Source organism: Microcoleus sp. S36b_A4 (assembly GCF_036700645.1).
Lineage (GTDB): Bacteria > Cyanobacteriota > Cyanobacteriia > Cyanobacteriales > Microcoleaceae > Microcoleus.
In genome coordinates this window covers 1-83,057 of record NZ_JAUBPI010000021.1, presented here as the reverse complement: position 1 = coordinate 83,057, position 83,057 = coordinate 1, and the positions used below count along the sequence as shown (strand labels likewise).

The 83,057-nt window shown below is 46.3% G+C and carries 63 protein-coding genes; 30 read left to right on the top strand and 33 right to left on the bottom strand.

Going from position 1 to position 83,057, the window contains the following annotated elements; genetic code table 11:
• Positions 1-256: 256 nt before the first annotated feature.
• Positions 257-559, top strand: coding sequence for a hypothetical protein (locus QUA03_RS09355; protein WP_333211513.1), 303 nt, complete (start codon positions 257-259; stop codon positions 557-559).
• Between the two features lie 75 nt (positions 560-634).
• Here QUA03_RS09355 and wecB read toward each other — a convergent pair whose 3' ends face one another.
• Entirely contained in the window at positions 635-1,747 is a 1,113-nt protein-coding gene (gene wecB, locus QUA03_RS09350) for a non-hydrolyzing UDP-N-acetylglucosamine 2-epimerase (protein ID WP_333211511.1), read from the bottom strand.
• Between the two features lie 212 nt (positions 1,748-1,959).
• Between wecB and QUA03_RS09345 the strand changes: the two genes are divergently transcribed.
• On the top strand, positions 1,960-2,529 hold the full coding sequence (locus QUA03_RS09345; protein ID WP_006631347.1) for a pseudouridine synthase: 570 nt from the start codon (positions 1,960-1,962) through the stop codon (positions 2,527-2,529).
• Positions 2,530-2,558: 29 nt separating this feature from the next.
• Here QUA03_RS09345 and QUA03_RS09340 read toward each other — a convergent pair whose 3' ends face one another.
• Positions 2,559-2,735: a hypothetical protein gene (locus QUA03_RS09340; RefSeq protein ID WP_333211508.1), complete on the bottom strand. Its 177-nt coding sequence runs from the start codon at positions 2,733-2,735 to the stop codon at positions 2,559-2,561.
• Positions 2,698-3,543: a hypothetical protein gene (locus tag QUA03_RS09335; protein WP_333211507.1), complete on the bottom strand. Its 846-nt coding sequence runs from the start codon at positions 3,541-3,543 to the stop codon at positions 2,698-2,700. The genes QUA03_RS09340 and QUA03_RS09335 overlap by 38 nt, the downstream gene beginning before the upstream one ends.
• 196 nt (positions 3,544-3,739) lie before the next feature.
• Here QUA03_RS09335 and ctpB point away from each other — a divergent pair, with 196 nt between their 5' ends.
• Positions 3,740-5,059, top strand: a complete 1,320-nt coding sequence (ctpB, locus tag QUA03_RS09330; protein WP_333211505.1) for a carboxyl-terminal processing protease CtpB — start codon at positions 3,740-3,742, stop codon at positions 5,057-5,059.
• Positions 5,060-5,373: 314 nt separating this feature from the next.
• Here ctpB and QUA03_RS09325 read toward each other — a convergent pair whose 3' ends face one another.
• Positions 5,374-5,811: a VOC family protein gene (locus QUA03_RS09325; protein WP_333211504.1), complete on the bottom strand. Its 438-nt coding sequence runs from the start codon at positions 5,809-5,811 to the stop codon at positions 5,374-5,376.
• Between the two features lie 211 nt (positions 5,812-6,022).
• The gene (locus QUA03_RS09320) at positions 6,023-6,532 is read right to left on the bottom strand and encodes a TIGR02652 family protein (protein ID WP_333211502.1); all 510 of its coding nucleotides are present in this window, start codon (positions 6,530-6,532) and stop codon (positions 6,023-6,025) included.
• A 106-nt stretch (positions 6,533-6,638) separates the two neighbouring features.
• Here QUA03_RS09320 and QUA03_RS09315 point away from each other — a divergent pair, with 106 nt between their 5' ends.
• From QUA03_RS09315 to QUA03_RS09300, 4 genes are all read left to right on the top strand, one after another.
• On the top strand, positions 6,639-7,184 hold the full coding sequence (locus tag QUA03_RS09315) for a gamma carbonic anhydrase family protein (RefSeq protein ID WP_333211500.1): 546 nt from the start codon (positions 6,639-6,641) through the stop codon (positions 7,182-7,184).
• Positions 7,185-7,225: 41 nt separating this feature from the next.
• A complete protein-coding gene (locus QUA03_RS09310; RefSeq protein WP_333058342.1) occupies positions 7,226-7,831 on the top strand; it encodes a Uma2 family endonuclease in 606 nt (201 codons plus the stop codon).
• Positions 7,832-8,027: 196 nt separating this feature from the next.
• A complete protein-coding gene (locus tag QUA03_RS09305; RefSeq protein ID WP_333211498.1) occupies positions 8,028-10,541 on the top strand; it encodes a GH116 family glycosyl hydrolase in 2,514 nt (837 codons plus the stop codon).
• Positions 10,542-10,826: 285 nt separating this feature from the next.
• Positions 10,827-12,254 carry a protein adenylyltransferase SelO family protein gene (locus tag QUA03_RS09300; RefSeq protein ID WP_333211497.1) on the top strand — a complete coding sequence of 476 codons (1,428 nt, stop codon included), beginning with the start codon at positions 10,827-10,829 and terminating at the stop codon, positions 12,252-12,254.
• A gap of 80 nt (positions 12,255-12,334) precedes the next feature.
• Here the strand turns inward: QUA03_RS09300 and QUA03_RS09295 are convergent, their stop codons facing one another.
• On the bottom strand, positions 12,335-14,749 hold the full coding sequence (locus tag QUA03_RS09295; RefSeq protein WP_333211496.1) for a tetratricopeptide repeat protein: 2,415 nt from the start codon (positions 14,747-14,749) through the stop codon (positions 12,335-12,337).
• Entirely contained in the window at positions 14,706-16,904 is a 2,199-nt protein-coding gene (locus QUA03_RS09290; protein ID WP_333211495.1) for a tetratricopeptide repeat protein, read from the bottom strand. Before QUA03_RS09290 ends, QUA03_RS09295 begins: the two co-directional genes overlap by 44 nt.
• 636 nt (positions 16,905-17,540) lie before the next feature.
• On the opposite strand from QUA03_RS09290, the gene QUA03_RS09285 reads away from it, so the two are divergent.
• Entirely contained in the window at positions 17,541-17,750 is a 210-nt protein-coding gene (locus tag QUA03_RS09285; protein ID WP_333211493.1) for a hypothetical protein, read from the top strand.
• A 50-nt stretch (positions 17,751-17,800) separates the two neighbouring features.
• A complete protein-coding gene (gene mnmE / locus QUA03_RS09280) occupies positions 17,801-19,186 on the top strand; it encodes a tRNA uridine-5-carboxymethylaminomethyl(34) synthesis GTPase MnmE (RefSeq protein WP_333211491.1) in 1,386 nt (461 codons plus the stop codon).
• Between the two features lie 198 nt (positions 19,187-19,384).
• On the opposite strand, the gene QUA03_RS09275 is transcribed toward mnmE, so the two are convergent.
• Positions 19,385-20,923 (bottom strand): SagB/ThcOx family dehydrogenase, encoded by a 1,539-nt coding sequence (locus QUA03_RS09275; RefSeq protein ID WP_333211489.1) that lies wholly within the window; start codon positions 20,921-20,923, stop codon positions 19,385-19,387.
• Between the two features lie 227 nt (positions 20,924-21,150).
• On the opposite strand from QUA03_RS09275, the gene QUA03_RS09270 reads away from it, so the two are divergent.
• The 4 genes from QUA03_RS09270 (at position 21,151) to QUA03_RS09255 (ending at position 26,016) form a co-directional block, all read left to right on the top strand.
• Positions 21,151-21,672 (top strand): pentapeptide repeat-containing protein, encoded by a 522-nt coding sequence (locus tag QUA03_RS09270; protein ID WP_333211488.1) that lies wholly within the window; start codon positions 21,151-21,153, stop codon positions 21,670-21,672.
• A gap of 206 nt (positions 21,673-21,878) precedes the next feature.
• Positions 21,879-22,211 carry a hypothetical protein gene (locus tag QUA03_RS09265; RefSeq protein WP_333211487.1) on the top strand — a complete coding sequence of 111 codons (333 nt, stop codon included), beginning with the start codon at positions 21,879-21,881 and terminating at the stop codon, positions 22,209-22,211.
• 32 nt (positions 22,212-22,243) lie between these two features.
• Positions 22,244-24,319, top strand: coding sequence for a dynamin family protein (locus QUA03_RS09260; protein ID WP_333211485.1), 2,076 nt, complete (start codon positions 22,244-22,246; stop codon positions 24,317-24,319).
• A 14-nt stretch (positions 24,320-24,333) separates the two neighbouring features.
• Positions 24,334-26,016, top strand: a complete 1,683-nt coding sequence (locus QUA03_RS09255; RefSeq protein WP_333211483.1) for a dynamin family protein — start codon at positions 24,334-24,336, stop codon at positions 26,014-26,016.
• Here the strand turns inward: QUA03_RS09255 and QUA03_RS09250 are convergent.
• Both QUA03_RS09250 and gloA2 read right to left on the bottom strand, forming a co-directional pair.
• Entirely contained in the window at positions 25,983-27,275 is a 1,293-nt protein-coding gene (locus QUA03_RS09250; RefSeq protein WP_333211482.1) for an endonuclease/exonuclease/phosphatase family protein, read from the bottom strand. The genes QUA03_RS09255 and QUA03_RS09250 overlap by 34 nt on opposite strands.
• 111 nt (positions 27,276-27,386) lie before the next feature.
• A complete protein-coding gene (gene gloA2 / locus QUA03_RS09245; RefSeq protein WP_333211480.1) occupies positions 27,387-27,773 on the bottom strand; it encodes an SMU1112c/YaeR family gloxylase I-like metalloprotein in 387 nt (128 codons plus the stop codon).
• Positions 27,774-28,081: 308 nt separating this feature from the next.
• Here gloA2 and ilvC point away from each other — a divergent pair, with 308 nt between their 5' ends.
• A complete protein-coding gene (gene ilvC / locus QUA03_RS09240) occupies positions 28,082-29,131 on the top strand; it encodes a ketol-acid reductoisomerase (RefSeq protein ID WP_333211478.1) in 1,050 nt (349 codons plus the stop codon).
• An 850-nt stretch (positions 29,132-29,981) separates the two neighbouring features.
• On the opposite strand, the gene QUA03_RS09235 is transcribed toward ilvC, so the two are convergent.
• From QUA03_RS09235 to QUA03_RS09225, 3 genes are all read right to left on the bottom strand, one after another.
• Complete coding sequence (locus QUA03_RS09235) at positions 29,982-31,640, bottom strand: alpha/beta hydrolase (protein WP_333211477.1); 1,659 nt, start codon at positions 31,638-31,640, stop codon at positions 29,982-29,984.
• 634 nt (positions 31,641-32,274) lie between these two features.
• Positions 32,275-34,278, bottom strand: coding sequence for a cation:proton antiporter domain-containing protein (locus QUA03_RS09230; protein WP_333211476.1), 2,004 nt, complete (start codon positions 34,276-34,278; stop codon positions 32,275-32,277).
• A 267-nt stretch (positions 34,279-34,545) separates the two neighbouring features.
• A complete protein-coding gene (locus QUA03_RS09225) occupies positions 34,546-35,943 on the bottom strand; it encodes an amidase (protein WP_333211474.1) in 1,398 nt (465 codons plus the stop codon).
• Between the two features lie 305 nt (positions 35,944-36,248).
• Here QUA03_RS09225 and QUA03_RS09220 point away from each other — a divergent pair, with 305 nt between their 5' ends.
• Both QUA03_RS09220 and QUA03_RS09215 read left to right on the top strand, forming a co-directional pair.
• Positions 36,249-37,520: a type IV pilus twitching motility protein PilT gene (locus QUA03_RS09220; RefSeq protein ID WP_333211472.1), complete on the top strand. Its 1,272-nt coding sequence runs from the start codon at positions 36,249-36,251 to the stop codon at positions 37,518-37,520.
• 197 nt (positions 37,521-37,717) lie between these two features.
• Positions 37,718-38,518 carry a circadian clock KaiB family protein gene (locus tag QUA03_RS09215; protein WP_333211470.1) on the top strand — a complete coding sequence of 267 codons (801 nt, stop codon included), beginning with the start codon at positions 37,718-37,720 and terminating at the stop codon, positions 38,516-38,518.
• 336 nt (positions 38,519-38,854) lie between these two features.
• On the opposite strand, the gene QUA03_RS09210 is transcribed toward QUA03_RS09215, so the two are convergent.
• The 9 genes from QUA03_RS09210 to QUA03_RS09170 form a co-directional block, all read right to left on the bottom strand.
• On the bottom strand, positions 38,855-40,495 hold the full coding sequence (locus tag QUA03_RS09210) for a thioredoxin-like domain-containing protein (RefSeq protein ID WP_333211468.1): 1,641 nt from the start codon (positions 40,493-40,495) through the stop codon (positions 38,855-38,857).
• 180 nt (positions 40,496-40,675) lie between these two features.
• Positions 40,676-41,674 carry a type II restriction endonuclease gene (locus QUA03_RS09205; protein WP_333211466.1) on the bottom strand — a complete coding sequence of 333 codons (999 nt, stop codon included), beginning with the start codon at positions 41,672-41,674 and terminating at the stop codon, positions 40,676-40,678.
• On the bottom strand, positions 41,655-43,088 hold the full coding sequence (locus QUA03_RS09200; RefSeq protein ID WP_333211464.1) for a site-specific DNA-methyltransferase: 1,434 nt from the start codon (positions 43,086-43,088) through the stop codon (positions 41,655-41,657). The genes QUA03_RS09205 and QUA03_RS09200 overlap by 20 nt, the downstream gene beginning before the upstream one ends.
• Before the next feature lie 308 nt (positions 43,089-43,396).
• On the bottom strand, positions 43,397-44,728 hold the full coding sequence (gene rppB, locus QUA03_RS09195) for a two-component system sensor histidine kinase RppB (protein WP_333211463.1): 1,332 nt from the start codon (positions 44,726-44,728) through the stop codon (positions 43,397-43,399).
• A 1-nt stretch (position 44,729) separates the two neighbouring features.
• Positions 44,730-45,443: a two-component system response regulator RppA gene (gene rppA / locus QUA03_RS09190; RefSeq protein ID WP_333211461.1), complete on the bottom strand. Its 714-nt coding sequence runs from the start codon at positions 45,441-45,443 to the stop codon at positions 44,730-44,732.
• On the bottom strand, positions 45,440-48,589 hold the full coding sequence (locus QUA03_RS09185; protein WP_333211459.1) for an efflux RND transporter permease subunit: 3,150 nt from the start codon (positions 48,587-48,589) through the stop codon (positions 45,440-45,442). The genes rppA and QUA03_RS09185 overlap by 4 nt, the downstream gene beginning before the upstream one ends.
• A 106-nt stretch (positions 48,590-48,695) precedes the next feature.
• On the bottom strand, positions 48,696-49,352 hold the full coding sequence (locus QUA03_RS09180) for a hypothetical protein (RefSeq protein ID WP_333211458.1): 657 nt from the start codon (positions 49,350-49,352) through the stop codon (positions 48,696-48,698).
• A 391-nt stretch (positions 49,353-49,743) separates the two neighbouring features.
• Complete coding sequence (arsM, locus tag QUA03_RS09175) at positions 49,744-50,712, bottom strand: arsenosugar biosynthesis arsenite methyltransferase ArsM (protein WP_333211456.1); 969 nt, start codon at positions 50,710-50,712, stop codon at positions 49,744-49,746.
• 83 nt (positions 50,713-50,795) lie between these two features.
• Complete coding sequence (locus QUA03_RS09170) at positions 50,796-52,424, bottom strand: hypothetical protein (RefSeq protein ID WP_333211454.1); 1,629 nt, start codon at positions 52,422-52,424, stop codon at positions 50,796-50,798.
• A gap of 649 nt (positions 52,425-53,073) precedes the next feature.
• Here QUA03_RS09170 and psaA point away from each other — a divergent pair.
• The 4 genes from psaA to QUA03_RS09150 all read left to right on the top strand — a co-directional run bounded on the left by psaA (position 53,074) and on the right by QUA03_RS09150 (position 59,768).
• A complete protein-coding gene (psaA, locus tag QUA03_RS09165; RefSeq protein ID WP_333057330.1) occupies positions 53,074-55,368 on the top strand; it encodes a photosystem I core protein PsaA in 2,295 nt (764 codons plus the stop codon).
• A gap of 110 nt (positions 55,369-55,478) precedes the next feature.
• Positions 55,479-57,707: a photosystem I core protein PsaB gene (gene psaB, locus QUA03_RS09160; RefSeq protein WP_333057331.1), complete on the top strand. Its 2,229-nt coding sequence runs from the start codon at positions 55,479-55,481 to the stop codon at positions 57,705-57,707.
• A 164-nt stretch (positions 57,708-57,871) separates the two neighbouring features.
• On the top strand, positions 57,872-59,230 hold the full coding sequence (locus QUA03_RS09155) for an AAA family ATPase (RefSeq protein ID WP_333211452.1): 1,359 nt from the start codon (positions 57,872-57,874) through the stop codon (positions 59,228-59,230).
• A gap of 1 nt (position 59,231) precedes the next feature.
• Positions 59,232-59,768 carry a hypothetical protein gene (locus QUA03_RS09150; RefSeq protein ID WP_333211451.1) on the top strand — a complete coding sequence of 179 codons (537 nt, stop codon included), beginning with the start codon at positions 59,232-59,234 and terminating at the stop codon, positions 59,766-59,768.
• Positions 59,769-59,815: 47 nt separating this feature from the next.
• Here QUA03_RS09150 and QUA03_RS09145 read toward each other — a convergent pair whose 3' ends face one another.
• The 3 genes from QUA03_RS09145 to QUA03_RS09135 all read right to left on the bottom strand — a co-directional run bounded on the left by QUA03_RS09145 (position 59,816) and on the right by QUA03_RS09135 (position 60,681).
• Positions 59,816-60,010 (bottom strand): hypothetical protein, encoded by a 195-nt coding sequence (locus QUA03_RS09145; RefSeq protein ID WP_333211449.1) that lies wholly within the window; start codon positions 60,008-60,010, stop codon positions 59,816-59,818.
• Between the two features lie 158 nt (positions 60,011-60,168).
• The gene (locus QUA03_RS09140; protein WP_006631308.1) at positions 60,169-60,381 is read right to left on the bottom strand and encodes a helix-turn-helix domain-containing protein; all 213 of its coding nucleotides are present in this window, start codon (positions 60,379-60,381) and stop codon (positions 60,169-60,171) included.
• Between the two features lie 87 nt (positions 60,382-60,468).
• Positions 60,469-60,681 carry a helix-turn-helix domain-containing protein gene (locus QUA03_RS09135; protein ID WP_242717445.1) on the bottom strand — a complete coding sequence of 71 codons (213 nt, stop codon included), beginning with the start codon at positions 60,679-60,681 and terminating at the stop codon, positions 60,469-60,471.
• A gap of 183 nt (positions 60,682-60,864) precedes the next feature.
• Between QUA03_RS09135 and QUA03_RS09130 the strand changes: the two genes are divergently transcribed.
• Positions 60,865-61,335 (top strand): hypothetical protein, encoded by a 471-nt coding sequence (locus QUA03_RS09130; protein WP_333211447.1) that lies wholly within the window; start codon positions 60,865-60,867, stop codon positions 61,333-61,335.
• A 41-nt stretch (positions 61,336-61,376) separates the two neighbouring features.
• Here the strand turns inward: QUA03_RS09130 and QUA03_RS09125 are convergent, their stop codons facing one another.
• The 8 genes from QUA03_RS09125 to QUA03_RS09090 form a co-directional block, all read right to left on the bottom strand.
• Entirely contained in the window at positions 61,377-61,583 is a 207-nt protein-coding gene (locus QUA03_RS09125; protein ID WP_172190588.1) for a hypothetical protein, read from the bottom strand.
• A 319-nt stretch (positions 61,584-61,902) separates the two neighbouring features.
• A complete protein-coding gene (locus QUA03_RS09120) occupies positions 61,903-63,225 on the bottom strand; it encodes a CO2 hydration protein (RefSeq protein ID WP_333211445.1) in 1,323 nt (440 codons plus the stop codon).
• 177 nt (positions 63,226-63,402) lie between these two features.
• Entirely contained in the window at positions 63,403-64,956 is a 1,554-nt protein-coding gene (locus tag QUA03_RS09115; protein ID WP_333211444.1) for an NADH-quinone oxidoreductase subunit M, read from the bottom strand.
• Between the two features lie 111 nt (positions 64,957-65,067).
• Positions 65,068-65,787: a carbonic anhydrase gene (locus tag QUA03_RS09110; RefSeq protein WP_333211442.1), complete on the bottom strand. Its 720-nt coding sequence runs from the start codon at positions 65,785-65,787 to the stop codon at positions 65,068-65,070.
• Positions 65,788-65,891: 104 nt separating this feature from the next.
• Positions 65,892-67,751, bottom strand: coding sequence for an NAD(P)H-quinone oxidoreductase subunit F (locus QUA03_RS09105; RefSeq protein WP_333211440.1), 1,860 nt, complete (start codon positions 67,749-67,751; stop codon positions 65,892-65,894).
• Positions 67,752-68,085: 334 nt separating this feature from the next.
• On the bottom strand, positions 68,086-69,069 hold the full coding sequence (locus tag QUA03_RS09100) for a glycosyltransferase (RefSeq protein WP_333211438.1): 984 nt from the start codon (positions 69,067-69,069) through the stop codon (positions 68,086-68,088).
• Positions 69,070-69,400: 331 nt separating this feature from the next.
• Positions 69,401-70,516 (bottom strand): phospho-N-acetylmuramoyl-pentapeptide-transferase, encoded by a 1,116-nt coding sequence (mraY, locus tag QUA03_RS09095; protein ID WP_333211436.1) that lies wholly within the window; start codon positions 70,514-70,516, stop codon positions 69,401-69,403.
• 130 nt (positions 70,517-70,646) lie between these two features.
• Complete coding sequence (locus tag QUA03_RS09090; RefSeq protein ID WP_006631296.1) at positions 70,647-70,886, bottom strand: DUF3134 domain-containing protein; 240 nt, start codon at positions 70,884-70,886, stop codon at positions 70,647-70,649.
• Positions 70,887-71,297: 411 nt separating this feature from the next.
• Between QUA03_RS09090 and QUA03_RS09085 the strand changes: the two genes are divergently transcribed.
• The 9 genes from QUA03_RS09085 to QUA03_RS09045 all read left to right on the top strand — a co-directional run bounded on the left by QUA03_RS09085 (position 71,298) and on the right by QUA03_RS09045 (position 82,333).
• Positions 71,298-72,974 carry a glycosyltransferase family 4 protein gene (locus QUA03_RS09085; protein ID WP_333211434.1) on the top strand — a complete coding sequence of 559 codons (1,677 nt, stop codon included), beginning with the start codon at positions 71,298-71,300 and terminating at the stop codon, positions 72,972-72,974.
• A gap of 140 nt (positions 72,975-73,114) precedes the next feature.
• Positions 73,115-73,699, top strand: a complete 585-nt coding sequence (locus tag QUA03_RS09080) for a PAP/fibrillin family protein (RefSeq protein WP_333211432.1) — start codon at positions 73,115-73,117, stop codon at positions 73,697-73,699.
• Between the two features lie 321 nt (positions 73,700-74,020).
• Positions 74,021-74,281 (top strand): hypothetical protein, encoded by a 261-nt coding sequence (locus tag QUA03_RS09075; RefSeq protein WP_333211430.1) that lies wholly within the window; start codon positions 74,021-74,023, stop codon positions 74,279-74,281.
• Between the two features lie 123 nt (positions 74,282-74,404).
• The gene (locus QUA03_RS09070) at positions 74,405-75,073 is read left to right on the top strand and encodes a Uma2 family endonuclease (RefSeq protein ID WP_333211428.1); all 669 of its coding nucleotides are present in this window, start codon (positions 74,405-74,407) and stop codon (positions 75,071-75,073) included.
• 169 nt (positions 75,074-75,242) lie between these two features.
• A complete protein-coding gene (locus QUA03_RS09065; RefSeq protein ID WP_333211427.1) occupies positions 75,243-75,545 on the top strand; it encodes a DUF433 domain-containing protein in 303 nt (100 codons plus the stop codon).
• A complete protein-coding gene (locus QUA03_RS09060) occupies positions 75,542-75,907 on the top strand; it encodes a DUF5615 family PIN-like protein (protein WP_333211425.1) in 366 nt (121 codons plus the stop codon). The genes QUA03_RS09065 and QUA03_RS09060 overlap by 4 nt, the downstream gene beginning before the upstream one ends.
• 185 nt (positions 75,908-76,092) lie before the next feature.
• On the top strand, positions 76,093-76,908 hold the full coding sequence (locus QUA03_RS09055; protein ID WP_333211423.1) for a PD-(D/E)XK nuclease family protein: 816 nt from the start codon (positions 76,093-76,095) through the stop codon (positions 76,906-76,908).
• Between the two features lie 214 nt (positions 76,909-77,122).
• Positions 77,123-79,678, top strand: coding sequence for a DHH family phosphoesterase (locus QUA03_RS09050; protein WP_333211421.1), 2,556 nt, complete (start codon positions 77,123-77,125; stop codon positions 79,676-79,678).
• 351 nt (positions 79,679-80,029) lie between these two features.
• Positions 80,030-82,333, top strand: coding sequence for a serine/threonine phosphatase (locus QUA03_RS09045; RefSeq protein ID WP_333211420.1), 2,304 nt, complete (start codon positions 80,030-80,032; stop codon positions 82,331-82,333).
• Positions 82,334-83,057 lie beyond the last annotated feature (724 nt).

Here is an 83,057-nt window from a genome sequence, read left to right as displayed (position 1 = left end):
GTAGTCTGCCTTTTATCCCCGCTTTACCTTGCTAGTTGCTACCTATCAAGGTAGGGGATATGCTGTTACCGCTGCACTTGCGGACTGGGACTTAGGCTGATCCGCACCCAGATATGTATTTAGTTGTTATGACTTTGGAAGCCATACTAGCCATCCCTGAGTATTATTACTCCTTTCGACTAAACGAATCGCACCTACAGCACTAATAGCAGCGACCACAGTATTAGCAACAGCGACTGCGGGGGCAGCTTTGGCGGTGGCGGCTCCAGCGGTGGCTGTGCCGGTGGCGATTACAGCATTAGCAGTAGCAACTGCGGGGGTAGCTTTGGCGGTGGCGACTCCAACGGTGGCGGTGGGGGTAGCGATTACAGCAGTAGCAGTAGCGATTATTGCGGTGGCGGCGACTACAGCAGCAGTAGCAGTAGCGACTACAGCAGTAGCAGCGACTACAGCAGTAGCAGTAGCAGCGACTACAGCAGTAGCAGTAGTGACTCTAGTAGTGGGGGTGGCGGTGGGGATTGGTAATTCGGGAAGGGAGGCAAAAACCGAGTTTTTTTAACAGGAATTAGTCCCCCTCTGCGGGGACTTTGTTTGTTTAATTGCGGTTTCAACCGCCCAACTCGCGATGGAGTAGTTAACTAAAATACTCCTCAATAATTTTCAAAATCCGCGAAGCAGCCAAACCGTCACCAAAGGGATTAATTGCCATTGCCATTGCGTTGTATGCTTCGGAATTGCTGAGCAATTCTGCTGCTGCTGTGAAAATTATATCAGAATTAGTACCAACCAGTTTAGCAGTACCTGCAGAAATTGCTTCGGGTCTTTCTGTGGTTTCTCGTAATACTAAAACTGGCTTGCCCAAACTAGGTGCTTCCTCTTGCAAGCCACCGGAGTCAGTGAGAATTAAATGACATCTCTGAATCGCTCCTACTAATTCTGCGTAATCTAAAGGTTCAGTTAAAAATACTCTTGGATGGTCGCCCAAAAGAGCTTGCAAAGGTTCTTTAACTGTGGGATTTCGGTGTAGAGGTAAGAGCAAGGCTGTATCGGGAAATTTATCTAAGATTTGGAGAAATGCGCGAGCAATTCCTGCTAAAGGTTCTCCCCAATTTTCGCGGCGGTGAACTGTTGCTAAGATAGTGCGATATTTGCTCCAATCTAAGTTAGGAATGTTGCATTCTGGTTCGCGTTTGGCGACAGAAAGCAAAGCATCGATTACTGTGTTGCCTGTACGGTGAATTTCTCCCAAAACGCCCGATCGCACTAAATTCTCTTGGGCCAGCGCTGTCGGGGCAAAATGCAGCCTTGTGAGCTGAGATATCAACCGTCGGTTAGCCTCTTCGGGGTAAGGATTGAACACGTCGTCTGTCCGCAATCCGGCTTCTACGTGACCTACGGGTATTTTTTGGTAAAATGCAGCCAAAGCAGCGGCAAATGCTGTCGTTGTATCGCCCTGAACTAAGACGATGTGGGGCTGCAATTCTTTAAACAATGCTTCCAAACCCTGCAAACTCCGGGATGTAATATCTGTCAAGGTTTGCTGGTGCTGCATAATTGCTAAATCCCGATCGGCTTTTAGAGCGAACATTTGCATTACTTGTTCGACCATTTCTCGGTGCTGACCGGTTAAAATTACTTGGGTGTCAAAGGTTGGAGAACTTTTGAAGAGTTGAATGACTGGGGCTAGTTTAATCGCTTCCGGGCGAGTTCCTAAGACGATGCAAACGCGGTGTGTGGCTTCGGGCATGGTAAAATTGGGTAGTTGAGATTGGTGAGGGTTTTAAAGGCTCAATATTTATAGCAGGTTTGAATCGTTGGTTAATAAGATTTATTTTTTTGGGAACCGCAGAGGGCGCAGAGGGCGCAGAGGAGGGAGAAAAGATAGAGAGGAAGGGGTTTATTGAGGGTGTTATATAGTTTTATCTCGCACTGTTGGTACATTTTTAGTGTTTAATTGTCATGCCTTATCGCTACATTCTATTTTATAAACCCTACGATGTTTTAACTCAATTCACTGACAACTCCAGCGAAACTAAACGCAGCACTCTCAAAGACTATATTCCTATTCCTAACATTTATGCAGTAGGAAGGCTCGATCGCGATAGTGAAGGTTTGTTGCTGCTAACCGATGATGGACAAATGCAGCACCGCCTCAGTGACCCGAAATTCGCTCATCCCCGCACTTACTGGGTGCAAGTTGAACGAATTCCCGATGCAAGTGCGATCGCAGCTTTGCAGACAGGTGTCACAATTCAAGATTATCGGACTCGATCGGCAAAAGTGCAATTATTGTTAGAAGAACCACCTTTGCCACCCCGCGAACCGCCGATTAGATTTCGCAAAAACGTGCCGACAGCTTGGCTGGAAATGACTCTCACAGAAGGCCGCAACCGCCAAGTGCGCCGGATGACCGCAGCAGTAGGGTTTCCGACACTGCGGCTGGTCAGATGTGCGATCGGGCATTTGCGTCTCGAAGGCCTCAAACCCGGTGAATGGCGGGAACTAACTCAAGCCGATTTTAGATTTTAGATTTTGGATTTTGGATTGGAGAATTACAGTCAACCGTCTTGACATTTAGGACATTCTTGATAGCTGAAACTATTACTGCGGCTGCATTTCCCTTCTTCCTTCTTCCTGATATCCGTTACATCCGTTACATCCGTTACATCCGTTACCGAACTTCCTTCTGCCTTCTGCTTACTTTCGAGGGGGCAAAATAAAACTCTCCTTTCCATCCTGATCTTTTTGCACCTGAGCTCCCAACTTGACAAGAGCTTGTCTCGCCCTTTGACGCACCAACTTATCAGTTGTTTGAGCATAAACCGTGCTCCAAGCATTAAACCGCACCGGCACGCTATCGGGATCTCGGCGCAAATACTCAGCAGTGGCTCGAAACATCGGCGCCAATTTCGACCATTCCGGGCTTCCTTCCACCCAATCAGCGGCCATTTCGTGAGAGCGAATTGAGTCGGGAATATCCCCCAACAGCAGCAACTCATCAATACCTTTAGTTCGCCACACTATCCACGATTGGGAATGAAGTTGCGGCGAAACGGCAAGGGCTCTAGTACCACGCTCTATAAAGTTAACAGCGGTTTCAGGCTTTCCTTGATAAAAAGAAATAGCTGTGGAAAGAAACAGGTAGATGTCAGTCCACCGCGGGTCGCGCTGCGTAACTATGTCAAAATAATCTTGGCTGAGATTGTAGCCCGTCACCTCTCGCGCTTCGTCGTCGCCAAAATATTGCAAAAATTTGAGAAATGTCCAATCTGCAATTAAATTGTCAAACCCAAAACTAGGGATAGTTTTGAGCATTTTTAGCCGCAGGGCTTCTTGCTGCGCTTCTTGCTGTGCGGCTTGCTTGAAACTGGCAGCAGACATTGCAGACAGCGGCTTTTGCCCCTGAACGCCAACTGGGGACATTCCGCCTAACTCCCGGCTAGACTGCATGGCCACGACCCCCGCCAGCGCTGCTAGGCCGATAACTCCATTAACGAGCAGGCTCAACCACTTACGCGAAAATTGTTCGATTTTAGCTTCCACGGCACTTTATAAATCCAAGTTTTAAATTAAGTTTATTGAAAGAGAGTAATAATTGGTTGGCGATCGACTATGAATCTCGTTAAACTGTCCAAAGGGATGGTGGAGCCTCCGCACAATAGTTTAAGTAGTAGTGTGAGATTTTTTAGCAATATAAAATCTCAAATCAAAAATCTAAAATCGAATTGAGCCAAATTCAATGAATCAAGCCCGCAGACGCTTTTCTAAATTACAGGCAGCCCTGTTCAGTGGGGCAATGGCAACAACCGCTTCGATATCTTTGCTCGTTCCCGGCCTGAGTCAATCAGTCCGCGCTGAGCTTCAAGATAGCCCCAAAGCTGTCTTAGACGAAGCTTGGCAAATTGTGAACCGAGACTATGTTGATGGCAGCTTTAACAAGACTGACTGGCAAGTAACCCGCCAAGAACTGCTGAGCAAAAATTATACTTCTCGCGAAGCTGCCTACACCGCCCTCCGCAAAGCCCTAGAGAAATTAAACGACCCCTACACGCGCTTCATGGACCCGAAGCAGTACGAAGCGCTGACGAATCAAACGTCTGGGGAACTGACAGGGGTGGGGATGAGGCTGGAAGAAGACGAGAAAACAAAAGCGATTAGGGTAGTCGAGCCGATGGAAAATTCCCCGGCCCTGAAGGCAGGGATTCTAGCGGGCGATACGATTTTGGTGATTGACGGCAAAACTACCAAAGGCATGACTGTCTCGGATGCGGCTCAGGTAATTCGGGGCGACGAAGGTACGAAAGTAACGCTGCGGATTGCTCGTGAGGGCAAAAGCGAGTTTGATATCACTCTGACTCGGGCGAGAATAGAGGTAGCCGCGGTTCGCTACAGCCTCAAGAATGAAGGCGGTAAGAATGTGGGTTACATCCGTTTACAAGAGTTTAGCTCCCACGCGGGCGAACAAATGGAGGCGGCGATTAAAAAGCTCTCGGCTCAGAAAGCTGACGCTTTTGTGTTGGATTTGCGGGGGAATCCCGGCGGGTTGCTGCGAGTGAGCATTGATATCGCTCGGATGTGGATGGATACAGGGGCGATCGTCCGCACAGTCGATCGGGCGGGCGATTCTCAGGAAATGAAGGCAAATCGCACTGCGCTCACTGACAAGCCTTTGGTGGTGCTCGTGGACGACAACTCAGCCAGCGCCAGCGAGATTTTGGCCGGTGCTCTGAAGGACAACAAGCGCGCAACTGTGATGGGCGGCCAAACTTTTGGCAAAGCTTTGGTGCAGTCGGTGCATTCTTTGGCTGACGGTTCGGGATTGGCGGTGACGATCGCTCACTACTATACTCCTAACGGTACGGATATCAGCCACAAGGGGGTTACTCCTGATGTTAAGGTGGAAATCACCGACGAACAAAAGCTGAAATTAGCTAACAAACCGATGTTGGTTGCGACTAAGGATGATCCTTGCTACGCGCAGGCGATCGCACTTTTGAAAACTACTGCTTCCTCGGCGCGTCCCGTGGCCGCTAATGAGGTTCTTGTTCCTAAAAAGTAAGTAGTTGAAACAGTAATTTATTAACAATAAGCATGAATATAAAACCCGCTGGCGCGGGTTTTATTTTTATTGATTAGTTATTGGTAATTAAGTAAATCCCCTTAATCCAAACGAAAGATGCAGATGGCTAAAAAGTTGGCTATATGAGCATTCTTCCTGCTCCCTGTTTCCTTCTTTTTTCTATTTAGTTATTGGTTAATTGATATCCGGATTAAAGCAGATTAGTCGGATTGGAATTTTTTAACCGCAGATATCAACTTCGGAACACAGATGGAGGCTGATGGGATTTCTGAAGTGTTTCAACTCAGACTTAATTAGCTATTCATCCGTCGGATAAACTCTAAGGGCAAACCGTCTGTATCGGCAATAAAAGCTACTTCGTAAACATTTTGCCCGATCGCCTGTTGAGTCGGTTCTAACAAAACTTTCAAAGCTTGAAACTGATTGGGTTGCTCTTTAACTGCTTCCTCAAACCGTTCTTTCAGAGACTGCAACCAGCTAGGCAAGTCAGTTGTCGCCTCAGTTAAATCGAAAGATAAATGATAATATCCAACATAATGCTCGTCTCCGAAAGCATCCGGTGCGGGTTTTGGTTCCGGGATTTGAATTAGTTCGATGCGTCCGTTGAGACCTTCCATCCAACAGGCTAGGGTGTAACCTGTGGTAAAGCGATCGCTCACAGTAAATCCCAACTGTTCGTAAAAGGCGATCGCCCGGTGTATGTTAGCAGTGCGAATCGAGGCGTGGTGCATTCGATTTTAGATTTTAGATTTTAGATTTTAGATTGGGGAATTGGGAATTGGGAATTGGGAATTGGGAATTGGGCATTGGGAATTGGGCATTGGGCATTGGGCATTAGGCATTAGGAATAGGAACTAACTAATGACTAATAACTCATGACTAATAACTCATGACTAATGACTCATGACTAATGACTACTGACTACTGACTACTGACTAATAACTATTCAAACAACCGAAAATACGGATATCTAATCGGCTGTCCCGGCTCTTTTTCCAAATCAAAATTAATCACTTCCCAACAAGGGTCGTCTTGAGGATCGGGGCTAAAATCCACAGGCAAACCGTACAGTCTCGGTCGGGGCGATTCCGCTTGCCCGCGCCAAGGCGTGCTGCGTTCCAAATAAGCGCTGATTAAGTCGCGATAGCGTTGAGCAACGATCACGCGAGTTGCTCGGTAGCCTTGAGTATAAAGTCGATCGAGCGCTTCGTGAATTTCAAACCGAATCCCGTCGGGGTGTGTGTGCTGGCGATACCATTCATTCTCCCAGCGGCGCCAGTGCCGCCCAGACTGAAGGTGAACCAGTTCCCCCGTTTTTGGATCTGCCTCAAATGCCCCGTGACGCGGACACAAATAGGTATCCGTGAGCGTTAGAGCCGGAATTGTTTGGCGACAGTGGGGACACTGAATTTCCGGGCCAAACATCGGGTATTGCAAGGCAACTTCAATCATTTATTTGCGTCCCAGCATATTTTCTCTGCAAAAGTCCCAAATACTTTTATTATATCCCGTATCAACAACCAGCTAATCTGCTAGAAGTATAACGATCGACCTACAAATGAGCAATCTCAACGAATCTCTGTCTGCACTTCCTTCCTCTTGGCCCTTGCCCGATCTATCCCAAGCGGCTTTTATCGCTGAAGGCGCTATTGTCATCGGCAGGGTAGAGGTGGCAGCGGGCGCTAGTATCTGGTACGGGGCGGTGGTGCGGGCGGATATAGAGCGAATTGCGATCGGCTCAAGTACCAATATCCAAGATGGAGCAATTCTGCACGGCGATCCGGGAAAACCGACTGTTTTGGAAGATTTCGTGACCGTCGGACACCGAGCTGTGATTCACTCAGCTTACATTGAACGGGGCTGCCTGATCGGGATTGGGGCGATCGTCCTCGATGGAGTGAGGGTGGGAACAGGCTCGATCGTCGGTGCAGGGGCGGTTGTCACCAAGGACGTTCCCCCTCACACGCTAGTGGCGGGAGTGCCTGCCAAACGCCTCCGGGATGTCTCTGAGGAAGAAGCCGCCGAGTTGGTGGAACACGCTAAGCGTTACGAAAAGTTGGCTCTGGTTCACGCGGGGAAAGGTTCTGAGTTGGGATTTGGTTAGTTGATAGAATAAGATTTTAAGCAAAAAACTATTAGTTTCCAATGGCTTACACCGCGCAAAAAATCCTAACTTTTGAAACATTCCTCGATCGATATTGTGACAACTTCCGCTACGAGCTCGCTGACGGAGAATTAGTTGACATGGAACCCACAGGCCCCCACGAAACCGTCAGCGGTAAACTAGCAACTCAAATCGGCATCGCCATCGCAGCCGAAAAACTACCTTGGTTCATTCCCCGCACTTGTTTGATCCGTCCATTTTCAGATGCAGCTACCGCCCGCCGTCCCGATATTGTCGTGTTAGATGAAACTGCTATTGTCAGCGAACCTCTTTGGGAAAGAGAACCTGTGATTACGCTGGGACGATCTATTAAATTGGTGGTAGAAGTCGTCAGCACTAACTGGGAAACAGATTACGCCCGAAAAGTTGAAGAATATGCTATTTTAGGGATTCCAGAGTATTGGATAGTTGATTATCGCGGATTGGGAGGCGTGGCTTTTATCGGTAAACCAAAACAACCTACTATCACCGTTTGCCAACTGATTGACCAAGATTACACGCAGCAACAATTTCGCCTCGGCGATCGGATTATTTCTCCTTTGTTAACCAGCTTGCAACTGCGGTTAGATGATGTTCTACCGCGTTAGGCGATCGACCAACAAATTTTAGATTTTAGATGTTAGATGGGAGAATTGATTAATCTGGCAGCCCTGAACCCAATTGCTTTTGGCCAACAATCAACCGTCAACAATCTTCGGAAAAATTGGGATTTGTTCGAGCGATAAAACTTTAAAATTCACTAAAGAAAATTGTAAAGCTCGATCGAGCGCTAAGATTAATCACATGAATAACGATCGCACCTCCAATCCAAACATCCCCCCGCACACATGGAAACGTCCCATCGGCCTCGGTTGGGAGAATCCCTATACAGTCCGCTACGCAAGCAATCTCGACGACGGGCCCTGGCACGGAATGCCTCTGGGCGGGTTCGGTGCCGGCTGCATCGGGCGATCGTCCCGCGGCGACTTCAACCTCTGGCACATTGACGGCGGCGAACACATTTTTCGCAGTTTGCCCGCTTGTCAGTTCAGCGTTTTTGAAGAAACTCAAGGCAAAAAACAAGCTTTTGCACTCTCCACTGAACCGCCTACAGATGGTAGTTTATCTAGTTGGAAATGGTATCCATCGGAAGGAAGTTCGGCAACGGATTCTGTAACGGATGTAACGGATGGAATTCTGAAGGCAGACGGAAGAAGGGAAGAGAAGGAAAAATTTCAATCTTCGGGGACTTATCATGCTTTGTATCCGCGCAGTTGGTTTGTATACGAAAATGTATTTAAGGCTCAATTAAGCTGCGAGCAATTTTCGCCAATTTTGCCAAACAATTATCAGGAAAGCAGTTACCCAGTTGCCATGTTTGAATGGGTAGCCCACAATCCTACAGATGCGCCGATTACTCTCAGCATCATGCTGACTTGGGAGAATATTGTTGGTTGGTTTACTAATGCCAACAAGTCGCCGAAAGTGATGGTTCGAGATGATGGTAGTCCATTTTATGACTATCAACCCAGGTGGGGAGAAAGTGCCGGAAATTTGAATTTGTTGGTGGAAGATTTTCACCGCATCGGTTGCGTGATGACGCGGTTGACTGCTGAGGACGAACCGCAAGAGGGGGATGGACAATGGGCGATCGCAACTATTACTAATCCGGCGGTAGAAGTATTCTATCAAACTCGCTGGAACCCGGCGGGTAATGGCGAGGATATTTGGCGCAACTTTTCTGCTGAAGGTTTCTTGTTGGATGACAGAGACGAGACAGCCGCAACAGCAGGAGAACAGTTGGCTTGTGCGATCGCAGTTCGCTTTACTATTCGACCGGGAAAAACTCGCAAAATCCCCTTTATTATAGCTTGGGATTTGCCCGTTACTGAGTTTGCATCGGGAGTTTGGTACTACCGCCGCTATACGGATTTCTTCGGCCGCAACGGCAAAAATGCTTGGCCGATTATTCGCACTGCAATGAAGCATTCGGATACTTGGCGCGAAAATATTGAAGCTTGGCAAAAACCCATTTTAGAACGGAAAGATTTGTCAGACAGTTTTAAAATGGCGCTGTTTAACGAGTTATACGCCCTGACAGATGGCGGTACTCTTTGGAGTGCGGCTGACGAACGCGATCCGAAGGGTCAATTTGCGGTTTTGGAGTGCATTGATTACCGCTGGTATGAAAGTTTAGACGTGCGGCTTTACGGTTCTTTTGCTTTGTTGATGCTGTGGCCGGATTTGGAAAAGTCGGTGGTTTTAGCCTTCGCTAGGGCAATTTCAGCCGGAGACGATACGCCGAGAATTATTGGCTGGAATCAAGCTTCGGCTATTAGAAAAGCTGTCGGCGCGACGCCGCACGATTTGGGTGCTCCTAACGAACATCCTTGGGAGAAAACGAATTATACTAGCTATCAAGATTGCAATTTGTGGAAGGATTTGCCTTGCGATTTTGTGTTGCAGGTTTATCGGGATTTCCTGTTGACTGGCAGCACAGATTGTGATTTTCTGCAAGAGTGTTGGCCGGCAATTGTTGAGGCTTTGGCTTATCTGAAAACTTTTGATGAGGATGGGGACGGAATTCCTGAGAATTCTGGAGCACCGGATCAGACGTTTGATGATTGGCAAATGCGGGGAATCAGTGCGTATTGCGGGGGTTTGTGGTTGGTGGCGCTGGAGGCTGCGATCGCGATCGGTGAAATTTTGGAAGATGCAACACCGGAGATAATTCCTAACCCTCAAGCAAAGATAGCATTATATCACAGTTGGCTGTTACAAGCAAGACCGAGCTATCAAGAAAAACTGTGGAACGGTCAATATTACCGTTTGGACAGCGAGAGTAATTCCGAAGTGGTGATGGCAGACCAATTGTGCGGTCAATTTTACGCGAAACTGTTAGGATTGCCGGATATTGTGCCGCCGGAATGTGCAGTTAGTGCTTTAGAAACTGTGTACGATTCTTGCTTTTTGAAATTCAACGATGGCGAGTTCGGTGCGGCGAATGGGGTAATGCTGAATGGTTCGCCGGAAAATCCGAATGCGACTCATCCTTTGGAAGTTTGGACAGGGATTAATTTTGGGTTGGCTGCTTTTTTGGTACAGATGGGGATGGAGGAGAAAGCATTTAAATTGACGGATGCGGTGGTGAAGCAGATTTATGAAAATGGGTTGCAGTTTCGGACGCCGGAAGCGATTACGGCGGGGGGAACTTTTCGCGCTAGTCACTATTTGCGGGCGATGGCTATTTGGGCAATTTACGGGGTGTTGACCAGTTTTAAAGAGGGGATTGGTATATTAGCTGGTGAATCTGACTAAAATTCAAGCCTTAAAATCGCTTTTTAGCAAGGAAAACGGTTAATTCAACTATCAATAAAATTGACCGTAAAAACTTTTTCTCTTCGAGGAAGACATTAATTTTTCATGCTCAAACTTCAGCTTGGCTAAAATTTGAGCATGAAAAAGCCCGGAGATGTGAGGGGATCGAACTCGGCTATAAACGAGAGAGAAAAAGGGTCTGAGGCAATTGTTGACACCAATGCAGTCCGCACCTTACTTGTATATAATTTGGAGCGATCGCCAATTTCAAGATAAAATAGAAAAATGTCAAATCCTTTGCTTTCCCTCAACTACGAACCAGCCCTCGAATCCCTCGGCGGCGACTATTTTGATGAAGTTCCCGCAGCCGACTTTCCGCAGCATATTCTCCGCTTCCGCAATGACCAATTATTGCTAACATTGGGTTTAGATCCGGCGCAAGTAACCGACCAACATTTCATCGAAGCGTTCGGCAAATTTCACTGCGTCCGTCCCTTTCTCGCACTCCGCTATCACGGCTATCAATTCAACGCATATAACCCCAATTTAGGTGACGGTAGAGGCTTCTTATACGGCCAAGTTCGCGGCACTGATGGCAGACTTTACGACTTCGGCACTAAAGGTTCCGGCCGCACTCCCTACTCGCGGGGCGGTGACGGTAGACTTACTCTCAAAGGGGGAATTCGCGAAGTTTTAGCCGCCGAAGCTTTGCACCGATTGGGAGTGCGGACATCTCGCTGTTTTAGTTTAGTTGAAACTGGGGATGCTTTGTGGCGGGGCGACGAACCATCTCCGACACGATCGTCCGTAATGGTGCGTTTCAGTCATTCTCACATTCGGTTTGGAACTTTTGAAAGGTTGCACTATATCCGCCGCCCGGATTTAACTAAAAAACTTTTAGATTTTGTTATTGAATATTACTATCCAGAACTGCATTTAGAAGCAAGCAAAGCTAGTTTTTCTGCCCCGGACAAATATGCGCTATTTTATGCAGATTTAGTCCAGCGAGTAGCTGAATTAGTTGCTCAGTGGATGGCAGCAGGATTTTGCCATGCCGTGCTGAATACTGATAATATGTCGATTACGGGAGAAAGTTTCGATTACGGGCCTTTCGCTTTTATCCCAACTTACAAACCGGAATTTACCGCCGCTTATTTTGACTATTCTGGTCTTTATTGTTACGGGAATCAACCGTTGATTTGTAGGGACAATTTAGAGAAGCTCCAGGAACCGCTAGCAGCGGCGATTCCTCAAGCTGATATGGATGCGGGTTTGGCAAAGTTTGGCGATTATTATAATGCAGCTTATCGGCAGTTAATGCTAAATAGATTGGGATTTGAGGATTTGCCAGAGGCGGAGGGAGATGAGTTGTTGAAGCTGACAATTAAAATGCTGGCGGATTCTCAAGTTGAGTATCACGATTTCTTTTGGGAATTGCGAAGGCAGTTCGATCGCACTTGGCGAGATGATGCTAGTCTAATTTTTGCTGAGGCGGAACCCGCAAACTTGATCGCACCTTGGCGACAGTTTTACTATCACGTTTTGCAAAGTTTGTCTACGGATGATATGGATCAAATGGCGGACAGGTTGCGGAAACACAATCCCGAACAGTCGCTCTTGAGACCGGCAATTGAGGCTGTTTGGGAGCCCATAGCTATTGAGGATAATTGGGAACCGTTTTATGAGTTGGTGAAGAGACTTCAAAACTCTTAAACGGAATTGGGCAGGGGGCATTGTTGACTGTTAACTGTTGACTGTTGACTGTTGAATAACAACTAACAACTGACTAATAACTACTTGAGCTTTTCAATCTCAAATTGTGCATCTTTGTAACCGCCGGTAAGTCCTTGATCGAGAAACATTTTGCCGGCTTTTTCTAAATCGCTAATTGCTCCTGCTTTGTCTCCCAATGAGCGGCGAACCATGCCTCTACCGTAGTAAGCAGCAGCATAATTCGGACTGATCCGAATAGCTTGCACGTAATCTGCGATCGCACTATTGTAATTCTTTAACTCCTGATAAATCTTAGCCCGATTGGCGTAAGCTTCCGCATTGTTGGGATTGAACCCGATTGCTGCTGTAAAATCTGCGATCGCCCCCTGGGCGTCACCCCCGGCGCTGCGAGCTAAACCACGATTGTTAAAAGCATTAAAATCATTCGGATTTACTGTTAGCGCTTGAGTGCAATCGGCAATTGCTTTCGGATAATCCTTCAAATTTAAATAAGCAATGCAGCGATTGTTGTAAGGAACCCCATCCTCCTCGCTCAGCGAAATTGCCTGAGTGCAATCGTCAATTGCCGCTTGATGCGCTCCCAAATTCAACTGCGTGCTACAACGATTAGCGTAAGCATCTGCACTCTTGGGATCGATCGCAATTACCTGAGAATAATCCGCCAAAGCTCCCTGATAATCTCCTAGGTGAAAGCGAGCTCTCCCCCGACTGTAAAAAGCATCAACATTCTTAGGATCAAGTTTAATGGCCTCAGTATAATCTCCAATTCCCCCCTGCAAATCGCCACTCCCAGCACGAGCTAACCCCCGCGAATGATAAGCTTTAACAAGGTTCGGCTGCAGCCGAATTACTCCGGTAAAATCCTGAATAGCGGCCTTGTAATCTTGCAGTTCTAAATAACCAACTCCTCTTTCATAATATGTATCAACATCGTTTGGCTGGAGATTCAAAGCTTGAGTGTAATCCTCAATCGCTCCCCGTGTATCGTTAAAATCGTGACGGGCTAGGCCGCGGTTAAAATAAGCCTGAACATATTTAGGATTGAGAGCGATTGCCTGAGAATAATCTGCAATTGCTTCTTCATACTTTTGTAAATCATAATTAGCATTACCGCGCTGGTAAAAACTTTCAGCATTTTTAGGATTCAATTGAATTGACTTATTAAAAGCCTGCAAAGCTGCATCCGCATCTTTATTGCGAGACTTTTCCACTCCCTGTTCGTAATATTCCTTAGCTTTAATCGGATTTGGGCGGCTCCAATAACTAAACAGAAATACCAGAACTATCGCTGCCCCGACGCCCGCCAAAATCAGCAACCAAAATCGACTTCCCAAACGTGAATAAAAACTATCAGAAGATACTAAGCTGGGAGCAATACTTTTCTTGTTAGCCGTATTCACAGGCTCTTGGCGGTGTCTCAACTTGCTGAGAGCTACCAAAACTTCCTCGGCAGATTGATAGCGTTTGCCAAATTGGTGACAGACCATTTTGTCAATTATATTGGCTAATCCCACAGAACATTGAGCTCGGTTTCGCCAAACAATTTCCCCCGTATGAGAAGGACTCGGATCTTGCAATTTGGGCAAATCCGTACCGGGTAAACCAGTGATAGCTTGGACTGCCATCATCCCGACTGCATAGAGGTCGCTGCTAAATTGCGGGTTGCCTTGAAATTGTTCGATCGGCATATAAGCCGGAGTTCCAGTAGCAATGGTGCGCGGAAACTCTGTATCGTGATCGCTGACGTGACTGGCAACTTCTTTAACCGAACCAAAGTCAATTAAAACTAATTTGCCGTCTGGTTTGCGGCGGATTAAGTTGGAGGGATTAACATCACGGTGAATCACTCCCTGAGAGTGTACGAAGGCGAGAACTTGTAACACTTCTTGCAACAGATCCAGCACTCGTTCTTCTCGCCAAGGTTGACCGGCCACAATTTCCCTATTTAGGGCGTGTCCGGGCACAAACTCTTCGACGAGGTAGAATTGATTGGCTTCTTCAAAATAAGCTAGTAAAAATGGAATTTGATCGTGTTTTCCCAGCTTTTCTAATATTTCTGCTTCTTGTTTAAATAAGCGATAAGCTGTTTTGAGAACTGTGGAAGTGTTGCTGGGAGGGCGCAGTTGTTTGACTACACATTGAGGATGGCCCGGCCGGCGAGTATCGACAGCTAAATAAGTTTGTCCAAAAGCTCCTGAACTGAGGATTTGCACTACGCGATAACGCCTGTCTAAAAGTTGACCAACCATGTTCATATCTATAATTGAGAATTGGTAACGGGGAGTTGGTAATTGGGAATTTGTAAGGGGGAGTTGGTAAGGGGGAGTTGGTAAGGGGAAGTTGGTAATTTGAGCTTCTTCCTTTTTCCTTCTTCCTTCTTCCTTCTTCCTTTTTTCTTGTTTTTTTAACATCTGAATGGAAACTAAGAGTTTATTTAGGGTCGTTGATTTGTGATTGTGCGTTTTGGAAACCATCGGCTCTTCCTTGTTCTAGAAACAAGGTTGCAGCTTTCTGAAAATCCTCGATCGCCCCAGCACGGTCTTTGAGTTGGCGGCGGACGAGGCCTCGGCTATAAAAAGCGCTAGCATTGTTGGGGTTGAGCCGCAGCGAGTGAGCGAAATCCTCAACCGCTAAAGGGTAATTTTTTAGTTCTGAGTAAATAGTACCGCGATTGCTGTAAGCTACTGCATCGCTGGGATTGAGCCGAATTGCTTGAGTAAAATCTTCTAAAGCTCCCTGCTTGTCTCCCGAAGCCGATCGAGCTAATCCTCTATTGCTGTAGGCTTTGGGATTGTTGCCGTTGAGTCCGATCGTCAAACTGCAATCTTCGCTGGCCTTTTGATATTGTTTTAAATTCAGATAAGCAATGCAGCGGTTGTTGTAAGCTGCTTCATCTTTTGGATCGAGGCGAATTCCTTCGGTGCAATCGGCAATCGCTTTGTCGTAGGTGGCCAAATTCAAGTAAGCGCTGCACCGATTGGTATAAGCATCAGCGATATCTGGTTGCAATTCGATCGCCTTAGTATAATCTTCCATCGCTCCTTGATAATCTGCCAGATTAAACCGCGATCGACCACGACTGTAGTATACGCCAGCTTGTTTGGGACTAATTTGAAGGGCTTGAGTAAAATCTGCCATTGCTCCTGTTTTGTCGCCTGCAGCCGATCGAGCTAAGCCCCGATTGCTGTAAGCTGTAGCATCGTTGGGACTGAGCCGAATTGCTTGAGTGTAGTCTTCAATTGCCTGGGCGTAGTCGCCCAACTCGTAGTAAGCTAAACCCCGCTGCGAGTATGCCTCACCGTCGCTGGGATTCAGTCGCACGACTTGGGTGAAATCTTCCACGGCCCCCCGCTTGTCCCCGATGTCGAGGCGGGCCATACCTCGATTGTAGAGAGCTTTGGTGTGGCTAGGATTGACTTTAATTGCTTGCGTGTAATCCTGTATTGCTTGCTCGGTTGCCCCCATGTCGTAGCGAGCGTTTGCCCGCTTGTAGTAAGTTTCCGCATCGGTGGCATTCATGGCGAGCGCTTGAGTATAATCGGCGATCGCGCCTGTTGTGTCACCTTGCTGCGCCTTGGCCACGCCGCGGGCTAACAATTCTTTTGATCTCGCCGGACTTTGACTCTGCCAAAAGTAAGTTATCAGTGCCGTCAAGATTAAAGCTGCCGCTGTTGCAGCCAACAGCAGCAGTTTGGTTGGGCTTTGTCTTCGCGGTTGACTCATAGCGTGCGTGATGATTGTGGCTGGCGGCGGCTCAACCTCCAATTTTACGGCGATTTGTTTGAGGTCTGCTAAAACTTCGGCGGCCTCCTGATAGCGCTCCTCGCAGTCGGGGCGCACCATTTGCTCGATAATATCTGCTAGGGCTGCCGAACAAGTTGCTCGGTTTCGCCAGGGAATTTCGTTGTTGTTGTTTTTTAAGGCACTCAGTTCGTTGGGTGAGAGTCCCGTGACGGCAAGCTGGGCGATCGTACCTAGAGCGTAGATGTCGCTATTGTAACGGGGGTTGCCGCTCAATTGTTCGATCGGCACGTATAACTCCTGGGCCGCCAAATCCTGTTTTTTTGCCTCATGCCGTTTAACAGAGTTCGGGGAAGTTTGCGACAACAAATGACAGTTAGCAAGTTCCGGGTTAATTTCTTTGTCTAAGCTAAAGTCTACCAATACAAATTTGCCGTCAGACTCGCGCCGGATCGCTCTGTCTGGTTGAATTCTGCGGTGAATAAAACCCTTCTCGTGTATGAACACCAAAATTTCTAATATTTCTGATAGCAGACCAATTACTTGATCTTCATCCCAAGGTTGACCGGGTATTAGTTCTTGACTTAAAGGTGAACCGGCAATAAATTCTTCAATTAAGTATAAACTTTGATTTTCCTCAAAATACGCCAATAATTCCGGGATTTTGTCGTGTTTTCCCAACTTTTCAATTATTTCGGCGTTTCGTTGAAATATAACTTTGACTAATTCTGGAGTTTGTGAACTTGTGCCGGGGAGTCGCATTTCTCTAACCGTGCATTGCGGATACCCAGGACGGTGAGTATCTGCTGCTAGATAAGTTTTTCCCACTTCACTTGAGTCTGTGACTTTAATGATGCGGTAACGTCTGTCTAGAAGTTGACCAATCATACTTTGCCCTCTACCCTGTCAATCGATTTTAGATTTTAGATTTTAGATTGAAGCATTGACCCAGCCCAAAAACGGATACGCTGCCACGTACAGGAGTCGTGGAAAGATAAAAATTTTCGACCCTAGTTCAAGCTCCCAGATTTATCTGTGGGGTAAATCGAGAATCGAAAATCGAAAATCGAAAATCGACTGACCCCACAGATAAATTCGGGGGGCAAGTTTCATCGGATACAGGTTTTTTATTTCTGGACGGATGAATCACGTGGCGGGTATCCTGGATGCTTGATTGTCAATTTTCCATTATCGCATGAAATCAGAATAGCCAAAATATGTGGCTGAGTAATTTAAGTTCGATCGAGCCGTGACTCCTACCCAAAAACGGATAGTTGCTTTCCCACAGGAGTCGTTAGCCTCCCAAAATTTTAGACCCTAGTTGAAGCTACCCGATTCTTTTGTGGAGTCAATCTAAAATCTAAAATCTAAAATCGACTGACTGGACAAACGGGCGATCGGATTGGCTCGCCAAGTCCCTCGCTGTTGCCACGCTCTTCTAATATTTTAGAAAAAAAATGCTGAAATTGTTTATCCTGTCAATGAGATATGTATAATTTAACAACCAAGCCGGAGGTCAGTCAAATGAACGTACAACTGGTTGAATCCCTAATTCAAGTTATCTGGTCTCTCGCAGCCGACGAGCAATTAGCGACTCTAGGGAAAATATTACCAAATATCTCCTACGCTTCGACCCGGAAACTGGTGCATTTTGCCCTAAAGGGCGGCTATTTTAATTTTTTGAATGACAAACTAGAGATTTATACTCTCAAATATCGACAAGCAATTGCCTGATACTCAAAAACAGGATATTGAAAGAACTTTTGAATGTGTGAATAATAAAAATGTCTGAATCATTAACCAAAGGAGGAACGATCGCAGCGATCGCCACTGCCATAGTTCCCCAACAAGGCAGCGTCGGCATTGTGCGAGTTTCCGGTTCCGCAGCCTTAAAAATTGCCGAAACTCTGTTTCGCACCCCAGGACGGCAAATCTGGGAGTCTCACCGCATTCTTTACGGTCATATCCGTCGCCCCAAAACTCAAGAATTAGTCGATGAAGCTTTATTGTTAATCATGAAAGCACCGCGTTCTTTTACTCGCGAAGATGTGGTAGAATTTCACTGTCACGGCGGCATTATGGCTGTGCAGCAAGTCTTGCAGTTATGTTTGGAAAATGGGGCGAGATTAGCGCAGCCAGGAGAGTTTTCGCTGCGGGCTTTTTTGAACGGGAGGCTGGATTTAACTCAAGCTGAAAGTATCTCAGATTTGGTGGGAGCAAAATCGCCCGCTGCTGCACAAAGTGCTTTGGCCGGTTTGCAAGGAAAATTAGCGCAGCCAATTCGCAAATTGAGAACAACTTGTTTGGACGTACTGGCAGAAATTGAGGCAAGAATTGATTTTGAGGAAGATTTGCCGCCTTTAGATGAAGCTAAAACTTCTTTGGAAATAAATCATGTTTTGGAGGAATTGTCAACAATTTTGGCGACTGCCGATCGCGGAGAATTGTTGAGAACAGGTTTAAAAGTAGCGATTGTTGGGCGGCCGAATGTGGGAAAATCGAGTTTGTTGAATGCGTGGAGTAAGAGCGATCGCGCGATCGTCACGGATTTGCCCGGTACGACGCGGGATGTCGTAGAATCGCAGCTAGTTGTGGGCGGCATTCCGGTGCAGGTGCTCGATACTGCGGGCATTCGAGAAACCGAAGACAAGGTAGAAAAAATTGGCGTTGAGCGATCTCGCGCAGCAGCAAAACAAGCCGATTTAGTGTTGTTGACAATTGACGCAGAATCTGGTTGGACAGAGGAAGACTCGGAAATTTACGAACAAGTAAAGCACCGCCAGCTAATTATAATTATCAACAAAATAGACTTAGTAAACACCATTACCGAACTACCTTTTTCCTCAGAAATTCACCCAATTGTTGCCGCAGCCGCCGCCCTCGATCGAGGGATAGAAGACTTAGAAACAGCAATTTTAGATGCCGTCAGCGGGGGAAATTTGCAAGCAGCAAACTCAGATTTAGCAATCAACCAGCGACAAGCAGCGGCGTTAACCAGAGCTAAAATTTCTCTGGAACAGTGCACAGATACTATGAGCAATAAATTGCCTTTAGATTTCTGGACAATAGATTTGCGCGGGGCTATTCAAGCATTGGGGGAAGTTACGGGCGAAGAAGTGACAGAATCAGTGCTCGATAGAATATTTAGCAGATTTTGCATTGGCAAATAGCAATGGTAGGACTTACGTAAAACCTCTCTATTACAGGTTTGCAATCCTCACTTTACCGCTATCACTTGAAAATTCAGAAGATTGACTGACTCGCTTGTTTCATTGTTGGCAGATTGAGTAGTTCATACCATAAATCAGCAACGCCAATTCTTCAATCTAAAATCTAAAATCTAAAATCTAAAATCGATTGACTTATTCTTACGATCGAGGTCTTCCAAGACTTGTAATATAAAGCACAGCCTCACCCGCAGGAATACCGAGAACGTCATTGACGCGATCGTCAAAAAAGCCCCCGATACCGCTGACACCCAAACGCAGTTGCATAGCTGCTAAATTCAACCGCTGGCCCAAATGACCCGCGTCCATGTGCAAATAGCGGTAAACTCGATCGCCATATTTTGCTACAGCCCTGTTCAAATCCGCCGTGTGAAACAACAGCGCCCCCGCATCTCTGCCCAAGTCTTGCCCCAAACACAAAAAATGCAGTTCCCTGCGGAAATTTTTAAACCGAATTTGTCGCAATTCTTGAGCTTTCGGAGCGTAATAGTAACAGCCTTCTTCTAACCCATTTACTCCCGAAACAGCAATAAAAGTCTCGATCAAACTTAGATCGAAATAGTCGGGATAACCGTCTAATCCTTGGTCGATATAGTGCTGGGGCTGGTAAGTAAAATCCAGCATAGCTAGCAGTTCGCCCAAGCTCAAAGAAGCACCTGTATAAGCACGGGTCGAACGCCTTTTGAGCATAGTGTTTTCTAAATTTTCCAGGTTCACTCCCCAAGGAATCGAAGGAGTGACAGTCGAAACTTTACTACAAAATGGAAAGTTGTATTTATCCTCTAATTCCCCTTCACTTTCATCAATTTTCCAGCCATCAGCTCCGGTAGGGTCTGATTCTAAATGCGTCGCTTTGTGAAGGTATTTTAACAGTTGACCTTCGGAAATTTTCGGGTAATCAGTGGTGGTGTTTCCGGGCAAAGCTGTTTTAAATTTAGGCAAGTTTTGGTCAATATCTAGCAAGTCGGCTAAAGCAACTATACAAATCGCTCCTTCTTGCTCCGAGTCAATGTAAAGTAATTCATTGACAGCTTCGTCGGCGAATCCTCCAATCAGGTGAGGTCGGTAATCGTTGACGGCGCAAGCTAACTCAATATTACTCAATAAATGCCCAGTGTCTAGAAAAATTCGCCGATAAGCTCGGTCTTCATAACGCCAAGAAGAACGGAAAAAAACAGTGGTAATGGCGATCGCCAATTGGGTATTTTCTAGCGCTGGCGACTGGAAACAAGCTGCTTGCAATGTCGGCCAAACTTGACTGTCCCAAAAATGAACAAGTGAATGAGTTCTGCACTGATAGTTGTAGAGTCCGGCCGGCAACTGGGCAGTGCCACGGGAGATTAAATAAACCTCTGCTGGGTAGAGTCCACCCGCCGACGGTGCAGAGCGCAAATACAGGTAGCTATCGTCTACCGTCTGCACTTTCGCCGTCAACCCGTAGCTGCACAGCAACAAGCTAGATAACCGATGCCACCAAGCGGCATCGGGATCGGCATCGGCATCCTCCGAGGGATCTTTTAGATAAGGCTTGAGGTCAAAATACGCTCCAATTTTATATTCTTTGAAAGGCACAGGTTGCTCTGTCCAATCTAGCTGTTTGCTTTTAGCAGCAATGGTTTCAGGGTCGTATTTGGTGCGTTCGTGGTAGTGCTCAGCAATGGAGAGAGGATGTTCTGGCATATTTCAGTAGAGGATTGGCTTTGGTTTCTCGATCGATCTTGACATTACTAACCGCTTACTGGTCGAGTAAGGCAGAAATTTACAAATATAAAAAAAATCTTAGAAAAAATGCGACTGTTGTTACACAAGCTTAACATAAGAATATGCCTAAGTATAAATACGCAGAATAATAACCATTAATTACTGTTATGGATTGGCTGCAGTAGCTGTCGTCATGAGGAGTGAAAATGCAAAAGCTAAGCGCTGAGGAATTGCTTGCTCAGTATGCTGAGGGCCAGCGAAACTTTAACGCCGTTGACTTAAGTGAAAATAACTTGTTTCAAGCAGATTTGACAGAAATAAATCTTTCTGGTAGCGTTCTGAGGCGAGCTTATCTGCCCTACGGAAATTTGACGCAAGCTAATCTTTATAAAACTGATTTGCAAGAGGCTGAATTGGGCGACATTCAACTTTATCAAGCTAACTTGTCGGAAGCAAGTTTATCAAGAGCAAACTTATCAAGAGCAAATTTGCGTCACGCCAATTTGCAAGGTGCTAATTTGCAGAAAGCTAATTTGCAAGGTGCGGATTTGTACAATGCAGATTTGACGAATGCCGATTTGAGATATGCGGATTTGAGTCGAGCTAATTTGGAGAAAGCAAAGTTAAGCAAAGCTCAATTAGCGGGCTGCAACTTATTTCGATCGCGCTTGGGTGATTTGTCGGAAGCCGAGTGCGATCGCACTACTATCGGGCCCGAAGGCTATTGATGATTTGCAGCGGCTAGTCTAGGGCCTAGGGCGATCGGCTTAATTAGTCGTGAAGCGTAGCTATCCCGTAGGGAATCGCTCTTTTTAAAATTTCTTAACATTTCTCGACATGGGGGAAAAGGTGAGTTACAGTCGTAGAGAACTTATGGCTCCGCAACATTGACAATAAATAACACATTTTTCCAGCGGAAAACAGGCTAAAATTTATGAATTCTCCAGACAACAAATCCCGAGAACTCCGGCGTAAAGAACAAGAACTGCGGAAGCGAGAACAAGAAATTCGGCTCCGCGAACTAGAAGCCGAAATCGACCGCTCAGTGCCCGAACATCTAACAAGCAAGTACCAAGAACCAGACAGCCAAGTTAACGGCAAACTCAAACAGTGGCGCCGAAAAATTATAGCAGCCGCTCAATTTACAGGCATTGTCATTGCTGTTATCGTTGCAGTTCGCATAGCATCTTGGCTGGCAGCCGCGCTGATAGTGGGAGGCATTGCTTTCATAGCTTACAAAATGTTTATTGAAGAAGACAGAAGTTGAAAGCTCAAGCAGGAAACTATCAGGAAACAGCCATGAACCTTAAAGTAGAAACTAGCAACTTTCTCAACGATTTAGAGCGCGTAGCCGCCGTCCGCCGAGAAATTGCCGATCGCCTCAGCAACATCGCCACAGCCATCAACCAATCAGAATTAGCAGCAGGAGAAGCATCGGGAAAACTCGGTTTAGAAACAGACAACGCTGACATTGATGTCGCCAGTAAAAACTTGCGCCAAGGAGTCTTTCGCCTGTTAGTGCTAGGTGATATGAAACGCGGAAAAAGCACTTTTCTCAATGCGTTAATCGGCGAAAACTTACTGCCCAGCGATGTAAATCCCTGTACAGCTTTGTTGACGATTTTGCGCTACGGTTCAGAAAAAAAAGTTACCGTTTATTTCAATGACGGCAAAAGCCCCAAACAGCTAGATTTTAAAAGTTTTAAACAGAACTACACAATTGACCCCGCTGAGGCAAAACGTTTAGAAGAAGAAAAGAAACCAGCATTTCCCGATATCGATTGTGCCGTAGTAGAATATCCCTTACCTTTGCTGGAAAAAGGCATAGAAATAGTAGACAGTCCCGGACTGAACGATACAGAAGCCCGCAATGAATTATCTCTGGGTTACATCAACAACTGCCACGCTATTTTGTTTGTGCTCAGAGCAACTCAGCCTTGCACAATGGGTGAAAGACGTTATTTAGAAAATTACATCAAAAATCGCGGATTAAGCATTTTCTTTTTGATCAATGCTTGGGATCAGGTGCGGGAAAGTTTGATTGACCCGGATGATCCTGAAGAATTAGCAGAAGCAGAAGGGAAACTGCGGCGGGTTTTTCAAGCTAATTTGGCTGAATATTGTTTAACAGAAGGACACGATATTTACGACGAGCGAGTGTTTGCAATTACCTCAATTAAGGCGCTCAGGCTGCGGATGAAAAACCCGGAGGCGGATTTGACAGGAACTGGTTTTCCCGAGTTTATGGCGGCACTGAATACGTTTTTGACCCAGGAAAGGGCGATTTCGGAATTGCGCCCGGCGAGGACTTTGGCGCGTCAAATTTCTGCTCGTGTCCGCGAAGCTGTTGGGCGCAGATTACCATTACTCGATCGCGATGTCAATGAGTTGAAGGAAAAAATTAATTCAGTTGAGCCGGAGTTTAAGAAGCTGACTCAAATTCGGGATGAGTTTCAACAAGAAATTATCGAAGTTAGAGATAGTAAATCGCGGGCGATCGCAGATTCTTTCCGCGCCTACGTTCTCAACTTAGAAAACACCTTTGAAACAGACTTTTTGCGGTATCAACCGGATCTAAAATTTCTGGATTTCTTCAGCCAAGGCAAGCGAGAAGCCTTTGAAGCATCGCTCAAACGAGCATTAGAGCAGTACATCAATGACAAACTAGCAGCTTGGACTCTCACCGCAGAACAAGAGATGAATTCAGCATTTTCGCAGCTATCGAAAAGTGCGGCAAATTACGGAGCATCTTACACGAAAGTGACTGAAAAAATCACCGAAAAACTGACCGGGCAAAAAATACCAGCAGCAGTCAGCAACTCGAACGAAGATAACTCGCCAGCTTGGGCAAAATGGGCGATGGGATTGTTCTCGTTAACGACCGGAAATCTGGCGGGCGTAGCAATGGCAGGAGCTGGTTTTGACTGGAAAAATATCCTGCTTAATTTAATCACTGTGTTGAGCGTCAGTACAATTTTTGCTAGTTTGACCGGGGTTGTTTTGGGGCCGCTATATTTAGCTTTGTTGGGGATTGGTGTTGGCGTTTTGCAAGCAGACGGAGCTAACAAACAGTTGGTTAAAGCGGCAAAAAAAGAGTTGGTGAAATATCTGCCGCAGGTGGCTCAAGAGCAGTGGCAGCCGATTCACGATGCTGTGAAAGAGTGTTTTGATGTTTACGGGCGAGAAGTGGGCGATCGGATGAATGCGGATATTAATTCTCGGAAAGCTGAGTTAGATAATTTGCTGGAACAAAAGGAATCTCGCGAGATTAATTGTCAGGCTGAATCGCAGCGGTTGAAAAAATTGGAGGCTGATGTTTCTGCCGAGTCGCAGAGTATTGAATCGCTATATCAAGGTTTCCTAGCATCCGCTTAAAATAAAACAACAATATGCAACAACCCGCAATTTATCAAGACCTGACAGACTATCTCAAATCAGCACTCGGTATTCTCGAACTTGATAAAAACTCCCAACTGTATCGAGATACCACCTCAATTTGCGACTATCTCGCCAAACCAACTTTTCAAATTGCTGTCTTTGGCCCGTTTAATTACGGCAAGTCAACTTTGCTCAATGCAATGCTTGGAAATCGTGCTTTGCCGATCGACCTTGTGCCCACTACAGGTGCTGCCATTTATGTCAACTACGGCGAGGAATTGCACGCAAAAATTACCCTGAAAGACGGCACGGAAATTAGCGAACCGGGGACTGATGTTTTGAAACGCTATGCCATCCTTGACGACGCGAGACAAATGCGGGATGATGTGGCCGCCGTTAATGTTTATTGTCCCCATCCATTCCTGAAAACGGGTGTGGAATTGCTGGATTTGCCGGGAACCAACGATCGGGAACAACAGGATAATTTGGTTCGGGATAAATTGCTAACGGCTGATTTAGTTGTGCAGGTTTTAGATGCTCGCAAATTGATGACTTTAGGCGAACGGGAGAACTTGAGAGATTGGTTGAGCGATCGCAACATCAACACAGTCGTCTTTGTTGCCAATTTTCTCAATCTACTCGAACCAGACGACCAAAAACAAGTATACAATCGGTTGTTGTTTGTTGCCGAAAGTTTTCGCTCGAACTTGCCGAACAATATCAGCAATATCTACCGCGTCGATGCTTTGCCGGCTTTGAGGGCTAGGCTAAAAGGAGATGTGGCCGCAGCCCAAACTACAGGAATTGCTACGTTTGAATCGGCTTTGCAAAGTATTGTGGCAGCTCAACAGGAACAACTAGCAGTTAAGTTGCCTAGAATTGAAGCTATAGCTACTAAAATTTGCCAATCTCTCCGAGCCAAAGCTGAAACTGTCACCGCAGAAATAGCCGCAGCTCAAAAGAAGCATAAAGACAAAATTGAAATTAAACAAAAAGCCGAAAAATTGATATCAAAAGGCTTTCAAGCCAGCGTTTCCGATTTCGAGATTTGGCTTTACCAGCCCACACTTTTGCAGCGGTATCAATCGGAAATGGCGCTGTCGCTCCAGGAAGGAAGTTTTGACGCCTGGAAGCTAAAATTTGAGAGAGAGGTCTTACATCAGCAGCAAACCATCGCAGAATGGGTAAATAAAGCTTGCGAATTCTTTGAGAAAGAACAGCCGATCGCACTTTTGATTTCCTTTCCTCCATCCCCGCAAGTCAGTTTACCGGAGCCGCCACCACCTCCAGCTCAAAAGTCGATCGAGGGCGAAGTGGCTCCAGTGGCGATCGCCACAGGCTTAGGTTGGCTATTGGGCGGGCCTGTGGGAGCTGCAGTAGTCGGCGGTGCTAGCTATATTTTGAATAAAAGAACTGGGTATGAGAAGCCGCCTGAATCGTCAGAAGCTTATCTAAATCAAGTAAAGGAAATTTGCAGTGAGGCTGCTAAAAACTATCTCGCTCGCTTCAGTACCGATACTTTTTCCATGCTGCAACACTACAAGGAAATCGCCGGAAAAGTTATCTGTTTTCAAGACAGCAAAGAGCCGCTACAGACTAATATTCAGCAATACCAGATACAGTTAATCAATAATTTGTTAGAAAATATCGAATCTTGGCTTCAAAGAACCAAATCTGTAATTAACGGCAAATGATCCGAACCGACATTGCGGCCAGTACGAATCTTCAAAACACCAATTTCTTTGCTGACTAGAAAGTGATCGATCGGAATATAAGCCAGCGGCATAAAAGTCGGCCAAGTCGGTAAAATGCCAAAGCCCGATCGCGCATTTCGCAGGTTTCCGGTTTTGACCATATTTTTATAGAAAGGCGACCACATTGTGGTATTGAAATCGCCAAGCACAATCACCGGATTTTTGACTTGGGCTGCATACTCGCCGATGCCTGCTAGCTGTCGATTGCGCTCGATAAAACTCTGCTGTTTGATCGGCACAGTGGGGTGAACAAGAATCAAAGAAATGATTTTACCTTGAAATTTCACATCCGCAGACAAGCTCTTTCTTCGCTTTGAAAAGGCTTTAATAGAAGCATTTTCTAAAGGCAGCTTGCTGTATATTGCACTGCCAAATCTATCAGATTCTTGCAGGTTGGAAGAGTAAGGAAAAATATCGCTTAAGACGGCTAACTCCTTCGCCCAAACTGTGCTGACTTCGACAAAAACCGCGATATCTGGTTGTTCTGCTTTTACCAGCGATATCACCTCAGAATAGCGTCGGTTATTCGTTAAAACATTTGAATGCAAAATCCGCAGGTTTTGTCCAGGAGTTGCTCCGGCAAAGGCGGCCGCTGGAAAATACCAAGGAACAATTTCCGCCAAATTAATGATAATGCAAAATGCGCTCACCAGCCACCATATTTTTTTTGAGCGCACGAGAGCGAAGAATATAAAAGTAGAGAAACCAACCAGCAGATATTGTAGTTTAAAATGAGAAGTCAATTCAAAAAAAATGTTGAATTCTCCCAAATAACCGACTATTGACAATACGGCATTTACAGTGGCTGCGATAATAAACCATTTTAAAATTAGGTGCTTCAAGCTAAGGCTTTTGTTGGTCATGCTGTGCATCACCGCCCATTTTAGCTTGATTTTGAGGTCGTTGGTAATCAGCAATTTATCAATTTCTGCTACCAGTTGTTCTGGCTGTTCCAACTCTCGCCGCTTTTGATAAAATCTCACCAGCAAGCTATCTACCACAAAATAACTAAAATAATTGGCAACAAATCCTGCAAATACCAACACACCTAAACCAATCAGCATACCAAAGGAACCGCCGACTTTAACCAAACCCGACCAAACGGCTGCGTCACCTGTTTTACCTGTAGCTGCTATGGCTATAAATAGCATTAAAGCAGGCAATCCGACCGTGATTGTGTTTCTGATGATATAGTCCATTATACAATTTTAGATTTTAGATTTTAGATTGGGAAGTAATCATGCAGTTTTTAGGGCAATGCACACCCCACCTATTGACTTAAGAGCGACTTTACAAAATCGGGATACTCCTTAAATTTCATAGATTTCTAAGGGTAAGTTGTCAGGATCTCGGAAAAAGGTAAACCGTTTTTCTGTAATCTCGTCAAGGCGAATTTTTTCTACTTCTACTTGTTGGGATTTTAAGTAAGCAACTGATGCTTCTATGTCCTCAACTGCAAAAGCTAAATGTCTCAAACCGCAAGCTTCAGGATTGTTAATTCTTTCAGGAGGATGGGTAAATGAGAAAAGCTCGATGGTGTCGCCGTTTCCGACTCGCAAATCTAGTTTGTAAGAATTCCTCTCGGTTCGGAAAGTTTCTTTGATAATGGAACATCCCAATACTTCTACATAAAATTTTTTCGAGGCTTCGTAATCCGAGCAAATAATAGCCACATGATGTATTGCTTTTATTTTCATCTGAAAAAAGTTAGTTAGTTGCGTTTTTCTGAGATGTTGCACCATTCTCAATAAGCTTTTTATGAACAGGCTTTTCTGCCTGTTCCACAACAAAATTCACTCTTTGTGGAACAGGCAGAAAAGCCTGTTCTTGAGAATGGCGCAAGATGTGAGTTTGTCCAAATGCACAGCACGCTATTGACAATTATATTTGACGATCGCAGACTCTGCCAGAAACCCTGCTAAATTCAGCGCGATCGCCCTTTATTTTCCCCCGTCCAAATCTTAATTTAAAAATTTCTGCAAAAAAAGTACCCTACTTTGATAAAATGAGAGTTTTGCAGTCAATCACCCAATTTGCATCTCAGGAGACAAGGATTATGGCCCGTATGTATTACGACACCGACGCGAACCTAGACCTCTTAGCCAACAAAACGATTGCTATCATCGGCTACGGTTCCCAAGGACACGCCCACGCGCTTAACCTCAAAGACAGTGGCATGAATGTCGTTGTCGGTTTGTATCCCGGTAGCAAATCTGCAGCCAAAGCAACCAACGCGGGTTTAACAGTTCACCCGGTAGACAAAGCAGCCGCCGCCGCTGACTTCATCATGATTTTATTGCCCGATGAAGTTCAAAAAACTATTTACAAAGAACAAATCGAACCGAACCTTTCTGAAGGAAATGTTTTAGCATTTGCTCACGGTTTTAACATTCACTTCGGCCAAGTTGTTCCCCCTGCCAATGTAGACGTAGTAATGGTTGCCCCCAAAGGCCCCGGACACTTGGTGCGACGGACTTACGAACAAGGGGAAGGTGTTCCGAGTTTGTTTGCAGTATATCAAGATGCTTCCGGTCAAGCGCGCGATCGGGCAATGGCCTATGCTAAAGGTATCGGTGGCACCAGAGCAGGCATCCTGGAAACAACTTTCCGCGAAGAAACAGAAACCGATCTTTTTGGCGAACAAGTAGTTTTGTGCGGCGGTTTGAGCGCCTTAATTAAAGCTGGATTTGAAACTTTAGTTGACGCCGGATACCAACCGGAATTAGCTTATTTTGAATGTTTGCACGAAGTTAAACTTATCGTTGACTTAATAGTAGAAGGAGGCCTCGCCAAAATGCGCGACAGCATCTCCAATACCGCAGAATACGGCGATTTAACTCGCGGCCCCCGCATCGTCACGGATCAAACCCGCGCCGAAATGCGTAAAATTCTCAGCGAAATTCAATCCGGCCAATTTGCCCGCGAATTCGTTCTGGAAAACCAAGCTGGCAAACCAGGTTTTACCTCCATGCGCCGTCAGGAAGCAGAACATCCTATTGAAGAAGTTGGTAAAGATTTGCGAGCTATGTTTAGCTGGTTGAAAAAGCAAGCCTAATCAATTTTAGATTTTAGATTTTAGATTTTAGATGGGAAGACCAATCTAAAACAGCCCTAGAGGCATAACCTCTATCTGTAGGGTGTGCAATGCACACCTTACCGCTGGGAGGAAAATCTAAAATCTTAAGTTTAATCGATTACAGATTAGAGAGTGGATAAAAAATCTCTAATCTACAATCCAAAATCTAAAATCGTACTGTTGGGTTTCGCTTCGCTTAACCCAACCTACAATACTACAAGAAAATGGCTAGGTATTATTAGAGAAACCGGGTTTATCCCTGGTAGCTCCAAACTATCGACTCGGGCTAGGGCTTTTTTGCAATTTATCAATATCCTGTTGCCTTTGCTCGTTGAAATCTCTCGGCCTCAACCAATTTGGCCACAACCCGACGAAGAACTTTCGGCTTGCTACGCTAGTATCTCTTACAGGTTTGGGGAGAAAAGTTAAAGTGTCACCGTAAAGGGTAAACAGGGCTGCCAACAGAAGCAATAGCGGGATAAGATTTTTTTTAGGCATTGCAGTTTGGGAGTAGAGTTTGTGGAAGCAGTTTGTTATATTTTGCCCTTGCACGGACAAAATATATCAGAAACAGCTTAAGAAAAAAATACACCCTTCGGGGCTAAGCGGCAGCCCATACAAAAGGAAAAGCTGCTAGTCGTAATATCGTTTCCGCTGACATCGGAATCATAATTTTCCCAATGCAGTGGTAGCTTCCCGTGTGGCTCCGTGCTCTCAGGAGCGACCGAGAAGACGCACTCAAGTATAATTTTCATGTCACCTTATTTGATATTGCTACAAGTCTTAATAATTAGTTATTAGCTAATGACCAATTATTAATTACTAATCACTACTTATTCCCTTGAAGAAAAGTTTGCACTACTGCATTAGTTTCCGGGGAAATTTCTGTTACTAGCCGCACCGGGATTGCCGATGTGGAAGCAAATTGCGCGTATTCTGGTGTTAGAAAAACTGCATATTTATCAGCTTCAGCAGTTAGTTGCGCGGCGGTAGCCAAACTTACAGCTTTAATATAATTGCGTATGCTAACAGCTTGGTCGCCGACAACTTCATCGCCGGTAATTACTGTGCTCGGCCGACGAACTTGGTTTAAAGTTGTACTCGGATCTTTGACACTTAAGTGGGTTCCTCCTACCAAACCAACTAGCCATTTAGGAGATGGAATTTTCGGAAAGCCGGCAATTTGTTCGGCTAAGGCGGGAGTTGTTTTGTCGGCAGAAGATGCTACTATTAAGGTGGGAATTTGAATGGCACTTAAACCCGTTTCTCCAAATAATAATGATGTGATCGGATTCATGGCGATCGCCCTTTTAATCCTCCCATCCCGCAATTGATACCGTTCTTCGGGTAATCCGGCCGCCGCGCACTGAATGCCTTCGCCTAAGCTGAACCCAATCAAATCCCCCTGACACCTTTGTTTGAGTGCGCTCAATTGCAGTTCGGCGCCGGCCAAGGACAAGGCTGTAGCGCCGCCAAATGAATAGCCAATTATTACCCATCGGTTGATCGCAATTTTCCCCTGCAAATTATCATCAGTTTGGTTCAATTTTGTCAGTTCGTCGAGTACAAAACTGATGTCTTTGGGACGCTCTAAAAACTCTTGAGGAGCTAGCAAGGGACACTGCCCCGCCATCGCAGCATTGGTATTCGTCTCGTTGCTGCCGGGATGTTCTAAAGCTGCTACCACATAGCCGTGAGACGCCAAATGCTCAGCTAAGTAGCGCAAATCGGTGCGGACGGAACCCAACCCGTGAGAAAAGACGATCGTCGGTTTGTCGGCTGTCGCAGCTTCCGACCAATACACATCAACTGGAATAAGTCGATTGCGGGCACTATCGTTCAAATCTAGCGCCCGTACCTGCACCAAATTAGCGCCGGGCTGGGTTGGATCGAAAGGCAGCTTAAACGCGGGTTTAACCGCTGCTAACTGAGGTGCGATCGCCGCCATAAAGCGCTGAGTTTGCCAAAAACTGGCGTTCATATTTCCCAAAACTGTGAAAGCTCGATCGAGATCCACCACTACTCGCGAGCTCGGATAAGATTCAATGAAAGTCAATACCGATAAGCCTTCCGGCGCGTTTGCTCCCTGCACCAAAGCGGCTCGCAGGGCTTCCACACCCCCACCGCCACGCCTAGGTATGACTGTAGTCAAATCCGTCAGGATGGCAGTGCCGATGCCCGTGTTTAGCAAGTTACTCAGGCCGACTACATTTAGGGGAATTTTCGCTTGCAGCGCCCGAAAAATTTTACTCCGCTGTTCCTCAGACAGGAGATTTGCATAAGCTTGAAGTTTGGCGGGGACTTTTCCTGTTTCTGCGAGTTCGCGCAAATCCTCAACCGATATTGACGATTCTAAAATACCTTTGCGAACAACAACCGTTTCTGCAGCTTTTGCAGAGGATGTCGCGCCGCTGAAAGGATTAATCGAAATCGAACCCAAAATACTCGCCACCGAAGAAAACCATCTGAAATTTGGTCTGATGCTCATTTTTACCTTATTGAACTAGAGGGGGTAGATCACCATATTCTCAAAATTCTCCCAGATACCGAGAAATTGTCCTAGATGCCGAGAAATTGTCTCCATCGGGGTGTGATCGTCAAGGTCTCTACGCATATTTACTTGCCGATCGCACATTCCGTACCTAAGTGCACTTCTTGTGCGGGTGCTAATGATGACGAGTTAAATGATGTTTTAATCGATCGCCCAAAAAATACAACCTTCACGAGTGAAAAGAGCGATCTAGTGTATTTACGAACCGCACAAAGGTGCGGAAATTTTGCTAGTAATTCCGTTGGGTTAGGATTAAATATAAGACTTACACAATTGTCACAAATAGGACTTAAATTTTAGGTATGTAGTTGCGATTGTGCGCTCTTAGTTAGGAAAGAGCGCACAATCGCAACTATAGCCGTTCTCAAGCGTTGTGAGGTATGGGGGCGAGCCCGATGCCCGATGCCCGATGCCCGATGCCCGATGCCCGATGCCCTATTCCCGATGATTACCTCATGTTACTGAGAAAGGCTATACATACCTTTGTTTAATTTGCCAGTTGGCTTTAGTCCTAAAATCTTAACCGCAGATGAATGCAGATTCATAACGTAATCTGCGGTTAAAATATTCCTCAAGATACAGGAAAATAAACAACAAGCATCGAAATATTTTGGTGAGTCCGGGCGATCGCTTCCGGTTCTTTGAGAGTTCCCGGTTTGTCCCACATATTCTGTTGCTGAGAAATTGTTGTTAAAATCAGCAAATCGTGTTCTAACAAATTCTGCGAAACTAGCTTGATAAAATTTCCCCGCACCCGATTTACTGGTATTTCAGAAAGAATTGCCACCTCCGCCGCACTTTTGTTGCTTTGTTCCCGTTTTGTCGCCACTAACAACACTTGCAAAGTCGCCTTGAGTTCGTCGGCTAAACTCTTAGCAATATCCACGGTTTCCTGAAATCCAAACCGAGTCAACTCGCTGTCAGTTACCGCCAAAATAATTCTGGCTGTATTCTGGAGAGGATCGGGAAATCGAGCAATCAGTACGGGTACGGGCGATCGCCTGATCACAGTATCAATGATGCTGCCAAAAAAATTGTCGCGCGTCGTGGAAAATCCCTTCCAACCACAGACTATTAAACTAGCCTCGCGTTCGGTTGCACTCCGTAGGATTCCGCGATCGATCGCATCATCTATCCTTGCGATCGGTTCAACCGCACAAGCAGCCGCATGGGCGACAGTTTCCGCAGCCGTCAAAAGTTGAGTTTGCTGCATTTTATCTGCCGGTGAAATTGCTTCCCCGCGATCGGACAAAATATGCAGCGGTAGCAAAGTTCCCTGAGATGTTTTTGCTAAAATCAAAGCCAAACGCAGCAAATTATCTTCCGTATTCGGATTAGCAACAGGGACTAAAACTCGCTCTCCCCATGAATGCTTTCCCGAAGTAGCAGTCGGCAAACTAGACCCCGGCGGCTGCATTTCTTGACCCCACCGAGATACAATCCAAGGAGAAGCGACACAAGTTACTAAAATCATGGCAATGATGCCGTTCACCGTTTCAGTATCGACCAATTTAATGTCAAAAGCAACCGTAATCGCAGCCAAAGTAGAAGCAGCTTGAGCAACAGAAAGACCGAACATTACCATAATGTTGGGAAACTCAAAACGAAATAATTTCCCCGGTAGCCAAGCTGCCAAAAACTTGCTCACCACCTCTGCTAAAATCATCACTGCTGCCACCAACAAAGACTGCGGCTGCTTCACCAAAATTAGCGGGTCAATTAACATCCCCACAGAAATCAGAAAAAACGGCACAAACAGCGTATTGCCAATAAACTCAATCCGATTCATCAGGGGACTCATTTTGGGAATAATTTGAGTTATGGCAATTCCCGATAAAAATGCACCAATAATTGCCTCAATTTCAATTAGTTCTGCTGCGTAAGAAACTAGAAATAGGGTGGCCAATACAAATATAAATTCGGCATTTTCGTCATGTCCAAATTTCTTAAAAAACCAGCGACCGATTTTGGGCACTCCCCACAAAGTAGCAAAAGTGTAGATAGCAAGAGATGGAATGAGAAACAGCCAAAATTCGAGAGTTAGATTTCCTTTGAAAGCTTTAACAACAATTGCCAGCACCAACAGTCCCAACACATTCGTAATTAAAGTCCCGCCCAAAGTAGTAGTAATAGTCTGAGTTCGCATCAATCCCAATTTGGTGAGAATTGGCAGCGCTAAAAGCGTGTGCGTAGCAAAACAAGAAGCGACTAAAATTGCAGCCAGCCAGCTATATCCCAACAGCAGCATTGCTCCTGTCCCCAATATCATCGGTAGCGAAAAAGTAGCCAGCCCAAATATGACAGCTTTGTCCGCATTGAGTTTAAGGTCGTCGAGGCTAGTTTCCAATCCCGCTAGGAACATTAAAAACAGCAATCCTACAGTACCTAACAAAACAATAGTAGCGTCTCGTTGCAGCAAATTTAGACCGTTGGGCCCGACAATTACGCCAGCAATAATTAAACCGACTATTCCCGGTAGTCGCAAGCGCTCAAATACCAGCGGGGCGATTAGCATGATTGCTAAAAGAACTAGAAAAACGGGAACGGGAGCGGTAATCGGGCCGGAAGTTAACATAAATTTCACCCTAAATATTGGCAGCGAACTGCTACCATTTTTAAAACAAAATAAGCACAATATCTATCAATCTAAAGAAGGATTCTCAATAAAATACAGCATAATTGGTAATAAGTATGACTGGGCGAGCAACTCGGTTTATTGGTCAAATATGGGATGGCTGACTAGAAAATTCTGCAATAAACCGGATTTTTGGTTCGCCGCGCACAAGTCCTGATTCGGCATACCCATAAAAAAGGGAAACGTGCTTTTATTTCTTGCTCTTCCCTATTTAAAATCTAAAACCGGGAAAGGTTTCGCCGCTTCCATCTGCGCCGCTAAAGCAATTAAAGTGGCTTCCGCCGCCGGCCGCCCAATAATTTGAATTCCCACAGGTAAACCGTTGTTATCTAAAATGGCAGGAAGTGCGATCGCAGGCAAACCACTAGCATTAAACGGCGGACAAGGAGCAACCCAATTAATAATTCGCTGCAAAGTTTCTTCAAAACTCAAATCTGCCCACTCCCCAACCCGGATTGGCGAGTGCATATAAGTCGGCAAAACTAACACATCAAATTTTTCAAAGAATCCCACAATCCGCCGTGAAATCACCTGCATTTGATTCACCGCCCGCAAATATTCCCCAGCGGAAATAGTTCTTTCTAACAGCCAGCGATTCATCGGTTCCAAAGCAGGGCCTGGAATACCGCTTGCCGCCGCCCCAGACTGCCAAATTGCGATAAACGGTTCGATTAAACCCGTAAAATCAGGGCATCCCGGTTCGACATCGTGACCCAAATCAGTCAGTAACTTGACGGTTTCGAGTACCGCTTGCTGACAGATAGCCGAAGCCTCGCCCACAGGGGAAATACTGGTAGAAAAAGCAATTCGTAGCTTGCCTAACTCTTGAGTGGAAGCTTCTAAAAACGTCGGATTTGAATCGGGTAGCCAGTACGGATCGCCTGTTGTGTAGCCTGACATCACATCTAAAAGTGCGGCGGCGTCAGCTACAGTGCGCGCCAGGGGGCCGTTGGCAGAAATGCCGCTGAGGTAATCTCCGACGGGGGCCCAGGAAACTCGCCCCCGCGATGGTTTAATGCCCACTAAACCGCAGCAGGAAGCTGGGCCTCGGATCGAACCGCCACCGTCTGAACCTTGGGCGATCGCGCATAAACCCGCCGCTACAGCCGCCGCTGAGCCGCCGCTGGAACCTCCGGGCGTATACTCTAAATTCCAGGGATTGCGCGCCCGCAGGAAACCTGGGGGTTCGGTGTAAGGCAATGAACCAATTTGAGAGGTTGCTGTTTTGCCCAGAATGTTAAATCCCGCTGCTTCGATCCGCCATACCACTGATTCGCTGTAGTTAGATATGTTATTCACCAAAGCTTGAGTGCCATAGGTACAGGGAACGCCGGCAACTGGTGTCAAGTCTTTAATCGCAATTGGTACTCCGAAAAAAGGTGGCAATTCCTGTGGCTTGTTTAAGCCGGCTAGTTGCTCGGTTTGAGATTTAGCCAGGGCGATCGCCCGATCGGCCGTTACTGTAAAATAACTGCCAAGCTGAGGGTTTAATCGATCAATCCGTTCCAAGTAAAGATTGACAATTTCTAAAGGCGACACTTCCAGGGCGCGAATCGACTTCGCCAACTCCAAAGCAGGAGTAAAAGCCCGATCGACAGAATTCATCCGTTTAACTCCTTAATAGTTGGACAAAGTATAATTTAATACTGTTGAGTTGCTGCAAACTCTTTTCCTTAAGAAATTTATCCAAAAAAGTCAAAAATTCATATTTGATCATATATCGAGAGTGATGGCATCCTCCAATTGGCAGAATATTTCCTTAGTAGTGCAGCATTACGACCCTATCTTGGGATAGACTGAGAACAACAGTTAAGCTTTTGTGCAAGAGACGCACAATGGCGATCGGCATTGTTCAACTCCCACAAATCATCTGTTCGAGTCAGCCTTCTCACCAACTTAAGGTAGCGCATATGACACAACAGCATCCGCCAGCTCCTCGCCCGCCCGTACCCGGAGCTCCCCCACCGCCAGGAATGCCCCGCCCTCCAGCTCCAGGGATGCCCCCCAGAGCAGCAGGAATGCCGCCAGCACCGCCGCCTGCCGCACCCGCACCAGCAGCGCCACCCGCACCAGCGCCGCAATCCTTCGCCACACCTAAAAGCCAGAGTTCTAGCAGCGGCGGAGTTCCGAGTTTGAAAGAGCTAGTAATCCGAGCCAAAGATGAAGGAGTATCCGACCTTCACCTCGGAGTAAACGAAGTTCCCCGCTTCCGCACCCGGGGCGAGATTGCCGACATCGGCTATCCACCGACCGATTTAGATACGTTTTTTGGCTGGTTGCGGGAGTGCATGAGCGATGAAGAAATTGAAATTTTCCAAAAAACCCTAGACTTTGACGGCGCTTTCGACTTCGGCTTCGTCCGCATTCGGATCAGTTGCATGGACTCCTTGGCCGGCCCGGCAATGGTACTGCGGCTAATTCCTGCCAAAATAATGACACTGGAGGAATTGAAACTGCCGGAGGTATTTAGGAAAATATGTGGCTACCACAAAGGGCTGATTTTGGTGACAGGCCCGACAGGTTCGGGTAAGTCTACCACGTTAGCCGCGATGATCGACTACATCAATAAGAATAAAGCCTACAATATCATCACGATCGAAGACCCGGTAGAATTCGTACACGAAAGCAAAAAATCCTTGATTAAGCACCGGGAAGTCGGCAGGCACACCCTCAAGTTTATGAGCGCTCTCAAAGGCGCTCTGCGACAAGACCCGGATATGCTGCTAGTAGGAGAAATTCGGGACAGAGAGACAGTGGAAATCGCCCTCAAAGCCTCTCAAACCGGTCACTTAGTTGCAGGAACCCTGCACACCAACAGTGCGGTTAAGACCCTGAACCGGATTCTTGATATGTTCGGGGCGGAAGAACAGGATGCCATACGGGTCTCAATTTCCGAATCCCTAGTGGCGATTATTGCTCAACTGCTGTGCAAAACCACAGACGGAAAGCGGGCTGCTTTCCACGACGTTATGATCAATACCGACGTGGTTAAGGAATACATTCTGAAGGGCCAGAATGAGGAAATTAATCAAATCATGATCAAAGATACTTATGAAGGCATGACGACGATGAATAAGTCGCTCTACGGTCTTTATCAAGAAGGTCGAATTACTGAAGAACTTTGTGTAGAGAACTCGCCGTTCCCGAACGAAATGGCTCAGATGCTGCGAGGTCGAGTCTAAATAGTTGACAGTTGACAGTTGACAGTTGACAGTTGACAGTTGAAAACGAGGTTTTTAGGATGGGGATTTAAACAGTTGACAATTATCAAATATCAATTATCAAATGTTAAACCCGCTCATAAAGGTCAAATGTCAATTATTAACTGGTAAAAATCGAGTGTTAACTGTTAACTGCTAACTGTTATTGGTGTACTGAATTGAAAGTCGATCGCCCTATTTTGCCGGAATTTTTCAAAGGCATTGCGCTGTTTACACCAGGGGGAGACTTAATCTATTGCATAGACCCCCGCAAGCAAACTCGGTGGCATTTGCAGTTGTGCGTAGCTCTACAGGAGATCCTCGGTTTGTCAGAACCGCCGCATTTTCTGATACCTTGCTACACGGCAACCGTTGACTCCTGGCTCGATCCAGGCGATAGGCAGGTGCGGGTTGCTGCCGAGGCCTACCCCCCCGTGCTGCGACATCAAACACTGTTGAACGCCATTTTTGGGACTGGCGACTTAGTGTGGCATCCCCGTAGCGAAGAAATGTGCGAACCGATGGCGATTGCTACTTATCACGAACAATTCCCGGAACTTTGGGAAAATCACGACTTAGTTATACAGTATGCCAGCCCCGAAGCTCGATCGGACTGGAGCAGTTCCATAGTAACTCCCTTGGGCTTTCCGCAAGCGCAGCAAACTCGGCTTCCCAAACCAACAGAACTCACCCCACCGCCACAAACTCAAGGGTACGTTTTGCGTCTGTTTGTTTCCGGCAGCAACCCCAGCACCGAACGCACCCTAGAAACTTTACACCAGTTTTTAGAGCAATGCCTCGATCGTCCCTACACTTTAAAAGTAATTGATGTTTTGAAACATCCAGACCAAGCTGAGGCAGATCAGATTTCAGCAACTCCTACTTTGATTAAAATCTGGCCCAAACCCGTGCGACGAATTGTCGGGGAATTGAACGATGATGAAAAAATAGTGCGGCTGCTGAGTTATTCGGAATTTTAGATGGGGGCGAGGATTTTTGCGATTATTTAATAGGGGCGATCGCGGTTTTAGTAGCGATGGAATTAACAACATTTAGTAATTCAGTCATACGCAAAAAGTGGTTTGACGTTCTACTTTATCGGTCAGGTATTCTTGGGCCGTACACCCAAAATATAGAGGTTCTACATCCAGGAATGAACTGCGGGTGAGGCACTGCACTCACCGCGAATAATTAGGGTAACTTACTTGGCTTGAAAATTGTGGTAAGGTGCGCCGAAGAGCACCCTACTTGACCACAATCAATCGGGCAATCAGGAGAATTGAGAACCCTGGCTAATAGGAAAAAGGTCGATCGACTTAATCAGGAACACAAACCTCCGGAGCGCACAAACTGGGGAAATCCAAAGTTGTGACTTCCAGCGTATCCAACTCAACTTTCCGAATTACATGATTGTTCGTATCAGCAACAAACAAATGAGGCCCGATCGCACTCAACCCTGAAGGCTCAAAAAATCGAGCCTTGAGACCTTTAGCATCAACCAAACCTGCTGTACCATCTCCAATCATTGTTCTGCACGTACCGCCCCGGTGGTCGATCCGCTTAATTTTGTGATTATAAGTATCAGCCACCCAGAGGTAATTTTGAGCGTATTCAACACCCAAACAGTGCTGCAACCTTACCTCCTCAGCGCGACCATCTTTATCCCCAAAACCAAACAATTCACCGCTACCGCAAACAGTGCGAACCTTCGGGTCTTCATCTATACCCACAGCACGAATCGAACTAATTTCGCTGTCGGCAACAAACAACTCCGATCGATCCGTAGACAGGCCGCTGGGCTGAGAAAAAGCAGATTCTGCAAGATTCCCATCCACACAGGATTCTCGGCCAATACCTGCATAAGTGCCGATCGTGCCAGTGTCTAACTGCATTTCCCAAATTTGGTGGGAACCCGCCATTGCAATAAAAAGTCTATTTCCAACTCTTTCTAAATCCCAAGGCGAATTCAATTGCGTTTCTAAAGCCTTGCCGCTGCGGGGTGAAATTTCGTGACTTTGTTCGCCTGTACCAGCAACAGTTTCTACCCGTTGAGTCGTAAAATCAATCTTTCTGATAGCATGATTTTCCGTATCAGCAACATATAGAATTTGACTTTCTGCATCAAAAGCCATACCTTGAGGTGCAAAAAACTCAGCCTCTTCAAAGTCCCCATCAGTTAAACCCGCCTTGCCGCTACCGATGACGTGCAGCACCTCACCTTCGAGGGTGCTGACAACAATCCTATTGTGGCCGGAATCGGCAATAAATAAGCAAGAACCGACTAAGTTTTGTATAACTGAATTAGCAGGCCCTGGCAATACAGTTTCATCTACAGATTCATTTTCCTGACTCATTTCGCCCAAAAGTGCAACCTGTTGGTGAAGATGTTTTGCCTCCGTTGCAGCGATCGCAAATGCCAGCACTTTTCCGGGAAAAGCCAATGGTGTTGATACAGGTTTGCGCTGTTTTTCTAAGCTAAAACGCAGTTCTTTAAAATTAAGCGCATTTTTATCTTTGTATTCAGCAATTAACTTGCCAACTAACTCGTCAAGTGCTTCTCTATTGCCTTCACCCGAAACAAAGCCAACGACATAACTTTCAGGATCGATCACCATTAAAGTTGGCCAAGCGCGAACGGCATAGCTTTGCCAAACTTTCATGCCGCTGTCAACGATTACAGGATGTTCGATATCGTAGCGGAGGATAGCTTGGCGGATGTTTTCTACTTCTTTTTCGTTTTCAAATTTAGCTGAGTGAACGCCGATAACCGTGAGGGAATCTTTATATTTTTGTTCGAGGTATTTTAAGTCGGGCAGGACGTGCAAGCAGTTGATGCAGCAGTATGTCCAGAAGTCGAGGAGGACGACGCGCCCTTTTAAGGATTCAATGGATAAAGGTTTTTCGGTGTTCAGCCAGGGGTAGTTTCCGGGGAATTCTGGTGCTCTGACGCGGGGCATGGCATCTCCTGGGTAGGATGTGAATGATTTTTTTACTTCTTTAATTTAGCGGGAAGTTTGGCAGGATGGGAAGGAAGCTGATTAAAGCAGGGTTTTTGGAGACAGCGAAGATGGCTGTGTCACAAGACGGGGGTCAGGGAGGATGTTAAAACAGACACGGAGTCAAAACGGTTTTTGCTTTTATAAATTACATAACCAACGACAAATAGATGCAACTTGATTCTCCTCATTCAGATTGGCAGCATTAGTGAGAGTCCGGTTTTCCAGTTGATGCCAAATTTCACCCGCCATCCTTGTCGCCACCGCTGAACCCACAAAGAAAGTCAGAGGTGAATGTCCAACCCGGAAAAAAGCTTCGCGTATGCGATTTAGTGCCGCTTGTGCCGTTTTCCAATGCTCATCTGCACCTGCAGGATCGATTCCGCCTTTAAGTTCGCCCAATGCAATAACATAAGGTGCCACCATAGATGGGTCAATTGCGCTGGATTGACTGGCTACCAACTCCGTCGGGGCAAGATTAAATAAACATAAATCCACATTGCTCCTGACTAGCGGAACAGTTAGGTTATAAATCAATGTGCGATTACCCAGCTCGCTCTCCCAACTTATCCCACGTAAAGACAACTCAATTTCTGTGTCATCATTTGTCATGGCTATCCACTTTTTTGTCTTTGAGTGTTGCCAGTAATATCTCTTACCAGCAATGGTGAGAGTCGAGAGGATAGCACGAGTTAGTTTTCTTTGTGCTAATGCTCCGCCAACATTACGCATTGAGCCACCAAGCGTGTCACCACGAGTCAGTAGAAATCTAAAGACCAATTCCTCCACAAAACTTGTGCCTGCTGGCTCAAGAAAATTCCTGATTAGACCATTGATAGCTTCAATTTTATCATTTGGCATCAAATGAGCAAGAGACTTGTCAGATAATCCTGCCGCAGTCAACAATCCCATTTCAATGCCCTTAACATTTAACAAATCAGCAGGACTCTCAGCTTGACCAGCAGCTTCTTGAAGTGCTCTTGCTTGGGCGACGTAAGGTGTAGCGCGTCGATTTTTTTCAAGGGCAAGTGCAACAAAACCCGCACGAGTGTCTTCATAGGTTGTGACAAGATCGTCACTGGATTGAAGATGGTTACGATAAACACGCATAGGTTTCGAGTTATTGTTTTTTCCATACATAAACGCACTTCCTCAAAGGAGCACGTCCATAATTTCCCATCTGTTGACTACTATTCCCCTTATCACCTGGTAAGACGAGAATATTTTCAGTAATAAAGCCTAGTTTTTCAGCAAAATCAGAAAGAATCATGTCCACTGAAATGCTTATACCTGCGTAGCGCACATTGTCATTAACCATAAACAAAAATGCCCCAGGTTTAAGGATACGAAAGCTTTCTTGTATTACGCAAGCCATTTCATAGAAATATCCTCTTACCATTCTTGGTATACCATTGTTATTCAATACGCCCTGTGACTTTTGGCTGTCCAAATATCTTAAGATAGCCTGCAACAGAGTTTGCGAATTAGCAATACTTAAAGCGACTTCCCAAGCCGGATTGATAGCCAATAAATCTTTGGGGTGATTTTCAACCGTACAACTTAGCATTTCCTGACGCAGATTAATTAATTCCTTTTCAGAAGTTCCTAGTAAAGCTAGCTCTAGTGCATAAGTACGAGTATAGTCATATCGATTGCAGTAGGGTGGAGATGTGATGATTGCATCGTATGTAGAGTCCGGCAAATCGGGCATTATCTTCAGACAAGAACCTTGATGCAAATTAATTTTGCCTTGATTATTCTGAGTTTGAAAAAGCTCAAGTTGTTGTGTAGGAGGTTCTAAGTCGTTAACAAGATCATTAAATTTTTGGGTAATAGCTTTACTGAACTCAAGAACCTCACCTTTATTGAAGGACTTCTTTGACTGGCCATGACCCGAACGGTAATCCCAACGAAGATACTGTCCATCTTTGCGTGTATAGCTTACGGATTCTAAAACACACAGTAAAGTCAAGACTAAAACTGATTGAAGCTTGGTATTTTCTTGATAACAAGCTCCAAGATATTGCTCAATTTCTATTTTATTTTGTTCGGAGTAAGCCCCTTTAGTGATCCTCAATTCTGGCAGAGTGACTGGGTTTTCAAATTGTTTCCATATTTGCAAATTAAACCATGTCTTTAGCCGCTGAAAATCATCAAGAGTAAAGGCAGTGTCTAAAAGGATTTTGGTATTAATTATTTGTTGCCCAATAGGTAATAATTCAATCCCCTCACCATCTATTCCCAAGTCGCTAGCAGCAAATAAAGCAGTTCCACTACCTGTAAAGGGATCTAAAATCTTGCCTTGAATGACTTGATATTTTTGGAATAAAAACTCTACCAGAGAAGCCGAGAAAGCTTCCTTATACTTGTACCACCTATAAATGGGTCTAGTTTTGTTAGCCTGAAAACTAACCAAAAGTCGCGTAAGCGAGGGCTGGACTACAAACTTGTCTTGAAAGCGATCGTGTAATTGCCTGTCAAGGTTATCAATCTCTTCCAGAAAGTCATTTTCCACTTCAGGGCCTATGTTAGAGATGCTTGATATATTTACCATGACTACAAATTATTAAATAACTAACTGTCGATCGTAGTATACCAGTATCTCCAATCAAAAAACGGGCAGATGTCGCTACCCTATAAATTCTCTCTGACGAACCAAAGAATTAACCGCTTCAGAAATTCTCCCCTCTGGCTGAACCCCAATTTTCTCCTTGGTTTTCCCGGCTGTTATTTTCCAAAATAACCAATACACCGTTAATTTTATTCTGCTCGATCGCACTTACGATCGAGTTAACCCACAAATTGATATTCTGCGATTCCCCTTGCAAAGGCAATCTTGACGCGATCGCAGTAATATTGTTCTCATTTGAGTGGTAGACGGATTGTAAATGTACTGCCTTTTCCTAACTCACTCTGGACTTGAATGCTGCCTTGATGAGCCACTGCGATCGCATTTGCAATCGATAGCCCTAATCCAGCACCACCCGTGGCTCTAGAACGATCGCTCTGCACTCGGTAGAAACGATCGAAAATTCGCGTTTGTTCGGCTGGGGCGATACCAACACCTGTATCTTGAACTTGAATTATGGCTTCCTTGTCGGTGCAATCGAGGATGGCAAGGATTAGCCCTCCTGGGGGAGTGTAGTTAATAGCGTTGGTAATTAAATTCGTCACCATTCGGTAAAGTTGGGCTTCATCCCCAAGAATTACAACGGCTCGCGAAGCACGAATTTCTAACATCAATTCCACCTCAGCCACCATTGCTAAACCTGCAAGTTCTTCTACTAAATCGCCGATTAGATAGTTGAAACAGCAATGCTGCAATTGAGTCGGAATCTGTTGTTGCTCAATTCTACAAATAAACAATAAATCTTTCACTAACCTAGAAAGGCGGATGTTTTGTCGTTCAATAATATCCAGGTTTTGACTAACCTCCGGTAAATCTTCAGCCTGACGAGTATCCTCAACAGTAGTCTGAATGACAGCCAGAGGCGTTCGCAATTCATGAGCGGCATCGGAGGTGAATTGCTGCATCTGGAGATAGGATTGATAAATTGGTCGCATCGCTAGTCCAGATAACCACCAACTAGCTCCTCCCACTAGCAGCATGACCAAGGGTAAGCCTAAAAAGAGCAACAATCGCAAGGTGTTAAGATAGGCATCCCATTCTTTGAGCGATCGCCCAATTTGCATATAACCCCAAGGCAAACCGCTGTTTGTTCTCAGTAATAGAGAAATTTGATAAAAGCGATCGCCACTAGAAAGATGCAGAATTTGCCAAAACTCTTTTGGTGCAAAGTTTTCTAATACATCCGGCTGCTCTCCAACCTTTGCTAATATTTCCCCAGATTGGTCTAAAAAGCGGAGATAATATCCCTCCTGCTGAAACACCCTAGCAGTATGTCGCGCCCCGTCATTGCCTGAAGAGTAACAGTTTTCATTCCACAGACACAAACCGGGCAAAATAGTTTTCAAGCTGGATGAAAGCTGTCCCGGTTGTTGTAATTGTGGTTCGATAGTGTCATGCAGCGTTCCGGCTAAGGACTGTAGTTTTTCCTGGAGGATGTACCGCTGCGTGTGAAACACAACCTGATAGACTGCAACACCGCATATACCTAACAACAACCCCAGGACGATCGCATACCAACCCGCAAGTTGCCAGCGCGTGCGGTTAAATAGCTTGTTGGAGTGCATATTACTTGTTCAAGCGATACCCGAATCCATGAACCGTTTCAATCATCCCGTCACAGCCATAATCTGCCAGCTTGCGGCGCAACAGACGAATTCTGGCAGCAACTACATTGCTCATCGGGTCAGTATCTACATCCCACAAACGAGTCAAAAGTCGATCGCGCGTGAGGATTTGGTTCGGATGCTGCATGAAATATTCCAATAACCGAAACTCATTAGCCGTCAGAGGAATAACCCTTAGCTGTCCTCCGTCATCCGTAGTGCAGATGATGGATTTAGTATAGTCAAGCAGCAATCGCCCCACCTCTAGTTGGGCAGGATTGAAATGGGGTGAGTGTTCTGGAGACAAACTCCGTCCCCGTCGCTGGAGTGCCCGCAACCGAGCTAACAATTCTGCTTTAATAAACGGTTTCATCAGATAGTCATCAGCACCCGCATCTAGCCCTGCCACCATATCCTCTGTTCGATCTTTTGCCGTCAACATCAAAACGGGTAATGGATTATTCTGCTGGCGCAAGCGTTGGCAGAGTTCGACGCCAGAGATTTCCGGCAGCAACCAGTCAAAAATGGCAACCGTGTACTCGATCCATTGGTCTTCCAGATAGTTCCAAGCAGTTGTGCCATCTTGCACCCAATCCACCAGGTACTTTTCTCGGCTCAAGGTGCGTTGCACAATGGCACCCAAATCTGGTTCGTCTTCCGCCAGCAGAATTCTCATTTTAGCCCTACTCCATCTCCATTCGTTGGTGTCTGCTCCATGCTGTAGTTTCTCAACTCGTTGATTTCCAGCATCCGTTGAGGCATCAGAAACTTCCCAAATCGAGCATACAATGCAGGTAGAACCATTAGGGTGAGAGCAGTTGAGGTAAAGAGTCCGCCGAGGACGACGATCGCTAGCGGCTGCAACAATTCCTTACCAGCCCCACCGCTTAAAACCAGGGGAATCATCCCTAATGCCGAGGTGAGTGCTGTCATCAAAATTGCCAGCAACCGTTCCATCGAGCCTTCGACAATGACTTTGGGAAGTGGCATTCCTTGTGCCAGTTTGGTGTTGTAGTTGTCTACAAGCAGCAACCCATTCCGCGTCGCTACGCCAAACAGGGTAACAAAGCCCACCATTGACGGAACTGAGATAACGCCGCCCGTCAGCAGGACTGAGATAACACCGCCAACCAGGGCTAATGGTAAGTTGATCATAACCATCAGCATGGCAGGAACGGATTTCACCGTGAAGTACATCAATACGGCGATCGCTAGCACTGCTAATATTCCGAAAATTAGGAAGTTTTGAGCAGCGCGTTGTTCCGACTCATACTGTCCGCCGTACTGAATATAGTAGCCTTGGGGCAGTTGCACCGATTGCTTAACCTTGGCGCGAATGTCATCGACGACCGAAGCAACATCGCGTCCCTGTACGTTGGCTGACACCACAATTAAACGAGAGACATTTTCTCGGTTAATCGTGTTCGGGCCATTGCCAAAGTCAACCTTTGCCACTTCCGAAAGCGGGATGATTTGACCTGTTGGGGCATTAACTTGGAGGTTGCGAATCGTGTTGAGATTGCGACGCGCAGATTCGTTGACCCAAACCAACACATCGACCAACTGTTGACCATCGGGCACTTGAGCAACCACGCGACCATTCAGGGCTGTTTCAGTGAAATCGGACAATTGGGCGATCGTCAATCCGTAGCGAGCGGCTGCATCTCGGTTAAATTGAATTTGTACTTGACGGATCGGTATTTGGGGCTCAAGCTGAAGGTCTACCAATCCCTTCACGTCTTTCATTGTCGTTTCGATTTGTTCTCCAATGCGGCGTAGTTCTTGTAAATCGTTGCCGAATACTTTAATGGCGATCGCACTCCTGACCCCCGACAACACTTCATCCATCCTGTGACTGATAAATCCACCGATATTGGTAGCAACTCCCGGAAACTGACCCAATGCCTCCCGCAAGGCTTCAATCGAGGCAGGACGGTTTTGCATCGCAGCTTCACTCAGTTCCACGTCCAAGTGTGCCAAGTTCACCGATGCCGCATCCGGATCGCCCGGAGCACGCCCCGCCCGGAGTTGTACTGATTCAAACCGGGGGTCATCCTTAAGTGCTGTTTGAATCGCTAACCCAACGCGATTGGTTGCTTCGAGTGAGGAACCCGGATAAAGGGCGATCGCATTCATGAGCGATCGTTCCTGGAATGTTGGCAGAAAATCCCGTCCTAACGTCGGCACAATCAGCATGGCCGCTACCATTGAGGCTGTTGCCAGTCCTAAAATTAAGGTAGAGCGACGCATCGCCATTCGCAGCAACGGATCGTAGAGTTGTTTAGACCACCGGGCTAGGAAGGGTTCTGTCGTCTGCATCCGGCTGTGAGGCAGTAGAATGGCACACAATGCAGGGGATATTACTAGGGATTCCAGGCTGGAGATGATTACCACCACCAGATAGGCAATGCCCATTGGGGTGAAGATCCGCCCCTCTACCCCAGAGAGGGTGAAAATCGGTGAAAAGACGATAATCCCAATTAACGTCGCTCCAATCAGCGACTCGCGCACCTCCTGAGAACCCTCAAAAATAATCTCTAGTGGTGGCTGGGGATTGGGCGAGAGGCGATTTTCCCGTAAGCGGCGATCGGTATTTTCGCAATAGACGATCGCATCATCCACTGCTGTCCCGATCGCCACTACCAATCCGCCGAGAGTCATGGTGTTGAGTTCCAGCCCGATCCAGGAACACACCAACAACGAGAACAGTAGCGTGAGAAAGAAATCCAGCAAACAGATGGTGAGGGTGCGCCAGTTCATCAGAAAGGGAATCAGGATGGCTGCGACAATCAAACTGCCTTCGATCAAGGCTGCTCGCACATTACCAACTGAGGCATCAATGTAGGCATCTTGCCGGAAAGTGACGTTTGCCTTCACATCCTTGGGTAAACCTGGTTTAATTTCCTCCATCGCCTCGATGATGGCTTGCGTGACGGTGGGACTATCCACCAAAGGTTGCTTGTTGACCATCACCACCACAGCCCGTTTAGTATTCCAACTGGCATCGCCTCGCTGGAGTGCAGCCCCAATCTTCACCTCTGCCACATCCCGCAGTAGAATGGGTTTTCCCTCCTGCACCTTGACCACAGCTTTTTGCAAATCTGCGATCGTCTGGATTTGTCCCTCGCCTCGAATCACCAATTCGCGATCGGGGTCAATCAACAATCCACCTGCGGTTTTGGCATTTGCCTCGTTTGCCGCCTTGACGACTTCCTGAAGGGAAACCTTCAACGCTTGGAGTTTTTCAGGATTCGCAATCACCTGAAACTGCTGCAAATCTCCGCCGTAAACCAGCACTTGCGATACGCCTGGAACTGCCAACAAGCGATTGTTGACTTTGCCATCCACCAAACGTCGCACTTCCATGAGCGATGTAGTGTCAGACGTGAACGCATATTGAATCACCGTTCCGATGGGGGGAGCTAGGGGCGATATCTGTGGTGCACCAATTCCTTCGGGTAATCGGTCTTGCGCGTCCTGCAATCGCTCTGCCACCTGTTGACGAGCTTGATAGGGGTCAGTTCCCCACTTAAACACCACCCGCAATACAGAAATTCCTACGGCTGAGGAGGTACGAACGACTTCAACTCCTGGTGTTCCGTTGACCGCACTTTCTAGCGGTAACGTCACCAACGATTCCACCGCTTCCGGCGCAAGACCGGGGGCTTCTGTCTGTACTTCTACTTGAGGGGGCGCAAAGTTGGGCAACACGTCGAGGGGCATTCGACTTACAGTATGTGTACTCCAGATGGTTAGGGCGATCGCCCCGAACACCACTAACCATCGTTGAGCAATAGACCATTTGGGGATGACGTTTAACATAAGGATGAAATTTGGATAGCATTAGGCAAGCTTTTAGGAGACGGAGTAAAGATTTTTACTCCGTCGCGATCGACTGTTACCAAAAATCTTGGTTTTTGAATGTCTATTAGTCCTTGCCTTTTAACCCAAAGACGGCTAATCCACCCACCAGTAAAACTCCTGCGCCTGCTACCCACATCAAAGGTGACGATCCTTGAGCAGGCTGCGCTTCTGCTGGCGATGTAGCGGGCGATGCTTGCGTTTCTGCTGGCGATGTAGCGGGTGATGCCTGCGTTTCTACTTGCGATGTAGCGGGTGATGCCGTTTCTGCCTGTGGTTTACCTCGCAAAGCCTCCGAGTACAAAAACGTTGCCCCCTGCATCACAATCTGATTTCCCGGAACTAAATTGCCTTCTTTAATTTCCACCACATCTCCAGAGTCGCTACCAATCTGAACTGAGATTGGTTTGTAGGTTGTTCCTTCCTGGATGTAGACGAGCTTTTGCCCATTGGCATCAACTAAGCTGGTGCTGGGAACTTTGACAATACCTCCATCGGTTGTAGGGGCAATTGCCTCTGTCTTAATTCCCAATGCGGTTGCTTTACTGGCATCGACCTCGATCGGTTGCATAATCTTCGCCGCATCGCCACCTGCAAACTCGTTGTCATGCCCAACGTGCGCCAGCACCGGGGTTGGAGCCGTCCACAACACTAATCCCAAAACAAAACTAGACCCGTAACGGACGATCGATAATGAATTTGAAGTTAAAGATTTCGATAGCATGGAAATTTCCTCCTCACATTTAGCGAACGGGGGTGATGAAAACAGCCACTCCTCTCAAGAGCAATCTATTCCTTACTTCAGAGTTGTGAACCTTCTCCCGCTAGGATGTCAGGGGGAAATAAAAATTTGATGAAAATTTGAGGCGAAGTCTAAAATTAGAGACCTCTAAGCTGTTGCGGCCTTTAAATTGTATGTCAAAAAAAATCAAAGTCTTGTGGGGATTAGGGTTGGGCGTCCCGCCCGCCCTGAATATACAATTCAAATGCGCGACAGCTTATACCATGGCTCACTAACATGAGGTGCAAAGAGGGCATAGGAAGCGCCCACACCTCACTTCTTTGAGAAACACTCTATTCCCAAAAGATTACAGCCCCATTATTCCGAAATAAATCTAACAGCAACCGCCGCCGTTATAATGCCAAGTCGAGTCAGTAATCAACACATTATCGGGCATCAATCCCCCTAACTTCCCCGCAGTTTTATCGCACACCGCCGCCGGAACTCCCCGCTGCAAAACGTGGCCTGCCCCGTCATCAAACAGCTCTTCAGACCCCGTATAAATCGCCGTCTTCCCAGTGAAAATGCAAGCTCCGTCATCCGGTACATCCACTTTGAAAGACACCGAATCTAGGCTTTCTAACAGCAAATCTGCATCCAATTGATAATTGTGTTTGTCCAGCAATCGGTAAGGACGGCGCGCCCGCACTTCGACTTGCCCAAAACCAACGTCTACAAGGTGTTGAACGTATTCTGCGTATGTCAAAGCGCCGGACAAACACAGGGCCCGCAAGCGTTGGTCTTCCTTCAAATGCTGCGGAATGGGGCGAGTTGCGATCGGATCGCTCATCAACAATCTGCCACCCGGTTTTAACACTCGATAAGTCTCTTTTAATGCTTTAGCTAAATCCGCTGGTTCAAAGATATTAAACAAGCAGTTTTGGGCGACAACATCTACAGAAGCATCCGGTACCGGCAACGCAAAAGCATCGCCTTCACAAATTTCTACAAAACTCGGATCAAACCACTCATTTTCGTGGGCGGCTATTTGCAAGTTTCGTGCAGCCGCATCTCGCATTGCTGGAACCGGATCGACGGCAATAACTGCTCCTTTGTGTCTAGAAAAATATGCAAATTGTAGTGCTTCCAAGCCGCCGCCGACGCCTACATAAAGCACGAAGGGATTGCCGACAAGTTCGGCTGCGTGAACGGTTGTGCCGCAGCCGTAATTCATTTCTTGCATTTGTTGAGGAATTTTTAATCCTGGCAATTGCAAGGGACTGCTCTGGACGCAGCAAAGTCCGATTTGGGGTGTTTCGGCAACATCGCTGTAGAATTTGGCGGCTGTTTCGAGGTAGGTCATTTTTTAGTGTCCTAATTTTTGATTTTTGACCGCAGATGGAGCACGGGCGGGACACCCATGCCACGAATCCCAGAAAGATTTTGTTAGGTGGCAAATTCGACTTTTTGTTCGGATTTGGGCGGATTTTCTGGTTCGGAAGCAGTTGTTTTGGGATCTGCTAATTGGGTAGTTGGCTGGCTAGGAGTTTCAGCGGCAACTGGTGGCGTTGGCGGTACAAGATTGGGAGATTGTTCTGGTATCGCGGGAGCCACTACTTTTGGTACTGGAGCTTTTCCTGTTATTTCTGGCAGGGTTGGTGGCTCTGAAAAATTAGCAGGTTGCGGTTCTTCACGCAAGAAGTTGCGGAACCGATTGTAGTATCCTTTATATTCCTGTTTTTTTGTTTGGGGAGATGCTGTTGGGGTCGGTTCTATTACTTGAACTGGTGCAACAACTTTCGGGGTTTCTAACTGTGGAGTTGCTGTCGGTGTCGGTTGTATTACTTGAACTGGTTCTACAATTTTCGGCGCTTCGAGTTGGGGGGTTCCTGTCGGTGTCGGTTCTATTGCTTGAATTGGTTCTACAATTTTCGGCGCTTCGAGTTGGGGGGTTGCTGTTGGTGTCGGTTCTATTACTTGAATGGGAGCAACTTCGGGAGCGACTGTTGGCTCTAAGCTGGGTTCGGTAACAGGGGTTTCTGGAACCGCTGGTGAGGGTGGGACAACTGGTGTTTTTTCTAATGCAGGTGTCGGCGTCGGTTCGGGAGTTGGGGTTGGTGTCGGTTCGGGGGCTTGGTAGGTGCGATCGACTATACCGCGAGTTTCTGCTGCTGTTAGTTCGCCCCGCACTAATTTTGAAAGAGGCTCTTGGCCGAGCGGTTGGAAATTTATCAGTCTGACTGTATTATTAAAGGCGTTTTTGACGATATTTCCCCGTTCGTCAATTAATTCTAGCTTTACCCAGTTTTTCCCTGGTTTGAATCCTTTAAGATATATAGGTTGCCACTGGTCGATCGCAAAGCTTTGGCCGTTGACTGTGGCTCGAATTTTCCAATCGAGTATTTCATCTTGGGAATTTTCTTGCGCCACTTCGTGCGGAGGGGCATTTGTCAAGTAAAAGTCGAGCAGGATGGGTTCTGCCCCGTAGCTGCCTTGGGGGCTGTTGTACGTTAATAGGGGTAATGTTCGATCGGGATTATTGTCGTCTGTTTTGGTAAAAACGTGAAAGGTGGTTTGAGCCGCGGCACCTTCGTTTTTAAAGCTTTCTTCCCAAGGGCGGGCGGCGAACACCTGCAGGGTATGGGTTCCGGGTTCTAAGTCGGAGAGCGTTAAAGGTTGGTTGATATCGTAAACTGCTGCATAAGGTTGGTTGTCTAATAAAACTTGCAGATGGGGGCCCAAACCCAAGTTTGCATCTTTGAAAATGGGCAAGTCCTTCACTTGGAACTCAACAGATACATTTATATCCTGAAGCACTTCGTCAGGTTTTGGATTCAAAATACTAATTTGAGGCTGGTAGATTTCTAGAGCCTGACGCAGTTGTTGAATGGCTTCTGGGGGAGAAACCTCTGAGATTCTGTTTACTGGGGCGGTAGCTGAGCCGCTCTTGTTCCCTGATTTGGGCAATTCGGGATGGCCCGCGCCACAACTTGCTAAACCCAAAATTAATACTGCTACTGCGAACAATGCCAGCAGCCTGCCCGCAACCGTTCTGTGCCAATTGATCCCAATCACGCAACCATACTCCTAGAAGCCTTCTCATAGGGAACTATAGCCCAAAAATGAATTTAGTATTGGGGAATTGCCGACTTCGGAATTCCAAAGCCGCGTAGGAACCCGGATTGAGGCAGCAGCGGGCAACCCATCGTCTCCTACTCTTAATTGCTGCAGCCTTTTTCCAAAACAAACATATATCTACAAATGAGTATTCCTAAATTACCTTATCTTTGAGTTTTGTAAAGTTAATGGCAGTACCCCTTGACTTTTTAGAGCGACTGTGGGATTTAAAGGCGTTATTACATCAAGAATAGAGGCTTTTTTAAGTATTGTTAACAAGCGATTAATACTCCTCTAGCAAGCTTATAATTCATAAAACTCCCTCAAAAGGAGCAGCCGTATCAAGTCTGAATCAAGGAGGCGATCGGCGACTCCAGATAGCGAGAAGAGTTAGCAGTACCCAGTCACATTGTTAGCGACACTGGGAAACTGGCTTCTTCACAGAAGCAAAATGCTTGGGGAAACGATGCACCTGCGTCTAGCTCTGCAAAGAGTAAAGTGCAGTGAAGTGTCGGCTTTTTCGAGAATCCCCCGCCTAATCAAGCGTGGGGAGTGTCCGGTACAGTGTTCAGTTCTCGTTCCTTGTCTTACCGAGAGGAGAGTCTTCATGACCATTAGTCCTCCAGAGCGAGAGGTAAAAGCTAGGGTAGTAGTCGATAAAAATCCGGTTCCAACTTCTTTCGAGAAGTGGTCAAAACCCGGTCATTTTGATCGCACTCTAGCTAAGGGGCCAAAAACCACCACTTGGATTTGGAACCTCCACGCTAACGCTCACGACTTTGACAGTCATACAAGTGACTTAGAAGACGTTTCGCGCAAAATCTTTAGCGCTCACTTCGGCCACTTGGCAGTAATCTTCGTATGGTTGAGTGGCGCATATTTCCACGGCGCTAAATTTTCCAATTACGAAGCTTGGCTGACAAATCCTACAGCCATCAAGCCCAGCGCTCAAGTGGTCTGGCCGATTTTTGGTCAAGAAATTTTAAATGCAGATGTAGGCGGCGGCTTTCACGGGATTCAGATCACCTCTGGTCTATTCCAATTGTGGCGCGCCAACGGCATCACTAACTCATACCAGCTATATTGCACTGCGATCGGCGCCCTGGTAATGGCAGCTTTGATGCTGTTTGCCGGTTGGTTCCACTATCACGTCCGCGCTCCGAAACTGGAATGGTTCCAGAACGTGGAATCGATGATGAACCACCACTTGGCAGTTTTGTTAGGCTGCGGGTGCTTGGGCTTCGCAGGACAACAAATTCACGTTGCTCTGCCGATCAATGCTTGCATGGACGCGATCGATGCAGGTGCACCGCTGACAGTCGGCGGTAAGCTGATCAAAACAGTTGCCGACATCCCCCTGCCGCACGAGTGGATTTTGACACCCGGCTTGATGGCTGACATCTACCCGAGTTTCGCTAAAGGTTTAACCCCCTTCTTCACCCTCAACTGGGGCGCATATACAGACTTCCTGACCTTCAAAGGCGGTCTGAACCCCACCACAGGCGGTTTGTGGCTGACTGATACAGCACACCACCACTTAGCTTTGGCAGTGCTATTCATCGTCGCTGGTCATATGTACCGGACGAACTGGGGCATCGGCCACAGCATGAAAGAAATCCTAGAGAACCACAAAGGCCCCTTCACTGGTGAAGGTCACAAAGGTCTCTACGAAATCCTGACTAATTCTTGGCACGCGCAACTGTCGATTAACTTGGCACTGATGGGCTCTTTGAGCATCATCGTCGCCCAACATATGTACGCGATGCCTCCCTATCCGTACATCGCGACCGACTACCCGACTCAGCTATCCCTGTTCACCCACCACATGTGGATTGGCGGATTCCTGATTGTTGGAGCAGCCGCTCACGGAGCAATCTTCATGGTTCGGGATTACGATCCCGCTGGAAATGTCAACAACTTGTTGGATCGCGTGATCCGTCATAGAGATGCGATCATTTCCCACCTGAACTGGGTTTGTATATTCTTGGGCTTCCACAGCTTCGGTTTGTACGTTCACAACGACACGATGCGCGCTTTCGGTCGTCCTCAAGATTTGTTCTCGGATACCGGGATTCAGTTGCGTCCGATATTTGCCCAGTGGGTGCAAAACATCCACGCTTTGGCTCCGGGCACAACAGCGCCTAATGCTACGGAAATCGTTAGCCACGCTTTTGGCGGCGGTGCAGTAGTAGTAGCCGGCAAAGTAGCGATGATGCCGATCGAGTTGGGTACGGCGGATTTCATGATCCACCACATCCACGCTTTCACCATTCACGTTACAGTCCTGATTCTTTTGAAAGGCGTGTTGTTTGCACGCAGTTCTCGCTTGGTTCCTGACAAAGGCAACTTGGGCTTCCGGTTCCCTTGCGACGGCCCCGGCCGTGGCGGCACCTGCCAAGTTTCTGGTTGGGATCACGTGTTCCTAGGCTTGTTCTGGATGTACAACTGCATCTCGATCGTGATTTTCCACTTTAGCTGGAAAATGCAGTCGGACGTGTGGGGAACAGTATCGCCAGACGGCACAATTTCTCACATTACCGGTGGCAACTTCGCACAAAGTGCGATCACGATTAACGGCTGGCTGCGGGACTTCCTTTGGGCGCAAGCTTCTCAGGTAATTCAGTCCTACGGTTCGGCACTGTCGGCCTACGGTTTGATGTTCCTAGCTGGACACTTCGTCTTCGCCTTCAGCTTGATGTTCCTGTTCAGCGGCCGCGGCTACTGGCAAGAACTTATTGAGTCGATTGTTTGGGCTCACAACAAGCTCAAGGTAGCTCCGTCGATTCAGCCTCGCGCTCTGAGCATTATTCAGGGTCGGGCTGTGGGTGTAGCTCACTACCTCCTAGGAGGAATTGTCACTACGTGGGCATTTTTCCTAGCGCGAATCATTTCGGTAGGGTAAACTACCCCTAGGTTTTGGATTCTCGATTTGGGAGGAATCTCAAATCGAGAATCCAAACTCCGAACCGAATCCCTTCAATTTTGTTCAGGATTCAGGATTAATCAAGGCTTATGGCAACGAAATTTCCAAAATTTAGCCAAGACCTTGCCCAAGACCCGACCACACGGCGGATCTGGTACGGGATTGCCACAGCACACGACTTTGAAAGCCACGATGGCATGACCGAAGAAAATCTTTACCAAAAGATTTTTGCTTCTCACTTCGGCCACCTAGCAATCATTTTCTTGTGGACATCGGGCAGCCTGTTCCACGTAGCATGGCAAGGTAACTTTGAACAGTGGATTAAAGACCCTCTAAACGTCCGCCCGATCGCTCACGCGATTTGGGACCCGCAATTCGGCGCTCCTGCAGTAGAAGCTTTCACTCAAGGGGGCGCTTCTAACCCGGTGGATATCTCTTACTCCGGTGTCTACCATTGGTGGTTCACCCAAGGGATTCGGACAAACGCCGACCTGTATCAAGGAGCTATCTTCTTGCTACTACTGGCGGCTGTATTCCTGTTCGCAGGTTGGTTGCACCTCCAACCAAAGTACCGCCCCAGCTTGTCTTGGTTCAAAAATGCTGAATCTCGCCTCAACCACCACTTGGCTGGTTTGTTCGGTGTCAGCTCTTTGGCTTGGACTGGTCACATGGTTCACGTTGCTATCCCCGAATCTCGCGGACAGCACGTAGGTTGGGACAACTTCCTGTCTACCCCGCCTCACCCGGCTGGTTTGGCTCCGTTCTTCAGTGGTAACTGGGGCGTATACGCCGAGAATCCAGATGCAGCGAACCATGTCTTCGGTACTTCCGAAGGCGCTGGAACCGCAATTCTGACTTTCTTGGGTGGCTTCCACCCTCAAACAGAATCCCTGTGGCTGACAGACATTGCTCACCACCACTTGGCGATCGCAGTTCTGTTTATCGTTGCCGGTCATATGTACCGGACTAACTTCGGTATCGGTCACAGCATCAAAGAGATGTTGGATTCTAAGGCTGGTTTGGTCGGCGGCAAGAGTGAAGGGCAGTTCAACTTGCCTCACCAAGGCTTGTATGAAACCTACAACAACTCGCTGCACTTCCAACTGGCATTTCACCTCGCTGCTTTGGGCGTAATTACCTCCTTGGTAGCACAGCATATGTACGCGATGCCTCCCTACGCTTTTATAGGTAAGGACTTCACGACTCAGGCTGCGCTTTACACCCACCACCAGTACATCGCTGGATTCATCATGGTCGGCGCTTTCGCCCACGGAGCTATCTTCTTGGTGCGGGACTACGATCCTGAAGCAAACAAAGGCAACGTGCTAGATCGCGTGTTGCAGCACAAAGAAGCGATTATCTCTCACTTGAGCTGGGTGTCGCTGTTCTTGGGCTTCCACACTCTCGGCTTGTACGTTCACAATGACGTTGTAGTAGCTTTCGGTACTCCTGAAAAGCAAATCTTGATTGAACCTGTGTTCGCACAGTTCATCCAAGCTGCTCACGGCAAAGCTCTCTACGGCATGGACGTGCTGTTGTCTAACCCCGACAGCATTGCTTCTACCGCTTGGCCCAACTACGGCAACGTATGGCTCCCAGGCTGGTTGGATGCGATTAACAGCGGTACTAATTCTCTGTTCTTGGCGATCGGACCTGGCGATTTCTTGGTTCACCACGCGATCGCACTAGGCTTGCACACCACCACCTTGATCTTGGTCAAGGGCGCTCTGGATGCACGCGGTTCTAAGCTGATGCCGGACAAAAAAGACTTCGGTTATGCTTTCCCTTGCGACGGCCCCGGCCGTGGCGGTACTTGCGACATCTCTGCTTGGGACGCGATGTACCTGTCTGTATTCTGGATGTTGAACACCCTAGCTTGGGTAACGTTCTACTGGCACTGGAAGCACCTGGGCATCTGGCAAGGTAACGTGGCTCAGTTCAATGAGTCTTCTACCTACCTGATGGGCTGGTTCCGCGATTACCTCTGGCTGTATTCTTCTCAGTTGATCAACGGTTACAACCCGTATGGTACTAACAACTTGTCAGTCTGGGCTTGGATGTTCTTATTCGGACACCTTGTTTGGGCAACTGGTTTCATGTTCCTGATCTCTTGGAGAGGTTACTGGCAAGAGTTGATCGAGACTTTGGTTTGGGCTCACGAGCGCACTCCTTTGGCTAACTTGGTTCGCTGGAAAGACAAGCCTGTTGCTTTGTCGATCGTCCAAGGTCGTTTGGTTGGCCTAGTTCACTTTACTGTGGGCAACGTCCTCACTTACGCGGCCTTTGTAATTGCCTCGACAGCCGGGAAATTCGGGTAACTCTGAACTCTGGTTTCTAGGTAATTAAATGAAATCCCCTGCCTTCTGGCGGGGGATTTTTTTGTATATGTTGTTTAACTGAAGCTGTTAATCAGGAATCTGAGGCCGATCGATCCTCTAAACCTCATTGTGGGTAATAATAGAGAAAAGCCTGAGTCTTCAACATGGTTCAACTGTCTTCTGACTGGAATAATGAGGCTTATGTGTCTCTGCATCTGGTTCAGACAATGCTAGAGATGGCGGGTTTGCCTCGCAAGAGTAGTTATTCTCACTGGATTCCAGAGTTTAAGGTTAAAGTACCTAAACTGACTGCCCATAGTCAGATAGTTTGGACTCAAAAAGAGGTTGATTTCTTAGTAGAAGACTTGAGTCGGTATATTAACTTTCTGGTTGAAATTAAGACGGCTAAAACTAGACTTGATGCGGCAGCTCGCATTCAGTTACAAACGTATCTCAAATACTCTAATACAAGATTTGGGATACTGATCGATCCGTTTTTAGTGGAGATTTACGAATATACACAAGGACTCGCAACTCTAAAGTGTAAGCACAATATAGAAAACCCAGAACAAGTTCAACCAGTAGCAAATTTCGTTAGAATTTTTTTGGATACAGTTAAAATGCGTACAATTGCAATTTACACAGCTAAGGGTGGAGTTGGCAAAACCACGTTAGTTGTTAACATCGCTTATGAATTAGCCAAAATAGGTAATAGAGTTTTAGTTGTTGACTTGGATGAGCAAGCCAATGCTAGTCTATCTTTGGGAGTTAATAAAGCTGATGAGTTAGATAAGGCTACAACTTTGAAAGAGTTCGTGCAAATCTTAGATTCTTTGAAGGAACGAAAAGAATTGATAAATTTTCTCAAAGAATACGATCAGCCTGGATTTAAACCTAATGAATATATTCAACCTTCAGCTTTGAATAAAATATTAAGCCTCCATAATCAGGCCAACGGTAAAATAGATGTTCTCCCAAGCAGCTACCAAACAACCGATAGTAGCATCTTAAGCTTGGGTTTATATTGCAATAAAAAGCTCGATAATGCCCTGAGAAAAACGGGTTTATCAAAAGAATATGATTATGTAATTATTGATACGCCACCTAGCTTGACTGCTGTTAGTCAGAACGGTCTCCTTGCTGCTCAGTATATCATTATACCTTCGCAAATGGAGTATTTCTCAGTATATGCAATTAGGAGACCCATAAAAAATGCAGAAGAGATTCACGACGATACCAACGGTAGGAGAGGAAATATCTTAGGAATAATTCCTATGATGGTTGAAAATGTCAATCTACACACTACTATAAAATCTTTAGTTTCTAAGGTATTTAAAGATATCCCTCTTCTTCCAGAGATAAAGCGAGCTACCGCTGTTGGTCAAGCTTCTCATGAGCGCAAACCTCTTTCTTTATTTGCTGAGCAGAATAGAGGAGCGAGTAGTGTAGCAACACAATTTTCAAATTTGACAAAACAAATCGTCAAGCAAATAGATCACTTAGAAAGGAATAGCAGTAAGTAACATGGTCAACTTTTACAAAAAAATTGAGAGCCAACCTTCTTTTGTAGTCTTAAATCAGATAGAAATTGCTAGAGAAAATTCAGGCACTTCAACCTCAATCATCAAAAAAGTTTCGCAATCTCTAACAGATTGGAACTTTAACCTGTCTCTGCCGATTGTTTGTCTCACCGATGAAGAAGATCACTACCATTTGTTAACTGGTTTACCCATCTATGAAGCAGCTAAGGCAGCTAATCTAGTCAGGCTGTGGGTGTTTGTGATTGCAGCCAAACAACCAGAAGCAGAAAAGGCTATTGAACAAGCTGTTTTGCAGTCAAAGCTGAACGAAAGAGTTGTTGAGCCTCAAGATGTTACAGATTTCTTGGATTTTATTAACAATCCAAAATCTGACCTTACCTCAATCCCTGGAGTTAAAGATGGATACGCAAAGCTGATCCGTGATAAGCGTGTTTACAGTTCTCTGGAAGATATGCAGAAAAAACTCGGTGCTAAGCGGGGCTTAAATTGGCTAAGAGCATACAAGCAATCAAAAAGCTAAGCTCGCCAGTTCTTGAAATTTTGAGAAGTGCGATCGCCCTTATCTCTTCAAATCTCCCCATTCATCTGCATTTGATGCACCTTGTCCGCCAACTCTTGGCGGCTTTCCTTATCGAGTGCATCAATTGCCAGCATTCCCAAATACACTACTTCTTTCTGAGTTAGTCTGGTCGCTAGCGCTTGTTTTTGAATGACTTCCTTGATCACGGAACTGACCGCGATCGCAGTATTAGTTTTAGCCACGAATAATAATCAACTATTAATAACAACTTTCCTTGATGTTACCATCCTCAATCCGATTAAGTGCAATAATGTTTGACTTACTACAGTTAATCATGCTATAGTGTAAAAAATAGAAAAAAGCGATCGCCCCCGGTCTGGACAACTTAATGCCGATCGACCTATTCCTCAATAATCTCCACCAAGTCCTCAATCATGACATCAAAAGCCCGCGCTAACTTGTACAGGGCGGTAAAGTCAACCATTGATATTTCTGAACGACGAGCATAGCTGGTTATGGTGCTGTAGATCACGCCCGATCGCTCAGCCACCTCCTTGAATGTCCAGCCCCTCTCGGCCGCTAACTCTCGCACTTTTACTCTAACTAAACCCATTTTTGATAAAAAATGCAGTTCCGTTTTAAGATAATTGCATCTGAAAAAGCTATCGCCCTCCGGTCTAGACAACTTAAGGCTGATCGACTATTCCTCTAAAACCTCAACCAAATCCTCAATCATCACATCAAAAGTGCGAGCTAACTTCCGCAGCAAAGTAAAGTCAACCGTTGTCAGCCCTGGACAACGGGCATAATGCTTGACAGTGTTGTACATTACCCCAGAACGTTCTGAAACTTCCTTGAATGTCCAACCTTTCTCTGCAGCTAGTTCTCTGACTTTAATTCTTACTAAACCCATGCTTGACAATGGGTGCTATAACACCTTAAAATAAATTCATCTAAAAAGCCGACCGCCCTCCGGCCTGGAAAACTAAAGAGCGATCGTCTGTAAAACCTAATCTGGACAGATTATTTCTTTCTATCAAAAAGTGCATTTGCCATATCCAGAAGTCTACTAACCATATCCAGAGGTGTACTAGCCATGATATCAGAAACTCCAGCAAAATCGCGAACGATCGCAGAATCGAGAATAATTCACAAATCGCCAATCCTGCATCCGCTGGCGAGATTCGTTACCGAAGAAACAGTTGCACTCCTGTTCAATATCTCAGCGGAGGAGATTTACCGCATAGAATGCTGTCACTACATGGTGTACGTACACGCTAAATGCATCAGCCGCTTTGTTAGCTACGCCGATTTTCCTCCTATTTTACAAGTACAGCCGATCGCACTTCAAGATTTTGGCAGATGGTACAAACGCTGGAAAAGCAAGCAAGCACCAGCATTTTGGACTAAATTCTACACGTACAAGTTCAAAAAAGCTGTTTCAGTTGACAGCTTGCTAGAGTGGGGCCAATTGGTAGCTACTGTTAAATCGGTCATTTCTGGGGCCGCGCTGCAACAGCTACGAGATGTCTATACCCAAGAAAAAGATTTGATGGAGAAATTTTAAAGTGCGATCAACTTAATCCTACTTGAACTTTCAATTAAATTTTAAAACACTTCATCTTCGATTCCCAGCCACCATTCCCCCAGATTCATTAAATCTTTGTGAAGGTCAGTAAGTTCTGTCATATACTCTTCAGCAGAAATCTCCGATCGCCTTTCTTGCAATTTTTTCAGCCGCAGTTGCACCAACAGCCAAGGTTTGGAAATCCCGTCCTTTGCTTCGATATATTTGGCTAAATCTTTGCTGTCCATAGTTATTGGGGGAGGGGCATAGGGCATAGGGCATCGGGCATTGGATCTTGGACAATTTTACATTTTAGATTTTCGATCAACTGGTAATTTTAATCTAAAATCGGATGGGGCCTAGTAATCGGTAATCATTAAGCTGTCACGCATTTAAACCACTAACGAGGCTTGTAGGGTGCGTCAAGAGTGAACACTTACGCGAAGGATGCGGGAAACACTTCTGTACTGACTCACCCTACTATCGTCTTTTAAATGCCCAACAGCTTAGGAGTTTTTGCAATAACAAATTCCCGATGCCCGATGCCCCATTCCCAATGCGCGATGACTACCTATAATCCGAAGTCTGAATATTCTTGAGCTTCGCAGCATATTTCATACCGTATTCCGGGCGACAGAAGCGATCAAGCTGAGCCTCAAAGAATGCCCTATTTGCCTTCAAATGCTTCGGATTGGGGTCATCCAAAGGATACAAAAGAGCCGTCCGCAACGCTTGAAACACTGCCGAAGTAACGCAGTACATCGATCGCTGAAATGTCACTCCAATTTGATTGAGAATATCATCTTCGCCGCGACAGCGCTGTTTGTAGAAATCCCTCAAATAAGGCGGCAGGAAATGCAGCATATCTTGTGCTAGCAAAGTCGGCGGAATCCCCGCCGTACCTACCGGGAATTTGTCTGCATACAAAACTCCGTAGTGGAAGTCTTTTTGGTCGTCAGGAACTTCCTTAGCTTGAGCATTGTAAGATTTGGTTCCTCGGAACGGTGAAGTGCGATAAAATACAGCTTCCACGTAAGGTAACGCTGCTTCATAAAGCCAAGTAAAACCCTTAGATTTGGGGATGATTTCGTAGGTTTCGCCGTCGATTTGAACGTGGTGGTAAATCGGGCGTCCGGCGATCGCAAATATGCCATTTACTAGGAAATCCATCGCCTGTGGGACTGTGGTAACTTTCCCTTCGTCGTACAAGTCGGAAACCTCAAAAAACACCGGCGCCATGACTTCCCAGAATAAACCGAGATTGCTGTAATAAGACATTTGGCGGCACTGTTCTAAAAACATTTCGGGAAATGCTTTGTGAAGTGCCAGCATGAACGGGTCTTTTTTGAAGTAAGCTTTAATTGCCCGATCGGCATTAGCCTTATATTCGTCACTGTCCAAATAAGGATCGAATTGATTGGTGGGCACGTACAAGCCCCGGTGCCAAAGCATTGACCTCATGCACTCTTCCGCAAATTCCATGTTAATGCGATCGTGCCACAAATGGTGAAACAGCCGCGGGAGTTTACCAGTTTCACCCTTCTCCATGAACTCCAAGAGTTCCGGGTGAACGCTGCCAGTCCCGCGCCAAATCCGCAAATCTGCACCGTCACCTGCATAGTGATTTTGTAAATCTAAATACTCTTGGGGTAAAAAGTATTTAAAGAAAGGAAGCGGGTGTAAAAATACCCGTTCGGCGATGTAAAGCAAGTCCCGCCAGTAAAAGTCCATCGGCACCGCGTAAGCTTTCCAAATAGCGATGATTTGCATCAGATTTTCCGGCGTATCTGGAATCATCGCACCGCCTGCTTCTAGCCTGTGAATTACTTCGGCAAATTCGTGTTTAGAAGGAGGTAGTTTTGTTGCTGGTTTATTAGGGGTTTGTACCATTGTTTCTTCCTTTGATTGAGTGAATCTAAATATTTTGAATTATTGCAAAAAGCTGCGATTCTTTAACTGGTTTTCCGGCTCTGCTTAGGAAACGATATCCAGGCCGGCAAGCCGGACAATTGGAGGCAGAGCCTCTGGATCTGCGTTTCCAGGCAGAGCCTGGAAACAAGTAGATGCTTAGTCTGCCGAGGCGGACTTCGTTTGTGTAGACGCGATTTCCATATCCAAGTGCTCTAGGGGATAGCTAATAGCAACTTGGGTATTTCTGTCAGCCGGCAGAGTAGCAACGATCGCATTTGTAGTAGATTCGCTCCACTTGAGCAGCCAAGCAGGTTGAATTCCCAACACAAAAATGATGCCCGCCAAAACCAGCGCCGGCATATTTTCAGCAAACGTAACTGGAGGGTAGTAAGCCGTGGCATTGTCCAACTTCCCAAAACAGGTGCGGTTGAGCAGAATCACAAAGTAAACTGCTGTTAAACCCGATGCTAAAATGCAGAGTAAAGTGGGAATTGGAAAGATCGAGAAACTGCCTTGAAACACTAAAAATTCGGCAATAAAACCCACCAAACCCGGAATTCCGGCGCTTGCCATGCCACCCAAAACTAACAGGGAACTGGCAGTGGGTAAACCCCGCATCGGGTTCATCAAACCGTTAAGTACGTCCAAATCCCGCGTGCCAACTTTGGTTTCGATGATGCCTACCAAATAAAATAGCAAAGCTAAAATTAAGCCGTGGCTTACCATTTGCCCGACTGCACCGATTAATGCCAGCTTCGTACCCGCGGCGCAGGCAACGAGGATGTAGCCCATATGCCCGATCGAACTATAGGCTACCATGCGCTTGATGTCTTTTTGGGCGATCGCGCTCAAAGCCCCGTACATCACGCTCACAGTCCCAATAATCGCTAAAACCGGAGCTATAATCGACCAAGTTTCGGGAAACATCTGTAAGCCGAACCGTACTAAACCGTAAGTTCCCAACTTCGCCAGAATCCCTCCCAGCAAAATTGCTGTTGCTGGCGAAGCTTCGACGTAAGCATCCGGTAGCCAAGTGTGCAGCGGCACCAAGGGAATTTTAATTCCCAACCCAATTAGCAAAATTGTTAGCAGGATTAACTGCAAATTTCTCGGCAATTCTTGAGTGGTAATCGCACTGTAATCGAAATTTAAAGACCCACTCAGCCAAGCCACACCTAAAAATGCTGCCAGCACTAAAAGTCCCGAAACTGCCGTGTAGATCAAAAACTTCATGGCAGCGTATTCCCGCTGCTTTCCGCCCCAAATCGCAATCAACAGGTAAAAAGGAATTAATTCTACTTCGTAAAACAGTACAAACAGCAGCAAATTTTGAGACATCAAAGCTCCGGCAATACCAGCATTGATCAGCAAAATCAAAGCATAGTAAAGCTGGGGGCGCTCCATCTTTTCGCCGGTGCCGTAAATGACTAATAGCGTCAGCAAAGCGCTTAAAACCAGCAGCGGCAACGACAAGCCGTCAATGCCCAAGTTGTAGCTCAAACCTAATTGTGGAATCCAAGGCAAATATTCTTGAAATTGCAGTCCCGAATTGGCTGGATCGAATTGAGTCAACAGCCAGATATTCAAAATGAAAATAGCTGCCGCAAAAGCCGAGGCTATTGAACGCAGACGCATTCCATTGATATTTCCGGGCAGGAACCCGACTACCGCAGCGCCCAACGCGGGCAACCAGAGCAAGGCACTAAGCATAATGTGTGAAGTGAAGAGTGAAGAGTGAACAATCTATTTTGCAGCCTCTTGTCTTTGATAATTTGAGAGTTTAGATGTTAAACTTTTGCCAATTATCAATCCCAGTTTTCATCACGACTCAGAAAGAATAGTGACTCGACCCGTGTCTAAATCGTAATACCCACCAACAACTTTCAGTTTATTCTCCGCAATTAACTTAGAGATAACTGGAGAGGCTTTCAACTTGTTAGCTTGGAGCACAACATTGGCTTTTGAAGCATTTTCTAGCTTGTCGCCCGTTTGGTTTTTCGAGCTTTCTACAGCAGGCTTAATCGCATCGAGCAAACTGCCAATCTGGCCGGGAACTTGAGCTCCTTTAATGGTTGCGTCTACCGCACCGCAACGTTTATGCCCGATTACCACAAGCACTTTTGCTCCCAATACCAGGGTGCCAAATTCTAGGCTGCCAGTTTCTTCTGGAGTAACAACATTTCCGGCCACACGACAGACAAATAAATCTCCCAATCCTTGATCAAAGATAATTTCCGAAGGAAAGCGGGAATCTGCACAGCCGAGAATAGCAGCAAATGGTTTTTGAGATTTGGCAACTTCGGTGAGGCGCCCAAAGTCTTGGTGGGGGTTTTGGCGTTTGCTGTCAACAAACCGCTGGTTGCCGTCCATTAACTGTTTCAGAGCTGTGTCGGGAGTCAAGTCAGTTTGAGCAATTGCTGGTTCAGGTGCAGCGAAATCAGCGCCTGCTCCTACTGCAAGTATCCCTGTACCAATAGCACCTGCGACAAATTTGAGGGAATTGCGCCGGGAAAGATTGAATTGTCTGTGGTCTGAATTCATTTATGCTGCCTTATTTGAACGAGTTTGAAATCTTTGTTCAAGACTTCATGTTTTTAAGATTTTAGATGAAAACTGTCACCTAAAATCTTCAAGCTTATATTTCTTTACCCGCCCACAATCAGCGACAAGCGAGCTAGAAGTGGCCAGCTTATGAGCAGTCCCAAAACTGCCACTCCGAACAGAATTGTCAAGGCGTAAAACTGAGTTTGACCGTTAACGTTGTATTTGAGGCTTTGCCCGCCAAAAACCGTTGCAAAACCGATTAAGTTCACGAATCCGTCAACAATATTGCGATCGACCCAAGAGATAACTTGAGCAACTAGACCGACTGCAAATATCACTGTCACCCGGTAAAGTTTGGCAGTGTAAAAGTCGTAAGCAAAAAAGTCTTGCAGGGCTTGAGAACCAATTCGCACCGGTTTTTCCCATTTTTCGTTCAGGTAAACAAATGCTCCGGCACCGATGCCGATCGCCGTTGACAAAACTAGCACTCCAGTGGCGGTATAATTCAAACTTGCCCCTGGCAATAAATGCCACGCAGCCAGCAAGTGCGGAACGTGCAAAGTAAAGCCCATTAAAACAGTCATCGGCAAGATAAAAGGCCAGTGAACTTCCGGCGAGCGTTCGGTCATTTGCTTTGGTTGGCCGCCAAAAACTAAACCAAAGACGCGCACCAAGCCAAAAGCAGTGACGCCGTTTACAAACAGCACTATTCCTAACAAGAAAGGGTGAGTTTCTGAAAGCCCGGATGTGAAGTCTTCTAAAGCCCAGAAGCAGCCGAAGGGCGGCAGTCCTACTAATCCAGCGCTACCGACAATAAACGATATGGCCGATATTGGCCGCTTTCCCCACAAACCGCCGAGAGAGCGGACATCCTGAGTGATGCTGTTCCAGACTACCGAACCGATGCTCATCACCAGCAAACCCATTGCCAAGCTGTAGGCAAATATTAATGTCAGGGCTGTCTGGGCTTGTCCGGTGCCGACGGCGATAAATACTAAGCCCATGTAAGAGCTGACTATATAGGAAAGCGTGCGCTTGATGTCAATTTGGGCGATCGCAATTAATGAAGCACCAACCGCCGTCGCAGCGCCTACAATAATAGTTGTCTTCAGTCCGATCGGCGACAAAGCAATCACTGGCTGCAACTTAATCAAAATCCAAGCACCAGTTTCCACAACTACGGTGTTCCGCAAAATTGTCGCCGGCAGCGGGCCTTCCATCGCCTCATCCAGCCACAGGTGCAAGGGAAACTGAGCGCACTTACCCATCGGCCCGGCAATCAAAGCTAAGCTCAACAGCGTCGCTACAGTAGGGTCAAGCTTTGCAGTCTGAGCCCAAACAGCCAACTCGTCAAAATTCCAAGTTCCAGCCAGCGGCAGAATTGCGACTACTCCCATCAGCAGGAATAAATCTCCCACCCGCTTGGTTAAGAAAGCGTCGCGGGCTCCTGTCACCACCAAAGACTGATTGAACCACAGCCCGACTAGCAGGTAAGTACCCAAAGTCAGAACTTCCAAAATCATGTAACTGAAGAAGAGAGAATTGCACAGTACCAAGCCGCACATCCCCGCTTCAAACAGCCCCATCAAGGAAAACAACCGAGCCCAGCCCCAGTCCATTTCCATATAACCGAAAGCATAAATCTGCGCTAGCAAGTTCAGTCCGGTAATTAAAACTGTCGCCCCGACGGTGACAGCAGAGATTTCAACGGGAATGGTTAAGTCTAAACCTGCTACATTCAGCCAGGGAATGAACTGGTGTTGCGCTGGTTGGTTCCAAATAGCTGTGAGGGCGATGACGCCGTGTAAGAAAGCGAACAAGGTTAAGATGGCGTTCACGTAACCGGATGGTCTTGGCCCCGTGCGACGGGTAATTGCCGGAAACCACAGCATCGACAGAACTCCACCGATGAGTGGATAGCAAGGTATAAACCAAACCGTCTGGAGTAAGATTTGAGCCATTGGCATTACCTGTAAAGGTTACAAAAATTTAAAATTCTGAGAATAATTACGATCGCGCTGACGACAGCACTGAAAAGCCAGAAGGCAGAATTAGAGGCTATTTTGGCGTCAGAATTCGAGTTACTCGTTGTTTTGAGACTAGGGGGAAAGAATAGACTTATTAATTTTATATTAAGTATTGCGTTAAATTATCGTATTTCTGATTCAGCATATTTATCGGTACCGATAAACTCTACTTATAGGTATATATAGGGGCGGATTGTGTACAAACGAATATTTGTCGATCGCAAGTGCGATCGAACAATGATTTATTGCTCTAAAATATTAAAGCCGATTAAAACCGCTCAATGTCCCAAGCTGATTCTGGCAGTTTGGCTTGGCGCTGCCCCATCGCCCTTGCCCTAACATTCAAAAAACCGATCGGCGTATTGAATAAGTCTACCAGCTCCGAAGAGCCGAGCGCACTTTTTGCCGCCGCAACCGGAAATTCCTTTAACAGCCACCTAGCCAGCCGGTAAAAATATTCGCCTGTTGTGAATTCTCGCATCAAATCGACACCGTGGAGTTCGTGCAAATATTTATTAGATTCGCCGTACCGATACCATTGACTTTGCAACTGTTTTATTGTAGAACGGTGGCGGTGTCGGACGATCGCATTTTGAGCAAAATGTAATTGATAGGATGTTTCCCGCAAAATCCGCCAACACAAGTCAGCATCGCCGCCACTGGTGAGGTGAGGGCGAAATAATCCTATTTGTTGTAAAACGAGCCTCCGTACAGCTAAGTTGGCGGTTTGGCCGTAGGGACAAAAAGGGTGAGCGAGTGTATGTTTTTGAGATAAAGTATTTTGGCGCTCGGCGTGTTGTTCTAAGATAGTTTTACCGGGCAATGCGAGTATTTCCCCAGCGCTAATTCCTACTTCTAAGTCAACAAAGGGTTTAACTAAATTTTCCAGCCAGTCAGATTCCGGGCGACAGTCTGCATCGGTAAATACAATGATTTCGCCTGTGGATGCGCGAATTCCTTGATTGCGGGCGGCGTAGGAACTTTGAATCTGATTTTCACTGAGGTGGCGAATGGTTATTGGATTGAAATTGCTTCCTCCCCCTACCAAAGGGGGGACTGAGGGGGGGTTAGAGGCTGCTGTTTCGAGAATTGCTGAAGTGCGATCGCGGCTGTTGTTGTCTACTAAAAGATATTCTACTCTGTGTGGCGGATAAGTTTGCGATCGCAGGCACTCGATCAACTCCGGCAAATCCCTCTCGCCGTTGTAAACAGGCACAACCACCGAAACCTCCGGTAAAAACGTTTTAGTCATTCAGAAACAACCGTAAACGATAGCATAACTAATATTGAGTAAGATTAAACGAACCGCGAAGGCGCTAAGGAAGATAAATAAGCAAATGTAGTTCTTCCTTTGTCCTAGAACCCTCTTCGCGGTTATTCAAATAATTAAAAAGTGTTACTAATTTCCATTGCATTAACTGAGGATATCAATTCTCAAAATTATAACTTCCGAGCCTTAAACAGGCAAGATGCCTGTTCCACAACTGCATTCAGTTATTGTGGAACAGGCATCTTGCCTGTTTCTATGAAATAGTAGAAAATATCTCTTACATCCCCTGTGCAATCCGTCACGCAATCTCTTCTCAAATGTTGCTAGTTAACATCAGAATCATTAACACTAACGCCCCGTTAGTTAAATAAAAAATGCCAACAACCTGAGTTTCCAACCAGCCACACAACTCTAGATGATGGTGCAGTGGAGCCATTCTTAATAGACGCTTGCCGATGCCATCAGGCCCTTTTGTAGCTTTGTAATAACCTACTTGAGCAATTACTGACAGCGTTTCTACAAAGAAAATCCCGCTGATAATTAATAATATCCAAAGGCTATTTGTTAATAAAGCTACCGCACCCAACGCACCGCCCAAAGCTAAAGCACCTGTATCACCCATAAACACCTTGGCTGGATTGCGGTTGTGTGCTAAGAAACCGAAACAACTGCCACTGATGCAAGCGCAAAAAATCATTAATTCTGGCGAAGTTGAGGCTACAGATGCACCTAGTCCCAAAAGTGCGATCGCCCCCAAACCTCCCATCAACCCGTCAACACCATCGGTAAGATTAGTAGCATTGCTTTCGGCAACTAGCACAAAAGCGGCCAGCGGCCAGAACAGCAAACCTAATGGCAATACCCAACCGAAAGGCAAAGCAACATTCGTAGAAATTGCAGGTTGATGAAACATAAGCCACAGACAAAATAGAGCAGCAAAACTTATTTGCAAAGCCAATTTCATCCGAGGTGAAATACCTTTGTTCGACTTACGTCGCAGAATTTGCCAGTCATCAATCCAGCCAATGAAACCGTAAGCTAAAGTTAAAGCCGATACGGCAACAACATCTGAGTTAAACTTAGACCAAAGTAAAGCGACTGCTACCCCCGCAGGTATAAAAAAGATGCCTCCCATTGTCGGCGTTCCCGCTTTTTTTAAATGGGCTTGGGGGCCGTCTTCGCGAATTATTTGTCCTGCTTTTAGTTGCTGGAGTACGGGTACAACTGCATAGCCCAACCCCGACGCAACTAAAGCACAAACAACGAGCGGCATAAATAGCGATGCAGGTAAATTCAAAAATCTATCCGCTACTACATCTAAACCGATCGCTAAAGTGCCGAGCCCCAAACCCAGCAGCAGGAATAAATTCTTTCCTGTAAGTTTGAAAGGCAGACTAAAAGGGATTTTCTCATCCAAAAAGTTATCCATAACACTCCTCACCACACACTATTTGAGAATAAGCAATTGACAATGGGGGAATAGGGTGCGATACAGGAGATTGAGAAATCTCTGAGTTTTTCTTCCCTGTTTCCGGTTGATTTCTTCACCCTTCTACCCGTTATTCTTCGCCTACACTCACATCCTCTTCTACTTCCTCTTCTAAATCATCGTAAGGACTGTCGTCAACTGCCATCAGTTCAGAAATTTCTTCTTCGTGCAGATAGTCGGGTTCTTGGACATCCCTTGCTAACAGGCGGTTGTTAGATTCCAACCAGTCTAAAAGAGAAGATTGCTGTTTTAATGGAATTACATCCGCAGGTAAGTGGCGAGGAATTTGACGCAGAGATGGGTTGTACATGATTATCGGTTTTTAAAGACAAAGACGCGATCGAGTGAAGTAACGTTTTGCCGACGAACTACTAATTTGATCAAGCACTTGCAAATCGGGCATTTAGCAAGGCTAAAGCATTATACCACAGGCACTGTTTGGTTCCGGATCGGATAAGATGGGAGACCCAAAAGGCGATCGCCCCCAAGCATGGGCATGAGGATAACACTAAAATCCGCTCTTGCCAATCCTTCTTTAGCCGTAAGCATTGTAATCTGAGACGATCGTCTTTAAGATATCGCGGGACACGAGGCGATCCTATTGTGCAAGTTTCCCTAACGGCAAGGGTTTGATTCACAACAGTCTCCTGGATTTTCATCAAAGCCTGAGCCCGAATGCCCTCTGGCTTTTTCAGTCAACTCTCAAGCAATAAATCTCAGAATGGATATAACGGCAGCGGTTTTATACAACAAAGAGGGCTACCACACCGGAGGCAAAAAACTTCTGGGGCGTCATTCAGCCGGAGAAGGGTTTCTCAAAAGCTTAGTCCAACACGGAACCGCCGACTCTCTCTACTGTTGCGCCGATAGCGAAACAACCTTTAAGGAGTTTTGTTCGCACATCCAACCTTGGCTGCAAAAACCTCGGAAAGTTCGCTGGATTCCGATAGAACGACCGGATTTGCTATCTCAACCGGGCACAATTTACCGACCCGATCCGGTTCTGTCGCAGATGGTGTGGGCGCGCAGATTTGTCGATCAGCGGGCCTACAGCGTTTGTGGCGTTACTCACACGATCGGTACACAATACATCATGGAGGCGATCGGCGATTTGATAACCGCACCCATGCAGCCTTGGGACGCCCTGATCTGCACCTCTGCAGCCGTGAAAACAGCAGTAGAAGGAGTTATGACGGAGTGGTCTGAATATTTAGCCCAGCGCAACGGCGGTAAACCGGAAATTTTGGTCAAATTCCCCGTTATTCCCCTCGGAGTCGATTGCAGCGCGTTTCCGCAGGGTGTGGAAGCAGTTAATAGTCGCCACCAAATACGGCAAGAACTCGGCATTTCTCCCGAAGATATAGTTGTGTTATTTGTCGGTCGATTGACTTTTTCTGCAAAAGCTCATCCGGTACCCATGTACATCGCCCTAGAAAGGGCCGCACAACAGACAAAAGCCAAAATCCACTTAATTCAAGCCGGTTGGATAGAAGATCCGAGAGAAAAACCCGACTTTAAAAATAGCGCACAAATATTTTGTCCCTCCGTGAATGCTATTTTTTTAGATGGGAGACAGCCGGAAATTAGAATAAATATTTGGTCGGCGGCCGACATTTTCATTTCGCTGTCCGACAACATTCAAGAATCCTTCGGACTGACGCCAATTGAAGCTATGGCGAACGGACTCCCGGCCATAGTCTCAGATTGGAACGGATACAAAGAATCTGTACGCCACGAAATAGACGGCTTCCGCATTCCCACACTCATCCCGCCCCCGGAATCTTGTTTAGATTTAGCCTTAAATTATCTTGACGGCAGCTTAAATTGGCCGACTTACATGGGTCACACCTCCCTCGCCACAGCAGTTGACATTGATGCTTGCACCCGCGCGTTGTGCCAATTAATTGAAAACCCAGAAGTGAGAAAGCGGATGGGGGAAAATGCCAGACAAAGGGCGAGGGAAATTTATGATTGGAAAGTAGTAATTGCTGCTTACGAACAATTGTGGCGGGAATTAGCAGAAATTCGCCAGGGGGCATCGGAGTCCGCACCTTTAAAACCTGGGAAGCCGCCTTATCCCCTAGGCGACGATCCGTTTCGGGTATTGGGTAATTATGCGACTAGAAGTTTAAGCAATGAGATGATACTGAGTCTGGGGGCGATCGCCACACCAGAACTTTTAAAGCAGGTACAGACAATTAGGTTTACCAGTTTTGGTGAAGATAGGAGAATATCTGTTAACATTCAGATGGAGATATTGGATACAATTAAGCAGGAAGGTGCGATCAGCGTGGGGGAAGTTATCCGACGCTACGTTAAAAACGAGCAAGAATTAGCATACCTATATCGGACGATGCTCTATCTGGTGAAATTTGGTATCTTAGTTATTAGTCATTAATCAATGTAGGGTGCACACTGGACACAGACAAACCCAATAATAAGCGCGCTAAAAACGACTTGTCGCGTAATTTATAAATAATATTGAACGCGAACTCAAGAATATTTTTTCCTTCTTCATCCCTCTTCCTAAAAAAATATATGCTGAGAAAATCTGCACTCTTAGAGATAATTGCTGGTAAGAATCGCGGTTTGCTGGCGACTCCCAGCGACAAACAAGCAATTTTAAGTGCGATCGCCCAATTGGAAGATTACAACCCCACATCACGCCCTGTCGAAGCCGGAGAGCTTTTAAATGGTGATTGGCGGTTATTGTATACCACCAGCCGCGAACTGCTGAATCTCGACAGTTTTCCCTTGGTAAAATTGGGTCAAATTTATCAATCTATCCGCGTCAAAGAATCTAAAATTTACAACATTGGCGAACTTTATGGCTTGCCTTATTTGGAAGGAATTGTCAGTGTAGCAGCGAGATTTGAGCCAACTTCCGAACGGCGAGTGCAGGTGAAGTTTGAGCGGTCTATAGTAGGTTTAAGCAGGTTGATTGGCTATGAATTTCCGGGGAAGTTTATCGATGAGATTGAGTCGGGGAAAAAGTTCGCGGCTGTAGATTTCGGGCTGGATACTCGCGAACAGCAGGGATGGCTTGATATCACTTATTTGGATAAAGATTTGCGGATTGGACGGGGGAATAAAGACAGTGTTTTTGTCTTGACAAAAGAGTGATTTTGTGATGTGTGATTAAGTGCGATCGCCCCTTAACTCATTCTCAATTTATCTTTCTTTCATCCGCGTTTATCCGCGTTCATCTGCGGTTAAAAATCAAAAATATATCACTTCTGCAAACGATTCAACACTTACTAAAACCCTCAAATCCATAGCCGATACAAGCTTCAGATAGGATAACCGTTAAAACTTAGCGTTAAGAATTGACAATTGACAATTCTTGTGATATGTGCTTGAATTTTAATGGAAAAGGCGTTAGTACATTCCCGCCAAGAAACTTACTAACGCCTTTTGTGTACTCCTTACGAATACAACACGATTATGCCACAAAACGGTTATCAACAGGGATTCGCAGCGAATCCTAGTGCGATCGCGTACCAAAAACGCCTTTACCCTTGGGCGATCGCCAAACTCATGCCCAGTATGCAGCGGGCGATTGTGGGGCGATTTCGCAGTCGATCGGATGCTGACGGACACTTGCTGTGTCTGCGTCAACTGATGCCTCAAACAACGCTTGTCGTAGTCTTTGACTTGCAACCAGACTTAGAAGTACCAATTGCGGCGCCCACAGCAATTCGATAAGCACAAGGATCTGATCCCCCCCTTAAAAAAGGGGGGCTATAAAAATTGACAAATACCAATTACCACGACAGATAAATATCAACCTAAGTTAGGATAATTTTATCCTCAATTTGCTTTTAAATCATGACTTCTACAACTGCCAAATTCATCGTGTCTCAAGTGGGAGAAATTCCCCAATGGCAAGCCGCGACATGGGAAGATTATGTAGCAGCCTGCGAAGATCCATCTTTGGAGAAAGCCAGAATATTTTTTTATGAAGGATATCTTTGGATAGACATGGGTAATGAAGGGCCTCAGCACGCCAGATTTAACGATCTGTTTACTATCATATTTTTCGTGTGGTTTACTACCAAAATAGGACAAACTTTTGATTCTCTCAGCGGTTGTGTAATTGAGAAACCTAAAGTGGGAGCGGGTGCCCCAGATAAAGTTTTATACATCGGCGGAGATTTCCACCAATGGCAAAAAGGGGAACCCCGCCGAATTAATCTGAATCAGTCGCAAGTTCCCGATTTAGTCGGGGAGATAGCCGATACTACTTTGGCCAGCGATTTAGATGAAAAAAAGCGGTTGTATGCTGCTTTGGGAATTCCTGAGTATTGGGTAGTAGATATTAAGGGCGAGAGAGTTTTGGCATTTCGCTTGCAGGAAAACGGGAAATATCAAGAATGCGAAATTTCCGGTGCGCTTGAGGGATTGCCAATTGCTTTGCTGTCGGATACTTTGAAACTTTTGGGTGAGGGAAATGGGACGGCGGCGATGTGGTTTGCTCAACAAATTGGGAAGTTGTAGAGAAGTGGGCGAAAAGTGCGATCGAGCGTAGCTATCCCGTAGGCAATCGCCCTTAATGCTTCTAAATCTTGTACGCAATTATCGCTTAAATAGAACCCTCAAGGGCATAAACAGTTACACATTTTTAGAAGAAATCTATATAATCAAGTTAAGTGACTTGAGAAAATGTATGACAACAACTGTAGTAGACATCGGGACTTTAATTATCCGCAATCCCAACCTTCGAGGCGGCCGTCCGATTATTGCTGAAACTGGTACTTCTGTCCGCCGCATCGCCGTTTTGTACAAGCAGGGTAACAGTGCGGAAGAAATTGCTAGGCTGATGACTCACTTATCGATCGCACAAGTTTATGCAGCTTTAACGTATTATCATGCTAATCGAGAAGAGATTGATACAGATTTAGCTGAGGAACAAGAAGCTTACGAACAGTTAGCAGAGTTACACTACAAAAACCTCAAGACAAATTCATGAGCATTATTCTACTGCTGCTAGACGAAGATGCGATGAATTCGGCTCTGCTAGATGCTCTACGCCTGCGGAGTGTTGATGTTATTTCTGTGGCAGAAATAGGAATGCTGTCTCGCAGCGATGAAGAAATTTTGTATTGGGCTCATGAAAATCATCGAGTAACCTATAGTTTTAATACTAGGGATTTTTATCGATTGCATACTAATTTTAGCACGCAAGGGGAAGAACATATGAGGATAATCTTGGGACAGCAGAATTATTCAGTTGGGGAACAATTGCGTCGCTTGCTAAAAATTATAGCTAGTAAATCCGCAGAGGAAATGTACAATCAAGTCGAGTTTTTAAGTGCTTGGGGTGAAGGATAAGCGATCGCACTTGGAAAAAAGTGCGATTCCCTACGGGATAGCTACGCTCGCGCGTACTCTCCTCTAAAAACGCGATCAAAATTATCGGCGTCCATCTCCGTCCATCTGCCTCAATCTGCGGTCAAAAAAAGATTAATAGCCTCGCTTACCAGCCCAAAAAATATAAAATCTAAAATCATAAAAAAATGCTCCGACTCTCCCAAACCCAACTCAAAATTCTCGAAGAATGCCCCCGCAAATTCCAACACAGCTACCTCGAACTACTCGCCACCACCGCATCCCCAGAACACAAAGAAAAACTCACATGGGGAAGCCACTTTCACCTATTAATGCAGCAGCGAGAACTCGGACTTCCCATTGAATTTATCATCCAACAAGACCCCGAATTGGGACGCTGTGTAGCAGCATTTATCAACACAGCACCCGAACTTTTCGCCAATTCAGAAAATAGCGATAGAATTTTCCGCCAAGCCGAACACCCCCGCACCCTAATTTTCCAAGACTACCTATTCACCGTTATCTATGACTTGCTAATAGCCGAACCAAACGCCGCCCAAATTCTCGACTGGAAAACCTATCCCCGCCCTCAAAAATCAAAATGGATAGCCGAAAGTTGGCAAACTCGCCTCTATTTATACGTCTTAGTAGAAACCAGCGACTATTCCCCCGAACAAGTTTCTATGACATACTGGTTCGTACAATTGCAAGGAGAAGAACCGCCGCAAAAACTCACGTTTTATTACAACCAAACAGAACACGATCGCACCAAACAAGATTTAACCCACCTATTACAGCAGCTAACCGACTGGCGACAGCGCTATACCGAAGGCGGCGAATTCTTACCCCAAGTAGAAATTAGTTCCAATCTTTGCGATTCCTGTCAATTTGCCACTCGCTGCAACCGCACAACAGACACAAAAACTCCCTCAGCAGATATTCTCGCAGAAACTCCCACAGATTGGCTACCAAATCTTGCTATAATCGACGAAATATTTATTTAATATATAAACAAGCCCCCATATTTTACTCGTTACTAGGCTCTGCCTCCAATTTTCCCGATCGTAAGTGAGGCAGAGCCTCTGGAAATGGGTTCCCAGGCTCTGCCTGAAAACCAGTTACCAGTTACTCGGTTTAAGTTTTATTTAACATACAAACAAGCCCCTAGATTCATCTGTGGTCACAATCTAAAATCTAAAATCTAAAATCTAAAATCGAATGACAGAACTACTTCAAAAATTACCAACTCAACCCCTATCCGAACCCCCAGATTGGCTGCTCCAAGCTGTCAGAAACCATGCACCCGAACTACCCGGAAACTATGCCGCTACACTTCTGTGGTATAGAGGAATTCACAACCCCGAACAAATACCCGGTTTCTTAAATCCCCAACTTTACCAACCAGCAAGTCCCTTTGAATTCGGGCTAGAAATGAACTGGGCGATAGAAAGAATCCAGCAAGCACGAAACAGCGGCGAAAAAGTCGCTATTTGGGGAGATTTCGACGCCGACGGCATTACCTCAACCTCCGTACTTTGGGACGGACTGGGAGAATTTTTTGCTCAAAACGACCAACTAACTTATTACATTCCCAACCGCTTAACCGAATCTCACGGACTCAATATCCCAGGAATAGATGCCTTAGCAAAAGCGGGAATTAGCTTAATTATTACCTGCGATACGGGCAGTACAAACATCGCCGAAATCGAATACGCCACCAGCTTAAACATCGATACAATTGTCACCGACCATCATACATTACCTGAAGCTCGCCCGCCAGCTACAGCCATTATCAATCCCCGCTACTTCCCCCCAAACCACCAATTATTTAACCTTTCAGGAGTTGGAGTAGCTTACAAATTAGTTGAAGCACTATATCACACATTACCGGATATTCCGCAGCGCCCGATCGCAGATTTATTAGAATTAGTAGCGATCGGCTTAATTGCCGATTTAGTCCAACTTACAGGAGACAGTCGCTACCTAGCACAACTCGGAATCGAACAACTGCAAAAACAACTCGCAAATCCCACCCGGCCGGGAGTTGCAAAATTGCTCGAACTGTGCAAAAGATCGGGCGATCGCCCAACCGACATTTCCTTCGGACTCGGCCCCCGAATCAACGCCGTCAGCCGCATTCAAGGTGACGCCAGCTTCTGCGTAGAACTCCTCACCAGCCGCGACAAAAAACGCTGCGAAGAACTAGCAAATTTAACCGAAATTGCCAACTCCCGGCGCAAATCTTTACAAAAAGATGTTGCCAAAGATGCCGCCACCAAACTAGCCAAACTCGACCTCTCAACTACTAGCGTCATCGTCCTCAGCGACCCTCAATGGCCCGTAGGAGTATTAGGATTAGTAGCGGGACAAATCGCCCAAGAATATGGCCGGCCCGTGATTTTATTCAGCACAGAAGGAAGTGAACAAATTAATAAAAATTCCCCGGAAACGCAATTTACATCCTTATTAGATTCAGAATCACCAACACTTTCCCCATCCAAAATTGCCAGGGGTTCCGCCCGTTCCGCCAATCAAATTGACCTTTACCAATTAGTCAAAGACCAAGCGCATTTATTGCACAGATTTGGTGGTCATCCCTTCGCCGCCGGATTAAGTCTCGCAGTTGAAAATATCCCTCTCTTTACCGATGCGGTAAATCAGCAACTGCGGCAACAGTACAGCACCGATAGTTTAACAGCCGCCCCCGTTGAAGCAGACCTAAAAATTACTGTCTCCGAATTAGGCAAAGACTTATTTCAAGAACTAAAATTGCTCGAACCGTGCGGTATGGGCAACCCCGCACCCAAATTGCTGATTGAAAACTGCTGGTTTGACAATCTCTGGAATCAAAAAATTAAGGATTTGAAAGGGCAAAAAATAGAATATATTAAAACAGAATTTACAATTAGGGATGAATCTACCGATACGGGATTTCCCGGCATTTGGTGGGGACACAATCAAAACGAAGTTCCCCAAGGCCGCTGCGATGTTACGGTTGAACTAGATTTTAATACTTACAAATCGCGGTATGAAGTGCGCCTCGTAGCACTACGGGAACGCACGGAAGACAGCCAAATAAATTCTCAGACTAAAATAGATTGGATCGTAGACTGGCGCAATAGAAATAACGATGAAGAGTTGTTAGCTGCTAGCACAAACTTAGAATCTCCAATGCCGATCGACAATCTAGTTTACAATTCCGAAAAGGTCGATCGCGAAAACTCGATCGTCCTCGAAGAATGCCCCGCAAGCTGGGACGAACTGCGGATCTGGTTTCGGCAAGCACAGCACACTCAGAAAAAACTCGCGATCGCCTATACTTTACCTCCACTCGTACCCCCACAGCAAATCTGCCAACAGCTAATCGGCATCGCCAAATACCTCAGCCGCACCAACAAACCCGTCACCAGACAACAACTCCGCCAAAAACTAGGTATCAGCGACACATCGCTGCAACTAGGGTTCAAAACCCTAACATATCTCGGTTTTAAAATCAATTATCGCGATCGAGCTTTCCACATCACCAGACAACCCGAAACCGCACAGCGTCAAGACGCGCCCGATCAAATCCCCAAACCCTTATTAGATAGCCAATCCCTTCAATTCTCAGTGCCAAATTCCCCGATTGCTGCCCGTTTTGCATCGCAATTCCTAGCAGCCGTCTCCGAAGAACAATTCCGGCGGAAATATTTCTGTGAAGTACCCCTTTCGACCATTTTGTCGATCGCGCGAGAAACCGTTTTCCAAGAAGATTCTATAGCAATTCCCTTCTAACTGAGATATTGCACCATTGTTAAGAACGGAATCTCCGGCCCGTTCCACTCATGAGATAACTTTGCTTATGGGTTACACACGCTGTTACCACTGGTGGGGCTGGCTTTTGGTCTCCTGAAGCGAGAGAAATTTTTGTCGGTCTCGCTTAAGAGGTCTATTCCTGACACGGAGGCAACATCTCAGTTCTAAGAAATATCTTAGTTCTGAATTCATCCCGATAAAATAAGGCATAGGGCAATGCGAGTTATCCGTTGCGAGTCAGGCCCAAAACTCATAACTCCTAACTCACAGCCCAAAACCCAAAACTCCCCACCGCCAAACTCGCTCGCCCATCTCTCATTTAAAACCCCTATGCTTCTGTGTCCCCGCTGCCAATTTGAAAATCCCAATCCAAACAAGTTTTGTCAACAGTGCGGAAATTCCCTAATTTACAAACCTTGCCACGAATGCGGTGCCCAAGTCGCTTTTAGCGCCAAAGAATGTCAGAATTGTGGCGTCGCAACAGGTCAAGTGTGGCGGGCCATTATCTGCGGTCGATCGAATTTTCCAGCAGTCGAGCCAGACGAGTCAACCCTACCCCCAGCCGAGTTTCCGCAAAAACCAGAGATGGTTCCAGAAATCGCATCGCCCCAAAACTCTCCTGAACCAATCACAGACGCCATTAAAACGGAAATCACCACCCCACCCGAACCCCAAACAGCAGTCGCACCAACTTCTCCACAGACCGAAGCCGCCGAATTCAGCAGCGCAGAAATAGACGCTGTGGTAGCCGTGGGGGCGATCGCACCAGAATCCTTTCAAACAACAGAAAAAAGCTCTACTACAGCACCAGAGCGCGAAATAACCCCATCTGAGCAGCATTTTACAACCGCACCACAGCCTCAACAAATCCACGAAACAACCGAGAACCCCGACAGCCCAAACATAGCTGACATCTCCCCTCCATCTCCAGAATTCCCCGTCCCCAATTCAGAATATTTAATCCCTTCCCAGCCAGCCGGAGCTTATTTAGACACTCAGCAGCGCTACCAACTCCTAGAAACCGTGCCGCCGAGAAAACGCTCAGACACAGTAGCCGTAACAGTATTGGACTGTCAGCCGCTGGAAATGTCACCCCTCAAAGCCATGCTAGCAGCCAACTCTGCCAGCGTCGCCAGACGAACATCCCCCTATACCGCAGCAATCAAAGGCGGAGAAAATTCAACCAATCCCGCCTTAGCAGAGCTTTGCCAAGGCATAGCTGAACCTTACCTGGCACTCCGGTGGCAATTCTCTCAAAACCTGCCAGTCATTCACGATAGCTGGTCAGACAACGAACAGGCAGTCCTGCTCCTAGAAGACTGCTCCCAATGGCCGCTGCTGGTAGAACGGTGGAATCAGCCCGAAACTTCCATCCAGCAAATTTTATACTGGCTGCACGAAATGACAGAACTGTGGGCTGCCCTAGAACCCTGGCGCTGTCGGCAAAGCTTGTTGGAACTGACAAATTTGCGAGTCAACCCCGACTCTTCCTTTTCCTTGGCTTCTTTGCGGCTGCAATACCTCTATCCCGAACCCGCCGGCTCAAACCTGCAATTGGTAGATTTGGGGCAATTGTGGCAGGTGATATTTAGCCAGTCCGATCATCGCACTCAGTTTGGCGCCTTGCTCGAACTGCTGCAACAAATGTACAGAGGCGAGATTAACACAATCGAAGAATTGCGATCGCGCCTAGAAACAGTTCCCCTCGAACTCCAGCCCGCACCTTCACCAAGCTCAACCCCGACACACAGGCATTACCGCAGTCCCGACGAGTCGCCCCCCGAGGTGGGCGAGGTCTTAACCCAGCCCATGCCACTTCAGATTTACAGCTTAGAAGACGCAGGTCTCACCGATGTTGGCCGCACGCGCGACCACAACGAAGACTTCTTCAGCATCTGGACTCAGCTCAACAAACTCGAAAGCTCCTTCGGTCGCATTTTTCAAACCAAAGGGCTTTACATTCTCTGCGACGGCATGGGCGGACACGACAGCGGAGAAGTAGCCAGCCAACTAGCGGCTGAAACCCTCAGAGAATTCTTTCAAACCCGTTGGGAAAATCAACTACCTCCGGCAGACACCATTCGCGAGGGAGTGCTGCTAGCCAACAAAGCCATCTTTGAAATCAATCAAAAGGACGGACGCTCCGGCAGCGCCCGCATGGGCACAACTCTAGTCGCAGTCTTAGTTCAAGACACCCACTTCGCCGTTGCCCACGTCGGCGACAGCCGCCTCTACCGACTGAGAAAGGGACAAACCCTAGAAAAAATCACCTCAGACCACGAAGTCGGGCAGCGCGAAATTAAGCGCGGAGTTGACCCGGAAACTGCTTATGCTCGTCCCGACGCCTATCAACTAACTCAAGCCCTCGGCCCGCGAGACAGTAATTTTCTCAAGCCTGACGTGCAGTTTTTAGACTTGTGCGAAGATACCTTATTAATTTTGGCTTCCGACGGCCTGACAGATAATGATTTGTTGGAAAGTCACTGGCAGAACACTCTCGAACCCCTGTTCAATCCCCAAGCTGATCTCGACCAGGGAGTTACCCAGTTGATTGAACTCGGTAACAAACGCAACGGTCACGACAATATCACGGCAATTATCATTCGGGCGCAGGTAGGCGCATTTCGATTTTAGAATGTGGATGCTGCCAACTTTTTCAAAGGTGGCGTCTTTCCTACGTGACGCCCTGGGCTAAACCTGCAATTCTTGCAGAGAAAAAAACAGCTTCTGCCGTTTCCGGGCAAGGCTTTACTGCTCGCTCTGTTCTTAGCTATCTGGTGTTAAAACAGCTTCGGTTTGAGTGATAAAAAACTGATTACAGACCCATACTATTGCAGACAAGCTGTAGAGTACCAACCATTTATCCGTAGCTTTAATTTTGAGACTCTGTTCAGGGAATCTACCGGAAAAAGTTGCTTGAGAGTAAGTGGATTCATCATAGTTGAAAGAGCTTTTACTTACAAAAATAGTTGGTCTAATGAAAAAAAATCCACTAAAATGAAGTGAGTCCGCAGGCTGGCTAATGCGAAATCTGTTTTATACTCGATCGCTATCGGGGCAACGTGGGAAGTGTCTGCTCTACATATATATGTGGGGCTGACATCACAATCTGCTGCTACATCAAATTTACGTAAAAGTTTAGCGATTGTTTACCTAGTTTTTGTTTTTGCAATTTTTAAATTGATAGACTGTGTTTTAAGGAGCGATCGACTCCTCAGAATTTTTACGAATAATTGTTCCCCAAAAACTATTGATCACTTATTGTTTATGAAATCTTTAATCTGAAGTTCCCCCAGTAGGGGGAATGTTCAAATCTCACAAACCCTTGCACTACAAGGAACGATCGCCTTTTTACCCC

Excerpts from the sequence above, each read along its gene's own strand:
- wecB (WP_333211511.1), bottom strand. The coding sequence starts at position 1,747 with ATGCCCGAAGCCACACACCGCGTTTGCATCGTCTTAGGAACTCGCCCG.
- QUA03_RS09345 (WP_006631347.1), top strand. The coding sequence starts at position 1,960 with ATGCCTTATCGCTACATTCTATTTTATAAACCCTACGATGTTTTAACT.
- QUA03_RS09340 (WP_333211508.1), bottom strand. The coding sequence starts at position 2,735 with ATGGAAAGGAGAGTTTTATTTTGCCCCCTCGAAAGTAAGCAGAAGGCA.
- ctpB (WP_333211505.1), top strand. The coding sequence starts at position 3,740 with ATGAATCAAGCCCGCAGACGCTTTTCTAAATTACAGGCAGCCCTGTTC.
- QUA03_RS09325 (WP_333211504.1), bottom strand. The coding sequence starts at position 5,811 with ATGCACCACGCCTCGATTCGCACTGCTAACATACACCGGGCGATCGCC.
- QUA03_RS09320 (WP_333211502.1), bottom strand. The coding sequence starts at position 6,532 with ATGATTGAAGTTGCCTTGCAATACCCGATGTTTGGCCCGGAAATTCAG.
- QUA03_RS09315 (WP_333211500.1), top strand. The coding sequence starts at position 6,639 with ATGAGCAATCTCAACGAATCTCTGTCTGCACTTCCTTCCTCTTGGCCC.
- QUA03_RS09310 (WP_333058342.1), top strand. The coding sequence starts at position 7,226 with ATGGCTTACACCGCGCAAAAAATCCTAACTTTTGAAACATTCCTCGAT.
- QUA03_RS09305 (WP_333211498.1), top strand. The coding sequence starts at position 8,028 with ATGAATAACGATCGCACCTCCAATCCAAACATCCCCCCGCACACATGG.
- QUA03_RS09300 (WP_333211497.1), top strand. The coding sequence starts at position 10,827 with ATGTCAAATCCTTTGCTTTCCCTCAACTACGAACCAGCCCTCGAATCC.
- QUA03_RS09295 (WP_333211496.1), bottom strand. The coding sequence starts at position 14,749 with ATGGTTTCCAAAACGCACAATCACAAATCAACGACCCTAAATAAACTC.
- QUA03_RS09290 (WP_333211495.1), bottom strand. The coding sequence starts at position 16,904 with ATGATTGGTCAACTTCTAGACAGACGTTACCGCATCATTAAAGTCACA.
- QUA03_RS09285 (WP_333211493.1), top strand. The coding sequence starts at position 17,541 with ATGAACGTACAACTGGTTGAATCCCTAATTCAAGTTATCTGGTCTCTC.
- mnmE (WP_333211491.1), top strand. The coding sequence starts at position 17,801 with ATGTCTGAATCATTAACCAAAGGAGGAACGATCGCAGCGATCGCCACT.
- QUA03_RS09275 (WP_333211489.1), bottom strand. The coding sequence starts at position 20,923 with ATGCCAGAACATCCTCTCTCCATTGCTGAGCACTACCACGAACGCACC.
- QUA03_RS09270 (WP_333211488.1), top strand. The coding sequence starts at position 21,151 with ATGCAAAAGCTAAGCGCTGAGGAATTGCTTGCTCAGTATGCTGAGGGC.
- QUA03_RS09265 (WP_333211487.1), top strand. The coding sequence starts at position 21,879 with ATGAATTCTCCAGACAACAAATCCCGAGAACTCCGGCGTAAAGAACAA.
- QUA03_RS09260 (WP_333211485.1), top strand. The coding sequence starts at position 22,244 with ATGAACCTTAAAGTAGAAACTAGCAACTTTCTCAACGATTTAGAGCGC.
- QUA03_RS09255 (WP_333211483.1), top strand. The coding sequence starts at position 24,334 with ATGCAACAACCCGCAATTTATCAAGACCTGACAGACTATCTCAAATCA.
- QUA03_RS09250 (WP_333211482.1), bottom strand. The coding sequence starts at position 27,275 with ATGGACTATATCATCAGAAACACAATCACGGTCGGATTGCCTGCTTTA.
- gloA2 (WP_333211480.1), bottom strand. The coding sequence starts at position 27,773 with ATGAAAATAAAAGCAATACATCATGTGGCTATTATTTGCTCGGATTAC.
- ilvC (WP_333211478.1), top strand. The coding sequence starts at position 28,082 with ATGAGAGTTTTGCAGTCAATCACCCAATTTGCATCTCAGGAGACAAGG.
- QUA03_RS09235 (WP_333211477.1), bottom strand. The coding sequence starts at position 31,640 with ATGAGCATCAGACCAAATTTCAGATGGTTTTCTTCGGTGGCGAGTATT.
- QUA03_RS09230 (WP_333211476.1), bottom strand. The coding sequence starts at position 34,278 with ATGTTAACTTCCGGCCCGATTACCGCTCCCGTTCCCGTTTTTCTAGTT.
- QUA03_RS09225 (WP_333211474.1), bottom strand. The coding sequence starts at position 35,943 with ATGAATTCTGTCGATCGGGCTTTTACTCCTGCTTTGGAGTTGGCGAAG.
- QUA03_RS09220 (WP_333211472.1), top strand. The coding sequence starts at position 36,249 with ATGACACAACAGCATCCGCCAGCTCCTCGCCCGCCCGTACCCGGAGCT.
- QUA03_RS09210 (WP_333211468.1), bottom strand. The coding sequence starts at position 40,495 with ATGCCCCGCGTCAGAGCACCAGAATTCCCCGGAAACTACCCCTGGCTG.
- QUA03_RS09205 (WP_333211466.1), bottom strand. The coding sequence starts at position 41,674 with ATGTATGGAAAAAACAATAACTCGAAACCTATGCGTGTTTATCGTAAC.
- QUA03_RS09200 (WP_333211464.1), bottom strand. The coding sequence starts at position 43,088 with ATGGTAAATATATCAAGCATCTCTAACATAGGCCCTGAAGTGGAAAAT.
- rppB (WP_333211463.1), bottom strand. The coding sequence starts at position 44,728 with ATGCACTCCAACAAGCTATTTAACCGCACGCGCTGGCAACTTGCGGGT.
- rppA (WP_333211461.1), bottom strand. The coding sequence starts at position 45,443 with ATGAGAATTCTGCTGGCGGAAGACGAACCAGATTTGGGTGCCATTGTG.
- QUA03_RS09185 (WP_333211459.1), bottom strand. The coding sequence starts at position 48,589 with ATGTTAAACGTCATCCCCAAATGGTCTATTGCTCAACGATGGTTAGTG.
- QUA03_RS09180 (WP_333211458.1), bottom strand. The coding sequence starts at position 49,352 with ATGCTATCGAAATCTTTAACTTCAAATTCATTATCGATCGTCCGTTAC.
- arsM (WP_333211456.1), bottom strand. The coding sequence starts at position 50,712 with ATGACCTACCTCGAAACAGCCGCCAAATTCTACAGCGATGTTGCCGAA.
- psaA (WP_333057330.1), top strand. The coding sequence starts at position 53,074 with ATGACCATTAGTCCTCCAGAGCGAGAGGTAAAAGCTAGGGTAGTAGTC.
- psaB (WP_333057331.1), top strand. The coding sequence starts at position 55,479 with ATGGCAACGAAATTTCCAAAATTTAGCCAAGACCTTGCCCAAGACCCG.
- QUA03_RS09155 (WP_333211452.1), top strand. The coding sequence starts at position 57,872 with ATGGTTCAACTGTCTTCTGACTGGAATAATGAGGCTTATGTGTCTCTG.
- QUA03_RS09150 (WP_333211451.1), top strand. The coding sequence starts at position 59,232 with ATGGTCAACTTTTACAAAAAAATTGAGAGCCAACCTTCTTTTGTAGTC.
- QUA03_RS09140 (WP_006631308.1), bottom strand. The coding sequence starts at position 60,381 with ATGGGTTTAGTTAGAGTAAAAGTGCGAGAGTTAGCGGCCGAGAGGGGC.
- QUA03_RS09135 (WP_242717445.1), bottom strand. The coding sequence starts at position 60,681 with ATGGGTTTAGTAAGAATTAAAGTCAGAGAACTAGCTGCAGAGAAAGGT.
- QUA03_RS09130 (WP_333211447.1), top strand. The coding sequence starts at position 60,865 with ATGATATCAGAAACTCCAGCAAAATCGCGAACGATCGCAGAATCGAGA.
- QUA03_RS09125 (WP_172190588.1), bottom strand. The coding sequence starts at position 61,583 with ATGGACAGCAAAGATTTAGCCAAATATATCGAAGCAAAGGACGGGATT.
- QUA03_RS09120 (WP_333211445.1), bottom strand. The coding sequence starts at position 63,225 with ATGGTACAAACCCCTAATAAACCAGCAACAAAACTACCTCCTTCTAAA.
- QUA03_RS09115 (WP_333211444.1), bottom strand. The coding sequence starts at position 64,956 with ATGCTTAGTGCCTTGCTCTGGTTGCCCGCGTTGGGCGCTGCGGTAGTC.
- QUA03_RS09110 (WP_333211442.1), bottom strand. The coding sequence starts at position 65,787 with ATGAATTCAGACCACAGACAATTCAATCTTTCCCGGCGCAATTCCCTC.
- QUA03_RS09105 (WP_333211440.1), bottom strand. The coding sequence starts at position 67,751 with ATGGCTCAAATCTTACTCCAGACGGTTTGGTTTATACCTTGCTATCCA.
- QUA03_RS09100 (WP_333211438.1), bottom strand. The coding sequence starts at position 69,069 with ATGACTAAAACGTTTTTACCGGAGGTTTCGGTGGTTGTGCCTGTTTAC.
- mraY (WP_333211436.1), bottom strand. The coding sequence starts at position 70,516 with ATGGATAACTTTTTGGATGAGAAAATCCCTTTTAGTCTGCCTTTCAAA.
- QUA03_RS09090 (WP_006631296.1), bottom strand. The coding sequence starts at position 70,886 with ATGTACAACCCATCTCTGCGTCAAATTCCTCGCCACTTACCTGCGGAT.
- QUA03_RS09085 (WP_333211434.1), top strand. The coding sequence starts at position 71,298 with ATGGATATAACGGCAGCGGTTTTATACAACAAAGAGGGCTACCACACC.
- QUA03_RS09080 (WP_333211432.1), top strand. The coding sequence starts at position 73,115 with ATGCTGAGAAAATCTGCACTCTTAGAGATAATTGCTGGTAAGAATCGC.
- QUA03_RS09075 (WP_333211430.1), top strand. The coding sequence starts at position 74,021 with ATGCCACAAAACGGTTATCAACAGGGATTCGCAGCGAATCCTAGTGCG.
- QUA03_RS09070 (WP_333211428.1), top strand. The coding sequence starts at position 74,405 with ATGACTTCTACAACTGCCAAATTCATCGTGTCTCAAGTGGGAGAAATT.
- QUA03_RS09065 (WP_333211427.1), top strand. The coding sequence starts at position 75,243 with ATGACAACAACTGTAGTAGACATCGGGACTTTAATTATCCGCAATCCC.
- QUA03_RS09060 (WP_333211425.1), top strand. The coding sequence starts at position 75,542 with ATGAGCATTATTCTACTGCTGCTAGACGAAGATGCGATGAATTCGGCT.
- QUA03_RS09055 (WP_333211423.1), top strand. The coding sequence starts at position 76,093 with ATGCTCCGACTCTCCCAAACCCAACTCAAAATTCTCGAAGAATGCCCC.
- QUA03_RS09050 (WP_333211421.1), top strand. The coding sequence starts at position 77,123 with ATGACAGAACTACTTCAAAAATTACCAACTCAACCCCTATCCGAACCC.
- QUA03_RS09045 (WP_333211420.1), top strand. The coding sequence starts at position 80,030 with ATGCTTCTGTGTCCCCGCTGCCAATTTGAAAATCCCAATCCAAACAAG.